The following is a 115,343-nucleotide window of genomic DNA, read 5'->3' on the forward strand; positions in this document are numbered from 1 at the left end:
AAAGCTTGTGAGATTTTTGAAAGTTCTTTACAAATTAATCCCGATAATATCATAGCATTAACTAGCTATGGAAAAGCATTAGCAGAATCTGGAAATTATGAGAAAGCTTGTGAGATTTTTGAAAGTTCTTTACAAATTAATCCCGATAATATCATAGCATTAACTAGCTATGGAAAAGCATTAGCAGAATTTGGAAATTATGAGAAAGCTTGTAAGATTCTTGAACATTCTTTACAAATCAAGCCTAATGATTTAATAACATTAACTAGGTATGGAGAAGCATTAGCAAAATCTGGAAATTATGAAAAAGCTTGTGAGATTTTTGAGCGATATTTACAAATAAAGTCTGATAATTATATATCTTTTATATACGCTAAATGTCTAGAGGAGTTATGTAAATACAGAGATGCCATATCTCAACTTGAAGCAATAGATTTTGATAGCCTACCGCAATATTATGTAAATGTTATTCATATCAATTTAGGAAGACTTTACTATGGTCTTAAATTGCAAGAACAGGGAAATAAATATTTTAACTTAGCAATTGCTAACTCAGATGATATAGAAAAATCATTATTATCTAGTGCCAGAAGTATCTTCGCTCATAATCCTTATAATGAAATTGCTGTTAAGATGTTACAACAAATTGCTGAGGAATCACCACGCTATTCTCAAGCACTGGAGATGTTGACGCTGAATTTAAGTGAAGAAGAATATTTTAAAATGGTTAAATCTGATTACCAAAGTGGTGTGAATGACACCGAAATACTAAATCGAGCGATTTATCATAAAATTGCTAATGAAATTAGCATTCTCAAAGGGATTGCTTACCGGATTTTGCGTTTTTCTCAAACAGAAGATCCCTTACTTACAGGTATTATTAATGATATTGAGGATGTACTTGAAGAAGTTAACCGTCGTCGAGGATTAGAAAAATCCCAAATTTCCACTATTGCTAATGATGAATATGAGCAAATTCTAGCAATTATTTCCAAAACTGCTCATGATATTTCTGATTTTGTTAATAATCAGTTAGCAATTATTGAGTCTAAAACTAGACGTGCTATGAGAAAAATTGCTGTTGATAATCCTCACTACAAGCAATTTGAGAAATTATTAACACAACTAGAATTTACTCAAATTGCTCTTAATGATCTCAAAGCTATTAATGAAGGGATTAAAATTAAAAATCATCACTTTAAAATCAAAAAACTCTTTGAAAAATGGGAAGCTAATCCTCATATTGATAATGCTTCTATTACTCTGGATATTAACAATGGTGATTCAGAGTTTAATGGTGATGAAGAAAAGATCAAAAGTATTTTAAATGAGTTAGTAGAAAATTCTCTCAAACACAATGCTAAAAAACTAGATTTAAACATCTCCATATCTACAGAGGATATTATCAATCCTCCGGGAGTTCGTGGTGCTAATATTCCAGGTGAGCAAAAATATTTATTAATTGAGTTTAATGATAATGGTCAAGGAGTTCCCCCAGATAAAAAAGATTGGATATTTCAACCTTTAAAAACTACCGCTAGTGAAGGTCATGGTAGCGGTTTAGGATTATTTATTATTCGCAAAACATTAACACAGATGAACGGATACATCCAAGAAACTGGATGGAAAGGAGCTAAATTTAAAATCTATATTCCTTATACAAAAAGCGAAAATAGTTAATTTCGTGAAATTTGATATCAGTCACACTATCAGGTTATACTAGGAATATGGTATAATTTGCTTTATGTCGTTTTTAAATCTCTGAAACCTATAAAATTATGCAAACAGAAAATATTCATTTGCTATTAGTAGAAGATACTCCTCGTTACCTCCGTGAACTTGTAGAGTGGTTAAATGATTTTGGTTATCGTCATATTGAGACTGCTTCTAGTGTAGTTGAAGCAACAGAAAAGTTATGTAATCCTTTTGATGTCATAATTTCTGATATGCGAATGGAGCAAGATAACAGTGGATTTGCGATTGTGGAAGAGGTAAAAGCACGTAATCTTTCATCAGTAGTGATTATCCTCACTGCTAACGACACTGTGGTAGATTGCCGGAATGCGTTTAAATTAGGAGCATGGGACTATATTTCTAAAAATATGGAGGGTAATGTTTTTGATGCTGTCCATTATTCTATTCAAGAAGCTATTACCTATTTTAATCGTTGGGGTAATGTCCACAATGAACAATGGATAACTGAAAATCTGGAAATTTTAGAAAAAGACTATTGGGGTAAATATATTGCAGTCATTAATAAAACTGTGATTGAAACAGCAGATAATGAAGATACCCTCAACAAATTACTTGAGGAACGAAAATTAAGACGGTTTTTAACTACTATTAGAAAAATAGGTAATTTACAACCAATTTCTCACCTGATAAAATTACCAGAAAGTCCAAAATTAGAATATAAAAGCACTTTGCAATGGGATGTTAAACAAAATCGTAAAAATGAGGATTTGAGATTTAGTGTCCTGAAAACTATTGCTGCTTTTCTTAATTCTGAAGGAGGAACTTTAATTATTGGAGTTGAAGATGATGGTAATATTTTTGGTTTAGAGCAAGATTTAGCTATTCTTTCTAAAGGTTCTTTAGATCAATTTGAGCAGACAATTGTACACCTGATTTGTACGTACATTAGTGCTAATTTTATGTCATTAGTTACAATTCGATTTGAGACAATAGATAGTAAAATAGTTTGTGCAGTTGATGTCAGAAAGTCAGATAAAATCGTCTTAATGAAAGGTAAAGATAAAAAATTAGAACTCTACATTCGCGCTGGTAACACTTCTAAGTCTCTTATTGATACTCCAGAAATAGTAGACTTTTGTTTAAAACGGAGTAAACCGTCAGGAGAAAGTTATTAGACCAGGCTATAAACTCGATTCGTGGTATAGTGGAAATAGAACAAGCTAAAAGCGATCGCTCTTTAGAAACAACAGTACAAGTATTCAGCATTATCGCTACTATAGTATGTACTTTTCTAGCTATGTTGGGTGTATGGATCAAAAAGCGGAAATTGTAGGTGACAATGAATCATAACTTAGATATTTAATGAAGGAATAAATCATGAAAATACAAGGAATTATCAAAGGTAACACTATAGAATTATTAGATCAAATATTAGACAAAATTCTTCTACCTGATGGAGTAAAAATTTCTATAGAAATACCAGATAACTTAATAATTAAACAACCCAAATGGCCAGAGTTAGAAACTGTTATTGGTTTATGGAAAGATGATCCAGAAATTGATGAAATTTTTGATATCATTAATCAGGAACGTCATCAATATCATAAATTTAAACAGATTTCAGGTGATTGGTAATTGATGATTTCCCCTTATCCCATATCACCTTAATTATTACGCAGAAACAGAAACTTGCGATTGATAGCAAATACCCGCTTCCTTGAATCTTTGTAAAGCTTCACCCAAGCGATTATGGCTGAATTACAGAAATCTCCTCATTACGGTTTTTACGATAAATATTAAAATCGCTATCTAAAGTCATAATTGCACTATTAGGTATTTGTTCAGACATTCTCACCAAACAAGCATCAGCAAAGGACATTGGTACAGATTCATAACGATTCATTAAATGTCTGATATTACTTGCTTCTCCTTGCAAATCAAAAGAGATCGTGATTACATTACCCTCAATCAATTCAATAATTCCCTGTTGAATATGAGGTAAATCACGAAACAGAAAACAAGCTTCTGAAATCACAGCATCACAGGTGAATACAGGTAAATCAACCTGTCTCCATTGAGTTACAGCCCATTGATGAAAGCGATCAGATTTCCTCAAATAAGCAACCAAAACACCAGTATCAAGAATTATCTGCTGATTCATTTCTGCCCATATTCTTTCATGTATTTCTTATTAAAAGAAAGATCGTCTACCCCACCTTCAATAACTCCTTCCCATTTTCTCAATAGATCATGAGGAGAAGTTTCAGGCTTTTTGAGATTTGAGTTTTCAGAATCTTGATTAAGTTGGTGATTACCCAATTCAAATACTAGAAACTCAACAAAACGGAGAACTTGCTGCTGTTGATCTATAGGTAACTGCTGCATCGTAGTTACTACTTTTTCCAGAATTGTCATAATCTTAATGCTTTTGAGATTGTGTATTCACCTTAATTATTACGCAGAAACAGAAACTTGCGATTGATAGCAAATACCCGCTTCCTTGAATCTTTGTAAAGCTTCACCCAAGCGATCGCAATCTGCAATTAAACTAATTCTCACATAGCCTTCACCACCCACACCAAAAGCATTTCCCGGAGTGACTACTACCCCTGTTTGCTGTAAAACATTCAAAGCAAAATCTGTAGAATTCATTCCCCCAGGACATTTTATCCACAAATACATAGTTGCTTCGGTTTTAGGAATATTCCACCCCAATTTACCCAAACCATCAATTAAAAAATCTCGACGAGTGCGGTAACGTTGCTGCACTTCATGTAAATAAGAATCAGGAAGTTGTAAAGCGGTTTCTGCTGCTGTTTGTAAAGCGGAAAAAATGCCATAATCTAAGTTGGTTTTGAGTGTCCGCAAACCTTGGATCACGTGACGATTTCCGACGACAAACCCAACGCGCCAACCTGCCATATTATAGGTTTTAGATAAGGTGTGAAATTCTACCCCTATATCCTTAGCACCCGGAATTTCTAATAAACTAGTAGGTTGATAACCATCAAAAGCTAATTCTGCATAACATAAATCATGGACTAAAAGGATTTCATACTTCCGCGCAAAAGCGACAATTTCTGCAAAAAATTCGCGGGGGGCGGTGGCTGCGGTAGGATTACTAGGATAATTAAAATAGAGAATTTTGGCTTTTCTGGCTACTTCGTCAGGAATGGCCGCTAAATCAATTAACCAGTTATTTTCTTCTTTAAGAATTAAATTGTGAATGACTCCCCCAGCAATAATCGGACCACGGAAATGTACAGGGTAAGATGGTGAAGGTACTAATACAGTATCACCAGGATTAATGTAGGCGATCGCTAAATGTCCCAAACCTTCCTTAGAACCGAGTAAGGGTAAAGCCTCACTATCAGGATTAAGTACCACTCCATAGCGACGATGATACCATTGAGTAATAGCTTTACGGAAACTTGCAGTCCCTTCAAATGGAGGATAACCATGATTAGCGGGATTTTGCAAGGCCGTCATGGCAGCTTCTATTACAGGTTGAGGTGTAGGACCATCGGGATTTCCCATACCCAAATCAATTAAATCCAGTCCTTGTTCTCTAGCTTTCGCTTTTAATTCATCTAAACGAGCAAAAACATAAGGAGGTAACTTTTGTATCCGTTCTGCGGGAGTAATCCAACTTAAATTCATTCTTTCAACCTCGAAATAGGGAACAGGTGACAGGTGATAGGTGACAGGTGACAGGTGACAGGGAATAGATGAAAATTTTACCAATTACCCATTACCTATTACCCATTACCTATTACCTATTACCCATTTTTAATTTTTAATTGATTTGGTGCAGTGGTAGAAACCATTGCGGCCATTAATTGTTCCAACGCTACTTTAAACGGTAAACGGTGGATATCAGAATTAGGTTCTAAACTAATTTCTGCTGCTGTTTGTAACTCACCCAGAGTGATATTACCTAATCCCAAATCTGCTAATTTTTGGGGTAGTCCAATCTCTGCGTAAAACTTCAACAGTTGTTGTCTTGCTGAAGCTGCTAATTGATTTCCCTGGATCATTTCTTCTAACCGCAGTTGTACCAGAATACCATAAGCGACCTTCTCCCCGTGAATGCTATTATGTCCTGAAATATGGGTTAAGCCATTATGAACCGCATGGGCAGCGACTGTGCGACATTGCGCCCCTCCTAGCCCCCCAATTACCCCGGCTAGGAGTACGGTTGCGTCTACAACTTCTTGCCAAATTTCCGTACCTGGGGACTGTAACGCAGCAGCAGACTTTTGTAGTAATATATCTCGTAAAACTCGCGCTTGTTGAACCGCAGCAATAATTAAAGTTTGTTGCAAATGTCCACTGCTAACCGATGCTTCGTACCATTTAGCGATCGCATCTCCAATACCTGCTACTAAGGTCCGTTGCGGTGCAGTCTGGATCAAATTATAATCCAAAATTAGCAACTCTGGACAGCGAGATAAAGCCACGTCATACAAAAACGCCCCCGTTGTTGAATATACATTAGAAAGGGCAGTCCAGGCCGCGCAGGTAGCCGCAGAAGTGGGAATTGTGATCACTGGTAATGTTAACTGGTGAGCGACTAATTTAGCGGTATCTAAGGCTTTACCACCACCAATACCGATAATGATATCAGCCTTATGTTCCTTGGCGGCTTTGCGTAAAGCTTTCAGACTAGTTTCACAACAATCAGCGCCATAGGAAGCCAAGATAGAATGTAATTGTTGAGATTGGAAAAGAGGTTTTAAATGCTCTTTGCTCAGATTAAGAGTATGATTTCCGGCTACAATTAACGGACGAGTTCCCAAATTAGCGACTTGAGCCGCAACGGTTGATAATATACCAGCGCCGCGAATTACTTTCCCTGGGGAAATAGAAAGGCTGAAAAATGAACTAGCAGCTTGAGTAGACAAAGTTTCGGTAGGATTTTGATTAGGCATGATCTTTATTTTGCCAAAAATATTGATATTTCTTAATCAGATTTTAAAAAAATAATCTTTATTGTATTGTATATAGCAAAAAAAATGTGCAAATAGAGAATATAGGAAAATATTTATTTCCCAATATAGCGGACTGCTGAAAGCTAAAAAATGCTATAGCTTCTAGAGACGTTTACCGAAACGTCTCTATATTCTTTTTTTAATTCTTTTTTTACGAAATGTCTAATCTTGACCCAGCGGGTTTTGGTAGTGAAGCAAACTTGTCTAAATAAATTTTGATTGTCATTTCCGGGTCTTCACGACTGACTAGAGTGCGGTTGACTTCACCCAGGTATAGGGGTACAGACAACCCGATTTCTGGGTGGATAATGGTGCGGGCGCGGACTGTTAATTGCTTATTTCCGCCACTACCTAAGCGACCATAGGAATACAGGTTACTAGCTGCTTGACGTAAGGTGGCTTCTAATTCTGTGGGAGTGATTTCCGGGAAGGTGGAAATTACCGTTTGGTTAGAACCGTTATCATAAACTAGAGTGTATTTAACAGCGCCGGGAATAACTGTACGACTCAAGGGAACAAGGGACAATGAAAATAACCCCCCTGTCAGTACCAGCATAAAGCCAGTTGCACCCACTAATCGAAAGCGAAAGCCCCATTTGAGTATAAAGGCTAAAATTGTCAAAACTGCAAATACTATTGTAGCAATACCTGACCATTGGGTGTATTGTAAAAAATTATCTGTACTAGGCATAGGGTTTTAATTACGAACTTTCTTATTTTACTAATTACAGTGATTTTCAGGTCAATGAACCACGGTTTATAGGAAATTGTTTCCTTCTAGGCGCGAAGGAAGAAGGTAATCAGGGTGTGGTGTAATTAAATAGATGAAATAGATGAATGCTGTTGTCAGTTTTAATTATCTCTGAATTTAAGTAGGTTAACGGAAAAAACCCAACATAAGTAACGAAAAGTAAAGTGGCCTAAAACCTGTAACCTGTAACCTGTAACCTGTAACCTGTAACCTGTAACCTGTAACCTGTAACCTGTAACCTGTTCCCTGTTCCCTGTTTTCTGTAACCTGTTCCCTGTAACCTGTTCCCTGTAACCTGTAACCTGTTCCCTGTAACCTGTAACCTATAACCTGTCACCTATAACCTGTCACCTGTCACCTGTAACCTGTTCCCTGTTCCCTGTTCCCTGTAACCTGTTCCCTGTTCCCTGTAACCTGTTCCCTTGTCATAACGACAATTTTTAACGCCAACCTACTTATGATGTGATTGATATTGGTACATAACTCCACACAATGCAGCTAGAAATATCCAAGCCAGGGTATTTAACCGAATATCAAAGATGGTGATATCAACGGTATTAAATAATATCCAGCTGATAAATGTAATTAAATAACTAAAAAAGATGAGGCGATTTTTTGGTTCTATGGTTTGGGAGTTCCATAAAAGTTGACTAGCTGTAATTAATATCCAAATTAGTAACCCACAAAATAATAAGGTGGTAATTAGACCTGTTTCCGCTGATAACATTAAAAAGAGGTTATGGGGATGATTTATATCAATTTGCATTTGGGTTTTATACAGTTCATTAAAACTGCGTAAACCTGAACCAGTTAAGGGGTGTTTTTGGGTTAAATTTAAGGCAAATTCCCATTGGGTTTTTCTCATTAATGCTATCGGTCTATCAGGAAACATATCATCATTTAACCGCGCCCAAATTCCATAGGGAACGAATTTACGGAAAAATTCTGCCATGGGTGAAGGTGCAAAAGCTGCTAATAAAAAACAACTGGTAATACTGACAACAGCACCAACAATTAATCGCCAACCTTGATATAAAGCATAAGCTAAACAGGTAAAAATAGCTATGAACCAGCCATTGCGAGAATTAGTTAAAATCAAGGCGATAAGGTTAGCAAATACTGTAATTGTTAAAAAGATAATCAGGGGATTTTTTTGTTTGAGTTTCTGATAGTTTTCTAGCCATAAACCTAAACCTAAAATGAAAATAGTTACTAAATATGCGGCTAAAGTATTAGCGTGCATAAAGTTAGAAGCCATGCGTCCTTGTGGTAATCCTCCCGGTGCAACTATCCAATCAAAAACAATCCATAAAACCTGAAATTTAAAGTTCCAATTCAGAAATAATTGCCCAAATCCTATGATTAAAATAGGTACAGAACCAAATACTATTATCCAGGATATTTGTCTTAATTGGGTAGGTGTTTGTATGAGGGAGGTTAGTCCTGCAAAAAAGAAAAAGAAGGGTAATAAGTTAAATAAACCTAAAAAAGCATCTAGTTTGTGAGGAGCAAATCCGGTGCTAATGAGTAGTAAAATACTCAAAATAGCAAATCCCTGGTGAATTGGATACTGGCGAATGATATGGTATTGTTTGCGCCAAGTTAGTAATGAAGCTACAGCTATGGAAATACCCCCTAAAAATGGACTCAGGGGGAAAGATATTAGTCCAAATTGCAGCCAATTCCAAGGGGTTTGTAAGCGGAAATTCGGATGATAAAAGGTTTTTTTTAAGCTATTTCCCAGCATTCTGTACGGGTAAGACGAATTTGGGCGAGGGTAAACACTGTAGGAATAATTCTGCCATAGTTTGTAGCGATCGCTTTCCAACCTAAATCAGCAAAAAACCAAGCCCACATCATTGGACCGACAAAAGCAAATACACTACGAACCGCACTATAACGGGCTGCACTCATGGTCATCCCCCGTCGAGACATTTGTAAAGCTACATGATTTTGAAACTGTTTAGTCGCTAGTCCTGTACCTGTAATTGCTGCTTCTTTAGCTACTTGATAGGTAGCAAAATGAACAGCAAATTCACGGGCGATAGTTTGTAGTACAAAGGGTTGAATTACAGAAGTTACAGCCAAGGCGCTACCACCTTTAAATATTAATCCTAAAGGATCATGTTGCAATGATAATGGTAATGGTTGTTTTAAGTTCGATTCTACTAACTGACGTTGCAAATTAATAGTTAGTTGCTGCTTTTCTGTTTTTGGTAGTTGTTTCCAAACCTTTCCTAACAGATGTAAAAATACTTCTGCTTCTAAATCAACTGTTGTTAAATTTTGATCATAGTGAATTTTCAGATATTTACAGACTTGAATCAGGGCTTGTCTGTAAGTTACTTTACTAGTTTTCCTCCGTAATACTGTGATCCCGTCGGCCGCTAAAAAACGAAAACGGTCCTCAATAGCATTTAACCAAGCTTGACGGTCTTGGCTTTGTACTGTAATGGGTTCGGGGGTGTGAACATAATCTAAGGGGTTAAATTTGCGACTAAACAGAATTGCTGTCAAGTCCTGTAATTCTTCTTCGGTGGCTAATTCTAATACTGTCCTGAGTTCTTCCAATTTCCCGTCCTCTCTTCCGTACAACTTATCTGTCACCTATTCTACTACGTTATCAATGAAAATTCACCTCATCACAACTGGCTGTAGCCTCCACCACCAGGAGTTTCAATCACAAATATATCTCCAGGATTCATTTCTACCACGGCTTTGCTTGCTAATTTCTCCACAGTTCCATTATTTCTTTCTACATAATTTTTACCTACTATACCTGCTTCTCCACCACATAAACCAAATGGGGGAATAATGCGATGATTTGCTAAAATTCCTGCTGTCATATTTTCTAAAAATTGTAACCGCCGAATTACACCATTTCCACCGTGATATTGACCTTGACCACCACTATGTTGACGAATTGCAAAACTTTCTAAAATCACAGGAAAACGCCATTCTAAAACTTCGGGATCTGTTAATCTAGAATTAGTCATGTGAGTATGAACTGCGTCTGTTCCATCAAAATTTGCACCCGCACCAGAACCACCGCAGATAGTTTCATAATATTGATATTTCTCATTTCCAAAAGTGAAATTATTCATCGTTCCTTGGGAAGCTGCTAACACACCTAAAGCCCCATATAAAGTATCAGTAATTGCTTGGGAAGTTTCCACGTTTCCCCCAACTACCGCAGCCGGATAAGAGGGGTTTAACATACAACCTTGAGGAATAATAACTTCTAAGGGTTTCATACATCCTGCATTTAAAGGAATATCGTCATTTACTAAGGTGCGAAAAACATATAAAACTGCTGCTTTACATACTGCTGAAGGTGCATTAAAGTTATTATTTAATTGTGGTGAAGTACCAGTAAAGTCTATTTTGGCATTTCTGGAGTTTTTATCAATGGTAATTTCTACTTTAATCATACTTCCATCATCTAAAGCATAACTAAAACTACCGTCTTTTAAAACTTCAATAACACGACGAACAGATTCCTCCCCATTGTCTTGGACAAAACCCATATAAGCTTGGACTGTTTCTAAACTATAGTGTGCTACCATTTTTAGAAGTTCTTGAACACCGATTTGATTCGCTGCAATTTGCGCTTTTAAATCGGCGATATTTTGAGAAATATTCCTAGCTGGGTACGGTTCACTACTGAGTAAATTAATTAATTCTTGTTCACAGAAAATCCCAGAATTAACTAGTTGAAAATTATCTAATAAAATTCCTTCTTCTGCTATATTTGTACTATAAGGTGGCATAGAACCAGGAGTTATTCCACCAATATCTGCATGATGTCCCCGGGAAGCAACATAAAAAATGGGAAAATTAGCATTGAGAAATACAGGGGTAATAACTGTAATATCTGGAAGGTGTGTTCCCCCATTGTAGGGATTATTAGCAGCAAAAACATCACCCGGTTTAATATTATTTTCATGAGTGGAAATCAAAGCTTGAACACTTTCACTCATAGAACCTAAATGGACAGGAATATGCGGCGCATTTGCTACCAATTGTCCATGATGATCGAAAATTGCACAGGAAAAATCAAGTCTTTCTTTAATATTGACAGAGGAACTGGTATTTTGTAATGTTATACCCATTTGTTCAGCGATCGCTCGAAACAAATTATTAAAAATTTCCAACATAACCGCGTCTTGGCGATTTTGGATTTTCGATTTTGGATTTTTGGTTAAAGATCGAGCATTTCCATTATGCTTTAATATCAAATTCTGAATATTAGTTAATTCCGCTTTCCAGTTAGGTTCAATAATATTTGTACCTGTCGCTTCTACAATAATTGCAGGACCTAAAATACAGTCCCCCGGTTGTAAATTCTCCCGACGATAAACTGGAGTATTCCACCATTTTCCAGCCGTAAACATTTGTACGGTTGTCTCTGCAACAGGTAAATTATCATTTATTCGAGAAATTACGGTGACAGTTTGGCGATGATGATGTAATACTAATTCTACCGTTACCGCCTCCACAATTAACCGCTTTTCCGCGACAATAAAGCCATAACGCTGACGGTGTAATTCTGCAAATTGATCCTCTATTGCTTGTAAATCAGCGAAATCTACCACTAAAGGCGCGTCTGTTCCTTCATATCTTAAATGCAGCTTTTTATACAGTAAAATCTCTACATTACCAGGATTTTGGCGGTTTAATTCTTTTTTTCCCGCTGCTGCTAATTCTGCGAATACTGCTCTTAAATCTGACAACAATTTTAATTCTAAAACCGCTTCAATAGCTTTGTCTTTTAAGACTCTAACATCTGCTAAACCCATCCCATAAGCAGATAAAACCCCAGAATAGGGATGAATCAATACCTGTTTCATCCCTAAAGCGTCAGCAATTAAACAAGCGTGTTGTCCACCGGCACCACCAAAACAGCATAAAGTATATTCGGATATATCATAACCACGTTGGAGCGAGATTTTCTTAATTGCATTGGCCATTTTATCAACAGCTATGGTCAGAAAACCTGTGGCTACTTCCTCCGCTGGGCGATGATCACCAATTTCTGCTCTTAATTCCGCAAATTTACCCTTGACAATCTCTACATCTAATGGTAAATTTGCTTCTCTACCAAATACCTGGGGAAAAAAAGCCGGTTGCAACTTACCCACCATGACATTACAATCTGTGACTGTCAGCGGTCCACCTTTAGAGTAGGAAGCCGGTCCAGGATTTGCACCAGCGGATTCTGGTCCGACGCGATAGCGAGAACCATCGAAATGTAAAATTGAGCCACCACCCGCTGCAACTGTATGAATAGCCATCATTGGTGTGCGGAATCTCACCCCAGCCACTTCCGCCTCTAATGTGCGTTCATATTCACCATTGTAATGGGCAACATCCGTAGATGTACCACCCATATCAAAACTGATAATTTTATTAAATCCTGCTATGATGCTAGTTTGCACCGCCCCGACAATTCCCCCCGCAGGACCTGATAAGATACTATCTTTACCTTGAAATGTTTCCGCGTCAGTTAAGCCTCCGTGAGATTGCATAAACTGGAGGGTGACATTTTTTCCCAACTGACTGGCTACTTGATTGACATATCTTCGTAAAATCGGGGATAAATAAGCATCTACTACCGTTGTATCACCCCGACTAACTAACTTCATTAACGGGGTAACTTCATGAGATACTGAAACTTGAGTAAAGCCGATGTTTTTGGCGAGGTTAGCAACTTGTTTTTCATGGTTAGTGTAGCGATAACCGTGCATAAAAACAATTGCACAGGAACGAATGCCGTTATTGTAAGCTGTTTGTAGTTGTCGGTGAACACTATCTAAATTTAAGTTAATTAATACTTCACCTTGAGCATTGTAACGTTCTTCTACTTCAATCACCTGCTCATACAACATTTCTGGTAAAATAATTTGCCGAGCAAAAATGTCAGGACGGTTTTGATACCCAATTCTTAAAGCGTCTGCAAACCCCTTGGTGATAATTAAAACAGTTCTATCTCCCTTTTTTTCCAGGAGGGCATTTGTGGCTACTGTTGTTCCCATTTTAACAACTGCGATTTCTTGACTAGGAATAGCCGCGTGAGCAGAAATGCCTAAAATTTGCCTAATTCCCTCTATGGCGGCATCGGTGTACCGTTCGGGATTTTCGGATAATAGCTTATGAATTTGTAACTTACCATCTGGGCTTTTGGCGACAATATCAGTAAACGTACCACCCCTATCAATCCAAAATTCCCAAGTCATTGTAGATTACACCTCTGTCAATAGTTACAAACTTTAATCAAAACCCTAACTAGGTATTGGCAGGTTTAGCGATTCCGGTTCCAGGCTTCGCTATCATGAGTATATTCTATCTGATCAAAATATATCAATCTCAAGTGCAATCTGTGATATATGCTGATTTAAGGTTAGACTTTTAATATATGGGAAAAAAATACTTCTTTCCTTATCTATTGTAAAATTCACTTAACAAACAAAGATTGAGTTTAAATAAGTGCCATCAGATACAAAGGAGAAATAACAATGACAGAAAATACTCAAGAAAACAGTGGTAATACTGAACAAAGTTCTCAAGGAACAATGATAGTAGCTGGAATGCGTCCCATTACCACAGGGACTTTACAGGTAGTTGATACCTACAACTCCATGGGAATTCGTCCCATAGGTGCAAACACATTCCAAGTGGTTGATAGTATTAATTTGTCTGGTATTCGTCCCATTGCTTCCAGCGCTTTGGTAATTGCTCAAAACTATTCTATATTCGGAAATCGCCCAATAGCCCCAAATACTTTTGATGATTCCGAAATTTTGATGGGTTTTCTAGATTAGTACCAAAGTTAAGAATTGAGGAGTCAGAATGCTTGTATAAAGTATCCATTGTTTAGAGTGAGGCTATATTCGCCCAATACTAGAAAAACATCCTCTTAATTTTTCTGAGGTCGTTGCATAATTTCTACCGCCATTATGCAACACCGTAAATTTACCAATTTTCTTGTGCTAATTTATAGCGGGCAGGATGCCCGCACCACAGACAGCTAACACACCCTACCTCAAATATACTGCATTTAAGTATAATTTTCTTGTGCTAATTTATAGCGGGCAGGATGCCCGCACCACAGACAGCTAACACACCCTACCTCAAATATACTGCATTTAAGTATAATTTTAATTGGTATAATTATAGCGGGCAGGATGCCCGCACCACAAGATACTGATATGTTCAAAAATCAGACCTACTACACTAACTAATTAGCAACTAATTATCAGTCCTTGTGTGGTTAAATAAATATGATCCCAAAACTATAACTATAGTTGAATCATGAACAAAACTCCTGGACTAACAACCACATTCTTAGCTACCTGCACTATTTTACTAACAGCTTGCGGCGGCGGTAATACCGGGACTAACACTGCAACTAATACCTCCACCCCTACATCTAGTGCTATCCCCATTGGCATCGCCTTTGCCCAGACTAGCAACGTGGCCTTACTAGGTCAAGAGGGTATAGCAGGTGTAAAAATAGCCGAAAAGTATTTTAATGATCAAGGTGGGGTTAATGGTACACCCATTAAATTAGTAGTGCAAGATACTAGTGGAGATGAACCAGGGGCAATCAACGCCTTTCAAACATTAATCAACAAAGATAAAGTGGTGGGTATTATTGGTCCAACTTTATCCCAACAAGCTTTTAGTGCTGACCCGGTTGCAGAACGTGCTAAAGTTCCAGTAATTGCAGCATCAAATACGGCTAAAGGTATTCCCGAATTAGGTGATTATATTGCTCGTGTATCTGTACCTATTGCTAAAGTTGCTCCCAATGCAGTCAAAGCAGCACTCAAACAAAACCCCAATATTAAAAAAGTGGCTGTTTTTTATGCCCAAAATGACGCATTTAATAAATCAGAAACAGAAATATTTCAAAAAACAGTTAAAGACGCAAAACTAGAAATAGTTACAGTCCAAAAATTTCAAACTACTGATACTGATTTTCAAAGTCAAATTACTAATGCTATGAATTTAAAACCAGATTTAGTGATTATTTCTGGTTTGGCTGCTGATGGTGGTAACTTAGTAAGACAGTTGCGAGAACTCGGTTATAAAGGTTTAATTATTGGTGGCAATGGTTTAAACTCATCTAATATATTGACAGTATGTAAAGCACTTTGCGATGGTGTAATTATTGCTCAAGCCTACAGTCCAGATCATGCTAATAATATTAACCAAAAATTTCGGCAAAGTTATTTAGATCAATACAAGAAAGAACCACCCCAATTTAGCGCCCAAGCTTTTACCGCTCTACAAGTTTATGTAGAAGCACTCAAAGCTTTAGATAATCAGAGTAAGATTAATAAATTGCCATTACCACAATTAAGAACTTCACTGAATAAACAGATATTAGCAGGAAAGTATGATACACCTTTAGGGGAAATATCTTTCACACCTATCGGTGAAGTAGTACAAAAAGATTTATATGTAGCCCAAATCAAAATGGATAAAGATGGCAATAGTGGCAAATTCACATTTATTAAATAGTCGGAAATGGATTTCACAGTAATTTTACAACAGTTGTTAAATGGGTTATCTATTGGCAGCGTTTACGCTATTTTTGCTTTAGGATATACCCTAGTTTATTCGATTTTAGGCATTATTAATTTAGCCCATGGGGCAATTTTTACTTTAGGTGCTTATTTTACTTATGCACTCATGGGCGGGAATTTTGGCTTTAGTGGTTTGTTAGCTAATGCAGCTTTACCCGTAAAATTGCCTTTTACAATTGCTTTGATTTTAGGTAGTATCTTGGCTGGATTAATCGGAGTCATCATGGAACGTCTTGCCTTTAAACCATTGCGGCGTAAAGGTTCTGACCCATTATTAACAGTGGTTTCTAGCTTGGGTGTAGCCGTGGTAATTGTTAACTTAATTCAATATTTATTAGGTGCAGAAAGTTACACTTTTCCAGCGGATACGTTTGGGAATTTACCAGCAGCAATTAATTTTGGTAGCGCCCAACATCCAATTCCTATTCGCACTGTACAACTAATAATTTTTGTTGTTTCCTTGATAGTTGTTTCCATGATTACCTATTTTGTTAATTATACTAAATATGGTAAAGCTATGCAAGCGATCGCTGAAGATCAAATAACTGCCAGTTTGTTAGGAATTAATACCGATAAATTCATCATTATCACATTTTTTATCAGCAGTTTCTTAGCAGGTTTAGCAGGAACTTTAGTCGCTTCTAGTGTCAGCATAGCCGGTCCTTATTTTGGAATTGGTTTTGGTTTACGGGGTTTAGCTGTAATTGTTTTAGGAGGTTTAGGAAGTATTCCCGGTGCAGTTTTGGGAGGTTTAGTTATCGGGATAATTGAAGCATTAGTTCCCGGAGAATATTCTGGTTATAAAGATGCTGTTGCTTTTGGCATCTTGTTTATGATGTTATTAGTTAGACCCCAAGGTTTATTAGGTAAGAAGTTTATTCAAAAGGTGTAGAATTAAAACATCCTCTAAGGAAATACAGAAATTAGAGTAATTTAGCTATCAGGAATCTTTGTTATGAAAGTGAACGGAAAAAAACCGACATAAGTAACGAAAAGTAAAGTTGCCCAAAACCTGTTCCCAGTTAAGAGTTCCCTGTTCCCTTGTCATAACGACAATTTTTAACGCCAACCTACTTATGAAAGAAGTAACTGCTAATTATGATGAATCTTGGAAAGAAGCATTAACGGAGTATTTTGAAAGCTTCTTAACCTTCTTTTTTCCCGAAGTCCATCAATTAATTGATTGGACACAAACGCCTCAGTCCCTTGATAAAGAACTACAGGAGATTACGGCTTCATCAGAAACAGAAAAACGTATTGCTGACCAACTTTATCAAGTTTGGTTACTGGATAAACGAGAAGTTTGGATATTAATTCATGTTGAAATTCAAAGTCAATATGAAGTATATTTTGGTGAACGGATGTATATTTATAATTACCGTTCCTTTGATTTATATCACAAACCTGTAATTAGTCTCGCCGTTCTAGGTGATGAAAGGCATAATTGGCGACCTAGTGCTTATGGTTATTCCCTTGGAGGGTGTGAAGTTAGTCTGAAATTTCCCATTGCTAAACTACTGGACTATGAATCTCGCTGGCAGGAATTAGAAGCTAGTGATAATCCATTTGCTATCATAGTAATGGCACATTTGAAAACTAAAGCAACCACTGGTAATTTATCAGAACGGGAGCAATGGAAATGGACATTAATTCGCGGACTTTATGATAGAGGCTTAACAAAAGAACAAATTGTTAAACTCTTTAAAATCATTGACAAAATGATGACTTTACCTGGGCAATTACAGCAAAAGTTACTAAATCAACTTAACAGTTTAGAGGAGGAAAGAAAAATGCCTTTTATCAGTCCTACAGAAGAAATGGCAATAGAACGCGGTAAAGAGATTGGTAAGGAAATTGGTGCATTACAAAATGCTCGTGATTACATCAAAACTGTTTTGCAAACTCGATTTGGTGAGGTTTCTTTAGAGATTATAGTATCTCTATCTCAGATTTCTAATTTATCTATTTTAGATGAAATGTTGAAATTGGCTGTAACAGTTAATTCTGTGGATGATTTTAAACAGACTTTGGAATTGACAATATCTAAATAATTAATTGCGAAGAGAATTTGCTAAAACAAATTAAGTTTTTTAACCCACCTTTTGCTTAATTGTAAATTCGGTGGGTTTTGTCTGTATAATCAATGATATCAATAATTATGCAAACTTCAATGAGGTTAATCGAATATAGCATATAATCATTTTACGAATATTCTCGTGAACAAAGAAACTACTTACCATTATTTCCTAGAGGAGAAGGAGAATTTAATACTATTCCAAAACGCATTTTAAAAATAAATATTGAAAATTAATTACACTACTGAATTGGGTAAAAACTTTGAGATTTTAGCTACAGTGTAATTAATATGATGAGCAATATATTTGAAAACTATTACTTTTCAGAAAATAAAATCGAAATGTGGGAGATTTACATGAAAATGCCTCTTTCATTTACCTACAATTTCCCACAGGTTTCTATTCACGCTTCTATTTTAAGACTAGGGGATACTTGGATTTTTGGTAATGGTTTTAATGGGGTATTTACTGGGGAATAACGACAATAACAAATAACTACTGATTCAAAAGTACCCAGAGGTAAATCTGGTACATATTCTTCTACCTTGGAAACCTCCCAATCACCAATTCTATAATGTGTACTTGCACCTGGAAATTCAGAATCTACATATTCTTCAATTTGACTAAATTCCTTGAGTCTATAACCTGGTTCGGGAATAGGTTTTTTAGAACCATCATAATGTTCAGCTAGGATATTAGTACAAGCTCCAGTATGAGATAGTAACATTTTTTTCCAGTTTTTTAACTGTCCTTTATCTGCTTTAAAAATAATATATTTACTCATTTTGATTCCTCATGATCATTAGGAAATTCTGTTTCACCTTCAAACACACAATCAACTTTGAGAATTTTATTATTAGTAGGTTCTACTTTCAATAATTCCCATCCGTATTTATCAGCCATTTCTTGACATTTATCTCTGTCTGTAGCTGCGTGTCTGGAAATTTTTTCTTCCTCTGTCATGGTGATTCTACTTGTTGAGATTTTTTATTTTGGGCGATCGCTCTCTTGACAATCACCTTAGCTAATTGCGGAACACTGAGAAACTCTCTAGCAGCCCAATCTTCTAAGTATTTATATTCATCTTCTTCTATGCGAATTGTCATTTGCGGTTTTTTGGAAGGCATATCTAACTAACCATGATTCACTACTCCTAAATTATCGTTCTTATTAGTCTGATTGACTAATAATGAATTAAAGTATTTACAGGTGATGCACTTGTAACTATAATATTAACAAGTAATCTATTTGTCAACTATATTAAAACCTGACATTATAGCTAAATTAATATAATTATTACCTGACATTATCAAAGAAACATCATGACTACCAACATCCTGGATAACATTTATCTGCGGACATTAGGAGAAATCCTCCAACAAGCGCGTAAAAAATGCAACATGACTCAAGCGGATGCAGCCAAAATTATTGACGCTGCACGCACCACCATGATCGCTATTGAAAAAGGAGAACGTCGCATCAAAGTGTTAATCATTTATTATTAAATAATGTACTCAACGCAATTAGAATTAAAAGACATTATCAACCTCCAAAAAATCATCCTTTGCGAAATTGGTGGGCAAATGCTTCTTAATACAGCATATTGTCAGTCAATGAGGTACAAGATTGATGTATACTAACTATAAAATGCAAAATGTTTCCCACACCAAAATATGGCTGAATTTTTTTCTACTTACGGCTCTTTAATTGTCTCAATGGTCTTAGGTTCACTGCTGGGACTATCACTTTACCTGCCATTAATGACCGGACAATTATCTTTAGCTAGTCCGGGATTTTATGCTATAGGTGGATATATTGCCGCCATTTTTTCTACTAAAGTTTTTATATCTAATATCTCTAATAGTGATTTACTCCCAATTCATATCTTATTATTTGAGATGTTAATTGCTGGAATTATTTCCGGTTTATTAGGTGTAGCCGTGGGAGTTCCCGCTTTAAGATTGCGAGGAATTTATTTAGCAATTGCTACCATTGCTTTTGTGGAAGTTTTGCGGGTGATATCTTTAAATTTAGAGATCACAGGTGGTGCAGTTGGTATTTTTGGTATTCCCCAACCTTTCCAAACACCAATAGAATATTTATGGATTGCTTTACCTTTATTAATTATCAGTATGGTGGTGATTTATCGTCTAGAACGTATTCGTATTGGCCGAGCTTTTATTGCTATCCGTGAAGATGAATTAGCAGCGGGAGCAATGGGAATTAACCCCACCTATTATAAAGTTTTAGCCTTTACCTTGGGTTCAATTTTAGCCGGGGTAGTTGGCGCAATTAGCGCCCATTTTCTGAATACTTGGAATGCCCGTCAAGGTACTTTTGATGCTAGTATTATTTACTTGACTTATGTGTTAATTGGTGGTTCTAGAAGTTTTTTAGGCGCAGTATTAGGAGGAATGGTATTTACAGCTTTACCAGAAGTATTAAGAAATCTCGCTGATACAGGTGGGTTACCTGATTGGTTTGCCCATTTTTTACGAGATGGAAGATTAATTATTTTTGGTTTGTTAATTGTCATTGGTACAATATTTTTTCCCCAAGGTTTAGTCACTCCTGATATTTTTAAGCAGCTAAAGCTAAGAATCTGTCAATTTTCAATTACCGCTAAAAGAGGGAAGGGGAAAAAGGGAAATCCTTAACATTGAAAAAGTATTTTCTCAAACAAACTTGACAATTTCACCTTTTTTGAATTTAAATTACATAAATCATAGTTAAGATGATGTTAACAGCAAAAGAATTAACCCGTCGTTTTGGTGGTGTAGTCGCAGTCAATAATCTATCTTTTTCTGTTAATCAGGGAGAGATTTTTGGCTTCATTGGACCTAACGGCGCTGGTAAAACTACACTATTTAATTTAATTACTGGTTTAATTCCTCCTTCTAGTGGTGAATTAATTTATCAAGGTCGAGTAATTTCTCAATTACCACCTCATCAAATTGCGGGTTTAGGAATTGCGAGAACATTTCAAAATATTCGCTTATTTGGGGAATTATCGGTATTAGATAATGTAATTATTGCCAGACATTTACACACTCACAGCAATATTATTACAGGAGTGTTAGGTTTACCATTAGCAGTCAAGGAGGAGGAAAACAGTAGACAAAAAGCCTTAGAATTATTAACATTAATTGGTTTAGATAATCGCACCGAAGAAAAAGCTAAAAATTTAGCCTATGGTGATCAACGTCGTCTAGAAATTGCCCGGGCTTTAGCTTTAGAACCGCAAATTTTACTTTTAGATGAACCTGCGGCCGGAATGAACCTTAACGAAAAACAGCAATTGAGTGAATTTATTCGAGATTTGCGCGATCGCTTTCATTTCACTATTATTATAATTGAACATCATGTACCATTAGTTATGGGATTGTGTGATCGGATTGCAGTTTTAGATTTTGGACAGTTAATAGCTTTGGATAAACCATCTCTGATTAGAAACAATCCAAAGGTAATTGCCGCTTATTTAGGGAATGAATGATAATGAACACAGATCAACATCAATTAACCAGGGAAATCATCTTAGATCTACAAGAAATCAATGTCAGTTATGGTGGTATTCAAGCCTTAAAAAAAGTTAATTTAACTATTAAAAAAGGTGAAGTAGTCACCCTAGTTGGTGCAAATGGTGCTGGTAAAACTACCACATTAAAAGCAATTTCTAAAATGCTAAATCCCCAAAGTGGAAATATTATTTATCAAGGACGAAATATCAATCGTCGTCAAGGCCATGAAATGTTAAAACTTGGTTTAGCCCATTGTCCAGAAGGGCGGAGAATTTTAGCCAAACAAACGGTTTTTGATAACTTAATGTTGGGGGCTTATGTGCGTGGAGATAAAAACATTAAAACAGATATTTCTCAGCAATTTGATCTATTTCCTCGGTTAGCACAAAGACGCAATCAATTAGCAGGAACTCTCAGCGGTGGAGAACAACAAATGTTAGCTATTGCACGGGCTTTAATGAGTAGACCAAAACTCTTACTTTTAGATGAACCCAGTTTAGGTTTAGCCCCTGGGATTGTTAAAGAAATTTTTACAATTATTCAGAATTTACGAACAACAGGAGTTACGATTTTATTAGTTGAACAAAATGCTAATTTAGCTTTGAAAATTGCAGACCGAGGCTATGTATTAGAAGCAGGTTCTATGATTTTAACAGGTGCAGCCTCAGATTTAATTAAAGATGAAAAAGTTAAACAGGCTTATTTAGGGTAGGGAATAGATAAGATCATAGGAAAGTTGAAAAAAGAGTAGTTTAATCATGGACAATTCCCCAATTAGATCAAAATCTTTAAACTTTCAAGAAGATTATCCATGTCCAGTATGTCGTATTGGTAAAATTTCGCAAATGCCAATGATGGAGGCTATGTGCTGTGATTTTTGCCACGAAATTCTTACGGTCAATTTGGAACTACAGCAAGTGAAAATGCCTTCTAGAGAACCACCATTAGTTTGGCATTGGAATGGATTTAAGTGGACTCAAGCTCAATTATTAGGTGTGGAATTAGGTTGGGGTTATAGTTTAGCTGCCATTGCTTTTGTCATTTTACCTACAACTTTGATAGGTATTACGGTATATTGTTTTCCCCCTGCGGCTGATGATTTTTTCACCTGGATTCCATTGATTTGGACAGTATTAACTTTTTTGTCGCACTTAGCAATTATTGTTTGGATTGTGATTGAGGTCTACCGCGTCCCCGTTGTAGCATATTTGCAAGCCATTGGTCGCTGGCGAAATGGATTGATCAGATAAGACTTTGTTTTTAAATGTTGTAGTTCATTGATTTTAAATACACTGGATCAAATTTTCGAGGATTCTCAAAAATTCTCACATTTCCCTGTTGACTCCTAAAGTCCGCAAAAATACTTTTTTTCCCAACCCTAAATAAGTTCAGGGCATTGCTGACGCTTCCTGGTACAATTTCCGCCAGTGGGTTGAATAGTTTGTTCAATTCCATGCCGATAGCAGCAGCAATCAATCGTTATACTGAACAAATGACTGCATAACCCATCATTTGTTCAATTATTATCTTCATCTTCACTAATATATCATGACGAGCGAATTGGAGCGGTACTACAGAATCTTGGAATTAGAGCCGGGGGCCACACTGGAAGAAATAAATCAGGCTTATAAAGATTTAGTGTTTGTTTGGCACCCAGACCGCCTCCCAAAAGACAATCTGCGTTTACAGCACAAAGCTCAGGAAAAGCTGAAATCATTGAATATGGCGCGGGATAAATTGCGCTCTTTAGGAGATAAACAGCCGCTTTCCCCTAATTCTCAACCAGATAAACCATCCAAAACTTACTCTTACTCACCAAAAACAACCTATCAACAACCACAGCCAAATTCAGATTTGAGTGGTAAAGATTTTAGTCGCGCTAACTTGAGTAATCGGGACTTATCAGGAAGAAACTTGAGTTATGCTAATTTAAGCAGGTCTAATCTCAGTGATACTTTTATGCACAAAGTGATTTTGAGAGGTGCGAATTTGTCAGAAGCCAATTTATTTAGAGCTAACTTACTTTTAGCAGATTTAAGAGAGGCAAATTTACGCTCGGCAAATTTGGTTGGTGCGGATTTCAGCGGGGCTGATTTGCGGGGCGCTGATTTGACAGGGGCAAGAATTCGTTCTGGCGATCGCTTGCTGGTAAAATTAATTGGTGCTAACTTAGCCGGAGCGATCATGCCAGATGGTACAATTCATACCTAAAATCAAATCTAGTCGCTAAAAAGCAAAAAACCAAGTCAACCTACCGTTATAGATATGAATAGGCAGAAATAAAAAGTTAACCTAATAGCCATTAGTTAAAAACTTGCATATTCCTGTACTATTTGATTATTAACTGGTAATTCTTAAAAATAGTTGAATTTATTTTAGTTCTATTAAACATCATGAATATTGCAATCATCGGTTGTGGTTACGTAGGTTATGCAGTTGGCAAATATTGGCAGTCAAACAGTAATTTTCTGCTGACTGTCACCACAACTAGCCCAGAACGTATACCAGTTTTAGAAACAATTGCACCCAAAGTTATTGTCACTCCAGGTAACGATTTAGTAGGGTTAAAAGCCGTATTAAAAAATCAGAATGTTGTCTTATTAAGTGTAGGGGCAAAAAACGCCGATTCCTATGAAGAAACCTATGTAGAAACTGCTAAAAATCTAGTTTCTCTACTTCCCAAATTTCCTAATGTTCGTCAAGTAATATATACAGGTAGTTATTCAATTTATGGAGATAGAAATGGCGTATGGGTAGACGAAGAAAGTCCACCAGCACCAGCTAATCGCAATTCTCAACTGCTACGAAAAACAGAAGACATATTATTATCAGCAAATAATGAAAATACCCGCGTGTGTATTTTACGTTTAGGCGGTATTTATGGACCCGGTAGAGAATTGGTAAAAATATTTGCTAGAGCCGCAGGAACAACCCGCGCTGGTAATGGCGAAGATATCACCAATTGGATTCACCTTGATGATATAGTTGGTACTATAGAATTTGCCCGTGAACATCGCTTAGAAGGTATTTATAATCTTGTTGATGATAGTCATCTCACGAATAAAGAATTACTTGATAATCTGATGACAAAAAATAATTTACCTAATGTTATTTGGGATGCAAATAATAAAAATATCCGCCCCTATAATGCCTGGGTATCCAATCAAAAACTTAAAGATGCTGGTTATCAATTTATTCATCCCCGCATCATTTTTTAGCAATTCTTAAAACTCCCCCTATAAAAACTTAAAATTATGTCCTTATCTAAATCTAAAACAGCATCTCCTACCCAATATTATCTGTGGCAAAATTACCGCTGTGCTTACGAAATTCATCAACCGCTCAATTCTCCAGCAACGGGTATTCCTTTACTGTTAATTCATCCCATAGGAGTAGGATTATCACGGCAATTTTGGCAGCGATTCTGCCGAGAATGGTATGATAAAAATCACCAAAATCCTATTTACAATCCCGATTTACTGGGTTGTGGTGAAAGTGATATGCCACCTCTAGCACACAAACCAATTAACTGGGCAAAACAGTTACAATACTTCTTGCAAACTGTGGTCAAAAAACCTGTTATTATAGTAGTGCAAGGGGCTTTATTACCAGTTGCTATTGAATTAGTCAAACTGGAAAAAGAATTAATTGCTGGGTTAGTATTTTCTGATCCTACATCTTGGCCAGTAATTACTAAAAACGCCCCTAAATGGCAACAAAATCTACTTTGGAGCATTTTTACATCCCCCATAGGTAATGCTTTTTTCCGCTATGCTCGCACCCGTAAGTTTTTGTATTCTTTCTCGGTGGAAAAATTGTTTGCTGCTAGTGAAAATGTTGATGATGAATGGTTAAATATGCTAGAAGCAGATGCTAAAAATATCAATGGACGTTATGCCGTATTTGCTTTTTTAGCGAGGTTTTGGCAAAGAGATTACAGTAGTGATATTGCTGCAATTCCCTATCCTACATTGTTAGTTATGGGACAAAACTCCCTGGGTATTAGTAAAGAAAGCAAACAAGAAAGTCCAGATCAAAGATTAGCGCATTATCTCAATTGTGTATCTCAAAGTCAGGGAATAAAAATAACTGGTAAAAATGTTATGCCCTATGAATCTACTCAGGCATTTGTTGAGGGAGTATCTCCGTTTATAATCAAACTCACAGAATCAAATTTTGAGAATCATTAACCGCAGATTAACGCAGATAAAAACTGATAAAAACTGATAAATTACAGCAGTTTCCCATCTGATTATGATTTTTGCACACTAGGAGTTAAGCTGATGATATCATCAATATTCCGTTTCATAGTTTTGCAAATTGCGTCTAAAGGTAAGTCATTTTCATCATAACCAAAGGGGTTTTCAATTTCTAAACCAATGGCTTCAATACCGAATAAGGTAAAACTGACTAAAGCAGAAATTAACCCAGTCCACCAACCCAAACTCTCTACTATTTGAAATGGCAAAAGGAAGCAGTATAAGAACAATAATTGTTTAAGGTGAATAGCATAAGCAAGGGGCATGGGTGTTTTTAAAATTCGTTCACACGCACCTAAATTATCTACCAAAATATTCAACAATTCTTGCAAAGAAGCCATTTGATAACTATTGAGACAATTACGATTATACTGCTGTTGTAAATAATCACTAATCCAAAAAGCAATTTCTAAAGGAGGATTATTAATAATCTTTAATTTGATATATTTAGATTCGGGTATTAATGCTTCTAAATCACTATTGATAGGTTCACTTCGTAAATGCAATTTTGTCGCTATTCCAAAAGCTACCAGTAAATTTAAAGCATCAATTTTATTATCTTTATCTTCCGGTCGTTTTTCATCAATACATACCCAGATTTGTCGGGCTAAATTGCGGATAGTATTAACCATTGAACCCCAGCATTTTCTCCCTTCCCAAAAACGTTCATAAGCTGTATTTGTCCGAAATACTAATAATAAACCTAAGACTATACTAGGAATAACACTAGCTAAAATGGGTTGAGAAACCGGGACTTTACTATAATAAAGTAGAGAAACTAATACTCCAAAAGCCCCAGTTAAAATCACCCGTTGATAAATAGCAGTAATTACTGAACCTTTGATTTGGAAAGCAGTTTTAAACCATTGCGGTTTTTGAATTACCATAAAATCCTTCTGGAGATGCAATCTTGAAATATAATATATAGGCAATCTTGAAAACTGCCAATACCTAATTAGTGTTTTTTTGTAATTTATATCTATTGATAGAGGTTTAATCTATCATGGCTTGGGAATTTTGGATTATAGCGGTCGTAAATTTATTCATACTCTCCTGAGAAGCCCACACAGTCAGTGACGAATTTATTAACTATTATCCAAAAATACCGAACTTTTAACGTTTAAAGAATTAAGTAACTTTTGCCTTTTATTTGAGGATATTGAGAGTTTTTTTCTGGTATTAATAACCGCCAACTTTTACCTTCTTTCTGAATTTGCAGATAAACTTCAAAGGGTTTTTGCACTTGTTTAAAACTGCGTTTTGGCAATTTCACAGTCAGGTCATAATTTCCCTGTACCCGGTAAGCTGGTAAGTTTCCAATGGTCAACGGTTGTTGTTGAGTAATAGATATCCGCTGAATATCAAATTTTTGCAAGTTTAAATCTAGCTGTTGGTTAAGTTGCTGTTGGGTTTGTTCTAGCTGGAATGCGATCGCTTTTTGCACTAATTCTGGTGTTGGTAATAAGGCAATACTAGTACAACCTGTCAGGAAAATTATTAAAATAGCTGTAAAAATTAACTTAATCATATTTAATGATATGTAATTTATTTTTAATGTATTTGAATATGTCCTTATTAACCACCATTCACCGGCGGAATTAAAACCACTTCGTCACCATTTTGAAGAATGGTATCTGCTTCCACAAATTGTAAATTAACACCAAAGCGAGTTATTTGACTCCACTGCGTCAGTTCTGGATGTTCAGTAATTAAGCGATCGCATACCGACTTAACTATTGTACCATCAGGAAAATCCCAGATCAATTCAGAGACTCCATAGGCTTCTTGATAAGCAGCAAATAACTTAACGGTGATAGTAATCACAGATTTAGACATATAATTTTTCCATGGCCATTACCTAAACTCCCAAACGCTGAAAATCCTGCTGAACTTCAGACCATAAAGCTTTATTGTCTGGGTCGGTTTTTAAGGCTTTTTTCAGATAAATTCTGGCTTTTGGGAATTGTTTTTCTGTAATTAAAGCTCGTCCCCAGATTTGATAAGCGATCGCTAACCATTGACGTACTTCTACATCTGCTGGTAAACGTGCCAGTAAAGCTTCCGCTAAAGCGATCGCTTGGGGAAAACGTCTTGCTTGTAAAAACCGCTGTAATTGTTCATACGTCTTCCATTTTAACCGTTGTTCGATATCCTGCAAATTTGCTGGGTGAGATGTAACTTTGATATTTGCTGTTGTTACCTGCGTTTTCACTTCTGAAAAACCAGAAACCTGAGTTTTCAGGTCATGAGACTGTGGCTTAATTTCCTCTGGTGATAAGATCATTTGCAGGAACTTATAAGCCTCATTCACTGCAATAAATTTATCTTTTGCTTTGAGATCATCTGGATTAATATCAGGATGATATTGCTGTACCAATCGGCGATAGGACGCTTTCACATCCGCAAAAGAAGCTCCCGACCTTAAACCCAATAAACGATAGCAATCTTGAAGATCCATGTTGGCTTAACTCCAATTCAAAATTCAAAATTCAAAATTCAAATGAACTTTACATCTTGAATTTTGAATTATTTCCTACTATCTAAATACGTTCTTCAATCACCCGATCAATTAAACCATATTCCTGAGCTTCTTGAGCAGACATAAAAAAGTCACGATTCATATCTTTCTCAATTTTCTCTAAAGTTTGACCAGTCTTATCAACATAAATTTGATTTAATTGGTGACGTAGCCGTAAAATCTCCCTAGCTTCGATTTCGATATCAGAAGCTTGTCCACGAGTACCACCGGAAGGTTGATGAATCATAATCCGGGAGTGAGGTAAAGCCATGCGTTTACCTTTAGTTCCCGCAGCCAAAAGAAAAGACCCCATGGACGCAGCCAAACCGACACAAATTGTCACTACCTCAGATTTGATGTGCTGCATTGTGTCGTAAATCGCCAAACCTGCTGTTACAGAACCACCGGGAGAATTGATATACAAATAAATTGGCTTACTCTGATCCTCGGAATCTAAATAAAGTAAGTAAGCGACAATGGCATTAGCAATACCATCATCTACTTCTTCTGTCAAGAAAATAATCCGCTCCCGAAATAGACGATCTTCGAGATCGATCCATTGTTCGTAGCTGCTACCAGGGAGACGATAGGGAACTTTGGGAATACCAATAGGCATAGGACAATTTTAGTAGAGACTATGAAGATAGAACTGTAGATTTTCCGTAATTGTCAATTGAGATCAAACTGGAAGAGATTTTGCTAAATTCTTGGTACTTTCCAGCACCCGATCAATTATTCCGTATTCCTGTGCTTCCTGGGGAGTCATATAGAAAATACGTTCACTATCTTTCGAGATTTTTTCGGCTGTTTGTCCCGTATTTTGGCAAAAAATATCAATAATCACCGATTTTTTCAGCAAAACTTCTTCAGCGTTAACTTGAATATCGGTTGCTTGACCGCGAGTAGCCACACTAAACTGAGTCAGGGCGATATTCGCATGAGGTAAACTAAATCTTTTGCCTTTCCTTCCCGATGATAAAATTAAGGCGGCCATACCCACGGCTTGACCTAAGCAGATAGTGACAATTTCTGACTTAATGTACTGTATTGTGTCGTAGATTGCCAAACAGGCCTTAATTGACATCATACCAGCGGTTTCATCCATACCAGCTAGGACAGGATCACCGAGAGAATTGATATAAAGGTAGATGGGTTTAGTTTGATCCTCTGACTCCAGATACAGTATTGAGGAAACGAGGGAATTGGCCACATTGGTAGTAAGTGGCTGGTTCAAGAAAAGAATGCGTTCCTGAGCCATGCGTTGACCAATACTAACCCATTGCCACTGATTACTACCAGGAATGTTATAAGGTACTCGAAGTGCTGAATCAACAGGCATCATGGATAATTAGAAGAAATAAGGGATGATTGTAAATAAGTTAAGCAATTACTGGTAAAGGTTTGGGTAGATCCTTCATGCTTTCTAAAACACGGTCAATTAATCCGTATTCTTTAGCTTGTTGGGGAGTTAAATAAAACATTCGCTCAGTATCCTTGGCAATTTTTTCGGGGGGCTGTCCAGTATTTTTCGAGAAAATATCCAGGATAGCTGTTTTGTTTGCTAACACTTCCTTAGCGTAAATTTGAATATCTGTTGCTTGACCCCTCGTACCACTGCGAGGTTGATTGAGGACAATAGTGGCATGAGGTAAACTAGCTCTATGGCCTTTAGTTCCCGCTGATAGAATCAGCGCTGCTGTTCCCAAAGCTTGACCAATGCAAATTGTATGTACAGGGGTCTTGATATAATTAATGGTATCACAAATGGCAAAGGCTTCCGTCTCATAACCAATGGCATCACCTGTGTACCAAGATGTACCCGTAGAATTGATGTAAAAGAAGATCGGCTTGTCTGGGTTGTCAAATTTCAGATAGAGTAACTGAGCAATAATCAGCTTTGTTACATCAACACCCATTTGACGCTTGTATTCGTCTGCTGAAACTAAAGGCATTCCCAGATAGACAATTCGCTCTTTTAACAGTAGAGAAGGCAAATCTGGCGGCGGTGTGCGGAAGGAACTGTCGCCGTAGTAAGAAGCTTGAACTGCCTTGATGGGGGAATTTTCCATAATTAACTGATAGTCTGAGATGATGCCGTTAATGTATTACATCCTAGCGCGACGCTTACCTGATTTTGGGTGCGGATTTCTCGCTGATGATGAATAAGTCTATATTTTAGGATATTACATTCTAACTCAAGTTGGTTCAAAAAATACAGTCTATTTTAGATAATTCAGGAGTCATAAGACTTACGTACAAGTCACGAAAGGATAAACCACGAAGGAATCTTCAGGAAACGAAGGCAAGAGAGTTGCCAGCAGGTAAAAACTCAGATCCCCGACTTCTTAAAGAGGTCGGGAATCTATAAAAAGTTGATACTAATTTATCAATTTCTGCCAACTCATTGACCCAACAATACCATCAGCAGTTAAACCGTTTTGCTGTTGAAATTTCTTGATTGCTGCTTCTGTTTTTGGACCATAAATACCATCAGGATCAGCACCTACACGGTATTGCAAATATTTAATAATCACACCACTGGCATGAGTTCCTTGAATCACCCGTTTAGCTAATATTTGATTAATAGCATCCCAGGTGGTATTACCCGCTATTCCCGTTGGTAAAACTCCCACAATTCTCTGGAATTTTTCTATTGCCGAAGATGTCGCCGGTCCCATGCTATTATCTTCTGTTAAGGGGCGATTATTTTTATCTGTAATTTTCAGACGATTTAAACTCTGTTGTAGTCTCAGAATGCTCTTATCTTTATTCTGTTCTTCATCTATCACAGAATTTGCAGGAGCATTAGGAACAGGATTTACAGGTACATTAGGAACAGGATTTGCAGGAGTATTTGCTGCTTTACCTGTTAACCCAGCAACTATGGCGTTGGCCATTGCTTCACCATCATATATTTGCATATCTTTGGCAGAATCAATGAAGCAACCCTCTATAAGAATTCCCGGCATATTTGTTCTTCTAAGAACATACAAGTGAGAACCACTTTTAACACCACGATTAAAAAAGCCTAATTTGACAATTTCATCTAATACTTTTTGGGCAACTTTTCTGCCACCGTCGCTAATCGCAAATACTTCAGTCCCATTGGCTTGACCATTAAAGGCATTAAAATGAATAGATACAAAAAAATCTACTCGGTTATTATTGGCTTTATCACAGCGGCTACCTAAAGAACGATTTACTGTACTGGCGCTATTGGGTTTACAGGGAATGACTGTATGTCCTAAACTTTCTAATTTATCTATAACCTTATTGCCTACCTCCATTGTTAACCTATCTTCCGATCTTATGCCGCTTGCACCACTATCGGGTGGGCAGTTGTGACCAATGTCAATGCCGTATTTCATTTGTATCTCCTTGAGTAACTTTACTGGTATTTCAATGATCCACTACTTGTTAATGTATTTCCAAAAAGGATAGATATGATTTTAATCTGCTATATAAAACCTAGACAAGTCTAAAGATTTATTTCTTACTTCAATGGGAGCATGGGAGCGGTTATCCCTCAGTAAGCTTTCACGCTTTAGCCAAACGCGATCAATTAATTGCTTTAGGTAGAGATTCCGTTTCAAACCCCCATTAATCCCCAAAAATGTTTAAGATTAAGGTAAAGAAATATTTCGTAGCCAAAGCATGATGAAACGCATTGTCTTAATTGCTGGATTTGAATCCTTTAACGCGGACTTATACCGAACAGCGGCTAGTTTAGCTAGTTCTCGCTGTCCAGATTTGGATATTCGAGTTTTCAGCGATCGCAATATTACCACAAACAGCACCGAAGTAGAAACAGCACTTAAAAATGCAGATGTCTTCTTTGGTAGTTTAATCTTTGATTATGACCAAGTTATGTGGTTGCGGGAGCGTATCGTTAATATTCCCATTCGTCTCATTTTCGAGTCAGCACTAGAATTAATTAGTTTAACGAAAATCGGTGCATTTGCTATCGGTGACAAACCCGCAGGAATGCCTAAACCGATTAAATTCATTCTTGATAAATTCACTAATGGTAAAGAAGAAGACAAACTTGCCGGTTATATCAGTTTCCTGAAAATCGGACCTAAGTTATTAAAATTTATCCCAGTCCAAAAAGTCCAAGACCTACGCAACTGGTTAATTATCTATGGTTATTGGAACGCCGGCGGTTCAGAAAATGTCGCTTCCTTATTTTGGACAATTGCAGAAAAATACTTAGATTTAAAAGTTGGAGATATACCACCACCCACGGAAACTCCCAACATGGGCTTATTACATCCCGACTATCCAGGTTTTTTTACCTCACCCCGTGAGTATTTACAATGGTATCTTGTAGGGCGAGTGTCTCACCTGCCTAAGAAAGGCGGGCAAGATGTCCACCCCACAAAGCCAGTTATTGGTATTCTACTTTACAGAAAGCACGTAATCACCAAACTGCCCTATATTCCCCAACTGATACGGCATTTTGAAAAAACAGGGTTAATCCCCCTACCCATCTTTATCAACGGTGTAGAAGGTCACGTAGCCGTCAGAGATTGGATGACCAGCGACTACGAAACCCAACAGCGTCAACAAGGTAATCTGGAAACGCCTTCACTTTCCTCAGAAGCGGTAAAAATTAATGCCATAGTTTCTACCATCGGTTTTCCCCTGGTTGGTGGTCCTGCGGGTTCTATGGAAGCGGGAAGACAGGTGGAAGTAGCTAAACGCATTCTCTCAGCCAAAAATGTCCCTTATATCGTCGCAGCACCGTTATTAATTCAAGATATTTATTCTTGGACACGCCAAGGTGTGGGCGGTTTGCAAAGCGTTGTCTTATATGCCTTACCAGAATTAGATGGTGCAATTGATACAATTCCCCTGGGTGGTTTAGTCGGTGAACAAATTTATTTGATTCCTGAAAGAATACAGCGTTTAACTAATAGAGTCAAAAGCTGGGTTTCCCTGGGACAAAAACCTATTTCTGCGCGAAAAATTGCCATTATTTTATATGGTTTTCCCCCCGGTTATGGTGCGGTGGGAACTGCTGCATTATTAAACGTTCCCCGCAGTTTAATTAAATTACTAAATGCACTCAAAGCACAGGGTTATACAGTTGGTGATATTCCCGAAGACGGAGAAGAATTAATTCGACAAATTAAAGCAGCAGATGAAATTAATCCCTTAGTAGAAAATAATAAAAAAGATCTGACAACGGTGAATGCTAAAACATTAGAAAAATGGTTAGGCTATCTGTTGACATCTCGCATAGAAAAACAATGGAAATACCTCACCGGTAGCGGCATTAAAACTTATGGTGATGAGTTTAATATTGGTGGTGTGCAATTAGGTAACATCTGGATAGGTGTCCAGCCACCTTTGGGTATTCAAGGAGATCCCATGCGGTTAATGTTTGAAAGAGACCTCACCCCCCACCCTCAATATGCAGCTTATTATAAATGGTTACAAAATGATTTTCAAGCTGATGCTGTTGTCCATTTTGGAATGCACGGAACTGTAGAATGGTTGCCAGGTTCACCCTTAGGAAATACCGGCTATTCCTGGTCTGATATTCTTTTAGGAAATCTGCCAAATCTCTATATCTACGCAGCAAATAATCCTTCAGAATCAATATTAGCTAAACGTCGCGGTTATGGGGTGTTAATCTCTCATAATGTTCCTCCCTATGGCCGCGCTGGTTTATATAAGGAGTTGGTAAATTTACGGGATTTAATTGCAGAATACCGCGAAGATCCAGCCAAGAATTATCTGCTAAAGGAAGGAATTTGTAAAAAGATTGTTGATACTGGTTTGGAGGTGGATTGTCCTTTTGATGATGCGAAAAACTTGGGGATTCCTTTTACACCGGAAAATGTGAGAATGTTCAGCAATCACGCTTTTGATCATTATTTGGTAAAGTTATATGAGTATTTGCAAGTTCTGGAAAATCGTCTTTTTTCCTCTGGTTTACATACTTTAGGTGCAGCACCAAGTCAGGAGGAGTTAACTGGTTATTTGGATGCTTATTTTGGAAACGAACCACAGAGGCACAGAGAACACGGAGAGGAGGAGGAAATTACAAGGTTATTAAATCAATCTACTGATGAGTTAACTAATCTTTTAAGGGGTTTAAATGGTGAGTTTATTCTTCCCGCACCTGGTGGGGATTTGTTACGAGATGGTGCTGGTGTTTTACCGACGGGAAGGAATATTCACGCTTTAGATCCCTATCGTATGCCTTCTCCAGCCGCTTTTGCACGGGGTAAGGAAATTGCTCAGAAAATTATTTCTCAGTCTTTGAGTGAAAATAAGAAATATCCTGAAACTGTGGCGGTTTTATTATGGGGTTTGGATGCTATTAAAACTAAGGGTGAATCTTTGGGGATTCTCTTGGAATTGGTGGGCGCTGAACCTGTGAAGGAGGGAACTGGAAGAATTGTTAGATATGATTTAAAACCTCTTGCTGAGGTGGGACATCCCCGCATTGATGTGTTAGCAAATCTATCGGGTATTTTTCGGGATAGTTTTGTGAATATTATTGAGTTGTTGGATGATTTGTTTCAACGTGCTGCGGAAATTGATGAACCAGAAGACATGAATTTTATTAGAAAACACGCTTTGGCTTTAAAAGCTCAAGGTGTGGAAAATTATTCGGCTAGATTGTTCTCTAACCCTGCCGGTGATTTCGGTTCTTTGGTTAATGATAGAGTAGTTGATGGTAATTGGGAGTCTGGGGAAGATTTGGGGAATACTTGGGAAAGTCGTAATGTCTTTAGTTATGGGAGAAATGATAAGGGACAAGCTAGACCAGAGGTATTACAAACTTTGTTGAAAACTAGCGATCGCATTGTTCAAGAAATAGATTCGGTAGAATATGGTTTAACTGATATTCAGGAATATTATGCCAATACGGGCGGTTTGAAAAAGGCCGCTGAAAAACAAAGTGGTAAAAAGGTACAAGCCAGTTTTGTGGAAAGTTTTTCTAAAGATACCACACCCCGCAATTTAGATGATTTATTACGCATGGAATACAGAACTAAGTTATTAAATCCTAAATGGGCTGACGCAATGGCTAATCAAGGTTCTGGTGGCGCTTTTGAAATTTCTCAACGCATGACGGCGTTAATTGGTTGGGGTGGAACTGCTGATTTTCAAGATGATTGGGTTTATGATCAAGCCGCGGATACTTATGCTTTAGATCCAGAAATGGCGGAAAAATTACGTAAAGCAAATCCTGAAGCTTTTAAGAATATTTTGGGGAGAATGTTGGAAGCGTCAGGACGCGGTTTATGGCAAGCTGATGGAGATAAATTAGATCAATTGCGAAAATTGTATGATTTAACTGATCAGGAATTGGAAGGTGTTAAGGTATAAATTTAACTCTCTTCTATTTGTAGCAATGGTCAGATTTTCAAAAATCCCAAAGCTTACCGTCGTAAAAGTAAGGTCTTGAAACATTTACGACGTATTTCTACTTTTCTAAAAATTATTTATTCCACTACAGCCTATCTAAATCTGATCTAACATCCGGCGGCGTTTTTGCTCAAACTCATACTCAGAAACTAATCCTTCTTGACGAAGTGCGTCCAACTCCCGCAAAGCATTAGCTACTGATTCTACTTGATTACTCTGAGGAGGTGTTACCTGACCTTGACTTTTACCCAAATTAAAATGACGATCAAAAGTCTCTTGATCTTGAGTTAAATACCAAACCCACTCAATAGCACTAGCTACCTTGGGAATAGGTGTCCAAGATAATAAAACATACACTATTCCCCAAAGTGGTTGCCCCAAGTAGAACTTATGCAAGCCTGGAATCGTTATTGTCCCAGAAAAGGCTAAAATAGCCGCAATAATCCGGTTTTTTTCCTTAATTAACATGATCTCATCCTAATATAATTTGTGGGATAATTTGTCAAGTTACTTCCAAAGCTCAGAAAACAAGTAGTGAAATTTCGGTAAAAAACCCTACTTTAACCAACCTAGTTTTTATATATGAATCTTCTACACTAAAATTAAGGTGTAGAGCCAAAATTTCCACCTACTGGACTAATAGTAATCATTTAAATTAAAGGAAAATGGGATTCTTCGACTCGGAAATAGTGCAGCAAGAGGCCAAGCAGTTGTTTGAAGACTATCAAGCACTGATTCAACTTGGCAACAGCTACGGCAAATTTGACCGTGAGGGCAAGAAATTGTTTATTGAGCAAATGGAATCTATGATGGACAGATATCGCGTCTTTATGAAGCGTTTCGAGCTATCAGAGGATTTCATGGCCCAAATGACTATACAGCAGCTAAAAACTCAATTAGGTCAGTTTGGTGTAACTCCACAACAAATGTTTGAGCAAATGAATGTCACACTAGAAAGGATGAAAGCGGACTTGGAAAAAACAAAATGACCATTATATAGGTAATGGGTAATGGGTAATGGGTAATGGGTAATGGGTAATGGGTAATGGGTAATGGGTAACAATAATTTCCCATCACCACTGTCAACTGTCAACTGTCAACTGTCACCTGTCAACTGTCACCTGTCACCTGTCACCTGTCAACTGTCAACTGTCACCTGTCACCTGTCACCTGTCAACTGTCAACTGTCAACTGTCAACTGTCAACTGTCAACTGTCACCTGTCAACTGTCAACTGTCAACTGTCAACTGTCAACTGTCAACTGTCAACTGTCACCTGTCAACTGTCAACTGTCAACTGTCAACTGTCAACTGTCAACTGTCAACTGTCAACTGTCAACTGTCAACTGTCAACTGTCAACTGTCAACTGTCAACTGTCAACTGTCACCTGTCAACTAACCTATTAATTTGACTTAGGACGTGGAAACTGAGAGGGGGACTTAAACTTCTCTACAGGCACATCCTTAAGTGCTTTCATCATAAAATCGCGCCAAATAGGGGCTACCATTACCCCACCAGTTGCTCCACGTGCTAATTGTCTGCTGTCGTCCCTACCTACCCAGACCGCAGTAGTTAGTTGCGGCACAGTACCCACAAACCAAATATCCTTTTCTGAGGATGTAGTTCCTGTTTTCCCAGCGGCTGGTCTGTTTATGGCGGCATTTTTACCCGTGCCTTCAGTAATTACCGAAGTCATAATATCAATGGTCGCCGCTGATGCCCAAGAATCGAGAACTTGTTTAGGTTTAGGTGTATTATCGAGAATGACATTACCAGCACTATCTGTAATGCGGACAATTACGGTAGGTGGTGATTGCCAGCCATAATTAGCAAAGGTAGCATAAGCACTAGCCATTTCTAGGGGAGTGACACCAATAGCACCCAAAGGTAAAGAGGTAACGGGTTCCATTGGACTCATAATACCCAAAGTCCGGCAGGTTTCAACGACTTTATTCATTCCCACTGCTTTACCAAGTTTAATCACTGGGATATTCCGAGAAGTGGCTAGGGCTGTGCGAATTGACATTGCTCCAGCAAAACTACCATCATAGTTTTTTGGGTAGTACCAACCATTACCATCTTGATAACCCACTGGAGCATCTATGACTGTGGTATCTGGTGCATATTTACCAGTAGCAAAGGCAGCATAGTAAACAAAAGGCTTAAAGGAAGAACCCGGTTGACGTTGCGCTTGGGTGGCTCGGTTAAATTCACTGGTTTTATAATCTACACCACCAACTAGAGCTTTCACAAAATGCGTCCGAGGATCAATTGCTACCAAGGCCATTTGATTCTTAGATAACCCTTGGGACTGAAGCTTTTCGTGCCATTCTTTGATGGTTTCTTCGGCCATGGCTTGGAATTTAGCATCAACAGTAGTTTGTACGCGCATTCCCCCTTTGAGCAGGGCTTCCCGGCCAAATTTTTTCGCCAACTCCTGGGCTACAGTATTGGTAATGTAAGGTAAGGCGCTACCTTGAAAAGACCTGATTTTGCCAAGTTTAATTTCTTGCTTGAGGGCATCATCCCGTTCTTTTTGGGTAATCCAATTTAACTCTATCATCCGCCCCAAAACTTCTTTTTGTTTCTGTTTGGCCATTTTCATGCTGGCAAAAGGGCTAAACTCTTCTGGTGCTTGAATTAAACCAGCCATCATGGCTGATTCACCTAAAGTTAAATATTCTGCTGATTTGTTAAAATAACTGCGGGCTGCTGTTTGCACACCGTAGTTGTTATGACCCCAATAAACTTGATTGAGGTACATTTCCAGAATTTCGTCTTTACTGAGAATTTGCTCTAAACGAATTGCTAGTACAGCCTCGGCTAATTTCCGCGTAAAAGCCCGTTTTTGAGACAAAAACAGGTTTTTCACCAATTGCATGGTGATGGTAGAACCACCTTCTTTGACACCACCTGCTACCATGTTGACTACCACAGCACGGCCAACTCCACTAGGATTAATCCCATGATGATCGTAAAAGTGACCATCTTCACTGGCCAAAACTGCGCGTTTGAGGTTGGGGGAAATTCTATCCAATGGTACTACTTCTCGGTTGGCTTCTCCGTGGATACTGGTTAAAAGTTTACCTTTTATATCGTATATGTAAGTTGTTTCTGAAGGAAAAAAGTTTTTAATTTGTCTAACATCTGGTAAATTACGGAAACTAATGGCTAAACCAACTAGTGTCCCCGCTATAATGGAGCTTGATAGGAGTGTTATGAATAGGAGAGTACCCCCAGTTATCTGACCGACTCCTTTAAAAAACTCAAATCCAGATGAATCCTGCTGTTGTGGTTGTTTGTTTTCAAAAGTCCTAGAAGACACGGCTATCTCACTTCCTCACTGGTAAATTTAAATGTAATTCATTAAATGGCAAAAGACGGTTAATTTTTTGTAATTATAGTAATCTGACAGAACAGAGACGGGATGACAACCCTAACTTTTACAGTCGAAAGTATATTTAATGGCGAATTTCTTAGTATGACGCAAAATTTCTCTTGGTTGCATCGTGGTGTGGCAGAAATTTTTCCTCAACCCCATCGAAATGATCATGACACGGAAAGTCTGGAAAAGCGGTTACTTAATTCTGACCGTCCTTTAAGAATTAAACTAGGTATTGACCCTACGGGGGCAGATATTCATCTTGGTCATAGTATCCCTGTACGGAAATTGCGGGCTTTTCAAGATGCTGGTCATACGGCGGTACTGATTATTGGAGATTTTACGGCGCGAATTGGTGATCCTACTGGTAAATCTGAGGTGCGTCGTCAGCTTACGGAAGCTGATGTGACACGAAACGCTCAAACTTACCTTGACCAAGTACGTCCTATTTTAGATTTTGATACCCCTGGTCGGTTGGAGGTACGTTATAACTCTCAATGGCTTTCCCAGATGGATTTAGGAAAAACTTTAGAGCTACTTTCCACAATGACTGTAGGACAAATGTTAGCTAAGGAAGGTTTTTCAGAACGTTATCAACAAGAAAGTCCCATTTTTCTCCATGAATTCCTGTATCCACTAATGCAAGGTTATGATTCCGTGGCTGTGGAGGCTGATGTGGAATTGGGGGGGACTGATCAAAAATTTAACATCGCTGTCGGGCGAGATCTACAACGTCATTTTGGCTTAAAACCGCAGTTTGGACTGTTATTACCAATTTTAATTGGTACTGATGGTGTACAAAAAATGTCTAAGTCTTTAAGTAATTATGTCGGTTTGGGTGAACATCCTTCACAAAAGTATCAAAAACTTCAAGGTGTACCAGATAATTTACTCCCACAGTATTTTGAATTGCTGACAGATCTACCTTTAGATAGTTTGCCACAAAACCCACGCGATCGCCAGGAGTATTTAGCCTGGGAAGTGGTGCGTCAATATCACGGTGAAGCGGCAGCTAATGAGGCTAGAGAGGCTGCTAAAACTGGTGGAAGGGAAGGAACATTACCGGAGTATTCTGTGGCTGCTATTCCTCAATTTCCTACCAAATTGGCCTTTATTTTGGGTGCTACTGGTTTATGTAAAAGTACCGCCGAAGGTAAAAGGAAAATTCAGGAGGGTGGAGTGAGGATAGATGGTGATAAGATTACTGATGCGGATTTAAGTTTTTCTCAGCCTGATGATTTATATAATAAAGTGTTACAGGTGGGTAAGAAGAATTTTGTACGGTTAGTAAAGTAGGGGCGAACGGCCGTTCGCCCCTACAGCTGTTTGCCCGTACAGAGTTGTAGGGTGCGTCAGATATGGAAAATCTATTTATTTGCAGGATTTATACAGTAGCAAAGCACCCTACCAATCTGCCAGTTATAATGTTGTCATTATCAATAATTCTTAAAAGTCATGATTCAAACCTTAACTAAAATTGTTACATTCGAGGAATTTGTTAACTGGCTTCCTGACAATTCCGATGTACGTTATGAATTACATCGTGGAGAAATTGTTAAAATAGCCCAACCAGTGGGAGATCATGAAGAAGTTAAAGGGTTTTTAGGTGTGGAAATTCCCTTTGAAATTAAACGCATGGGATTATCTTATGTGATACCTAATCAAGTTATAGTTAGACCAGAAGGTAAAGATTCTGGTTATTTTCCCGATTTGTTGGTTTTAAATCGTGGGAATTTAGCTAATGAACAATTATGGAAAAAACAATCAGTTATTAGTAATGGGGCTTCCATACCGTTAATCATCGAAATTGTTTCCACTAATTGGCGTGATGATTACCATTTAAAGTATGCTGATTATGAGGAAATGGGTATTGCTGAATATTGGATTATAGATTATGCAGCTTTAGGAGGACGTAATTTTATTGGTAATCCTAAACAACCTACTATTTCTGTTTGTAATTTGGTAGATGAAGAATATCAAATCAGCAGATTTAGAGATGATGAACGGGTTATTTCTCAAACTTTTCCTGAATTAAATTTAACTGCAAATCAGATTTTAAAAGCTGGTATGATGTAGGTTTAAATCAAATAAATCAAAATATTTGCAGATTTATTCCCCAAACATTACCTAAACTGCTACTGCTATAAATTAATTTTGACTAATTTTGACAAAAATTTCTGACATATTCCCTGAAAATAGGAGATAAATCAAACAATATGTTATCCCCTGTAATTTTCTGAATTAAATACCTTTTTTGTAGAGATTCTAACCCATTAATAAAATTAGTAGAAGATAATTCTAAGGTAATTTTTAGATATTCTCTAGATACGGGTTGATTACATTTACTCAATGCTAAAATAATTTGTTGTTCAATGGGTGATATATTGTTAAATATTTGGCTAAATAAAGATTGCATTTCTTGAGTAATTACTAATTCATTTTCTGCTAAAAATTCACTAACTTTACCATTAAAAATCTTTTTAATTGAGATGGTAATAGTTTTTAGAAACAATGGATGACCTGTATATAATATCATTAAATTTAACCAAGTATCTTCATCTTTTAATCCGGTATTTTTGAGAATATCTATATTTTCTAGTCCTGATAGTTCTAAAGACTTAATAGGATATAATTCTTCATCTAAAGATTCCATTTCTGGACATTGTTCTTGACTGATTAAGATTAGATGACTTTGATGTTGGGTTTCTGTAATCATTTTGAATAAGGTTTGATAGTCTTGATATTCTGGTTGATATTTTCCCGCAAATTGATGAGGAGTAAAGATATTTTGTACATCATCAAGAATAATTAAGCATTTTTTATTTGTGAGAATATCAAATAATTGTTTTAATTTATCATTTATAGTTGCTTTGGGTTCTTGTTGACAAGTATTTAATAAGTCGTTAATTAGTAAATTTAGGGATTTGGGAAATTTTAAACTTCTCCAAATAATAACTTCAAACTTTTGTTGATGTAAGTCTATAAATCTTTTAACGAGGGTGGTTTTACCAATACCGGATAATCCTAAGATTGAGATTAAATTAGTAGTTTGGTTTAATATCCAATGGTTAAGCGTTTGTAGTTCAGTTTCTCTATTATGAAATTTGATGATTTGGGGTGCTAGGGTTAAGTCGTGATGAGATAATTTAGATTGAGTATTTATATTAGTTTCTTGAGTTTCTTTATTAGGATGATTTAAGGTTTGTGGATAATAAAAATAATTGTTAGTACCATTTATATTATAAATATTAGAATTTTCAAATGATTTAATATATCCCCTTTCTAATGTAGAACGGAAATTAGTTTTTTTAATATCTTCATTTAATGCTTGAGATAAAAGTTGCCATAATTCAGCACCTATATCTCCGACATGATTTTTAGTAACATTACATTCTTGTGCAATATCATCATAGGTTCGTCTTTCCCATGTTCCCTGAACTACAGCAGCTTGAACATCATCTAAATGCTTGCCAGTTTTTTCAAAGACTATCTTATCAACAAATGTAACAACTTCGTTTATATTCATACAAGCTATACATTGTAAAGGTTGTAACCATTATAGATGAATATTATTCAATTTTTTCCGATCTTTTCCTATTTTTTGCTTAGTATTTTGTAATAAAACAACCGTATAAATCCGTATCTACAAGAATTAAAACTATAGTATAAAGAATTAATCTACACATAAACAACAAATACAATGACTACAAAAGCTAGAGGAAATTTACCACGCTTTATTACTACAGAAGCTATTGCACCAAATAATGATGCTGGTTATCAAAAAGTTTGGGATGCAGTCAGAGCAGCATTTTCTTCTAGTCGTGAGTCTAGTATTGGGTATTGGCGTTATCCTCTTTTTCTGCAAGTTGGCGATCGCCGCAAAGAACCAGATATACTTATTGTTGATCAACAGTGGGGCATAATAGTAATAGAAGTTTGTCCGGTAAACATTGAACAGATTACATCAGTTAATAATAATCAGATTCAGTTTTCAGATAATGTTTTGCAAAGTAATTATTCTCTAGAAAATATTTCTCAATATGTTCAAGTATTGCGTCAATATTGTGATCAAGAGCCTATTAAAACTCCAGAATCAGATATTCAACAAAAAATCATTGGACGTACTTTAATTGCTTTTCCCAATATTAGTACAAAACAATGGGAAGAAAAAGGATGGACGGGAACAGAAGAGGGTACACCATTTATATTTAATAATCAACTGGGTGAAGTTGGCTTGAAAAACCGTATAGAAAAAGCTCAGGCGGCGATTACAGGCGAATCATTAAATGATAGTCAATACGAATCTCTTCTAAGTGTCATAAGTGGAACATCTATTCTGCGTAAGCCTTTGGAAAAAATTGAATCTGCTGATAATCAAAGTCGTTACAATATCTTAGCAGAAGCACAAAAACTGATGTATGAATGGGATGCTGAACAGGAATGGATTGGTAAATCTATTCCACCAGGACCACAACGAGTAAGAGGAATTGCTGGTTCAGGAAAAACTGTTCTTTTTAGTCAAAAAGCAGTAATTATGCACCTGAAACATCCTGAATGGAAAGTAGCTTTTGTTTTCTTTACTCGTAGTTTATATGACCAAATTGAAGCGTTATTTAAGTTATGGATAAGTCATTTTACCAATGGAGAAATTAAATATCAGAATTTACCTAATTCCAATTTAAGAGTTCTTCATGCTTGGGGTGCAAGAGATAGAGATGGTTTATATGGAGAAATTTGTAGAATCGAAAGGGTAACAAAGTTAAATCCAGGTGATACAGGAGAAAAAGTTCCTAATAATGGATTAGCCTATGGTTGTCGAAACTTTTTGCAGCAAAAGCCAAAATTTAAACCTATTTTTGATGCTTTAATTATTGATGAAGGTCAGGATTTAATGACTGAGGATGATCTTAAATTTACAGCAGAGGATGGTGAGGAGAAACAGCCAATTTATTGGTTAGCCTATCAATCATTAAAATCTGTTAGTGAGGATCAACCTGAGCAAAAACGTCTGATTTGGGCTTATGATGAAGCGCAAACTCTACATTCTACAGGAGCAGTTGCACCCGAGGGATCACAAGTATTTGGTAATAACATTACTACGGGCTTAGGTTATATTGGTGGAGCTTTTTATCTAGGCGGTATTCGTAAAGCTTATGATATGAGACGTTGCTACCGCACTCCTGGAGAAATTTTAACTGCTGCTTATGCTCTTGGTTTAGGTTTGTTACAATCAGAATTTTTTACAAAATCAAAATCTCAACGTATGAGAAGAAGATATTTATATTTTATTGGTTTTGAAGTGTTAGAAGGGGATTTCAGAAAAGTTAATACTCCCATAACTATTACCAGACCTCCAGAAAATTCACCTAATCCTGTTTCTAGTCTTTCTAATCATCCAGTTATTAAATTTGAAACATACAATTCTCGACAAGATGAACTTTTGGCATTAGTAGAAAAAATTAAATCTAATTTACACAATGATAAATTACAGCCTCATAAAAACATTTTAGTGATTGCATTAGGTTATACCACTCCCCCTTCTTATGATGGTAACAAATTAGAAAGACAAGTTGCTAATTTCTTAATGGAGCATGGAATTGATATTTATATTCCTAGCGCATTAGAATTAAATGATACTAATCCTAAATGGCCTAATAATAACCCTGATTTATTCTGGTATGATGGTGGTGTAACTATTTCCCGAATTGATCGAACTAAGGGAAATGAAGCAGATATGGTTTATCTAGTGGGGTTAGATAACATTGCTAAAAACGAAAGCGATACAAAACTACAAAATCAATTACGAAATCAATTATTTGTCGCTTTAACTCGCTCTCGTGGCTGGGTGGATATTAGCGGTATTGGTGATTATCCTTTCTATGAAGAGGTAAATAAAGTAATTGCACAAGGTAATACTTTTACTTTTACTATTAAAGGAGTGACACCATCTCAAGATGCTAATGATGATTTCACTGAAGAAGATGAACAAAATCTTTAATTGTTAACAAGTAGGTTGGGTTGAGGTAACGAAACCCAACATTGATATCAAATTTTCATCAGCGATAGATCACCCCCAAATAAGCAACATCTTCTAAATCAGTATTTTCTAATTTCCGACGAATAATCAAATCTTCATTCAGATATTTAATACATACATTTGTATCTAACAAATATTTCATGATAATTTAAACTCCTCTAAGTCATCAAAAACACCTTCAGAATCTATAGTTAAAGGAGTATCTTTTAAACATCCTGATGTTTCCTCAAAAAAATTAGCTGGCCAACCTTTTCCTTTGGGTTTATTTTCCTGTTGAAAATCATTACTAGGTTTTAAAATAATAGTAATAGTTAAATCAACATTAACAATATTTACAGGAATATCTAAATGTAATATTCCATCTTCACCAACATGAGAACTTAAAGTTATTGTTTCCATAGCATTTAATTACATGGAGTGATTTTTACTAAGATATATCTAATTATACATCAGATATTTAAAAATTGCCAAATTGAACATACTAGTTGTAGATGATATAGCCTTTCCCAGCAAGTAGGTTGGGTTGAGGAAACGAAACCCAACATTGATATCAAATTTTGACAACATGATCAATACTTGTAACTTGATTCTTAAACTGTTCCCACAACTGAAAAAATAAATCAAAAGCTAATTTTTCATCCTCTACTTGAGACAAAATAATACTTTCCCAACCTTCAGCAGAATTAATTTGATATTTCCCTTGTATCCATTTCTGAAATTGAGCAAATTGTTTTTCCTGTTGTGTTAGTTGTAAACCTAACTCACCTCTGGACATACTATACCCCATTAATAACATTTTTAACCGAGTTATAGATACTTTTCATAAATACATTCCTGGGCGTTGTTTAATTTTGGTTAATAAGTCATAGAGATATTCTTGACTATTTTTATTACCATTAGTTGTAGTTACATCTAGCATAATCTTCTCCTCAATTCTCCTGAATATTTATTAAAAGTTTTCTTCAGTAACTATTAATTCTTGTCCTAAATGAATCTTACCAAAAAATTGAAAATTACCTAACCATTCTACTTTTGCTATTCCTTGAGGATGATGATTGTCAAAAACAATTTCCATCCCATCTATTATAACTATAATTCCTTAATTTCCATAACAGAGGTATCATCAGAATCAGAATCAGATTCAGTTTCATCTGGTACAAGGATAATGACTCTGACTTGTTTAAGTGCATGAATTTCTAAAGGTTTATCTAATAATAATTGACCTTTTTCATCAAATTTTCCCATGACTTCAAAAGCTTTCATTGTTTGACCTCAAATAGATAAGAATACAATTATAGCTGAATATAATCCACTGACAAATATCCTGCAATTGCTTCATACAAATTATGTAAAAGTTCTTCAAAAGAGTCTCCTTGAGTAGCACAACCAGGAAGAGAAGGAACTTCTCCCCAATATCCACCTTCTTCTGCTTCATGTACGATAATTTTTAGTTTCATGATGTTACCTTTACTTGATTTTAAGATAATTACAATATTATATCATATTATTACTGACTTATCAGGTTACAATTTATTTGATAATTTTTGATAATTTTTGCTAAACTAAACAAAAATAGTTGTAAAATTATAAGTAATATTATACCAACAAACAAATATGCAACAATTAATCATTCAAATTGCTGATAAAGAAAAAGCATAAATGCTATTAAAAATTATTTCTGCTTTAGATTTTGTGAACTCTGTAGAAGTCATAGAAGATAACACCAATATATCTGATGATGAGCAAGATTTTTTCTCCTTTGCAGGGATATGGGAATATAGAAATATTACTACTGATTCCATTCGTCAAGAAGCATGGAGACAAGAAATAAAATGATTTTATGTGATACAAATATTCTCATAGAATTTTATAAAAACAATTCTCAGGTTATTTCTGAGCTTCGTGATATTAGACTAAATCAATTGTAGGTTGGGTTGAGGTAACGAAACCCAACATTTCTAAACCTGACAACCTGACTCACTCAAGCTATCAATTAAGCAGAAAAAGCAAAAACATCAATCTCAATTTTTCTCTGGGATTTTTGATTACTATTCAACATTAAACGAATATTTTCAGCAGTTTCACTACTAAATGTTACTTCCCCACAACGAGAACAAACTTTAGCGGGAATACCCTCAACTAACATTAGTTTACCTTCGATTTCAAAAGTTTCATTAACTAATTCTTCAGTAAATTTATCTGAACCACAAATATGACAACTTAGCATTATAACCTCCTTTGGGAATAATTAATCCATTCTGTTTGCTCAGGCTCATATAAAGTAATAATAGTTAACATATCAGATTCTCGTCTTGATACCTGTAAATGTAAAGGACGATTATTAATTGTCAATCCTAAAATTAAACAGCTAGGAGAGTATTTATCATCAGGATAATCTTCAATAATAATTGCATTATCTCCTGTTTCCATTATTTCCGAGCGACTGATATTTCTTTCAACTAAACGTTTTAATCCGTGACGAGTAAATTCAAAATTTCCTGACTGAAGTTGTTCACGAATTTCATCTATAGATTTCATTAGTTATGGTGTGATCTCCTACAAGATGATAAAATTGATTCATTGATTCCAATGCAGATGAAGAATATAAATAATATTATTATACGATAAATTAGCAAATATTTTTGCTAATCGCAATATCATAAACTGTCTATTTTGTCAACCCACCCCTGACTTTGCTTTACAAAAGTACATCAAGGTATTTCTAAATTTGTCCCAAAAATTCTCTATCACTCCTGAATATTTTCCCTGTCCTCACTTTCCCTATTTCTCAAATACCTGTAAATAAAGGATTTCCAGATTCTACTTCCTGCAATTTTAGAAAATTGATATACTACGCCTAGATTTTGAAATTTTACCAAATCGCTGAAACTATTGCAAGATCGTTGATAAATAGAAATTATTCTCAATAAAATATTAAGAAAATATAAATATGAAGTTCTGTTAATTTTTCGATGATATTAATATTTAAACTATTTTCCAATTATCTATAATTTAAACTTATAAATTAAGGAAATAACAGGGTTAAGAGTAAAATTTTTGTTGTACTCTATTACACAGTATTTATAGGTTATTAAACACTTATAGGCTTTATTTAAGTAAGTCTAATTGTTGAACTACTCAAAAGTAGTCATATTAAACATCGCTATTGAAGTATAATAAATTAGATAATATGTAATAAGTAATAACCAGAATTATGAATGATGAAAAAATTATTGTACCTTTAGATGTACCAGATTTAGATAGCGCGATCGCTCTAATTAATAAACTTCCTCAAGTCACTTTCTGGAAAGTTGGTTTGGAGTTGTTTACCAGCACAGGTCCAAAAATTCTCGATATCCTCAAATCTCGTCAAAAACGTATTTTCCTCGACTTGAAATTTCACGATATCCCCAACACTGTCGCTGGTGCTTGTCGCGCTGCTGCTGGTTATGGGGTGGATTTATTGACAATTCACGCAACTTGTGGTAGTGATGCTCTCAAAGCGGCTGCGGAAGCTGTGGAAATTGGAGCGGAAAAGGCCGGAACAAAACCTCCGCAATTAATCGCTATTACGTTGTTAACCAGTATTTCCCCACGACAATTGGCGTTTGATTTGAAAATTCCCCTGGAATTACCAGAATTTGCTCTGGAAATGGCACTTTTAGCTGAAAAGTCAGGGTTGAATGGAGCGGTTTGTTCTCCCCAGGAGGTGCAACAATTAAGAGAAACTTGTAAAAATGACTTTTTGCTCGTTTGTCCAGGGGTGCGGCCTACTTGGTCTGATAAAGGCGATCAAAAGCGATCGCTCACTCCTTCCCAAGCTATCACAGCGGGTGCAGATTATCTCGTTATCGGTCGTCCTATTACTGCGGCTGCTGAACCTGAGTTAGCCTGGAATCTGATTGTTGAGGAGTTAAAAACTTTTCCCACTAAAAACCAAAGGACTCCCAACTAAAGAAAACTTTAGTTATCAAGATAGTTCTTCCTTATCAACCCCATGATAACAAATTCAAAATCAATTGTCAACCCCCTTGATAGTATTTTTTGGGCTTTTCTTGGGAGTGGGAATTATTCGATAAGTTATGGAGGTACAAAATCATCTGCGTTTATCTGCGTTTATCTGCGTTTCCTTCCTAATTGCTGTACCTGTGAGGATGGGAAATGCTATTATTTACAATTTATATGATGACAAAAACGAGCAATGCTAAACCTTGACTGGAGTTTAGAAGTTGAAGAGGAAAAAAGAACAAGGAAGAACGAAATCAATTTCTCTCCTGGTTTTTGGCGCTTATATTTAATAGCCTGTAATTTATGGTTATTTATTGCTCCTGGATTTTATTATCCTCTAATTGCGAAAACTATTACTCCTAAATCTGTAAATCCCCAAGTTACTAACTCCTGTTCTCAACAAAGTTTAGAAACTTTAACAACTCAATTAATGTTAGATTTACCTGGTTATGCTAACCGTGTCGCTCAACGTGCGCGTCGTCTGAAAAGGAGTGTTGATACTTTTTCCTATATATTGGCTGCGGGTAAACCAGAGTTTGAATCTTTACCATTAAATCCTGGTATTGATCATGGGGATAACTATAACACGGAAGGAGTAGAACAGGTTTTCTTTACAACCTTAGAGAGAAAATATCTTAATAAGAAACCTGTAGAATTACAAGAATTTCACAGGCTATTTTTGACAAAAACTAACACTGGTTGGAGTGTGGTTATGATGTTTTCTCAAACCAGTGAGTATCCAGTTAAACCTCCTATCGCACCACCCAGAAATAGTAGTTATGGTGCGATCGCTCAAGGTGTTAAACTATGGTTACGGGATTGTCAAGCTGGAACTGTTCGATTACAGTAAGTAGTTACAGCCATTTTCAGGTAAATCGTTTTTTGTTTCCCACCCAGGCGCAAATCAATATACTATATACTATTACCCTTGGGGAACTTGATTTAATTCTGCTGTTAGCTTCTCTTTATTGCGTCTACGGATTTTAGCGTAAAGTTGAATACTCACAGCCATGAACACTACTAAACCGAAAATTAGCCAAGCTGTCATGTCGGTGGGTAAGTTATTCTTGAATATAGCCAACATGACAATTACAACTAGTAAAAGCGTTGGTGCTTCATTCAAAGCGCGTAAACTTTGACCACTCCATTTACATTCATCCGCTGCTAACTGCTTCATGAGTCTACCACAATAATGATGATAGCCAATTAAAACAGCTACAAACGCTAATTTGAAATGTAGCCAGGGTTCTTGTAAAATATCCATGTTTGTAGATAAGATACCAATAGCCATCGCTACTGTTACTAACATTCCAGGGGTAGTTATAATATCATAAAGACGCTTTTCCATGATTTGATACTGGTTTTTCAGTATCGTTTTTGCTGGTTCTGGTTCTTGGTTGGCTTCAACGTGGTAGATAAATAACCGAACTAGGTAAAATAACCCCGCGAACCAAACCACAAAGCCAATAATATGAAATGCTTTAAACCAAGAATAAGCCATAATATCGTAACCTGCCTTAATCGCCTTACAAATGACCTTAATACCAGGTTAAGGTAATTCTAGTCGAGAATGGCGATACATTAAGAACTATTATTGATCTTCTAACTGACTACTAAACTGTTTAGCAGAACGTGGTTTTAACTCGACTGACTCAGTGCGAGGTAATAAATCAAATATTTCTCTAAATTTGTCATCTATTTCTTCAAAAGGTACTTGACCTTTTTTGTTCAAGACTACTTTACCCGACTGGTCAAAAACTACAACTTGAGGAACACCCCCTGAATAATAATATCCTGGTTCTGTCGGTTGATAGGTCTTGTCAGCTAAAATGGTATCAACACTGATAGGAATAATCTCCGCTGCGCGTCCATAGAATGCTTGTACCTCGGAAACAACTTGGGCATATTTCTTGCAATCGCTACTATCATCAATGTAAAATGTGACTAGGGCTGGTTTGTGTTCTGCTAATGTCTGTGCTAGTGTTTCTTTGGCAGGAACTAAAGAACCATTACCAGCATAAATTACAAAAATATTACCATCATAACGATCATCTTTAATACCTGCCATTGCGGGCTGTATACTAATTATGAATAGCAAAGGAAGCAGCAATAAGCATTTAGATATTAACCGTCTCCAGTTGGTGATTATTTGAGTTTGTAAAAAAAGCCACTTTATTATATTCATTCACAGAAACCTTGTATTTGTCAGTTGTCAGTTGTCAGTTGTCAGTTGTCAGTTGTCAGTGGTCATTGAAAAAAATCATCTTTTCTTGTTTCCCTATTTCCCGTCTCCTTGTCTCCTTTTGATGCTATCTTCTCTATAATAATCCTATTTGATTTTTTTAATGAACCACACCAGACACAGAGATCATGGAGGAAGAGAAAATAAAGATGTTATGTCTACGGATACACATACTCATTCAAAATCGTTATAGTTAGTTAAATTTACAGTTTCAAATGCTTTTGACAATGATCACGTTATTAATAAATCATGACTGTGGGTAAAAAAATAAAATTTATCAGTAGAATTACCTTAGGTTTTGCGGTATCAATAGCCAAAAGCGTGACGTTTTTGGTCAGGTCACTGCGTCTTGGTGCTGCTAGTGTTTTACCAGGTGCTATTGCGCGACGTATAGAACCCCGAATTTTGCAATTATTGAGTCAGCAAGTTAAACACGGGGTAATTATTATTGCGGGAACAAATGGAAAAACTACTACTGCTTTGCTGTTATGCACCATTTTACAACGAAAGGGGTTTCGTATTGCCCATAATTCTACAGGCGCGAATCTGGAAAATGGTTTAGCAACTGCTTTGATAGACAATGCTAATCTGTTGGGAAAGTTAAATATAGATTATGCAATTTTAGAAGTTGATGAAAATATAGTTCCCAAGGTTTTGAAACCGCTACAACCTCGAATTATTCTCTGTTTAAATCTGTTCCGCGACCAATTAGATAGATATGGAGAAGTAGATAGTATTAGTAAGCGGTGGACCAAGGTAATTTCGACTTTACCAGAAACAACCGTAGTTATTCCCAATGCTGATGATCCAACTTTATCATATTTGGGTCAACAGTTACCACAAAGAGTCTTATTCTTTGGTTTAAATGAACCAGAAAATTATTTAGAAGCTATTCCTCACGCTGTTGATTCTATCTATTGTCCTAGATGCGGCCATGCTCTAGACTATCAAGGGGTTTATTTATCCCACTTGGGAGATTTTACTTGTCCTAGTTGTGGTTTTACTAAAGGTCAACCCGCATTATTAAGTCGCAACTGGCCACAAATTCTTGTCGGTTTGTACAATAAATATAATACTTTGGCCGCAGTTACAGCAGCAAAAGAATTAGGAATTGATGATGTTATTATCAGAGATACAATTAACGATTTTCAAGCCGCTTTTGGTCGCGCTGAAGATTTAGTTATTGACGGTAAACGAGTACGGATTCTATTATCTAAAAATCCCGTAGGTACAAACGAAACTATTCGCGTCGTTACTCAAAGTACCGATAAAACTACTTTATTGGTCTTGAATGACAGAACCCCCGATGGTACTGATGTATCATGGATTTGGGACGTGGATACGGAAAAGTTGGTAGCACGGGGAGGAACATTGATTGTGAGTGGCGATCGCGTGTATGATATGGCCTTACGTTTGCGTTATAGTCAAGAATCTGTGGAGAGTAATATTAACCTGATTGTAGAGTCAGATTTGCACAAAGCGATCGCAACTGCTCTAAAGCATACACCAACAAATGAAACTTTACACATTCTCCCCACCTATTCGGCCATGTTAGAAGTAAGAGAAATATTAACTGGTAAGAAAATCCTCTGATAATTGACAATTGACAATTGACTAATTATGCTGTACTAACAGCAGTGTTTATCTGTGAATTATGAAAATAGTCAAACTGATTTTACTTGCTTTTCCCGCATTTTTAGCATCTCTGCTATTACTAGTCAACCCAGCACAGGCTTCCTTGAAAGCTACACCTGCTGCAAATACAATTGCGTTATTATCTAATCAAGCGAATCTTGATTTAACAATACCGCAAATAAATAAGATTACACATTATGTGATAGAAAAAACTGGTTGTAGTTGCGCTAATTGCGTTCAGACTAATTTAGATAAGTTACAAGGTAAATTGCCTATGATTGGGGCTTAATTAAGTTAGACTAATTAATAAAGATACAGATTTGCTGTGTCTTTATTAATTAATTGATATGATAATCAAACTCTGAAAAAGTAAGTTTAAATTCTGGAACTTTGCAGATATTTATAAGCGACAATAAATTATGTTAGGAAAAAAAATATCTACCCATTTTACCCATTTATTAAAAACCACCATTTTCGGTTTAATCTTAGGATTATTTGGCTGTGGAAATAGAAATATTAGTACAATATATAATCAAAGAAATTCGACTATTATTAACAGTAACTTACCCATAGTAGTAGCAACTAATAGCGTAATTTGTGATTTAACAAAACAAGTTGCTGGGAATACAATTAACCTGATATGTTTAATCCCTCCTGGTATGAACCCCTTAACCTATAAACCCATACCGGAAGATAGTCGAGTTATTGAAAGTGCTGATTTGGTTTTATATCATGGTTACAATTTTGAACCAGGTTTAATGAAAATCATTAAATCTACTACAAATACAAACTCTTATCCAAAAATTGCTGTTGCTGAAAGTGCTGTCAAAAATCCAATCAAAATTAAACTTATAGAACCCCATATTTGGCATAATCCTAATAATACCATAAAAATGGTAGAGATTATTAATAATAATTTAATTAAATTAGCACCAAATAATAAAAATATCTATAGTAAAAATACTAAAAAAGTCATCCAAGAAATGAATCAAATTGATAATTGGATTAAAAAAAGACTAGATACTATTCCTGCTAAAAATCGCAAGTTAATCACATCCAACACAGCAATGATTTATTACGTCAAGGCTTATAATATTCCATATTCAGTAAATTTAGCTAAGATCAAAAATATCGAAAAGCTGACATATACAGAAGTCGAAAATTTCGCTATGGATATTCAAAAAGCTAACGTACCAATAATTTTTGCAGATACAACAACTAACTCTAATTTACTTGAATCTCTAGCCACAGCAGCCAATGTTAAGGTTTTTCAAAGACCACTTTATATTCATGGACTAGGTGCAGCGGGGACTGACGGAGACACCTATCAGAAAATGATGGACGCTAATACAAGAATAATTGTGGAAGGACTGGGAGGAACATATTTAAAATTTGAACCTGATTAAAAAGGAAAAATCATCATGACTGAATATCAAAAGCTCGAATAAAGCGGACAGGAAACAGGACGTGATTATCCCCTGCTGCATTTCTCAAGTATATTCATCATCAACATAAGATTCATATATTTCATGGGTTTCCGTAGAAGTAACGGAATTAGCTAAATGGAAGCTATCATCTGTCACACGGATGATTTCTCCAGAAAAGAATTTGGCTAAACTTTCCGCAGCTTTGAGTACACCATCGTGATCCCAATTTGATGGTGGTGGTTGCACTTTTGTAGGAGAAGAAATAGCTTGTGTTGGTGCTGTGTTAGTGACAACTGGCTGAGTTTTGACAGGTGCGGGAGGTGGTGTGGATACTGTAGATACTGGCTGTGGTGTGGGTGGGAGGGATGTAGGTTGGGGTGGTTGTTGGGGTGGTTGTTGGGGTGGTTGTTGAACGGGAGGAGAATTTTGCCCCGGTGGATTTCTTCTCGTTGATATCACATTTGCGCCATTAGCTTTTTCTAGAGTGACTTGTATTTCCTGCTGAAAGGCTTGTCTAAATGCTGTAGTAATCACAGGTACATAAGATTTCACTTTGTCATACCAAACTGCTTTTACCCCTACACGGGCCATAGAACCGTTAAACTCAATTAAATGGCACATTTGCCCTAGTAGTGCCTGGGTGGGTAGCTGTTGAATATGTCCACGCACTTGTTGCCAAAGTTGTGTTAAGTCGTATTGTGAATCTTCTCTAATTGGCTCTACTGGTGCTGGTACGGATAAAGGTTCTGGGACTGGTGGTGGGAAATTAACAGGTGAATTGTGATTTGTGGGCGGATATGCCGGTGCAGGGGCGACGGGAGGGTAAACTGGGGTTACAGGAGTTGTATTAACTCGCTGGGAAATATTTGCCGTTTGGATTTGAATATTGGCACTGGGTAATAATCCCAGTAATGTTACTTCTAACCATAATCGGGGTTGAGTGGTGTTTTTTAGTTGTACTTCTGCCGTTCTCAGGTGTTGTTGTCCCAGTAGGATGGTACTGGTGTCAAATTTTTGGGCAAAGTTGACTAATGATGTCCAAGTTGACTGGGTACAGGTAACTAAATCTTGACGACTGGGGGCGGTTTTCGCTATCAGGAAATCCCGGTAAAAAGCGGCGAGATTTTGGAGAATTATTAGGGGTTCTCTACCTCTATCTAGGATTTTTCTGGTAAAGTCTAATACTATCTCTGCCTGATCTTGACTAATAGCCTCTAATAGTCCCAGTAAGTCTTTTTCACTGACTGAACCCACCAAATCCCAAACTTTATCCGGTGTCACTTCTCCATTGACTAAAGCTAATTGATCTAGTAAACTTTCTGCATCTCTTAATCCCCCTTGGGCAATTTGTCCTACCAATGTCAAAGATTCATGGGAAATATTAATATTTTCTTGGGAGGCAATGTGAGTTAGATGTTTTACCATAGACTCTAGTTGAATCCGCTTGAAATCAAACCTTTGACAACGAGAAATAATTGTTGGTAATACCCTTTGTGGGTCAGTTGTTGCCAGAACAAAAACGACGTGCTTAGGTGGTTCTTCTAGGGTTTTAAGTAATGCGTTGAAGGCTGCGGTACTTAACATATGGCATTCATCAATGACATAAACTTTATACCGACACTGCATGGGAGCAAATTGCGCCCTTTCAATCAGTTCCCGAATATTATCAACACCAGTATTACTAGCAGCGTCAATTTCAATCACATCTGTAGAATAGCCTTTAGTAATTCCCTGACAAATTTCGCAAACCCCGCAGGGTTGGGGTGTGGGTTGGTTACCTTGCAGACAATTGAGAGATTTAGCCAAAATTCTCGCACTAGAAGTTTTTCCTGTACCTCTGGGGCCAGTGAACAAATAAGCAGGGGCGATTTTTGCTGAAAGAATAGCATTAGTTAGGGTAGTAGCGATCGCTTCCTGACCCACCAGTTCAGCAAAACTTTTTGGCCGATACTTATGGTGCAGCGGTTCGTAAGACATGGAGACAGGTTTAAATCCGTATATCCCAGGTAAATTAAGGGTTTCACCATTCTAACAACTTATGGCATTTTCCCCTTCCCTTGACCCTAGGAAAAGACTTTTAGTGCAAACCTGGGTACTAACTATCGTTAAAATTTGAAGAAGCAACATCAATGGTGCCGCAGATGCTCAAGCAACTACTTCAATGGATCAAAAAACTTTTCCGGTGCTTGTTTGCTGGTAAACAAAATCTCACCTCCGCTGGAGAACAAGTTCCAAAATCAGTAGCACCACCCCTGAGTGATACAGATTTAGAATTTCTATTTACAGAACTTTTAGAAGGAGTCCATCAAGTTAAGGGACAAACCTGGGCGCAAAAATGGCTAGATAATCTTGAGGATCGTGTCAGCACGGATCGCTGGTTAGAATGGTTAAATCGGTTTGGGGAAAGATTATTAGCATCTTCTAGACCTCATAATGAATTAGCAGCTAGATTAGTTCAACTCGGTGAATTGAGAGTTGGGGAAATCAGTAATCTGTCCTACGATATAGGTATGAAAATCTTAACAAACAATCCGGGAGAGCCAATTTGGGAATATGATGGACCAGATATAGTACAAAATAATCCCTCAATACCAACCAAAACGGAGGAAGAACTAACGACAGAAGAATACAAAACTGTTACCCTAGATGAGTTACTCATGATGTTGCAAGATGATGAAAACCTATGTCAGCAACTTGCCCAACAACTAGGGATGGAAACAGATAATCCAGAAGAAATTATTGACGCCTTGGTTAATCAGTATCATGAAGCTAATAAATCTTCTGTATAATCAGGATTAGTCATGGTCAGAGTTTTTGACTCCATCTCCTGGTCACTAACCTCAATGACTAAGTTTGATTTGTTCACTGTAGCTATAAATAATTTTACGTAATTAAATCCCAATTTTGGAGTTGATTCCGTAATTAATGATTTTCTAGACACGACGATAGCTACAATTTAGGAGAAGCAAAAATTCAATAAATTGGCAGATGTTAAGGTGGCTATTGCAGAGGCTTAACGAATTTTTACAGTACATCTTTGACAGTCTGGGGATCATCAATTCCCAGACCAGTCAAGGTAATCTGGTGGCACAGCAGCCACCAGAACTTACGAATGCGGATCTAGAGTTTTTATTTAACGAACTGTTGGAAGGAGTACATCAAGCGCGAGGGGAACGGTGGGCGCTGAAGTATTTGCAGCGCATGGAACCAAGAATTACTGTTGACCGTTGGCTAGATTGGCTGTTGACTTATGGTGACAAATTACTATCTTCTCCAGCGCCTAATCATGAGTTAGCCCAACGGATGGTACAACTGGGTGAGTTGGGTATTGGTGAGGTTGGCAACCTGTCCCATGATATTGGGATTCAGCTATTGTGGCGCAACATGAACCAAGACCAGGAGCGCGGTCAAGAACCACAGGACTTAGACATCCCTATACCCACTCAAGAGGAGCTAGATATTCCTGGTCAAGAATTACTTCGTCAAGGTGAAGAATTATGGGCATATCAGGATGTGGATACTATTACTGACCAATCAGTATCCCAACTGATTGAGGACTTATTGACAAATTCTTCTCCAGGGACAACTGGTAAGTCTTTGTCTAAAAATACTGCCAAAGAAAAGACTAAGACGGTAAGTGGCTCTCACGGTGACGACTATACAATTCACAAACTTCCTGAAAATGTTGAGGAAGTATTTGCAGATCCGTTAGCTCCCCTCAAGGAAAGCTTGATAGCGATACAACCTCAGTTAGCATCCACTTTAGATGAGTTGATGGTACGGTTGGAGCAAAGCACTAATCTCGTTGAGCAGTTAGCTTCAGATTTGGCAATTCGTGATGGTCAGATCGTTGGGCAACCAAGATCAGAAATATTTGTTCCTAATCAGGCGGAAACTTTATTTTCTCAAGGTCTCCAGCAAGCTAAATCGGGGAATTTATTAGCCGCTTTGGCTTTATATCAATGCGCTAGTCAACTACAACCTCAAGTTTATGAATATTGGTGGCATCAGGGGTTAGTTCTCTTTCATTTACAGCGATTTACTGAGGCGATCGCCGCTTATGACCAAACACTGGCACTCAAACCAGATTTATACAAGGTTTGGTACAGTCGAGGCTGTATTCTCTGCGAATTGGGAGAGTTTGATCCGGCTATCGCTGCTTTCGATCAAGCAATCTCTATTCAGCCAGATTACCAAGAAGCTTGGTCTAACAGGGGTTTAGCATTACTCAAATTAGGTTTAATCTCGGAAGCAATTACTAGTTATGATCAAGCTATCAAGCTACAACCTGAGGACGCGGAGGCTTGGTACTACCGAGGGATAGCTTTAGCTGTGATTCAACAAGACGTAGAAGCAATTGCTAGTTATGATCAAGCCCTGAATCTACGACCGGACTATCATGAGGCCTGGATTGATCGGGGTATAGTCCTATTTAATTTAAAAAGATATGCGGAAGCAATTGCTAGTTATGATCAAGCCCTCTCTATTCAACCCGAATTTTATTTGGCTTGGTATAATCGGGGTGTGTCCTTTGAAAACTTAGGTAATCGTCAAGAGGCGATCGCTTCCTATCAAAAAGCCATAGCTATTAAACCTGATTTTCACCCCGCTTGGTATAACCAAGCTGTAGCCCTATTTTACTTAGAACGTTTCGCCCAAGCTATTTCCTGTTATGACAATGCTTTACAAATTAAAATGGACTATTGGGAAGCTTGGCTCGGTCGTGGTGTAGCTGCGGCTAATCTCAACTCTTACCAATCATCATTGATTGTAGTTAGTAACATTTCTAAGTCTAATCCCGCTCTTAACTTAGGTGGCTATGAGGGCAAGTTAGCAAGTTATCAAGAGGGTTTGAAGCATCTTCGTCCAGATACTCACCCGGAAGGCTGGGCAAGATTACATATAGCTATCGCTAATACTTACTACGAGCAAGGAAAAAAAGATCTCGCACTTCGTGATTATTGGCATGATGCTATATCTGAATACCAACTGGCACTATCCACTCTCTCACCAGAAGATTTTCCAGAATTGTACCTAGAAATTTTGCAATCTCTGATCAAGGTGTTTGTCTGTTTGGAAGAAACAGCCACTGCACAGGAGTTACAAAAATGGGGAATTGAATTATTACAACAATTACTCTCTCACCCCACTCGTTCTGATGACAGCAAAAAACAATTAATAATAAAATTTCCAGATTTTGAACAATTAGCAGTTGATTTGAGTCATAATGAGTCATAAATAGATAGACAAAACTTGGTAGAAGCTTGAGAAATCGCTGAACAAGGTAAAAATAATTGCTTATAGTGGATTTAATTTGCTCAAGAGTACAAATACAGCAATATTCTTAATCTGGCAAAAAATAAGGGAGGGCATCTCCCCGGAATTAAACCCTCAAGCGAATCAAGGGTAATCTGAGAATGATAAGCTATATGGTGACCGAAAAAAATCGGATACAAGCCCCGTCCTTCTAAGACCGCTTTATAGTAAACTAAGTATAGTCGCCACAGGGCATTGGGAGACTATAAACGGACACTCCAGACTGGATCAGACTACTTTTCGGTAGCACCGGTCAGTGAAATGTCAAGGAATCCTCGCTCATGAAAGGACGAGGGGTTCATTACAAATTGTTAGAAAAGTATTCCCTAATGCTTATACAACAGAAGGGATAGCGAGTGCAGCCGTTGCACCATTAAAGGTTTTACCTTTATAAAGACAAGAACTATTACGCATTTCTACATTAGTAGATTTTAGTAGGTTTTGGCAAACGGTTATGTCAAATATAAAAGTGCAAATAAAGGCAAGTTGTTAAATGGGTTTTTCCTCAACGGCTCCTCTCCTCCTCCGCGCCGCTCGTGGTGAACAAGTAGACCGTCCCCCCGTATGGATGATGCGACAAGCGGGACGCTATATGCAAGCATATCGGAATTTACGGGACAAATATCCTTCTTTCCGCGATCGCTCGGAAATTCCTGAGGTAGCGATCGAAGTTTCCCTCCAACCCTGGAGAGCTTTTCAACCCGACGGAGTAATTTTATTTTCCGATATTGTCACCCCCCTACCAGGAATGGGGATTGACATGGATATTGCGGAAGGGAAGGGACCAATTATTTATTCGCCCATACGCACTAAACAACAAGTTGATCAACTGCATTCCTTAGATCCAGAAACAGCACTGCCGTTCATTAAAACGATTTTGCAAGCATTACGGCAGGAAGTAGGTAATCAATCAACGGTATTAGGCTTTGTCGGCGCACCCTGGACTTTAGCAGCTTATGCGGTGGAAGGTAAAGGTTCTAAAACCTATTCCATTATCAAAAACATGGCCTTCTCAGATCCCACTGTTTTACATCAGCTATTAACTAAATTAGCTGAGTCTATTGCAGATTACGTGCGCTATCAAATTGATTGTGGTGCTCAAGTAGTACAAATGTTTGACTCTTGGGCTGGACAATTAAGCCCTCAAGATTATGATACCTTTGCTCTACCTTATCAAAAAATGGTATTTGAGAAGGTGAAACAAACTCATCCTGACACACCATTAATTTTGTTGGTGACAGGTAGCGCCGGACTTTTGGAAAGAATGGCAACCTCCGGTGCTGATATTATTACTGTAGACTGGACAGTAGATATGGCGGATGCACGAGCCAGATTAGGTAAGCACGTGAAAGTACAGGGTAATCTTGATCCCGGTGTGTTATTTGGTTCTAAGGAATTTATCCGCGATCGCGTTTTGGACACTGTTCGCAAAGCCGGTAACTGGGGACATATCCTTAATCTCGGACATGGTGTATTACCAGAAACTCCAGAGGAAAACGTCGCTTTCTTCTTTGAAACCGCAAAAAACCTCAACGCTTTGGTTTAGTTTCTGTTTGATTTTTTGGGTGGGTTTTTCCCACCTGATTTTTGGGGAACGCAGATAAACACAGATAAACACAGATGAGGAAATATCCTTTAATCATCAAAATATACTTAATCTTTTAAAATCCAATTTGCTAGATTTTGTCTAATTCTTCTTAATCTTCCTTCAGAAATTGCCACAATTTTACCCAAAAGTATCTGTTAAATCGGATTCTGTGTATTCAGGAAGATGATCATTTTCTAAGTCTCTCATAGCTTGTTCTCAGAAAAATTTGTTCCATTCTTCATTTTCTTTATTGATCAAAATTGGGATTAAGGTTTTTTGAATTGTCCATTTTTCTTCTTCTATCAGTTCTAAAATAGTTTCTTTGATCAGGGCTTTTAGTTGTTGGGTTTCCATTGTTCACTTTTGGTTGATTATTCTTTGATTTTACCTTGTTTTCAAATTGTGGATCTGTGACTAGGATATTGAGATCCCCGACTTCTTTTCTTAATCTTTATCATTTATTCAGTTTAATAAACATAGAAGTCGTGAATCTTAGACGATGTTATTTTTAGTAAGTTAACGGTAATATCCTGTACATCCTTTAATCCTGGTTATCCTGATTCAGAATTAGTTTTTTTTCTATAATCTTCAGATTTTACAGTTTACTATTATGAACGCAAGATCAGAACTATTATAACCGCTTTCCAGTAATCATCTTGAGAATACAAACTAATAACTACTTTCCACCACCATATCGAACCTACGGGAAAAAAGGGAAGATGCGCTTTTGGTGCTTTTATGTCAAAGGTAATTTCATTATCAGAGAGTAAATTTTCTCCTTTTCTCCATCCTACCTGATCTATAAATTTATTCCAGATTTGGTGGTTGTAAGTTGTTGTTCCCCCCACACTTTCATAAATCTGCTTTTGTACAGAAAAACCAAAGCGTCGATTACTATTCTTTACCCATAAATTGTCTATAATGCTAATGTCTTCACTGGGAATATCAAGAACATTGTCTATGGTTAAATAACCTGGTATTCCCCGGTTAGCAAGTGTCAATATTATCCGTCTTGTTTCGTCATCTGCTTTTTTCCATTTACCATCTGCTAACAATTTCTCTAGTTTTTGATACTGACTGGGTACTTTGATAACAGATATTTCAGGTTTGTCAAAAGGTGGTTGAGAATTAGGTTTTTGATCTACAAAATATAACTCCTGCATCACTTTTTTTACAGATTGATAACGATATTTCGCAATAGGACTTGCTAATTTTTCCAAAATCTTTCCTAATTCATCACTTACCACATTTCCATTCAAATAATCTCTCCATACCCATTCTCCTTCCATTGGACTATATAAATCAAACGGACTCATTCCTGTTAATAAATGCAAACAAGTTACCCCTAAACTATATAAATCACTAATAAATAATGGTTTACCTATTGACTGTTCAGGAGCGCAATATTCAGCAGATCCAATAATTGTCCCTGTAGCTGTGCGTTGCTGTGACTTGACTATTTTCGCCGCACCAAAATCTACTAAAAATAACTGATTGTCACTACTGCGAATAATATTTTCTGGTTTAATATCTCGGTGAATTACCTGTTGACTATGAACAAACTCCAATATCTGTAACAGTTCTCTTAATAATCCTCTAATTTGCTGTTCAGAAAAAACGCCATTTTTATCTAACTCAGTTTGTAGAGTTTCACCTTTCACAAATTCCTGTACTAAATATTGACGATTATCGGATGTAAAATAAGCCATTAACTCAGGTATTTGAGGATGCTTACCTAACTCCTCTAAACGTTGTGCTTCCTGTGAAAATAACTGGGATGCTTTTTCAATACTATCTGTTCCCTGTGCTTGGGGTAAAAATTGTTTAATTACACAATAAGGTTTTGATGGTTTATCCTCATCAATAGCTAAAAATGTTCTACCAAAACCACCCTGACCTAAAATTGATTTAGGTATATACCTTTCACGCAAAAGTAACTTATTACCGCACTTTTGACAATATTGAAAATTATCAGGGTTAGGAAAAAGACAGTCAGGATTAAGACATTGACGCATAGACTCACCACCAAGGCTTTATTGTAATTTTACCCTAATTAATCAAGATTTACGCAAAATCTCTCAAAAACTCATTTCTCTGCGTCTGGAGGGGTTCATTTAAAAAAATATATAACTTAACTAACACCCATATCACCGATTTCTTAAAGAAATCGGGGATCTATCTCCTCAAATCATGCTACAATTACGCACTGAACTCAAGCATACCCAAAAACCCCAACATCCAAATTCATGCCCAAAAAACGTATTTTAGTTACAGGTGCAAGTGGCTGTATCGGTCACTATATCAGCGAAGCCTTAATTCAAAACACCAATCACGAATTGTATCTCCTAGTTAGAAACCCCAATAAACTACAAGTAGATACTACAGTTCGTCCAGGTATCACCATTCTTCAGGGTGATATGCGAGAAATTGGTAAATTCTCTAATTTACTCAAAACCATTGATATCGCTGTATTAACAGCCACTTCCTGGGGTGGTGAGGGCATTTTTGATATTAATGTCTTCAAAACTCTAGAATTAATGAACCTGCTAAATCCAGAAAAATGTCAACAAGTAATTTATTTCTCCACAGCCAGTGTTTTAAATCACGAAAACAAACCACTCAAAGAAGCCGGAGAAATTGGTACAGATTATATCCGTTCTAAATATGACTGTTTACACCAAATTGAAAAGTTAGCAATTTTTCCCAAAATTACCACAGTTTTTCCTACCTTAGTTTTAGGTGGTGATGATAAAAAACCCTATTCTCATCTCACCTCTGGTATTCCCGAAGTTACTAACTATATTAATATCATTCGTTTCTTACAAGCAGATGCTAGTTTTCACTTCATTCATGGCCGAGATATTGCCACAATTATCCAATATTTAATCGATTATCCACTACAACCCGGAGATCCACGCCGATTTGTTTTGGGGCAATCTTCCCTAACTGTTAATCAAGCTATAGAAGAAGTTTGTGCTTATTTCAATAAAAAGATTTATTTCCGCATTCCTTTGTCTTTGGGTTTAGCTAATTTAATTATTGTCTTATTTCGCATTCAAATGGCAGCTTGGGATAGATTCTGTATGAATTATCGTCATTTTAACTATGCTAATGCTATTAATCCTAGCAGTTTCAATTTACCAAATTACTGTGCAACAATGACTGATGTTTTGAAAATTAGCAAGGTCAAAAATGGCATTTAGATCATAGCCATTTTTAATCAGGGTATAGGTAATGGGTAATAGGTAATTTTATGTATAAGTTTAAATTAAGTAAGTCGGCGTAAAGAAATCAAACTATGTAAAGGTCAGTAAACAGGGATGCGGCTAAGAAACTATCTTAGTTAATCCGCGTCACCATACATATCATATATTATTGGCAGTCCTATCATGAGTAATTCTATCCGTTGGCAATCTAGCACAGCCGCACTCATGGCCATAGCCATTACAACAGGTGCAGCTACCCCATTTTTATCTTTTAGTCCTGTTTTTGCTCAAGGATTTAATCTCAATCAATCACGGACAATTAGTATTCCCTCCAATGTAACTTTACCTGTCACCTACGAAAAGGAGAAAGTTATTGTCAAACCCGGTGAAACATTAGCCTTAACTTTGAAAATAGCTGACAATATTACTGATAGTAACAGAAATATTTTAATTCCTGCTAATACTCAAGTTATCGGTGAATTACAACCAGTAAGATTAAATACTCGATCTTCTATCAATAACCAGCAAGGTGTGCGTTTTGTAGCTAGAGAATTGGTATTTCCTTCTGGACAAAGATTACAGATTTTTGCTAACTCTAAAACCATCACCCAAACAGAAACAATTACCAAAGGATCAAGCACTGGACAAATATTAACTGATGCGGCTATTGGTGCGGGTGCTGCTAGTCTGATTTCTTTGGTAACAGGTAACAAGAAAATTGAAGTTTTAGAACCTGTGGGTGGCGCAGCAGCGGGGGCTTTAGCTAGTGTATTATTGCGAAAACAAAAAGCTGAGGTTTTTGTGCTTAAACCTGAACAGGATTTAGATATTACTCTGACTTCAAATTTGGTGATCACTGGTCAATAGACTGAATTTGATGATATAAATAATAAAGCGATTTTTTCCTGAATTATGGTAAGCGATCGCTTTATTTTTATGTTAATCTCTCTCTTTTAGAGACTAATGATATATTGATTGTGGTGATATATTGATTGTGGGGTGGGCTTCTAGCCCGCCCCAGCCAACAATACTATCTGATCTTTATTTCAGCTTCATAACTTACCCTAGCTCGTAGTTATCACTTGATTCCTAAAAATCAGGGCTTTAGCCCTGACTAGGAACTGAATATTATAATTTTGATTATAATTTTGTGTGACACTTTGATGACACTTTATTGACAAAATTATCAGCTAGATATAATAATTCCAGATCATCAATATCAAAATCACCTGCTAATACATCTTTCACAGCGGATATTTGATCATTATCTCTAGAAATTCTCAAACATTCTTCTAAATCTACTGCTAAATCAAACAATGATATATCTCCTAAATACTTTCTAATTTTTATAGCTACATCATCATCACTAACCAAAAATTCTTTAATAGCATCAAATAACGGACTAGATATTTGATCATCTCCCCAAGTTTCTAACCAATCACTTTCTACATCTTCTACATAAATATGAACAAAATTTAATCCATAATTTAACCAATCTTGCTGCATATTCCGGGCTACTGCTAACGCTTCAGTCAGATTTTCGAGTTGAGCGTTGCTATTAGTTTGTTGTTGATTAACCATAAATGGCATTTTCAGCAGATTAATGATGTTGGCTAGGACACAGATTTCGATTTTAATATTTAGGAATCAGGAAAAATTCATATACTTTCCTTCGGCCAGATGATCACTGTTATACAGTGCAACATTGACTAATTGTTGAATGAAATCATTTTCTTGCGGATTATAACTCAAGAATAATCCTCTTTCTATTTCCCACAATTGCAGTGCATTTTGCCACTTTTGATATTTTTGAGCATGAAATTCTTCACTAACACTTGTGACTTGAATACAGAGTGGTTTATTTTGATGATTACTGACAATGAGGTCTGTGGCCATAGAAAGGTCAGCTATATAACGCCGCCAAAAATTCCCTTCACGATGGACAATATCTTGAGCTATATATTTAATGATATCACTATCAGCTTGATTAAATTCCCCCGCCATCATTTTTTTCTTCCAAATATAAAATTTGGTGTCTGTGGCGTTTATCCATTTAGGAAATAGATAACCGTACCAATATCTTTCATTGGCGGTCATTTGCTCAAACTGTAGTTTTTGCTCTTCTGCGGAGGGTAGAGATCTAATTGCTAACCAAACTCTAGAGTCTGTAATCACTTCTAATAAAAAAGCCACGACAATTGGTTTGGACATCAGAGAACCAAGCTTGATATGTTTAATCCAACGGTTGATCTCTATTAATTTTGTCATGAGACTTGGATCTATTTCAGAGGCTTGTTCAATCAGTAGGTTTAATTTATCCTTAATTTCTTTGGCTTGCAAACTGTATCCTATGGTAAAACACTAACTTAGTTACTAAAGGCTTATATCGAACTTGATCGGTAAATAAGATTGTTAAAAACATCATCATTATTTTATTTTACTACAGCACTGATAAATTCAGCGTTGTTTAATTTTCCTACCAAAGTAGGATGAGATGGGCATATCAGTAAATAATCTTTACATTCAGTGCAGCTTTATGAAAATCTCAACATTATTTAGTACAACTTAGTTAAGAATAGTTTTAGCCACAATATCGTTTTTATCCATCATGTCTCAACCAACTATAGAATCCATTTTACAGGAAAAGCGGCTATTTCCGCCTGACAGTGATTTTTCGCAAAATGCCCATATCAAAAGTTTAGCAGACTATCAGCGTCTTTACGACCAAGCGAAAGCCGATCCTCAGCAATTTTGGGCAGAATTGGCAGAAAATGAGTTACACTGGTTTCAAAAATGGGACACTGTACTAGATTGGCAACCGCCTTTTGTCAAGTGGTTTGTCAACGGTAAGATTAATATTTCTTATAACTGTCTTGACAGACATCTCACTACCTGGCGGAAAAATAAGGCTGCGTTGATTTGGGAAGGAGAACCGGGAGATTCTCGCACCCTGACATACTCCCAATTACATCGAGAAGTTTGTCAATTCGCTAATGTACTAAAACAATTAGGCGCGAAAAAAGGTGATCGCATTGGTATTTATATGCCTATGATTCCCGAAGCCGCCATAGCTATGTTAGCCTGTGCCAGAATTGGCGCACCCCATAGCGTTGTTTTCGGTGGTTTTAGTGCTGAAGCTTTACGCGATCGCTTAAATGATGCGGAAGCAAAGATAGTAATCACAGCGGATGGTGGTTGGCGCAAGGATGCAATTGTCCCCCTCAAAGAACAGGTAGACAAGGCTTTAGAAAACAATGCAGTCCCCAGTATTACAGATGTGCTAGTTGTCAAACGCACAAATCAAACAATACAAATGGCAGCAGGTCGTGACCATTGGTGGCACGATTTACAAAAAGGCGTTTCTGCGGATTGTCCCGCAGAACCAATGGATAGTGAAGATATGCTATTTGTTCTCTACACTTCCGGTAGTACAGGAAAACCGAAAGGGGTAGTTCACACCACAGGAGGTTATAACTTATACAGTCATATTACTACCAAATGGATTTTTGATCTTCAGGACACAGATGTATATTGGTGTACTGCCGATGTCGGTTGGATTACAGGACATAGCTATATAGTTTATGGACCCCTCTCCAACGGTGCAACCACTGTCATGTATGAAGGTGCGCCCCGTGCTTCTAATCCCGGTTGCTTCTGGGATGTGATTGAAAAATACGGCGTGACCATTTTTTATACTGCACCAACAGCCATTCGTGCCTTTATTAAAATGGGTGAACATCATCCTAATAAACGTAATCTTTCTTCCCTGAGATTACTGGGAACTGTCGGTGAACCCATTAACCCCGAAGCTTGGATATGGTATCAAAAAATTATCGGTGGTGAACGTTGCCCAATAGTTGATACCTGGTGGCAAACGGAAACCGGTGGGATTATGATTACACCCTTACCTGGAGCAATTCCTACAAAACCCGGTTCAGCCACCCTACCTTTTCCCGGTATTATTGCGGATGTAGTGGATTTAGAAGGTAATTCCGTTCCTGATAATGAAGGTGGTTATTTAGCCATTCGTCATCCTTGGCCGGGAATGATGCGGACTGTGTACGGTGATCCTGAGCGTTTCCGGCGGACTTATTGGGAACATATTCCGCCCACAGATGGTAAATATACGTACTTTGCTGGCGATGGTGCGAGGAAGGATGAAGATGGCTATTTCTGGGTCATGGGGCGCGTAGATGATGTCCTGAACGTCTCTGGACACCGCTTAGGAACAATGGAAGTAGAATCAGCCCTAGTGTCTCATCCGGCGGTGGCTGAGGCTGCTGTAGTGGGTAAACCGGATGAATTGAAAGGTGAGGAAGTTGTAGCTTTTGTCACTTTAGAGGGGACGTATCAAGCCAGTGAGGAGTTAAGTAAGGAACTGAAAAAGCACGTTGTCAGTGAGATTGGGGCGATCGCTCGTCCCGGTGAAATTCGCTTTACTGATGCTTTGCCAAAAACGCGATCTGGTAAAATCATGCGGCGGTTATTGCGGAATTTAGCAGCAGGTCAAGAGGTGTCGGGAGATACTTCGACTTTGGAGGATCGCAGTGTGTTGGATAAGTTGCGGGAAGGTGCTTAGTTTGAAATAGTCTCACGCAAAGGCACAAAGACCCAAAGCAATCTGGGGTGGGCAATTTTGCCTACCCTAATTGTCTGAATCAGGATATCCAGGATTTAAGGATTTACAGGATTGAATAAATATCAATATACAGGGCTTGATAACCTATTAAATAGGTGTAAGCTAGAGTAAAATAACAGAGATGATATAAGTCAAGTCAAGAAATAAATGAGGTGAAATCATGACAACAAAAGAAGAACTAATCAAAGAAATTACTCAATCACCGGATTTTGTAATTGAAGAAGTCTTAAATTTCTTACTCTTCATTAAAAACAGGTTTAAGCAAAGAACTTCCGAAAGTCAAACTGGAGATGTTAGCAATAACTTATCATCTCCATCTTTTTGAAATTTCATTGATGATATTACTAGCCAAATTCCTCAAACAGAATGGGAAAAGCTACCACCTGATATGTCAAAAAATTTAGATTACTATTTATATGGTTCACCCAAGAGTGAAGAATGAAAAAAGTATTTGCTGATACAGGTTATTGGATTGCTCTACTAAATCCTCATGATGAATTGCATCTTAAAGCTAGAAATGTGACTGCATCTTTATTGCCTAATATACGTATAGTCACAAGTGAAATGGTATTTACTGAATTGTTAAATGCTTTTTCTAAACAAGGACTTCTTTTAAAAAGAGCAGCAATTAGTTTAATTAATCAATCTTTTAGTAATCCTAATATGGTATTGGGTTAAGCGAAAGCGCAACCCGATCAAAAGTTTGATAATATTAATTTTGGGTTTAACTTCACTGTATTATTCCATAATTGATGAAGGATTGATATTGATGACGAGAAGCAAGGAAAATAGTTTATGCAAGTAAGACAAGAAATTTTTGATACCTATTGGCGATTTGCTGCTATGCGTCAAGAAGTTTTTTTCAACAAACTTAAAAATGTACGACCACCTTGGACAAGCGATCCTATTCTTAATACTTATAAATTTTGTAATGCTTATCGAGTCAGTGATCGGGTTTCTCAATATCTGATCAAGAATGTAATTTATGATGAGAATAAGAGTCAAAATGAAGAAGAAGTGTTATTTAGGATACTGCTGTTTAAAATTTTCAATAAAATAGAAACTTGGGAATATTTAGAAAGCAAAATAGGGGATTATATTACACTGTCTAATTTTGATTTAGAGGGATATTCAAACATATTACAAGAAGCTATGAATATTGGATATGTGATTTATACCAGTGCTTATATGTCTTGTGCCAGTAAGGAGTTTGGTTATGATAAAAAGCACCAGAATCATTTAGCATTAATTGATAAAATGGTTGTCAAGGACAGGGTAATTAATCGCATAGTGAAAGCTAAAAGTTTAGAAGAGATTTTTCATATTCTTGAATCATATCCATTGTTAGGTAAGTTTATGGCTTACCAATTAGCAACAGATATTAATTATAGTGAAGTTATCAACTTTGATGAGAATAGTTTTACTATAGCAGGACCAGGTGCAGAACGGGGTATTGATAAATGTTTTATTGATACTAAAGGAAAAAGTTATGCTGATATCATTTATTGGATGACAGAAAATCAAGAAAATCAATTTCAACGTTTGGGTTTAAATTTTAAATCTCTCTGGGGTCGTCCACTCAAAGCTATAGACTGTCAAAATCTTTTTTGTGAAACTGATAAATACTGTCGAGCCGCTTTTCCTGATTTAAAAAGTAATCGCAAAAAGATCAAAGCCAAATTCACAGCAACTCCTCAACCAATTGATTATTTTTATCCACCTAAATGGTGTATTAATGATCAAGTTCAAGAAACTTTAGCACAGAGATTACCACCATTAGAAATTCCTAATTTGCAGGATAATGGTCAGCAATTATCTTTAGAGTTAGATTCTTTAGTAAAAACTACATCTGAAATTCCGAATTGTATATCAAAACAACATAACAAAAATGGGCAAAAAACTCCGATAAAAAAATCAAGCATTTTTCAAAATCCAGATACAGAAAAATCTCAACAGTTGTGTCTGTTTTGATATCTTATACTATTTATAAATCAACAGTAATTCAGGGTAAAACATGAATAAGAAAAGAAAACCAGGATATGCTAAGTTCGACTATAAAGATCCAAAAAAGAGAAAATATCGCTATTTACTACGGCGTATATGGGATGAAAATTTGCCGCAAGTTACCTTTGTAATGCTTAACCCAAGTACGGCTGGTGCAGGGGAAGAGGAAAATGATCCCACTATCAAGAAATGTATTGACTTGGCTAGGTCATGGAATTATGGTTCTCTTGAAGTAGTTAATTTATTCGCTTATATTGCAACAGAACCCAAAGAACTCAATGAAGCACTTAAAAAAGGAGATGACATTGTGGGACACAACAATAACCTTTATATTCTATCAGCCACAAAACGTGCTGAGTCAATTATTGTGGCGTGGGGAGCGGGGCTTGATAATTCCAGTGCAAAGAAATATCGTGTGGAAGAAGTGCTAAATCTCATTTCTTGTAAAACACTTTATTATCTTGTTGATAGTAAAGGTAATGGTGATGATTTAACAAAAAATGGACATCCACGCCACCCGCTACAACGTGATCGATCTCTTGACGAAAGAAAGATTTTTATTAAAAACGGGGCTTCCAAAAAATAAATTATCAAATATTTAAGGAATTGCATTATGAATTTTGCTGAATATCAAACAGAAGCACTGAATACCGATCAGATTCCTGCTGTTGAAGGTAGTGAATTAATCATACCCTTACTAGGTTTAGTTGGTGAGGTTGGTTCATTGATGACAGAATATAAAAAACATTTACGCGATGGAGATGCACACAAATTATTTAAAGAAGGAATTGCGGAAGAATTGGGAGATATGCTTTGGTATATTTCCAATATAGCCAGTAAGTTTAACCTCAATTTACAAGAAATTGCAGAAGATAATTTAAGAAAGTGCAATGACCGTTGGGGATGGAGAGATTCAACAGAAACAGATAATAAAAATACAAGTTACATCTTTGATAATGAATTTCCAGAACATGAAAGTTTACCACGACAATTTGAAGTAGAAATTACGGAAGTCAGCCAAGATAATTCAGTCAAAATGAAGGCATTTATTAACAAAGAACAGATAGGAAATGACCTTACTGATAATTCTTATAAAAGTGATGGCTACCGCTTTCATGACATTTTTCATTTTGCCTATGCAGCAGTTTTAGGGTGGTCTGTAGTTACTCGCAGTATCCTAAAACGTAAGCGCAAAAGTAATCCTCTTATTGACGAAGTTGAAGATGGAGGTCGTGCAGTAGCTATTGAAGAAGGTATATCAGCACTTGTATTTAGCTATGCTAAAGATCATGGTTTATTAGAAGGTGTTTCAACTTTAGATTATCAACTATTGAAGACTATTAAAAATATGACATCTCATTTAGAAGTTTCTCAATGTTCGCTAGGAGATTGGGAGAAGGCCATTTTAATGGGCTATGATGTCTGGCGACAGGTGGAAAAAAATCACGGAGGAACAGTAGTTGTTGACCTTGATGTAGGTTTGATAACCTATCAAATAGGTGTAAGTTAAAGTAAACTAACAAGTTGAGTTAGGATTTTGCATCTGTTACTATCTATTAATTTTAAATCCTTCTCACCACCCTCAAAAACCCACCCCACACCTCAGACAGATGAACAGGTATAGACTCAGCATCTAAAATGTCAAAATCAGAATCAAAGCCAAAGCCCGATTGATACCAAAAGTATGGATTCCAACTTTCATATTTGGACGCTGACACCTACAGATGTTTACAAGACCCTCATAACCACGCCCCAAGGTATCAGCGAGGCCGAAGCAAATTTAAGATTAAAACAATCTGGTTATAACGAACTACCCGAACCCCAAACACGCCCTTTAATTCTCCGTTTTACCGACCAATTAACCCATTTTATGGCCTTGCTGTTGTGGGTAGCGGGAATATTAGCTTTTATTTCCCAAACACCAGAATTAGGTTGGGCAATTTGGGCAGTAATTTGGATTAATGCTATCTTTAGTTTTTGGCAGGAATATCAAGCGGAAAAAGCCTTATCAGCCCTGAAAAAAATCTTACCTTCCCAAGCCAAAGTTTTTCGAGATGGAAAATTATCTGTAATTGCTGCCCGTGAATTAGTTAGCGGCGATGTCATGCAGTTAGAAGAAGGTGATAAGATATCCGCTGATGCCAGAATTATTCAAAGTCAATCTTTATATGTAGATGTTTCCGTACTCACAGGAGAATCTTTGCCCGTTCCCCGCATTAGCGAACCTGTCACCGCCGCCAATATCCATGCTTCAGAAGCTAGTAACTTAGTATTTGCAGGTTCTACCGTGGCCGCCGGTCGGGGACTGGCGGTAGTCTATGCCACAGGCACACATACGGAATTTGGTCAAGTTGCCCATCTTACAGCCCATGTGAAGCGGGAAGCCAGCACTTTAGAAGTGCAAATTTCCAGAGTAGTTCACATCATTACCATCATTGCTTTGAGTATGGGGGTGGTGATATTTTTATTAACTAAGTTGCTGGTAGGAATGCAACTCAAAGAAAGTTTCATTTTTGCCATTGGTATTATTGTGGCATTTGTCCCCGAAGGTTTATTACCTACTGTCAGTCTAGCCTTAGCTATTGGTGTCAAACGCATGGCCGCTAAAAATGCTTTGGTGCGGCGTTTGTCAGCGGTGGAAACCCTGAGTGCAACAACTGTTATTTGCACCGATAAAACTGGGACTTTGACTAAAAATGAAATGACTGTCCGCCAATTGTGGATTCCCAATACTCAGATTAATGTGACTGGGGTGGGTTATGAACCCAAGGGAGAAGTGGAAATTATTACGGAGGATTTACGAACCACAGAGGCACAGAGGACGCGGAGAAATGAGGGTTTGAGGGATATGTCTCAGGTGCGGTTAATGTTGGCTGGTGCGGCACTCTGTTCTAATGCGCGGTTAAATCATCCCCCTAATTCTCATCAATGGCAAGTATTGGGTGATCCTACGGAAGGGGCGTTATTGGTGGCTGCTATTAAGGCGGGGTTGAAGTTGGAGGAGTTGCAACACCAAGCCCCAAGGGTTCGGGAAATTCCTTTTGATTCCCACCGACGAATGATGACGGTTTTATTACAGGGGAATTTGCAGTTAGATGATAGGGAAAATTCCCAGTATTTGATTTTTACGAAGGGATCAACTTTAGATGTGTTGCAACATTCGCGGTATTTATGGCATTCAGGGGAAAGGCTGGAATTGACCCCAACCCAGCGGGAGGAAGTTGTCGCGGCTAATGATCAATTAGCAAGTCAAGGTTATCGTGTCTTGGGGGTGGCTACTAGGCAAGGTGGGGCGGAATTAAATCACTTAGATGATAATTTGTTAGAACAGGATTTGACTTTTTTGGGATTGGTGGCGATGATTGATCCAGCGCGGCCAGAAGTTGCCGATGCGATCGCTCTTTGTCATCGTGCCGGGATTCAAGTGACGATGATTACAGGTGATTATGGCTTAACAGCGGCAGCAATTGCACAACGTATTGGTTTAGCCAACGGTAAACCCAGAATCATCACTGGTGAACAATTGGGACATCTTTCTGATACCCAATTGCGCCAAATCCTCCACAAACACAAAACCGGGTTAGTATTTGCCAGGGTAATGCCAGAACAGAAACTCAGATTAGTGGAAGCATATAAAACCCTTGGTCATGTCGTCGCTGTTACTGGTGATGGTGTCAACGATGCCCCCGCTTTACGCGCTGCTAATATCGGCATTGCTATGGGAATTAGCGGTACTGATGTTGCCCGTGAAGCTGCGGATATTGTTCTCATAGATGATAATTTTGCCACCATTGTAGCCGCCGTTGAACAAGGTCGGTCAGTGTATCAAAACATCCGCAAATTCATGACTTATATTCTCGCTTCCAATATGGCGGAGTTTTTGCCTTTCCTGGCAATGGTGTTTTTGAAAATACCCCCAGCCCTGGTAATTTTGCAGATATTAGCCATTGACTTAGGTACAGATATGCTGCCCGCACTGGCATTAGGGGCAGAAAAACCGGAAGCTGGTTCAATGGAGTTACCACCCCGCAAAAAATCCCAACCACTCTTAGATTTACCTTTATTGTTACGTGCTTACTGCTTTTTAGGACTGCTGGAAGGTTTGGCAGGTATGGGGGGATTTTTCTTTGTTTGGTGGACAAATGGTTATAATATGACCCAATTACAGGCACTTAGTACCAGTATTTTATCGCACTCGGCTAATGCCGCTACAATGGCCATTTATCATCAAGCAACAACAATGACTTTAGCCGTAATTGTGGCTTGTCAAGATGGTAACGTTTTTGCCTGTCGTTCAGAACGGTTTTCGATTTTGCGTTTGGGGTTTTTTACTAACCGCTTGATTTGGGCAGGAATTGCGGTGGAATGGTTTCTAATTCTCTCTATTATTTATTCTCCTACTCTGCAAAAAATCTTCTCTACCGCAGCTTTAAAACCATCATATTTGCTAATTTTATTGTTTTGTCCACCGTTGATATTAATAGCTGATGAATTGCGAAAACGAATTATTAGCGGGACTTAGGCAAACAATTTGAGATTATCAGCTGTTGTGTATTTAATTTGTATAAATCTGGCGGGCAAGATGCCCACCCCACAAGATTTAATAATTATCGGGCAAGATGCCCACCCCACAAGATTTAATAATTATCGGGCAAGATGCCCACCCCACAAGATTTAATAATTATCGTCTTATTTTTATAAATTAGTGCCTTTTTACTGAAAATTGTCACCAATACACGACAAATTCAGCAGAATATGTTGTCTTGAATAAGCTAAAAAATGTATTCATTGTCACAGAAATTGAGGAATTGTAAGGGGATCAAGATATTAATTGCTCACTATTAATAAAAACTTATATAAATTAAAATCCAGATATATATACTATGGGAAAACGATTAATCAGAAATCCTGATTAAAAAATATTGCAATAACTTGATTTTGTTGCTAATGTGTGTGAGTACGACAGCGCTGGTGAATGCTCGGATCATTTAGAGAGGTAAAATCAATGAGCTTTATCTATCCTGCCAAAAGTCTTTTACTTGGTCATTGGTGATTGGCCATTAGTCATTAGTAAAAATTCCCGTTCAACAGCGGAGAATCAAAATATTTGCAATGACCTAATTCCTGTCACTTTAGGTTTGATTTTTGTTTACCGTTCATCAATCGTCCTACCTGTTGATTGCCAAAAACGCAATACATGAAGACGAGACATGAAAAATTTGGAGTTGAAAAACGATGAAGATTCAAGGAAAAGTTGCACTAATTACCGGAGCTTCCCGTGGCATTGGTCGAGCGATCGCCTTAGAATTAGCCAAACAAGGCATGAAAAGGTTAATATTAGTAGCACGCGATCGGCAAAAATTAGCCGAAGTAGCCGCCCAAATCGAAGCTTTGGGTGTAGAAACTACAATCATGGCCTTAGACTTAACTCAATCAATTTATGTTAATATAGCCGTAGCCCAACTTTGGCGCAGTTATGGACCGATTCATCTACTCGTAAATTGTGCTGGTGTCGCCCATCAAAACTCATTTTTGCAATCAAAACTTCCCCAACTGCAACAAGAACTCTCCGTTAATTTATTGGGAATGTATACCCTAACCAGCTTAATCGCCAAACGTATGGTTAGTCAAAAAAAGGGGATCATTGTCAACGTCTCCAGTTTAATGGGGAAAGTTGCCGCACCGACAATGGCCACATATTCCGCCACTAAATTTGCCATTGTTGGATTTACCCAGGCCTTACGTCAAGAACTGGCCCAACACAATATCCGTGTGATTGCTTTACTCCCTTCCCTCACCGAAACAGACATGGTGCGCGACTTAAAATCATTTCGCGGCGTGATTCCCATGACACCCGAACAAGTCGCCCAAGCCCTAGTGATTGGAATAGAAAAAGATACACCAGAAATCCTAGTCGGATGGCAATCTCATTTAGCCGTATTATGTCAACGTCTTGCCCCTTGGTTGCTAGATATCATCCTACAACTAGCGACACCCAAAAAACCATTACCTAATGCTGTGGGCTAGACTTCAAATCAATTCAAATCAATTCAAATCAATTCAAATCAATTCAAATCAATTCAAATCAATTCAAATCAATTCAAATCAATAATTTCTCTTCGCGCCTGTGCGCCCCTGGGTGAGAAAAAAATCATTCATTTACCTATATAGACATGATCCCTCCGGTAAATTACAGCAGTTCCCGGTATTCACAAAGTACAGATATTAATTATAAAACTCTTGTGGTGCGGGCATACTTCGACCAATCTCAGTACAAGTCTTGCCCGCATAAGGTGTACCTTACTCAATCTGAACTTGCTGTAATCCGGGGGATCATTGGTGTAAAATCAGAACTTTCAATTAAAAACTTTCAATTAAAAATTCTCGCAATAATCATCCCTAATTGAACACTGATAATTCCCAAGATTGTACTACCAAAAAAATAACCAGTAGCAGCCAACCAATTACCACGTTGCAACAAACCAACCGTATCTAAACCAAAAGTAGAAAAAGTAGTATATGCACCTAAAAATCCTGTGGCGACAATTAACTTAATTTCTGGGGAAATCAGCGCTGTTTTTTCCATAGCTAAACTGGCGAAAAACCCCATGATTAAACAACCGCTAATATTAATCAAAAAAGTTCCATAGGGGAAACCAAAACCCAAGCGATTTGTCAACCACAAAGTTAAATAATAGCGACTTAAAGCCCCAGCTATTGCTCCCAGACTAATGGCAATGGGAATACGAATTTCTACCTGTTGCAACATTATTAATAATTGTTAAGTAGGTTGGCGTTAAAAATTGTCGTTATGACAAGGGAACAGGGAACAGGGAACTCTTAACTGGGAAGAGGTTTTGGGCAACTTTACTTTTCGTTACTTATGTCGGTTTTTTCCGTTCACCTACTTATTAGTCTTTTTTAGTCTTTTTTTATCTTTATATTAAATCGGCAACCAACGGAAAACCGTACCCTAGTGACAGGTTTTCATCACTGTACCTGAAAATTGAACTTGATACAATCAAGGAGTGGCTAAAAAGATGCTGTTGTCCAGGCAAAGTTCCAAAAATTAACAAGAAACTAACACAGCATAAGTAGGAGAGTTATCAAAATGGGAAATCAACTAAAAACTGCTATTTTACTCGCTACCCTCAGTGGCTTATTGATAGCAATTAGTTACTGGGTAATTGGTGGTACAGGGGGCTTAGTTATAGGAATTGGGTTAGCAGCAGCGACTAACCTCTTCTCTTGGTATCAATCAGATAAGATTGCTTTAGCAGTATATAATGCCCAACCCGTCAGCGCGGCGGAAGCGCCAGGACTATATCGCATCGTTGAAAAATTATCTAACCGTGCTAATATTCCCATGCCGGGATTGTACATTGTTCCTAGTCCAACAGCCAACGCTTTTGCGACGGGAAGAGATCCCGAACACGCGGCTGTGGCCGTTACCGCAGGTATTTTAGATATTTTACCAGAAGATGAATTAGAAGGGGTAATTGCCCACGAACTAACCCATATTATCAATCGTGATACCTTAACGCAAGCGGTGGCTGCTACCGTCGCTGGGGCTGTTTCCTTCCTGGCGCAAATGCTGAGTTATAGTATGTGGTTTGGTGGTGGTTCACGGGACAACGAAAGAGGTGGAAATGCTCTGGGTGTATTAGCAACAGTCATATTTGCCCCCCTGGCCGCTACGGTGATTCAGTTAGCAATTTCCCGCACCAGAGAATTTTCTGCTGATGCCGGTGCTGCAAAATTAACAGGTAATCCTCGCGCATTAGCTAGGGCTTTGCAAAGGTTAGAATCTACAGCTAGACAAATGCCTTTGAATGCTAATCCAGCTTTTGAACCATTATTAATTATTCATCCTATTTCTGGGCAGTTTTTGGGAAATTTATTCTCTAGTCACCCAGCAACTGAAGCCCGTGTCGAAGCTTTACTGCAATTAGAACGACAAGTTATTACTTATTAGTCTCTAGAGATTATTAGTAGGGTGTGTTAGCTTCAGGATAACGCACCCTATTTAGTCAATATCCTATTTCTGAGCAAAATCAACTCAACATTTTGGCAACAAATAAAAATCTCTGTATTCCCTGTTTTTCCTGATTAAAAAATCGGCTGCAAATCTAAAATAAATCCTGGTAATACATCTTCTCCAGATAAACTTGTAGGAGATTCTAAAACTTCTATTTCTTGATTGGGGCGATAAATTTCTACTTGTTTGTTTTTAGGATTAATTAACCAACCTAACCGTAAACCATTGGCGATATATTCCCGCATTTTGGCTTGAGTATCGGCTAAATCATCGCTTTCAGAAACTAATTCCATCACAAAATCAGGACATAAAGGCAGAAACCTTTTTCTTTGTTCTGGTGTGAGTGCATTCCATGTTTCTATCTTAATCCAAGACACATCAGGAGAACGGGTAGCACCATTAGGTAATTTAAAACCTGTGGAAGAATCAAAAGCTTTTCCTAACCCATTTTGGCGATTCCAAAACCAAACTTGTCCACCTAATTCTAGGTTTCTATCTCCCGTTTCTCCTCCTGTTGGTGACATGATACTTAATTCTCCTTGTGAGGATAATTCTAAACGTAGATCTTTATTAGCAGCAATCATTTCCACAAATTTATCATCTGTGAATTTTAGTGATTTTGGTATTTGTAAAGTTATAGCAGTCATGATTTATACCTCTCTCTATTTATCCCTTCCAGTCTCCGACAGGGAATACTTTCCGGGAGGTTCTACCTGCCATTTTAACGATATTTTCAGAACAAAGCGGTTAGAAACCGCGTCTACACAGACAAAACCCACCTGCGTGGGTTAAATTCCTCTTGGAAGGACCTTGTTTGTATAGCCGCTATATAATCAATCTTTTAGGGTAAAAAATGGGTTTCTAACCTAAACCTAAAAAACCAGAAATTATTGGTAAAAGTTTATGATTGGGGATTTTTCCATCCATCATAAGCAGCAATGAGAACATTTACATAAATATTATCAGCAAGTTCTTTAATTGCTTCAATACCACCCGCTTTTAATGCACCTATTACCCGTTCCTTTAGTTGTGGATTTTTATTGATACCCTTAACCGCTACCTCGATTTCTGCTTGAGTATCTGTAGGTATATCAGGAGGATAGGATTGATTGAGGATTTGGAGTAGTTGTTGAATCTCACTAGCTGAGTCCGCTAGGTTTTGTTTGGGAGTAATAACCAGATCTCCCATAACCTTACCCGCTACTCCCCCGTCCACTTTCTGAATATTCATTTCTACTTCGACATTACGACTGGAATCATTACTGTTAGTCATATTTTTATTATCCACTTTGTTTTCAACTTGAACATTTATAGATTTTTCTGCTTCTACTAACTTATTAATAGTTAACCATAGATTTGCATTCTGATTATTAGAAGCTTGTAAAAGTTCTTTATATTTTTCTATTTCTGCTAATGCTAATTGATAATTTTGAGTAAAATGGCTGTGAATCTTTTCTTTATTCGCATTCTCAGGAACAGCAACTTTAACAACAACAACCCCATCACCTTTATTTTCAATACTCTGGATAACTAATTCTGTATCTCCATTTTCAACTTGCACTTTTTTGAAAGCAGTAACAAAAGCTTGCCAGTCAATACCATTTTGGAAAATTAAATCAACAGTATTTAAAACTTCTTCAAATAATTTGGTAAATTCTCCTGGTTGAAATTCTCCACTACTCGGACGGCGTTCCCGGTCATCTGTTCCCGGTTTAGGATATTCTAAAAGATAGACAAAGCGACAATCTACATGATCTAATATGGTTGTACTTTCAATATTCCAAGCTTCCACACAAGCACCAGTCATTTGAGCTTTGGTGAAATTAGTACCGACGGCTTGAGTAAGAGTCAGATTTGCCCATTCTAAAACAGCACCTTGAAAAGTAGCTTCTATAATATCAGCATTTTTTAAATTAGCCTCTTTCAAGTCTGCACCTATTAGGTTTGCACCTTTCAGATTTGCACCAATATAAGATTTATTTCTGCCATTTAAAGTAATAAGCAAATTGAGAACAGTAGGGTTACTTAATATAGTATTACCCGGTCTAGCAAAATCAAGTTTTTTGACTTCATAAAAACGAGTGCGCGTTAGGTTTGCTTTTCTGAAATCGGTGTTTTTCAGGGTTGCACCAGTAAAATCAGCATCAGTTAAATCAGCACTAAAAAAGGTTGTACCATAGATAGAATTTATAGATATAGCAACTTTTTTAATCCAACTAAATTTTTCACTACCTTTTGATGCTTGCCAACCAATATTATTTCCTAATATGGAAACAATAACAATAGTTAACCCAATTAAAGTTGATTTTGTTATATTTGGAACTTTTATTAATAAAGATCCCGCTGAAATTAAATTGATGATTAAACCTATAAATATCACTATGGGCAAATAACTAATGATATTTATCATCATAATATTAGCTAAAGCTATTATTATCCAACCAATTCCAATTAAACATAATATTGCAATTCCAAAAAAAAATTGTCCAATAATTGTTGTGTTAGCTTTACTTACTATAAAACTTAGGAATAAGCTAGGAGTTAATACTAATATCGCTACAAATAAACCATGTAAAAAATTTTTAGCTACGGTAATAATAGCAAAAGCTAATAATGAAATTAAGATTACTATGTATGTAGTGATTTTAATTTTTAGATCCTTTTCTAAATCCCAAAGTCCAACAAGAACAATAGCACCTATTCCCGTAATAATTGAGCCAAGGGCAATAATTAATAAAGAGAGCGCAATCGTACAAACTATAGGAAGTAATTGTAGACCGGAGGTTGTCTCACTAAAGTTTGCCCCTTTTAATATAGCTTTTGTAAAGTTTGCCCCTCTAATGTCACTACCATTAAAATTAGCATTTGTTAAGTCTTGACCTTGAAAAGACTTTCCGCGAAGATTCAATCCAGAATAATTTTTCACCATTGCCTTATGTAAGCAATATACTTATGATATTGATTTTATGTTTATATTTAGCTACAACCATTTCTTTCACAGTCTTCTAAACATTTTTGTTTTTGAGAATTAAATAAACAATTAGCTTTACATATACTCTTTTTCACCTCACAATAAATATCATCTATTCCATCTATTCTTAGTGAAATTAGTGTCTCTTTAGTTCTTGCAAAATTAGTATTGTGTGGTGTCGCAACTATCTCTTTCTTTGATGATTCTGAGGAACTATCTTCACTCTCAAAAGATTTCATCAACTCAATATGGGCTTGTATGGCCGCTTCTAATGATTGAATCCATTTTTCGTATAAACGTTTTTGCTCAGGGGTAAATTTATCCCAGTTAAGATCTTGTAATTTTTCGGTCATAAGAATAGTGTGATACGAGTAGGTTAAGCATGATATCAACTGAGTAAATATTAACTTTTTGTAGTTAATGTTGTCAACTACATGATAGATTAATTAAGTACAAATATAGTAAAAAAACATACATAATATTTTGTGAATCAGTATCGAAAATCATCACTTTCTTATTTTTGCTGATTTTTCTTCACCGAAAATGACTACAATGAATGTTAATGCTAGATAATGGGAAAGCCTTGACATTTAACCAACCTAGCCCGGAATCAAAGAACTAACAACTATGCGAACTCACTATTGCGGCGAACTCCGAAAAGAACATATTGGTGAAACTGTTACCTTTTACGGATGGGTAGACCGTCGCCGCGATCACGGTGGTGTGATATTCTTAGACTTGCGCGATCGCTCTGGTATTGTCCAAATCGTCAGCGACCCCCAGCGCACCCCAGACTCCTATGAACAAGCTAACGCACTCAGAAATGAATATGTTGTAGCTATCACCGGTAGAGTTACCCAACGTCCTCCAGAATCCCTAAATCCCCGACTTCCTACTGGCGAAGTGGAAATCTATGCGGATAAAATAGAACTACTTAACGCCGTCCGTAAACAATTACCTTTCCAAGTTTCCACCGCAGACACGGAAACAGTGCGGGAAGATTTACGGTTAAAATATCGTTATTTGGACTTACGACGGGAACGTATGGCGCAAAATATGCAATTGCGTCATCAGGTCATTAAAGCCATGCGGCGCTACCTGGAAGACCTAGAGGGTTTTATTGAAGTTGAAACCCCAGTTCTCACCCGTTCTACCCCCGAAGGAGCGCGAGATTATATTCTTCCCAGTCGCGTGAATGAAGGTGAATGGTTCGCTTTACCGCAATCTCCCCAACTCTTCAAACAATTATTGATGGTATCAGGAATGGATAGATACTATCAAATTGCGCGATGTTTTCGGGACGAAGATCTACGGGCTGATAGACAACCGGAGTTTACTCAATTAGACATGGAAATGAGTTTCATGTCTGAAGATGAAATTATCGAACTTAATGAAAAGTTAGTTTGTCATATTTTCAAAACCGTGAAAGGCATTGATTTACCTCGTCCTTTTCCTCGTCTTCCTTACGCGGAAGCTATGAACCGTTACGGAAGTGATAAACCAGATACCCGCTACGGTTTAGAATTAGTTGATGTTTCTGACGTTTTAAAAGATTCCGGTTTCAAAGTTTTTCGAGAAGCCATTTCTAACGGTGGTATCGTTAAAATACTCCCGATTCCTCATGGTAACGATGCCATTTCTAATGTTCGCATTAAACCAGGTGGCGATATTTTCCGGGAAGCCGCAGAAGCTGGAGCGAAAGGTTTAGCTTATATTCGCGTGCGAGAAAATGGTGAACTTGATACTATTGGCGCAATTAAAGATAATTTGACACCGGAACAAAAGCAGGAAATATTAACAAGAACGGGTGCAAAAGCCGGACATTTGTTATTATTTGCGGCTGCTGATACAACCACTGTTAATAAAACCTTAGATAGAATTCGTCAATTTGTGGCTAAGGAATTTAAGTTAATTCCAAAAGACAAAATTAACTTGCTCTGGGTGACAGAATTTCCCATGTTTGAATGGAATGCAGATGAAAAACGTTTAGAAGCATTACACCACCCATTTACAGCCCCTCATCCTGAGGATATCAGTGATTTAAAAACCGCCCGCGCTCAAGCTTATGATTTAGTTTTAAATGGGTTTGAAGTTGGTGGGGGAAGTTTGCGAATTTATCAGCGAGAAGTTCAAGAACAAGTGTTTTCAGCTATTGGTTTATCAAGAGAAGAAGCAGAAAGTAAATTTGGCTTTTTATTAGAAGCTTTTGAATATGGAACTCCTCCCCATGGTGGTATTGCTTACGGTGTAGACCGTTTGGTAATGTTGTTATCTGGAGAAGAATCAATTCGTGATGTGATTGCTTTTCCCAAGACTCAACAAGCTCGTTGTTTATTAACAGATGCTCCTGGAAATGTAGACGCAAAACAATTGAAAGAGTTGCACGTTGCTTCGACTTTTAAACCCAAGGTGTAAGATCAAGTGTCCTTAGTTGTCCTTTGTCCGTACTTCGACTTCGCTCAGTAACCATTGTCCGTTGTTAGTCTTGACCACCGACCACCGACGGCTTTGTAGGGGCTTTCCTGCCGTTCGCCCCTACAAGGTTTTGAACACTCATCCTTCTGCTCTATAACCTCCAAAGGTTTAGAATCAGCTTCTCCCGAATCAACTTCTCCATCAAAACGCACATAGATTTTTTAACTTAGGTCTAACCACAATCACAGAACGCCCAGAATAGTCCACCCATTTACCCAACAGGTTTTGTTTAAACCATCCCTATTTTCCCTCAATAATATCCGACAAAGACTTCAGAGGACGGTTACTAGCACCCACCACTGTTCTCCCACGACGACCATGATTAATCAAAGCATCAACAGCTTCTTGTAGCATCCGTTTTTCATTACGGACAATAATTTCTGGTGCTAATATCTCTTGAATCTTAGACAAGCGATTATTACAATTAATTACCCGCAGATATAAATCATTTAAATTACTAGTAACAAATTTACCCTTATTTAATCGCACCATAGGGCGTAAATCCGGAGGAATCACCAGAATCACCTGTAAAACCATCCACTCCGGCTTAGAACCCGTAGCAATGAAATTATCAATCACCCGCAAACGTTTAATTAACTTAGCGCGTTTTTGTCCTTTAGCATTAGCAATTTCTTCCCGTAGAGCCTTCACCTCCTGCTCCAAATTAATATCCGATAAAAGCCGTAACAGTGCTTCCGCACCAATACCCACTTCTACACCTTCTAATTGAGAATCCTCACTATAAATAGCATCCTCAATTTCTAGCCGCTGATCTTCGCTTAGAAGTTGTTTATAAGTCAAAGTATCTGCATTACCCGGTCGTAACACACAGTAAGAATGGAAATAAACAATTTGCTCCACATCCCGTACAGGCATATCCAAGAGAATAGCAATATAACTAGGAATCCCCTTGAGATACCAAACATGAGCCACCGGAGCAGCTAACTTAATAAAGCCCATCCTGTGACGACGGACGCTGGATTCAGTAAATTCTACACCACAGTCCTTACAAAATATACCTCTAAATACAGCACGCTTATACTTACCACAGTGACATTCCCAGTCTTTAACCGGTCCAAAAATGCGCTCACAAAACAAACCATCCATTTCCGGCTTCAGAGTCCGGTAATTAATAGTTTTTGGCTGCGTTACCTCACCAACTATTTGTCCATTAGGTAAAGTCCGTTCACCCCGTTTACGAATGCGTTCTGGTGAAGCTATACCAATTTTTACGTAATCAAATTGATTAGATTGGGGGGGTTTCATAAATTTAGATTTTAGATTTTAGATTTTGGATTTTATCCCTCTTCTGGTAGAAACGGATTAAGAATAGACCTAATTTTAAGTATAGTGCGATCGCCAAGCGCTGCTGTAAGCAGATCGCCAACCACCGACAAATTAAAAATAATGTATAATAGAGAGTTTATATCATAATTCCTAACTGACTTAATTTTGTAACTAAGACCATGCACAATTTCACTGGATTTCCAGACGCTTATGATGTAATTGTCGTCCGTGCAGGTCACGCAGGTTGTGAAGCAGCGCTGGCTACTGCTCGCCTCGGTTGTCGAACTCTGCTATTGACCCTAAACTTAGATAAAATCCCTTGGCAACCCTGTAACCCCGCAGTCGGTGGACCAGCCAAATCCCAATTAACCCATGAAATAGACGCTTTAGGGGGGAAATTGGCAAAATGGCAGACCGGACATACTTACAAAAACGCATCCTCAACTCTTCACTAGATCCTGTGCGAAATGAATAAGATAAAGATCCCCAACTTCTTTAAGAAGTCAGGGATCTGAAGTTTTAGGTTAAAATCCCTACTAAAATTTGCATCAACATTTCTAAATCGGTAGGAACTCGATATAACATTAAATCCTGGGTTATTAGTTTATTTTCGCGTTGAAAACTGCCAAACTGCCAAATATCTCCAGTTGTTACAGCACCATATAATATTGGTTCATCTCCTTCAACCCATTGATCTAAAGCAATTAATTCCACTGCAAGTTGAGTAAATCCTCGTGTTAAATCTGCGTGTTTTGCTTCCACAACTAAAACCTGATGTTGAGATTGCAGGTAATAATCTAAGTCACCCCGCAAAAATTGATTTATTTCAATGGGATATTCAATATTAATTTTAGATTCGGTAATATGTGCAACTTCTAAGAGAATTGGTGCAATTAAAACTTCTCTTCTTGCAGCTTCGCTTGTTAAACTAACTCTTTGCATTGCCTCTTCTAATCGTTCTTTGAGATCAATTAATCGAGATATTTGATTATTACTTACCGGCCAATCAATTGTTCCTCTAGTTAAATTGACTCCTAATTCTTGTAAAATATCCGCAGGTGCAAACCTTAACTCAAAATACTTACGAAATGTGTATGTTTCATCAGGTTTAAGAATTGGAGGACGATGTGATTTAGTCATAGAGTTATTTATTAATTATGTTGTCAGTTTTTTATCTTTTGTATTCATATTATATATGATAATATAATATCTATTTGATGCGGTGATGTAAAAATATTGCCAACAAACACAAGAGTATGGTATAAAAGTGAATATCTTGATTTTTTGACTTGTGAAAAATGACTATTCCTGACTTTCAAGCTATTATGCTTCCTTTATTGCAATATGCAAGTGATGGTAAAGAACATTCTTTAAGAGACGCTATTACATTTTTAGCTGATGTTTTTAATTTAAGTGATGACGAAAGAAAGGAATTATTATCTAGTGGACAACAAGCGGTTTTTGATAATAGAGTAGGTTGGGCTAGAACACATTTAAAAAAAGCCGGTTTAGTAGAATCTCTTAAAAGAGGATTTTTTCAAATTACCACAAGGGGAAAGGATATTTTAAATCAAAATATTGCAGCAATTAATGTGAAATTTTTAGGACAGTTTCCAGAGTATATTGAATTTAGAACTTCTAAAAAAGATCATGATAAATCAGAACCAGAAATTATAGAAATATCGGAAACTACACCCCAGGAATCCATAGAGTTTGGATATCAGAAAATTAGAAAAGAATTAGAATTAGAGTTACTTAACCGTGTGAAAAGTTGTTCACCTGATTTTTTTGAAAGATTAGTGGTAGATTTACTCGTAAAAATGGGTTATGGTGGCTCAAGACGTGATGCGGGGAGAGCGATCGGTAAAAGTGGAGATGGGGGAATTGATGGTATAATTAAAGAAGATAAATTAGGCTTAGATATTGTTTATGTTCAAGCTAAAAGATGGGATAATACTGTTGTTGGTAGACCAGAAATTCAAAAGTTTGTCGGGGCTTTACATGGACAAAGAGCAAGAAAAGGTGTTTTTATCACTACTTCCAGATTTTCCCAAGAAGCGAGAGAATATGTATCTATTATAGATAGTAAAATTGTGTTAATAGATGGAGAAGAATTAGCTCAGTTGATGATTGATAATCATGTGGGTGTTTCCACAGTCTCTATTTACGAAATTAAAAAGATAGATTCCGATTATTTTACAGATGAGTAATTATTAAATAGTAGACAATTAATATATGAAAACAGAGAATTTAAAAGCGGTACTGGTATTTGCTGGTATCGGATTAAGAATAGACCTAATTTTAAGTATAGTGCGATCGCCAAGCACTGCTGTAAGCAGATCGCCAATCACCAACAAATTAAAAATAATGTATAATAGGGAATTTATATCATAATTCCTAACTAACTTAATTTTGTAACTAAGACCATGCACAATTTCACTGAATTTCCAGACGCTTATGATGTAATTGTCGTCGGTGCAGGTCACGCAGGTTGTGAAGCAGCGCTGGCTACTGCTCGCCTCGGTTGTCGAACTCTGCTATTGACCCTAAACTTAGATAAAATCGCTTGGCAACCCTGTAACCCCGCAGTCGGTGGACCTGCTAAATCCCAATTAACCCATGAAATAGACGCTTTAGGGGGAGAAATTGGCAAAATGGCAGACCGGACATACTTACAAAAACGTATCCTCAATTCCTCACGAGGTCCTGCGGTCTGGGCATTACGAGCGCAAACTGATAAAAGAGAATATGCGGCGATAATGAAGGGAATTGTCGAAAATCAAGAGAATTTGACAATTAGAGAAGGGATGGTGACAGATTTAATCTTAAATGATCATAATCAAGTTATTGGTTTAGAAACTTATTTTGGCGTATCTTTTCACTGTAAAGCGGTAATTCTCACCACGGGGACGTTTTTAGGTGGGAAAATTTGGGTGGGAAATAAATCCATGGCCGCAGGCCGCGCGGGAGAGTTTGCAGCGGAAGGGTTAACACAAACTTTGAACCGCTTAGGATTTGAAACCGGTAGACTGAAAACCGGGACACCAGCACGGGTTGATAAACGTTCTGTTGATTACACTAAAATGGAAGTTCAACCCGGAGACGACGCTGTACGGTGGTTCAGTTTTGACCCTGAAGTCTGGGTAGAACGGGAACAAATGCCTTGTCACATGACTCGAACCACTAAAGAAACTCATCGTTTAATTCAGGAAAATTTACATCTGTCCCCTGTGTATGGTGGTTGGGTGGAAGCAACCGGTCCCCGCTATTGTCCGAGTATTGAAGATAAAATTGTCCGCTTTGTAGATAAAGAAAGTCACCAAATCTTTATTGAACCGGAAGGAAGAGATATTCCTGAATTATACATTCAGGGTTTTTCTACCGGTTTACCAGAAACTTTGCAAATTTTGATGTTGCGGAGTTTGACAGGTTTAGAAAATTGTGTGATGTTACGTCCTGCCTATGCAGTAGAGTATGATTATTTACCTGCAACCCAGTGTTTTCCTACCTTGATGACTAAGAAAGTGCCTGGATTATTTTGTGCCGGACAGGTAAATGGGACTACAGGTTATGAAGAGGCTGCTGCTCAAGGGATAGTAGCAGGAATCAATGCAGCGCGGTTTGTACGGGGTGAAGAAATGATTATTTTTCCCCGTGAACAAAGTTATATTGGCACTTTAATTGATGACCTGTGTACGAAGGATTTACGAGAACCTTATCGTATGCTTACAAGTCGTTCAGAGTATCGGTTATTACTACGTTCTGATAATGCTGATCTCCGCATGACACCCTTGGGACGGGAAATTGGTTTAATTGATGATAGGCGCTGGAATTTGTTTAGTGAAAAACAAGCACAAATTACGGCGGAGAAAGAACGGCTGCATTGTACTAGAATAAAGGAAAATGAGGCAGTAGGACAAGCGATCGCTCATGATACCCAACAGGCAATTAAAGGTTCTATTACCCTTGCTGACTTGCTGCGTCGTTCGGGTATCCATTACATTGACTTGGAGCGTTACGGACTCCATAACCCCAACCTCAAACAAGCGGAAAAAGAAGGAGCGGAAATTGATATCAAGTATGCTGGTTATTTAGCAAGACAGCAAAACCAAATTGACCAAGTTGCCCGTCAAGCAAATCGCCAACTACCTAGTAATTTGGACTACTCAACCATTGATACTTTATCAAAGGAAGCGAGAGAAAAGTTGAATAAAGTCCAACCCTTAACTATTGGACAAGCTGCGAGAATTGGTGGTGTTAACCCAGCGGATATCAACGCCCTTTTGATATACTTAGAAATAGCTAAAAATAACATCAATAAAGCCACCCCAACCCCAGTAATTCTGTCTTAATGAAAGTAGCGGTAATTGATGAATTACCGCTGCGTAATCATGATATCAGATCCTCAATTAGATTTAGTAATGTTACTTTTGCGAAAAATAGAAAAAATATCCCAGTTGACCAGAACAAAAACTATGAAATACAGGGAAAAAATAAAAAGGCTTGGAGGGTAAACCAAGCCCAACTTCACTCAGGGTAAAATATATTATCCATCCTATAGGTTATTCATATATTAATAATCCTTCCCAAGAGAGAAATTTCAAAAATATTCCGACAAACCTCCCTGACTCTCCGCGTCTGTGCGCCTCTGCGTGAAAAAAAATACACCCTTATTCAGCAACATTTAGCAGATATTTCTGACACAATTGGCGAAAGTCTTCACCCCGCATTTCAAAATTAGGATATTGATCAAAACTAGCGCAAGCAGGAGATAGTAATACTACTGAAGCTTGATGTTTTTTCGCTAGTTCCCCAGATAAGGATACGGCGTTTTCCATAGTTTCGACTATGTGATAATTACTATATCCCACCTCTTGCAGACGTTTAGAAAATGCCGGTGCTGCGTTACCTATGAGTAAGACAGCGGCGGCTTTAGCTTGAATTTGCCCTAACCAAGCGGTATCATCTCCCGCTTTAGCTTCTCCACCAGCGATTAAAATAGCGGGGCTTTGCACAGATGCTAAACCTACCGCCGCTGCGTCGTAATTAGTGGCTTTACTATCGTTAATAAAATCAACTCCTTGCCAATTACAGATATGTTCTAAGCGATGGGGAACACCAGGAAATTCACGGACAGCCTGGGAAATAGCGGTAATATCTATACCGGCTAATCTAGCAGCGGCGACGGACATGAGCAGATTTTGCTGGTTATGTTCCCCTACCATTCGCAATGCAGATACCTCGACAATGGCTTGGGGTGTAGCCGTGATTTTTTCCATTACCCAGCCATTTTCTATATAAAAGCCTTTTTCACCAATCAGAAATTCTCGACCTTTAACGCTTGTCCAATAGGCCTGAGGCCAATGATTTAATCCTAATTGACGCAAGTAAAGATCATCACCATTAAATATTTGTAACTGGGAATTGTGTAATAATTTGGCCTTGATATGATAGTAATTTTCTAATGTTTTGTGACGGGCTAAATGATCTGGTGTGAAAGTTGTCCAAATGCCAATGCGAGGTGCTAAAGTTACAGAAGATTCGATTTGATAACTGCTAATTTCGCCAATTATCCAATCAGGGCGATTGTGGATTTGAGATTTGAGACTTTGGATTGCTACCTCACAAGCAGCATAGCCGATATTACCACAGGCGGGAGCGTTTAATCCTGCCGTTTGGAAAATAGCCGCAATTAAGGCTGTGGTAGTGGTTTTACCATTTGTACCAGTAATTCCTACCCAGGGGATATCTTGTAAATGTCGCCAAGCTAGTTCCATTTCGCCGATAGTTTCCATTCCCAGTTCTCGCGCTTGGGCTAAAATAGGAATATCCCAAGGAACTCCGGGACTGACAATGATTAATTTGGATAAATCAGAATTGGTAAATTCTGGTGTGGTTTTTAATTTAACGGTAATGTGTTCGCTGGCGAGTTCCTGTTGTTGTTTGAGAAGGGTTGGGGAGGTGCTACTGTCATAAAGTTCTACCTCCCAGCCTTCCTGTTTCAACAATCTTGCCGCAGCAACACCGGACTTTCCTAATCCAATAATTAACGCTTCTGGCATTGACCGTGTATCATCCCTGGTTAAGCTCTACTATAGTAGCGTTAATTGGCAGCAATTACACAACTTTTTGTTGCTTTTGACTACAAATTTTTCACTATTGCACCAAAATCTGCTAAAATGCGACCATGATTTCGCAATAATCCCAGCAAATTTAAGCGATTTCGCTTAATATCGGGATTTGCGTCCATGACTAAAACGCTATCTTCACCATCAAAAAATGTACTAACGGTGGGGGCGATTTTTGTCAGTGCGGATACTAACAGTTGATAATCACGGTTTTGTTGTGCTGCTTGGGTTTGGGGAACTAGTTCAACCAAGGCGTTGTAAAATGCAGATTCAGATTTTTTCTGGAATAGTTCGGGGTTAATTAAGGTTTGTGGTGCTAGGGTTTCCAAGTCTAAATTTCCCTGGGCTGCTAACCGGGTAGAACGGTTGACGGTTTCGTAGATTTTATCTAATGTACCATCTTGACGGATTTTTTGTAAATAGATGGCGCGATCGCGGACATCTAATAAATCTACTAATGCACGTTCTGTATATTCAGGATCATTTTCTCCTAAAACCGCATTTACCAAATCATAATCGATCTGTTTTTCATCTTGTAATAAGGTGCGAATCCGTTGTAGGAAAAATTCGCGTAATGTGTTAATTAAGGATTTAGCATCTTTGTTAAAAGCTGCTGCAAAATCTGCGGTAATTTCTGCTAATAAGGCTGATAAATTAATTGGTAAATTTGCCAACCAGGTAATATTAATTATGGCATTAGCAGCGCGACGTAATGCAAAAGGATCGGAAGAACCTGTAGGAATTAAACCTAAACCAAAGATACTAGTTAATGTATCTAATCTATCAGCTAAACCGACAATTTGACCAGTAAGAGTTTGGGGGAAAATATCATCAGCATTTCTGGGTAAATAATGCTCAAAAATCGCTTTTGCCACTTCTGGGTCTTCACCACTAGCTAAGGCGTATTTTTCGCCCATAATTCCCTGTAATTCTGGAAATTCATAGACCATTTGCGTCACTAAATCGGCTTTACAGAGTAATGCAGCCCTTTGTATATTTTGGCTTTGAATTGGATTTAATTGTAGTTGATTACTAATTTTTTCTGCATTTTTAACTATTCTTTCGACCTTAGCACGAACAGAACCTAAATCTTCTTGGAATGTAACTTTTTCTAATTGAGGTAAAAAGCTTTCTAAAGGTTTAGATACATCAGCTTCATAGAAAAATCTGCCGTCTGCTAACCTTGCGCGAATTACCCTCGCATTCCCCACAGCAATAATATCATATTTGGCGGGATCTCCGTTACTAATGGTGATAAAATTGGGCAATAATTGCTGACATTCTGCATTTTTGAAAACGGGAAAATACCGCTGGTGACTGACCATAACCTCGGTAATTACTTCTTTTGGTAACTTGAGAAATTCCTCCTCAAATTGTCCAATAACTGCTGTGGGATATTCCACTAAATTGACAACTTCCGCTAATAATTCCGGGTAAATTGGGGTATATCCGCCTAATTTTTCCGCTGCTGCTTTAACTTGATTTGTGATAATTTCCCCTCGGTTTTCTGGAGGGACATTTACATAACCAGAAGCCAATGTTTTGACATATTCTGTAGCGTGGGAAATGCTGACGGGTTCGGGGTGTAATACTCTATGGGTGCGAGAAATGCGATTGCTTTTGACAATTTTTGCCCCATTTTCTAATTGTAATGGTAAGATATCCCCATCTAATAATGTCACTAACCACCGAATTGGTCGGGAAAATCGTCCGTCACCATGTCCCCACCGCATTAACCGCTTGCCCTCCAAGTTCCAGACCCATTCAGGCACAAGTTCGGTTAAAATATCCGCAATGGGACGACCGGGAATTTGCTTATTCACAAAGACGAAATCCCCTTTTTCCGTGGGACGAATTTCTAAAGCAGAAATATCTACACCTTGCTTACTGGCAAAACCAATGGCAGCTTTAGTGGGTTGTCCATCTTTAAAGGCTGCTTGTGCGGGTGGTCCTTTGATTTCCTCTTCTCTGTCTGCTTGTTGGGAGGGTAAACCGGTAATGAGAACCGCTAACCGTCGCGGTGTTCCATAGACTTCAACCACAGCGTCGGGGAGATTATGAGTTGCTAGGCTGTGGGGAATGCGCGATTTCCATTGTACAATAGCATCACTCAAAAAACCGGCGGGTAATTCTTCTGTACCGACCTCTAATAAAAATGCTGGCATAAGATACTGTTTTTAACTTGACGGGGCTGAATATTAGTCAATTCCAATATTGTATGCCATAACCGGTAATAGGTAATAGGTAATAGGTAATAGGTAATAGGTAATAGCAATCTTTGTCTTTAGAAGAAATCTTGAAACTTGGATACATTATTTACAAATTAATAAATAATGATATCCTAATAAAAAATACGAGGTGAAGTCTCATGCTAACCATAGCACCCGCTCACTCCCACCGCGCTATACTCGCTAATATTTCTTGGCACACTTTTGAAACCATTTTAACAGAAATGGGCAATCATCGCGCTACCCGTCTAGCCTACAACCAGGGAACACTAGAAATTATGACTCCTTTAATGCCTCATGAACATAATAAAAGACTGATAGAAAAGCTCATTGATAATTTAGCAGAGGAACTTAATCTTAATATTAAAAGTACCGGTTCAGTGACCTGTAAACGTCAAGATTTAGCCAAAGGTGTAGAACCAGATTCTAGTTTTTACATCCAAAATGAACCGATAATGCGAAATAAACAAACTCTAGATTTGACTCAAGATCCTCCACCAGATTTAATTATAGAAGTTGATTATACCAGCGCTTCCCTGGATAGATTACCGATTTATTTGGCTTTAGGTGTTCCCGAAGTTTGGCGTTATGATCATCCAGTAATGCAGATTTATCAACTCAGTAATGGTGTTTATATTCCCTGTGACGTTTCTCCCACCTTTGCCAATTTACCCCTAACCACAGAAATTCCCCGCTTTTTAGCTCAAAGTCTGGAAATCGGCGAAATTTCTATGATTCGTTCCTTTCGTGCTTGGGTACAAAAATCAAAAATAGAACTCACACAGAAATGATGACATAGCGAATTAATATGGCTAAATATTGTGCTGTGGGCATCTTACCTGCTTTAATTGCTTATAATTATACTAAATATTGTGCTGTGGGCATCTTACCTGCTATGATTGCTTATAATTATACTAAATATTGTGCTATGGGCATCTTACCTGCTTTAATTGCTTATAATTATACTAAATATTGTGGTATGGGCATCTTACCTGCTATGATTGCTTATAATTATACTAAATCTTGTGCTGTGGGCATCTTACCTGCTATGATTGCTTATAATTATACTAAATATTGTGCTATGGGCATCTTACCTGCTATGATTGCTTATAATTATACTAAATCTTGTGGTGCGGGCATCTTGCCCGCTATAATTGCTTATAATTATACTAAATCTTGTGGTGCGGGCATCTTGCCTGCTATAATTAGACAAATTCAATCCAGTACAGTTTAAGTAAAATACCCCTCTCCGTCCTGGAGAGGAGTTAAGGTGAGCTTTATCGCAGTAAGTCAAATTAAACCTATATCTGAATGTTGTGACTCGCTGGTTCAGGTTTAATAATAATGGGATTGGGAAGAGATGGTGGTTTAGATACCTTTGTTTCTGCTTGTGTTTGTCCTGTTTGATTCCAGAGAATCATTGAGAGTAAACCATCTACTAAACTGTTACTATTACCATTACCATTGCTGCTACTTACCGTAATGTCAGGTATAATACGGACATTGCGATCGCCTATAATTTGCATTAATTGCATCGCCGTATAACCTTGTTTTCCTAAAGCTTCCACACCGGCGAGGTAGGTTTCCGCTTTAGCGTTACCTGTGGCGCGAATACCTTCAGCCTCCGCGACAGCTTTCAGTTTAATGGCTTCCGCTTCACCGGTTGCTTGCTGAATTTGGGCGTTAGCTTGCAATTGGGCAATTGTCACACCTTGTTCTGATTGTACCAAATCTTGCTGAATATCAGCTAATGCTGTTTCCCTGACCAACATTTGTCGTTGGGTTTCGGCCATTTGCTGCACTTCGTAAGTTTTACGTTGTTCCTCCGCGATTTTCCGTTCTGTCAAAGTGTGCATTAATTCTTTCGGGGGCGTAATTAAACCAATTAAAGAATCCACAGCTTGCACATCATAGGCACGCAAAGCAGATTTAACGTATTCAGAAGCTTCTATTTGGCGCTCGCTACGGGCAATCAAGAAATCCAAAATGGTATATTCTTGAGCGGAATTACGGAAATAATTGCCCACAATGGGACGCAAAACTTGGTCTATGACATTTTGCATCGAACCTAAGCGAGAAATCACTTTTGGCGCGTCTGAAGCCCCAATGTGGATAATTTGAAATATCTCTAAATCAAAGCTAAAACCATCAAACGACAGCAGTTTTAACGCCTTCAAATTAGTATCATACCCGTGCTGTCCCACAATTCTGTCAGTAAAGTTTAAAACGATATTTGTCGTCGGTACTAACTCAACTTTCATCACCTTAGTATTGAGCGGGTGTTTTCCTGGATACAATGGTTCAACCCAAACACCCTTGTGTCCTTGATTGACTAAGTTTCCGTGAGTAAAAGCCGCACCACTGACATCTTCCTGATCTTCACCGACAAAAGAAATCACCACACCGACATAACCAATGGGAATTTCCGTCATCCGTACTTGTTCGATATTTACCAACCAAGGGTTGAGATTCCACGAACCCGATAATAATACCTGTTCTTGTAAACCCCGTTGTCCCCCAGCATCAATAAATTTTTGACCATTTTGGAAGTTATCATGGCCACCAATCAAACGTCCAGCAATTTCACCTGCTGGAATTGGTGAACCATCTAACGTGGTGACAATACCAACTTTGTCTGCTGCTACTTCATAAATACGCAATTGTTCTGGACGCATACCATGAGTAGTCGCATTTGCTGTGGTAATAACTTTAAACAGAGCAGTGTTAATCCGGTAAGTACCAGCGGTAATAAAAGCAATTTGTCGTCCTTTTTCGCCACCTTTCGTCAAAAATTTGCGAGCATCTTGAAAATTATCACATTCGACAATTTTGCCCAAAATCCGCTCTGGAGGGTTAGAAGCCCCATCAGCGGCGACAACCAGAGCGATTTCTCCTTGGGGGACAATGATTACCGGCTCTTTTTTGACAGCATACTGCCAAGGCCAATAACCCCAGTGCCAACCAGGGGCCAGGGTATCTGCTTGTAAACCAGCTTCACCATTTAAAGCGATTAATCTATTAGGGGGTAATACTTTACCAGAAAAGGTAAATTTTCTCACAACAATGCCCACCTCGCGCTCACCGATAACTACCAGTCCACCGAAGAAAATACAACCACCAATAATGATCACAGGAACAATGATTAAAGGTTCAATTCCCATGGCTTGATAAGGAATTTGGCGAGTTACAGACTGGGTAATTACGGGCTGAGTTTGACCAGGTGGGATTGATATTGATACAGAGGTTATTTCTTTTGCTGCTGGTGTTTCTCCGGGAGCGGCATTAGCAGCATTAACACCACCTATTAAAGATAAGGCAGCGATCGCAGATGTAGCCAATGTCACGATTTTATTGTACTTACTCTTACCCACAGAAAATGGAAAGCTTTTCATATATGTGTACCTCATTGGGGAAATAATTATCTAATTTGTGACTTCACTATGAATCAGCCTGTTTCCTTAAATCCTATCTAAATTTTTTACCAGATTGATTCATCCGTTTAAGAAGCGCTTATAAGCTGCTTTTTACAAAACTTATTTTATTTATGTAAGTATTTTGGGAAGTTAGTGGTAGAATAAAAACGGGGTTAACGCCAGACTCTAACATTACTTTAACTCTTTTCAAAATCACAAATTCTAAAAGGTGTATCTATTATGGCTAATAACTTCGTCTGGGTTAACGTAACTACCTTAAATGGCACTCTTTGGGATAATGGAACTCTATCATCGCTACAATAGGAAAAGAAATATTTATTAATGATAAAATTATTATTTATTTGATAATTTTTGGTAATTCAATATGATTAACAATAAAATTCAACCTAGACAAGCATTAAACAAAGGATTTCTGAGAATTAAACCAATTAGAAATGAGTTTGAGATATTTAAAAGGAATCTGATTACACTAATTAATCAAATTGATGAAAATGAAAGAGAGGAATTTCATAAAAATATTCTTACTGATTTTTTGAAAAATACCTATTATGGTGCTGATTACTTAATCAATATTAAAGCAAATAATGACCTAGTAATTTATAATGGCAAAGATACTAAAAGCAGTGTTGGTGTGATTTTAGAAGCTAAAAAGGTAAATAACAATGAAATGCTCAAGGTTGATAATTTAAATACTAAAGCATTACAACAATTAGTTTTATACTTTTTACGAGAACGGATTACAAATAAAAATCCAGAAATTAAATATTTAATTGCTACTAATGTTTATGAATGGTTTGTTTTTGATGCGACAATTTTTGAAAATTTGTTTGCTCAGAATACACAATTAGTCAAGCAATTTAATGATTTTGAAGAAAAACGTCTATCTAATTCTCGTACTGATTTTTTTTATCAAGAAATTGCTCAACCCGCAATAGATGAAATTCAAAATCAATTAGTTTTTACACATTTTGATATTAGGGATTATCAACAGTATTTAATTAATCAAAATCCGGAAAATGATCAGAAACTGATTCCTTTATTTAAGCTGTTTTCACCACAGCATTTATTGAAGCTACCTACTACTAATGATAGTAATAGTTTAAATAAAAACTTTTATAGTGAATTACTACACATTCTTGGTTTAACCGAAATTAAAGAAGGTAGTAAAAAATTAATTCAGCGTAAATCAATTCATGAAAGGGAACAGGGTTCATTAATTGAAAATACTATGACTCGGTTGCAAGAATTACGCAAGATTGATAGATTAGAAAATTCAGAACAATTTGGAGAAAACAACGAAGATAGACTTTTTAATGTTAGTTTAGAATTAGCTATTACTTGGATTAATCGCATTCTCTTTTTAAAATTATTAGAATCTCAATTAATCAACTATCATCAAGGTAATAAGTCTTTTGCATTTCTCAATTTAGCAAAAATTCAAGATTTTAGTAATCTCAACCGTTTATTTTTTGGTGTTTTATCTCATAAACCAGAGGAAAGAGAAGAACATATAAAAAATCTTGTTGCTAATATTCCTTATTTGAATAGTTCTTTATTTGAAGTATCAGAAATTGAACATCAAACAATAGTTATTAGTAATTTAGTCAATGATGAGAAACTTTCTATTTTTAATCATACAGTTCTTAAAGATAATCATGATCATAAACGTACAGGAAAATTAAAAGCACTAGAATATATTTTTGAATTTCTTGATGCTTACGATTTTAGTAGTGAAGGTACAGAAGAAATCCAAGAAGAAAGTAAAACGTTGATTAATGCGTCTGTTTTAGGGTTGATTTTTGAGAAAATTAACGGTTATAAAGATGGTTCTTTCTTCACTCCTGGCTTTATTACTATGTATATGTGTCGGGAAACTATCCGCAGAGCAGTTTTACAGAAGTTCAGGGAAATTAAAGGTTGGAACTGTGAAAATATGGATGAATTATATGATAGAATTACAGATAAAAAAGAAGCTAATCAGATTATTAATAGTTTAAAAATTTGTGATCCAGCAGTCGGTTCTGGACATTTTTTAGTTTCAGCTTTAAATGAAATTATTACTATTAAAAGTGAGTTAAAAATTTTACTTGATAAACAAGGTAGAACTTTAAGAGATTATCATCTAGAAATCGAAAATGATGAGTTAATTATTACAGATGATGACGGAAAATTTTTCACATATAATCCTAAAAATCCAGAAAGTAGACGCATACAAGAAACACTTTTTTATGAAAAACAGACAATTATTGAAAATTGTTTATTTGGTGTAGATATAAATCCTAACTCAGTAAAAATTTGTCGGTTACGTTTGTGGATTGAACTTTTAAAGAATGCTTATTATAAGACCTCACCCCTAACCCCTCTCCTACAAGGAGAGGGGAATTTAGGAGAACTACAAACTTTACCAAATATTGATATTAATATTAAAACTGGTAATTCTTTAATTAGTCGTTTTCCTTTAAATTGGGATTTACGGACGATTTTGAAAAAAAGCGATTGGAATATTGAAAGTTATAGAAATGCTATAAAAACCTATCTCCACCCTGATAATAAAGATCAAAAACAGGAAATGGAACGATTAATTAATGATATTAAGGGTAATATAAGCACAGAAATTAGTAGCAATGATCCGAACATAGAGAAACGAAATCAAAAAATTGCAGAACTTCGTCATTTACGAGATCAAAAGTCATTATTTGTAGAAAGTAAAGCAGAAGCAAAAAGTCGTCAAAAAAAGCAAGAAAAGTTAGAACAAGAAATTAATCAACTCAATGCTGAAATTGAAGATAAAAAAAGCGGTAAATTTTATCAAAATGCTTTTGAATGGCGGTTTGAATTTCCTGAAGTTTTGAATGATGAAGGTGATTTTATCGGTTTTGATGTCGTAATTGGAAATCCTCCTTATATTTCACTATCTAAAATTAAAGAAAAAAATCAAACGGCTTATTTTGAAAATAATTATCAAACTTATACAAAGGGTGCAGATATTTATTGCTTGTTTTACGAGAAAGGAAGTTGTTTATTAAGAAAAGAAGGATTTTTAACTTACATTACTTCTAATTCTTGGTTAAAAACTATTTATGGTGATTTACTGAAAAAATATTTAATTGAAAATCTGCAACCTCAGACTTTATTAAATATCGAAGATATGCAAATTTTTGAGGAAGCTACTGTAGAATCAAATATTATCATCTTGAAAAAAGATCAAGTTAATGAATTTTTTGATGTTGCTAGTCTCAATAATAATTATCTTATCGGTTCTTCATTAAATGAGTATTTCGATAAACATTGTTTTCAATTTATAATACCTAATACATCAGAATGGATTATCGGTAATGAAGAAACCGTAAGTTTGAAACAAAAAATAGAGCAATCCTCTAAACTTTTAAAAGAATTTGATATTAATATTAATAGAGGTTTGCTTACTGGACTAAATGCAGCTTTTATTATCAATGAAGAAACTAAAAATCAATTAATTGCTGAAAGCTCTAATTCTGCTGAAATAATTCAGCCAATTTTAAGAGGTAGAGACTTAAAAAAATATAGTTATGAATTTTCTGGATTTTATCTAATTAATACACATAATGGAGTTGCAAAAAATAATATTGAGAGAATTAAAGTTAAAGAAAATTATCCATTTATCTATAATTATCTGCTTTCTTTTCTTCCTGAAATAAAACAACGACAAGATCAGGGTAAGCATTGGACAAATCTTAGAAATTGCGCTTATTTAGAAGATTTTCATAAACCTAAAATTGTTTGGGGTGAAATTTCTGATCAACCCAAATTTGCTTTTGATGACTCTAACTATTATGCTGAAGCTACTACATTTTTAATGACTGGTGAGAAACTTAAATATTTGTTAGCAATTTTAAATTCAAAACTATCAGAATGGTATTTTAACCAGATTTCAACTACTACAGGAATGGGTACAAATAGATGGAAAAAGTATAAAATTGAAATGTTACCCATTAAAGAACCTACGGAAACTGAAGAATTGTTATTAGAAAAAATAGTTAATCAAATCCTCACCGCTAAAAAATCAGATCCAAAAGCAGATACAACTGCATTAGAAGCAGAAATAGATCAGTTAGTTTATCAACTTTACGAACTAACAGCAGAAGAGATAAAAATTATAGCAGGATAAACACCACAAATCTTACAGCAAGTAGCTTTGAGTGAGGTACACCTTGTGCGGGCAAGATGCCCGCACCACAAGAGTTTTATTATTAATATCTGTACTTCATAAACGGATAACTGCTGTATCTAAAAGATAAAGCAAGTTCGGCTTGAGTGAGGTACACTTTGTGCGGGCAAGACTTGTACTGAGATTGGTCGAAGTATGCCCGCACCACAAGAGTTTTATTATTAATATCTGTACTTCATAAACGGATAACTGCTGTATCTAAAAGATAAAGCAAGTTCGGCTTGAGTGAGGTACACTTTGTGCGGGCAAGACTTGTACTGAGATTGGTCGAAGTATGCCCGCACCACAAGAGTTTTATTATTAATATCTGTACTTCATAAACGGATAACTGCTGTAAAGCTAATGAAATTAAAATAAAATACCAATAAAATAGGGTGGACAAACAGCCCACCCTGAAAATCCAGCAGTTGTAATTAAATTTACACCAAACCGCCAGCAGCTTGAAAACGAGCGCGAGCGCGTTTAAGTTCTTTTGTAGCCTGGATTTTTCCTTGAAGATCTTCTTGTGTAACTTGATTTAGGCGTGTTTGTGCATCATTAAAAGCAGTGCGGGCTTCTTCAAGTTTAATTGAGTCACCACGTTCCGCACCGTTGACTAGAATTGTCACTTCATCTTCATCAACTTCAGCAAACCCACCTAAAAGAGCGATCGCTTGCCAATTGGCATTTTTATTAGCCCGAACACGCATAACACCAATATCTAAAGCTGTTAACATGGGGGCGTGTCCACTCAGGACACCTAACTGACCAGTAGTGCTAGGTAAAACTACTTCATCAGCTTCAGCATCCCAAACGATTTTATCTGGGGAAATTACACGAACGGTCAGAGTCATATTCTTTAGTTTCTACTTATGGTTGGTAATTGGTAATTGGTAATTGGTAATTGGGAGGAACTTCTTACCCATTACCCATTACCCATTAGCCATTAGCCTTTGAGCTTTTCTGCTTTAGCTTTAGCTTCGTTGATATCACCTACCAAGTAGAAAGCTTGCTCAGGTAAAGCATCCAACTCACCAGAAAGAATTTGTTTAAATCCTTTAATGGTGTCTTCCAACTTCACATACTTACCAGGAGAACCAGTAAATACCTCAGCGACAAAGAAAGGCTGAGACAAGAACCGTTCAACTTTCCGCGCCCGTGCGACAATGAGACGGTCTTCTTCAGACAATTCATCTAAACCAAGAATGGCGATAATGTCTTGTAATTCTTTGTAACGTTGCAGAGTAGATTGTACAGCTCGTGCAGTATCATAATGATCACTACCAACGATGCCAGGTTGCAACATAGTAGAAGTAGAACCCAGAGGATCAACCGCAGGATAGATACCTTTAGAAGCCAAACTGCGAGATAATACAGTTGTTCCGTCTAAGTGAGCAAAGGTAGTTGCAGGAGCAGGATCGGTCAAGTCATCGGCAGGTACATATACAGCTTGAATAGAAGTAATAGAACCTTCTGTAGTAGAGGTAATCCGTTCTTGCAAAGCACCCACATCTGTACCCAAAGTAGGCTGATATCCTACAGCGGAGGGCATCCGACCCAAGAGCGCCGATACTTCAGAACCAGCTTGGACAAAGCGGAAGATATTATCAACAAACAACAATACGTCTTGCTTGTTCACATCACGGAAATACTCAGCCATTGTCAAGCCAGATAAACCAACCCGCATTCTTGCTCCGGGTGGTTCGTTCATTTGACCATAAACTAGAGCGATTTTGGATTCATTGAGATTATCCTTATTGATAACTCCAGATTCCATCATTTCGTTGTAAAGGTCATTACCTTCACGAGTGCGTTCACCCACACCAGCAAATACCGATACACCACCATGTTGGGTAGCGATATTGTTGATCAATTCCATCATGATCACGGTTTTACCCACACCAGCACCGCCGAACAGACCGATTTTACCGCCGCGTCTGTAGGGTGTTAGCAAATCCACAACCTTAATACCGGTTTCAAACACAGAAGGAGTGGTTTCCAACTCTGTGAATTTAGGAGCGTCCCGGTGAATAGCTAGAGATGCTTCAGCGTTTACCGGACCTTGATTGTCTACAGGTTCGCCCAAAACGTTGAAAATCCGTCCCAAGGTGGCTTTACCAACGGGTACAGTGATAGGAGCGCCAGTATCAATAACTTCTAAACCACGAACTAAACCATCTGTGGTACTCATAGCTACAGCCCGGACTTGGTTATCGCCCAGGAGTTGCTGTACTTCAACGGTTAATTTCAGTTGTTGTCCAGCTTCGTTTGTGCCAGTGATAGTTAAAGCGTTGTAGATTTGGGGTAATTTACCGCCGGGGAATTTAACGTCTACAACCGGACCAATGATTTGGGTAATGTACCCAATGTTTGTTTTTTCTGCGGTGGTGACCATGCTGCGCCTAAATGATTGAAGCTGTTTTTCACAAGTGGGTTCTTTAAGACCCCAGATCAAGCGATATCATCTCTTAGGTTAGCACCTAACGACTCCACCTTTGCCTTAAATTCATTATTAAGAACAGATTTCCCATTTCTTGCACAAGTTGAGTATCTCTGGTATCAAAAGTTATGAATTATTTTTCGCGCCCAGACGCAAAGGCGCAATGTTTGGGATTTTCAGTCATCCTACGAAATAAATTACACATTTAGAACCGACTTGTTTATACTGATGCTACTGACCACTGAAAGTTTCTTCATGGTTCATTATTCGGAGGTAGAACCTTTAGGACTGCATTCCCAGTCTGGAGACTGGGAACGAGAGACACCACACAAGCTATCAGCAAGCCCTAATTAACTTTTTTTAAGACAACACAGCTAACAGAAATATCTTTGAATAGCCATAAAGCATATTTTAGAGAATCAAACCAACGCAATGGTTGGTAAATGGGTAACATAAGTCGAATCAACATCGCTAGTGTATACAATATGGGAGTAGTAGTAGTTGATTTTACTAAATAACCCCCTGGGAGAATTTCCCCATTGACAATTTTGAAATCGGGAAACAGGCTACTTAATTCCTGGATACTGGGTCGAAACATTGTATCAATAGGATCGCAGTGATAAGGATATTTATAGGGAACTGTCACGAAAAGATAGCCATTTTTAGGGACAATAGAGCTAATAATTTTACTTATTTCTTCTCTGTTATTGATGTGTTCCAATAGGTTGGAGCAGATAACAGATTGAATATTCATTTCTGAAAGTTTCTTTAAAAAATCAAGGCTGCATAAGTCTCCGACGAGATCAACACCTATATCATTTTTTATGTCCGTATGAATTACTGAGTAGCCTTTTGTTCTGGCAGGTTTGAATAATAACTCATCAATCCAGGGTTGTTCTTCTTCTCTAAATTTTTTGTTAGAACTACCAATATTCAGCATAGGGAATACACTGTTAGGATTGAGAGAATAGATTATATTTGCTAACCACTTAGCTTCTTCCCTGAACATAATGATTTAATGTCATGTAATTTGACCATCTTAAACGAAAATCAGGATATTTTTTACTCATAAGATATATTCATAAATTTGAGATTAATTTGAGATTAATTTGAGATTTTTTTTCTCAGTTTAACTTTGATCAATAATTCATCTTTAATGCGGTTTAAAATCGAAGTTTCATTTAAAGTTGAGAGAATTTGATTAACTACTGCCTTTGGTCCATCTGGTCCCCAATTTGCACCATTTGCTAAATAAGCTTTAGTAACTTGTCCGATACCATAAGAAGAGACACCAGCTACTCCTGCTTGAGTAATAGCTATGGATAAATAGGGTCCAATTGTCATTCCTGCGGTTGCTGTTGTTGAGATTCCTAACAAAGTTTTTAAACCACTTAAACCAAGATTTGCGAATAGTTCACTAGCACCAATACCACCCATACTCACAGCGATTTTTTGGAGTAATTTGACAGCACCAGTTTCTGTCATAGGGATACCATAAAGTTTAGATAGACCTAAAATTAAGGAAATATCTATAATGACAGCACTTAATATATCAACTACTGTAACAGGATTGAGGGCGATCGCCAATGCTTTAGTAATTACTGCTTTCCAAATTAACTGATTAGCATTTTCTTCCCTAATGATCAGTTTACGCTGTACCAATTGCTCATTGACATGATCAGCATACAGCATAGTATTTAAAGCCACTAAAGCCTTACCTTCACGGTGGAGAACTTCCAAAATTTTTAATTTTAGTTCTTCAACTTGCGACTTACCTTTTTGTAATTTTACACTCCTAGTACCATCGGAATTTTGTACTGCAATTCTTACCAATGGAGCAGCGGAAGCCATGACAATTTCTGCTGGTGAAAGTAATTCTCGTACCCTATCATCTCGAATTTTTTCGTAAATTGTAATTCTGTCAGTTTCAGGATATTGATCAACTTTATTAAAGACCAAGATTATCGGTTTACCTACTTCTCGTAATTGAGATAAAGCTAGTTGTTCAATTTTAGTCATATCTCCTGCAATCACAAACAGAATTAAATCAGCTTGTTTAGCGATTTGTTCAGCCAAAGCGGCGCGAGTTTCACCGTCTACTTCATCTAATCCGGGAGTATCAATTAATTCCACTTGAGATTGGCCGTTGCTAGGTAATGTAGCTTTCAAAGTTCCCAAAACTTCTTCACTAATACTCCAATTTACCATTTGAGCATCACGAGTCACACCATGTAAAGGACCAGTAACAAAGACCTCTTCACCAACTAAAGCATTAAGAAGAGAAGATTTACCACGTCCTACCATCCCAAAAGCAGCAATTTGGACTACCATGCTTTCTAATTTATCTAGCATAGTTTCCAAATCGTGAATTTCAGCTTCTAAACCTAATTTTTCCCCAGGAGAAAGATCCAGATTATTCACTAAGTTTCGTAATGCGGTTTTGGCTTGTTTGTAATTAAGTTCCGCTTGAATATCGTCAAAGGTAAAAATGGCACTGTCTAGTTCTTCTTCCCAGTTGGGGATAGATTCGGGTCTAGTATTCATTTTGAGGAACACAAAATATTGGTCATAGACGTTCAATGGGTAGGGATTCTCGGCTCTACAATCTTTACCTATTTTGCCAAAATTTATTTTATCTTTGCCAAAATGGACTCTCCATTCTTAAAAATACCACACGGCCAAAATCTTCGGGAACATGAAATTGGGGGTCTGGAGTTTGGCCCGAAGACCATTGGCTATGCTGTGGATTTGTTTTACCACCTAAGCGGTTCAGGTTGAGATGCCAAATTTCTCCTGATTTGGGTGGTGTATTCTTGGCTACCTTAGCAAAATTGCTGAAGGGAATCGCCGCTTCTAAAATCCAATATTTATCTGTATCACTGTCGTTATTTAGCGTCCCGACAATTGAGGTAGCAATTTTTATGCCTTCACCATTCCATGCGGAGGTGAATGGCCGTACTGGACCTTGAGGATGAAATTGATCTAGAAATGCCCCCCGCACGTTCATTTCAATATTAAAATAGACCTGGGGTTTATCTACATTCGGTGCTGTAAACACTTCTACACAATCGTCCTCATAAACTGCACTATCACGCTGAGTTTGTTCTGCCCAAATATGTGCATCTTCAACAATAAAAGATACATATAAATTATCATTATCCCACAGCAATTTACTGACTGTTTGTTCTTGCTTCCCCGAATTCCACCAGGGAAATTTGAATTTCCCTACATCCGGCGCAGCCGTCCATCCTGGCTCATCTAATTTGCCATCAATGATTATTGGTGTACTTATGTAAAAAATAGTATAAAATAGTTGGCTACGTGCAAATGCTGTCAGGGATGAAAAAAGTATAAATAATATAACTAATAGGGATAAAAGAGCAGCATTGAGTATTTTTTTGTATTGAAAATTTTTCAATTGTTTCATAGTAATTAGGGCTTAGGACTTAAACACCGTAGAAATTAACCATAGTCTGTACTAACAAATAAAATCCCGTCATTTCAAACTGTTGGCAACTACCTTTGGATAGATAGTAATCTCTTGCTAATTGTGTAAGAATCAAGCCTGATTATTTGACAATCTCAAACCCAATTTTTCGTGATTTTTGTGAATGAGTGCGTCAATAGTTAGGTTTTGGCCTGAGTTCTGAGCTTTAACAAGAAGATCAATTTCCGGTGTTATGAGGTACAGATATTAATGATAAAACTCTTGTGGTGCGGGCATCTTGCCCGCTAATGGTGTATCTCAGTCAGGGAAATGTTGTAATTTCAAAAAACTACGTTTTTCAAGGTAGAAACCCTTTATTGCTAATCTTCGCTAGTTTCACCCCAATCAGATATCTGGTTTTTAAGGTATGAGTAACTTTTCTGATAACTTCTTAAACATTAACCGCCGTCAGCTTTTATTAGGAACACTCTCAGTAGGGGCGGGTAGTGTGATGGGAATATTCCACAAATTTTCTCTGGCAACAGCTACACCAGTAATTTCACGATTAGGTATCCCAGGTTCCTTCCCCGGACGGGTTGTGGAAGTCGGGCATATTGAATCTGTAGTTCATGGTGAATTTCGTCGTGAACCAGTTCGCCAGATGGTTGCCCGTGGCATGATGGAGTTAACAGGTGCAGCAGATAATGTCAGTTCCTGGCGTTCCATGTTTGAGCGTGGGGATGTAGTAGGAATTAAGGTTAACCCAGTGGGCGCACCGCTGGCTATCTCTAATCATGTCTTAATTTATGAAGTCGTTGATGGATTGAAGTCTGCTGGTGTTAAACCACAAGATATAATTATTTTTGATCGCTATGGCGATATGTGGGCTAAAGCTGGCTACCAAAAACATCTCCCGGATGGTGTGCGGGGTGGAGGTGCAGTAGAAAAGTATGACGATGTTCAACTTGATATTAAGGGATACGATCCAGAAGTTTACGCCTATATGGAACTTATTGATCCCAAACTTCACGACCCCAAAGATGATCGTACCCGGCGATCGCATCTTTGTAATATAGTCTCCAAGCAAATTAACAAATTAATTAATATTCCCGTACTCAAAGATCATGGTTCCGCTGGTATCACTGGTGCTTTGAAGAACCTCTCTCATGGACTAGTTAATAATGTCGCCCGCAGTCATGCAAAACCGGAAACTAACGCCTGTAATATTTTCATTCCTACTATCTGTTCCCTCCAGCCCATTCGAGAAAAGACTGTGCTTAACATTATGGATGGATTGGTAGGAGTGTATCAAAAGGGTCCTTTTGGTAAAAAGGATTCGCCCTATACTTGGCCTTATCGCTCCCTGCTCTTTGCTACAGATCCAGTAGCCATGGATCGCATTGAGTGGCAAATCATTGATGCCAAGCGTGCTGCAATGAATCTACCTCCTGTGGCCAAAACCGGGAGAATGGGAGTCCAATCTCCAGCCAAGCAAACAGGTATTACGGGAGGAACAACCTCGGAGGAAGAAGGATTTGATATGCGCCAGCCGCAGCATATAATGATTGCTGCGGCACTGGGTTTAGGGGTTGCAGATATTGAAAAGATTAACCACGTAAAGATTAGACTGGCTTGAACCCACTTCCTTAAAATTCTGAGAAAGCTATTCCTTTTTCTCAATACCTTCGCCATTTTTTGTAGGTTGGTTTAAGCGACAGCGCAACAAATACGCATTTGTCGGGTCATGGCTTCGCCACACTTTGTGAACGTGCTTCAACCCAACCTACGAATCAAGGATTTTTTCAATTAGCATTTTTAGCACGATGCCGCATTTTCCAAGACCTGCCCGGATGTTCCACTTGAAAGGTCTCTATATTGCCTTTATCGGCTATAGTCACAAAGCCAGTGCGTCCATCCTGGCCTCCAAAGTCAATATTGGTTGGTTGTTGACCAATGAGTCGGATGGTTTTGAGGATTTTTCCTTCGGGAGACATTTTGACAACTTCTCCTTTGCCCCAGCGGGTGATATACAGGTTTCCCATGATGTCGCTACGCATTCCATCTAAACCACCATCTGAAAATTGATGTAGTAGTCTTTTGTGACTTACTTCACCTTTTGAATTTAAGTCATATACCCAAACTCTAAGTTGCTTAGTTTCATTAACGTAAAGTCTGGTTTGATCTGGTGACACTTCAATGCCGTTGGTCGTTCCCATATTTTTTTCCAAGAGTTCAGTTTTACCATCTTTATTGATACGCCACAACTGACCCGTACCCTCTTTCCAATTGGGATCACTGGCAAAGAGAATATCATTGTCCATAATAGCCAAATCATTTGGTTGATTCATTTTGGGTTCATCAGCAAACACACTGATCTTTCCCTCTGGAGTGATTTTCAGCACCTTGTGTCCTGTATAGTCAGCGACAAACATCTCATCTCGACGGTTAAACCGAATACCATTAGCGGTACTACCCTTGGGCATATTAACAAATAAGCTGCTAACCCCATCTGGAGTAACCCGACCAATCGTTTCCTTTTGTCCAAAGCTCACAGCATATAAATTTCCATTTTTATCAACAGCAGCTCCCTCAATTTGGGGGGTAAATGTTCCCTCCTTAGTGAAGGCGCGACTTTGGTAGGGCCTGATCGCTAGGGAACTGGATAGGAAACATAACCAAGTCGTTCCCATAATCCAGGGGATAACTTTCCATCTTGCAATATTTAACCGCAATTAGAACCTTCCTCATCATATTAGACCTATCCAAAATATAATCCAGGGACAAAAAAATGGTAGAAGGTAAAACAGTATTGTTGATTAAGCAGATGAATTTTAGTCTTACGCAAAGGTCAGAGTTTTAAAAAAAGGTTCAATTCTAGAATTTCATATCTCAATTCAACAATACCAAAATTTAAGATATAACAACCTGATGTAATTCATTGGGAGTAAGATGAGAATGAACAACTTCACCATCACGAAACCAAACAATGCGCTTAGTTTGACGCGCAACTTCTGATTCATGGGTGACGATAACAACAGTAATCCCACTGCTATTAAGTTCACTAAATAAATCTAATACTTCTTGAGTTGTATGAGAATCAAGTGCGCCGGTGGGTTCGTCAGCCAGGAGAACAACGGGACGGTTGACAATGGCGCGAGCGATCGCTACTCTTTGTTGTTGTCCTCCTGATAATTGGGTAGGTTTATTATTGAGGCGTTTTTCTAAACCGACCTTGATTAATGCTTCTGTGGCTCGTTCTTTTCTTTCCCCAGGTTTAACACCAGCATATACCATTGGTAACATGACATTTTCTAAGGCTGTTAATTGGTTTAATAAATGGAATTGTTGAAAGACAAACCCTAATTTTTTATTACGAATATGCGCCAATTCTGTATCACTCATTTGCGCGACATTCAAATTATCTAAATAATAACTTCCCTGACTAGGACGATCTAAACAACCGATAATATTCATGGCTGTGGATTTCCCCGAACCAGAAGGACCCATTATCGAACAATATTCACCTTTTTCTATCACCAAATTCACTTGATTAAGTGCTTTAACTTCTATATCTCCAATTCCATAAACTTTAAAAATATCCTCTAAACAAATAATTGCTGATTCTGGTGCAGCTTGGGGAACATTCGTATTATTAAAAGTCAGAGTATTAGCCATAAAGATTTATCCTCATGTAGACTGTCATTGTAGCATAGAGATTGCTGTTTGTGTGAATTTTAATTAAAAATGCGATGACTAGAACACCGATTCTGTAATCCACAAAATGGCGATTTTATGTAGGGGCAAACCCCCCGTGGTTGCCCCGATAATTCATGGTTAAACCGATACTAAATCTGTAATTTTAATTATTTTTACGCCGTTCTTAGTGCTACCATGGGATCAAGTTGAGCCGCACGACGTGCCGGAACGACACCGAAGAATAAACCAATAGCACCAGAAACACTCGCAGTTAAAAGAACTGCTGCTGGGGAAATTGTAGATTGAAAAGGGCTAAATATTCCCACTAAAATGATGCTACCACCACCTAAAATAATGCCGATTAAACCACCAGTTACTGATAATATCACAGCTTCAATCATAAATTGCAAAAGGATGTCCTGTTGCGTTGCACCGATAGCTTTACGCAGTCCAATTTCTTGAGTACGTTCAGTCACAGAAACTAGCATAATATTCATAATCCCAATACCACCCACAAATAAGGAAATACTAGCTATTGCAGCCAACATTATTGTCAATCCTCCGGTAATTGAATTACTGATTTCTAAGAGGTTCTTTTGGGTTTGAATGGTAAAATCATCTTCGCGGATAATTTTGTGCCGACGACGCAGTAAATTTGTCATTTGAAACTCTGCTGCTGATATACTATTTTCATCATTCGCTGATACAGAAATCATGGCAATATTAATACCAAAAGGGGATGTTCTCCCCACTAAACGACTAAACATGGTATTAATGGGAATATAGACGGTATCATCATTGTTACTCCCAAAGGAAGAACCTTTGGCTACGGTTAAACCAATTACTTGAAAGGTAGTATTTTGAATGCGGATTTTCTGACCCAGAGGATTTTGATTATCAAATAGTTTATTGGCTAAATCTGGACCTAATATTGCTACTCTTTTACTCCGTTTAATATCGAATTCATTAAAAAACCTTCCTTCCTTAATTTCTAAACTACGAACTGTGGGATAATTAGGAGTAGTACCGATAACCGTACTTGTTGTATTTCGATTGCGATAAGTGATTGTAATTCGGTTATTAATCTCTGGAGCAACTTCTTTGACTGCACGGACTTGTTTAGCGATCGCTTTAGCATCTTGTAAAACCAAAGTTCTCGGTACTCCTGTTGCTCTACTGCGAGTTCCTGGACTACCGGGAATAACAAATAAAGTATTAGGTCCTAAGGATTGAAATTGTTTATTTGTAAATATTTTTGCCCCTTCTCCAATCCCAATCATAGCAATAACTGAGGCATTACCAATAATAATTCCCAACATGGTCAAACTACTCCGCAACTTATTAGCTAATAAGGTGGTAGTTGCCATTTTCACGCTTTCTAAAATGTCCATAATTTATGTTTTATGTTTAATGTTTAATGTTTAATTTTTATTTTCTTTACTCTGTTCTGTCTTCCCCTTTTCCTTGGTTTTAGGTAGGTCAATAAATATCCGATCTCCGGCTTTAAGACCATCTAAAACTTGAACTTCGTTATCAATATTCGCACCAATTTTGACTAGATTAAACTCAGGTTGATTTTTTTCACCTAATAACCATACTCCAGTTTTTCCCTTGCGAGTAACAATTAACTCTTGGGGAATTAACAGCGCGTTTTGGATGTTATTACCAAGAAATGTCACTTCACTCACATTCATTCCTGAACGCAATTTTTCAGACCCTTTATTAACAGTAACCCGCACCTGAAATGAGGTGACATTTTGCTCAACTACCGCTTCAGGAGCAATCAAACGCACTTGTCCGTGAAAGATTTCATCGGGATAAGCATCAACAGTAATTTCTACTTTTTGTCTTTGTTTAATTTGGGATATATCCACTTCAGGAACATTTGCTAAAACTTCTAATCCTTTGGCTAAAGCTACTATAGAAGTTGAGGTAGCAGAAGCACTACTGGAAGCAGAAACAGCAGGACTAACAAAACCCCCCACTGTCGCGTATCTTTGAGTAATAACGCCTGCAAAAGGAGCGCGGATAATTGTATCTTCTAATTGTACTTGTTGTTGTTTTAATTGAGCTTCTGCACTAGCTACTGCTGCTTTTAATCTGGCAATTTCTTCGGGACGACTACCATTTTCTAATTTTCTTAAAGCTTCCTTTTCCTGATTAACTATTGCTTGTTGCTTTTGAATATCTTGGTTACGGTTGCCAATTTTCAGTAAGGATAATCGTTTTTGTGCTTCTTCTAAATTGGCTTTTGCTTTTCTATTTTCACTGATGTATTGTTCTAAACTATCTTGAGAAATTGCCCCATTTTTTGCTAAATCTTGATAACGTTTTAACCGTGATTGAGTTAGTTCTACAGCAGCTTTTGCCGAGTCTACTTGAGCCTGTGCTTGTTGAATTTCCTGTAAACGATTCCCCTCACGGATAATCGCTAATTGAGCCTGTGCTTGGTCTACACGGGCTTTTCCTTGGGCAATTTCTTCGGGACGACTTCCCGCTAGGCTTTCGGCTAACTGCGCTTTTGCCTGTTCTAAATTAGCTTTGTATTGGATAATTCGCATTTTAATTTCCGAATTATCCATGCGAGCAATTATTTGTCCTTTCTTGACTGTTTGTCCCTGTTCAACATTTAAATCTGCCAACAGTCCAGAACTTTTAGGACTAATATTGACGCTTTGAATTGGTTGGACCTTACCACTAGCCGTAATGCGAACAGTTATATCTTTTGCCGCCACTGGGACAGTCAATTTAGTTATATCTGGTGGTTTATTTCCTTGCTGGATGGTTTTGATAGTGGCTGTTGTTCCTACAATTAAAACACCACTAGCAATTAAACCGATTAACCAACGTAATGGATATTTAACTTTTTTGCCAATTAAGGGAATTTCTATGTAAAAAATCATGATTAAAAAAGTTGAGGAACAAAAATTAGTGAGTCTATTTTATAGACAAAACCTGATGATAATCATTTGATTTATGTAATCTATCGTCTGATTGGGTGAATTTTTTATTTTTTGACTTTTTATCCTCCTGCTGACTATAGTATCATAGTTGTCTTTGATTAGTAAACATGACTTATTTCCTATTTTAGCACTTCATCTGCTAAATCTCATGATCATTGCCCTGGGGAACTATTTAAAGGATAGTGAATTTGTTCTATCATCTCAATTCCTTTTGCACCTGTAGTAATGGATAAACAGGTAAACAGGACGATATCAGAAGTCAAAACTGGGAATTTTTTACAATTGCTTAAATTCATGCTATGGCTTGATAGTAAATAGTCCTATTTTATAATAAATAGTTAATCAAGAAATTACGGCGGAAACTAAATTGAATTTTCGCTTAAATAAATAGCCCGAATATCAGCAGGTAATTCAGCTTCTAGCATTCGATAAATCTCTTCTAGGTAACTGGTAACTTCCATCATTTCAATTAACCAGTTTTGTAGGGTTAAGTCGTCCTGTGAGCTTAAATCTAGTTTACCTAATTGATAAAATAAAATATATGCCGCCCAGAGCAAACCAATAATCGGCTTGTACAGGCGATCGCGCCGAATGCCAACTTAAAGTATATAATTAATATCGAGCTATAACGGCAAAAAATCACTGTAAAATACTTGCCAGAATCTGGATATTGTCGAAACAGACTCAGTAATTCTTGCTCACTGTGATCAAATAGCGACTTTACCAATGGGTGATTAGTAGGGGGAAAGTAGGGAATTTTCACAATCTCTGGATTAGATAACTGTTAAAATATACCAATGAA

The 115,343-nt window shown here is 37.3% G+C and carries 103 protein-coding genes and 3 pseudogenes; 50 read left to right on the forward strand and 56 right to left on the reverse strand.

What is annotated here, in order from left to right:
* The 4 genes from H6F62_RS06050 to H6F62_RS06060 all read left to right on the forward strand — a co-directional run.
* Nucleotides 1–1,680 (forward strand): tetratricopeptide repeat protein (locus H6F62_RS06050; RefSeq protein ID WP_190371578.1); only part of this gene is annotated, 1,680 nt, incomplete at its 5' end.
* Between the two features lie 98 nt (nucleotides 1,681–1,778).
* On the forward strand, nucleotides 1,779–2,870 hold the full coding sequence (locus tag H6F62_RS06055; RefSeq protein WP_190371579.1) for an RNA-binding domain-containing protein: 1,092 nt from the start codon (nucleotides 1,779–1,781) through the stop codon (nucleotides 2,868–2,870).
* A gap of 29 nt (nucleotides 2,871–2,899) precedes the next feature.
* On the forward strand, nucleotides 2,900–3,028 hold the full coding sequence (locus H6F62_RS21165; RefSeq protein ID WP_255501571.1) for a hypothetical protein: 129 nt from the start codon (nucleotides 2,900–2,902) through the stop codon (nucleotides 3,026–3,028).
* Between the two features lie 44 nt (nucleotides 3,029–3,072).
* Nucleotides 3,073–3,330 carry a hypothetical protein gene (locus tag H6F62_RS06060; protein ID WP_137907711.1) on the forward strand — a complete coding sequence of 86 codons (258 nt, stop codon included), beginning with the start codon at nucleotides 3,073–3,075 and terminating at the stop codon, nucleotides 3,328–3,330.
* 112 nt (nucleotides 3,331–3,442) lie between these two features.
* Here the strand turns inward: H6F62_RS06060 and H6F62_RS06065 are convergent, their stop codons facing one another.
* The 8 genes from H6F62_RS06065 to H6F62_RS06100 form a co-directional block, all read right to left on the reverse strand.
* Nucleotides 3,443–3,856, reverse strand: coding sequence for a PIN domain-containing protein (locus tag H6F62_RS06065; protein ID WP_137907710.1), 414 nt, complete (start codon nucleotides 3,854–3,856; stop codon nucleotides 3,443–3,445).
* Nucleotides 3,853–4,110: a hypothetical protein gene (locus tag H6F62_RS06070; protein ID WP_190371580.1), complete on the reverse strand. Its 258-nt coding sequence runs from the start codon at nucleotides 4,108–4,110 to the stop codon at nucleotides 3,853–3,855. Before H6F62_RS06070 ends, H6F62_RS06065 begins: the two co-directional genes overlap by 4 nt.
* A gap of 39 nt (nucleotides 4,111–4,149) precedes the next feature.
* Nucleotides 4,150–5,355, reverse strand: a complete 1,206-nt coding sequence (locus tag H6F62_RS06075; protein ID WP_137907709.1) for an aspartate aminotransferase — start codon at nucleotides 5,353–5,355, stop codon at nucleotides 4,150–4,152.
* Nucleotides 5,356–5,474: 119 nt separating this feature from the next.
* Entirely contained in the window at nucleotides 5,475–6,626 is a 1,152-nt protein-coding gene (locus H6F62_RS06080; protein ID WP_190371581.1) for an iron-containing alcohol dehydrogenase family protein, read from the reverse strand.
* A gap of 211 nt (nucleotides 6,627–6,837) precedes the next feature.
* A complete protein-coding gene (locus tag H6F62_RS06085; protein WP_190371582.1) occupies nucleotides 6,838–7,377 on the reverse strand; it encodes a Ycf51 family protein in 540 nt (179 codons plus the stop codon).
* 511 nt (nucleotides 7,378–7,888) lie between these two features.
* Complete coding sequence (locus H6F62_RS06090; protein WP_190371583.1) at nucleotides 7,889–9,184, reverse strand: O-antigen ligase family protein; 1,296 nt, start codon at nucleotides 9,182–9,184, stop codon at nucleotides 7,889–7,891.
* The gene (locus tag H6F62_RS06095) at nucleotides 9,166–10,008 is read right to left on the reverse strand and encodes a YaaW family protein (RefSeq protein WP_028083897.1); all 843 of its coding nucleotides are present in this window, start codon (nucleotides 10,006–10,008) and stop codon (nucleotides 9,166–9,168) included. Before H6F62_RS06095 ends, H6F62_RS06090 begins: the two co-directional genes overlap by 19 nt.
* A 71-nt stretch (nucleotides 10,009–10,079) precedes the next feature.
* Nucleotides 10,080–13,673: a hydantoinase B/oxoprolinase family protein gene (locus H6F62_RS06100; protein WP_190371584.1), complete on the reverse strand. Its 3,594-nt coding sequence runs from the start codon at nucleotides 13,671–13,673 to the stop codon at nucleotides 10,080–10,082.
* Between the two features lie 279 nt (nucleotides 13,674–13,952).
* Here H6F62_RS06100 and H6F62_RS06105 point away from each other — a divergent pair, with 279 nt between their 5' ends.
* The 4 genes from H6F62_RS06105 (at nucleotide 13,953) to H6F62_RS06120 (ending at nucleotide 18,079) form a co-directional block, all read left to right on the forward strand.
* The gene (locus H6F62_RS06105; RefSeq protein ID WP_028083898.1) at nucleotides 13,953–14,258 is read left to right on the forward strand and encodes a hypothetical protein; all 306 of its coding nucleotides are present in this window, start codon (nucleotides 13,953–13,955) and stop codon (nucleotides 14,256–14,258) included.
* Nucleotides 14,259–14,748: 490 nt separating this feature from the next.
* The gene (locus tag H6F62_RS06110; RefSeq protein ID WP_137907703.1) at nucleotides 14,749–15,963 is read left to right on the forward strand and encodes an ABC transporter substrate-binding protein; all 1,215 of its coding nucleotides are present in this window, start codon (nucleotides 14,749–14,751) and stop codon (nucleotides 15,961–15,963) included.
* Nucleotides 15,964–15,969: 6 nt separating this feature from the next.
* Nucleotides 15,970–16,920: a branched-chain amino acid ABC transporter permease gene (locus tag H6F62_RS06115; RefSeq protein WP_190371585.1), complete on the forward strand. Its 951-nt coding sequence runs from the start codon at nucleotides 15,970–15,972 to the stop codon at nucleotides 16,918–16,920.
* Between the two features lie 184 nt (nucleotides 16,921–17,104).
* On the forward strand, nucleotides 17,105–18,079 hold the full coding sequence (locus tag H6F62_RS06120; protein WP_137907701.1) for a hypothetical protein: 975 nt from the start codon (nucleotides 17,105–17,107) through the stop codon (nucleotides 18,077–18,079).
* 427 nt (nucleotides 18,080–18,506) lie between these two features.
* Here H6F62_RS06120 and H6F62_RS06125 read toward each other — a convergent pair whose 3' ends face one another.
* Genes H6F62_RS06125 through H6F62_RS06135 form a run of 3 tightly spaced genes read right to left on the reverse strand, consistent with a single transcriptional unit; the run spans nucleotide 18,507 to nucleotide 19,230 of the window.
* Nucleotides 18,507–18,887, reverse strand: a complete 381-nt coding sequence (locus H6F62_RS06125) for a hypothetical protein (protein ID WP_137907700.1) — start codon at nucleotides 18,885–18,887, stop codon at nucleotides 18,507–18,509.
* Entirely contained in the window at nucleotides 18,884–19,066 is a 183-nt protein-coding gene (locus H6F62_RS06130; protein ID WP_137907699.1) for a hypothetical protein, read from the reverse strand. The genes H6F62_RS06125 and H6F62_RS06130 overlap by 4 nt, the downstream gene beginning before the upstream one ends.
* Nucleotides 19,063–19,230: a hypothetical protein gene (locus H6F62_RS06135; RefSeq protein ID WP_190371586.1), complete on the reverse strand. Its 168-nt coding sequence runs from the start codon at nucleotides 19,228–19,230 to the stop codon at nucleotides 19,063–19,065. The genes H6F62_RS06130 and H6F62_RS06135 overlap by 4 nt, the downstream gene beginning before the upstream one ends.
* A 195-nt stretch (nucleotides 19,231–19,425) precedes the next feature.
* On the opposite strand from H6F62_RS06135, the gene H6F62_RS06140 reads away from it, so the two are divergent.
* From H6F62_RS06140 to H6F62_RS06175, 8 genes are all read left to right on the forward strand, one after another.
* Nucleotides 19,426–19,608, forward strand: a complete 183-nt coding sequence (locus tag H6F62_RS06140) for a helix-turn-helix domain-containing protein (RefSeq protein WP_242025916.1) — start codon at nucleotides 19,426–19,428, stop codon at nucleotides 19,606–19,608.
* A 168-nt stretch (nucleotides 19,609–19,776) separates the two neighbouring features.
* Nucleotides 19,777–20,760 (forward strand): branched-chain amino acid ABC transporter permease, encoded by a 984-nt coding sequence (locus H6F62_RS06145; protein WP_137907697.1) that lies wholly within the window; start codon nucleotides 19,777–19,779, stop codon nucleotides 20,758–20,760.
* Between the two features lie 77 nt (nucleotides 20,761–20,837).
* Nucleotides 20,838–21,596 (forward strand): ABC transporter ATP-binding protein, encoded by a 759-nt coding sequence (locus tag H6F62_RS06150; RefSeq protein WP_137907696.1) that lies wholly within the window; start codon nucleotides 20,838–20,840, stop codon nucleotides 21,594–21,596.
* A gap of 2 nt (nucleotides 21,597–21,598) precedes the next feature.
* Nucleotides 21,599–22,333 (forward strand): ABC transporter ATP-binding protein, encoded by a 735-nt coding sequence (locus H6F62_RS06155; protein ID WP_028083902.1) that lies wholly within the window; start codon nucleotides 21,599–21,601, stop codon nucleotides 22,331–22,333.
* A 46-nt stretch (nucleotides 22,334–22,379) separates the two neighbouring features.
* A complete protein-coding gene (locus tag H6F62_RS06160) occupies nucleotides 22,380–22,871 on the forward strand; it encodes a hypothetical protein (protein ID WP_137907695.1) in 492 nt (163 codons plus the stop codon).
* A gap of 298 nt (nucleotides 22,872–23,169) precedes the next feature.
* Nucleotides 23,170–23,832 (forward strand): pentapeptide repeat-containing protein, encoded by a 663-nt coding sequence (locus H6F62_RS06165; RefSeq protein WP_137907694.1) that lies wholly within the window; start codon nucleotides 23,170–23,172, stop codon nucleotides 23,830–23,832.
* Nucleotides 23,833–24,014: 182 nt separating this feature from the next.
* Nucleotides 24,015–24,839: an SDR family oxidoreductase gene (locus H6F62_RS06170; protein ID WP_137907693.1), complete on the forward strand. Its 825-nt coding sequence runs from the start codon at nucleotides 24,015–24,017 to the stop codon at nucleotides 24,837–24,839.
* Between the two features lie 36 nt (nucleotides 24,840–24,875).
* The gene (locus H6F62_RS06175; RefSeq protein ID WP_137907692.1) at nucleotides 24,876–25,811 is read left to right on the forward strand and encodes an alpha/beta hydrolase; all 936 of its coding nucleotides are present in this window, start codon (nucleotides 24,876–24,878) and stop codon (nucleotides 25,809–25,811) included.
* Between the two features lie 62 nt (nucleotides 25,812–25,873).
* Here H6F62_RS06175 and H6F62_RS06180 read toward each other — a convergent pair whose 3' ends face one another.
* From H6F62_RS06180 to H6F62_RS06215, 8 genes are all read right to left on the reverse strand, one after another.
* The gene (locus H6F62_RS06180; protein ID WP_190371587.1) at nucleotides 25,874–26,767 is read right to left on the reverse strand and encodes a bestrophin family ion channel; all 894 of its coding nucleotides are present in this window, start codon (nucleotides 26,765–26,767) and stop codon (nucleotides 25,874–25,876) included.
* A gap of 233 nt (nucleotides 26,768–27,000) precedes the next feature.
* On the reverse strand, nucleotides 27,001–27,408 hold the full coding sequence (locus H6F62_RS06185; RefSeq protein ID WP_190371588.1) for a hypothetical protein: 408 nt from the start codon (nucleotides 27,406–27,408) through the stop codon (nucleotides 27,001–27,003).
* A 47-nt stretch (nucleotides 27,409–27,455) separates the two neighbouring features.
* On the reverse strand, nucleotides 27,456–27,716 hold the full coding sequence (locus H6F62_RS06190; protein ID WP_028083909.1) for a MoaD/ThiS family protein: 261 nt from the start codon (nucleotides 27,714–27,716) through the stop codon (nucleotides 27,456–27,458).
* Nucleotides 27,717–27,738: 22 nt separating this feature from the next.
* Nucleotides 27,739–28,338, reverse strand: coding sequence for a J domain-containing protein (locus H6F62_RS06195; RefSeq protein WP_190371589.1), 600 nt, complete (start codon nucleotides 28,336–28,338; stop codon nucleotides 27,739–27,741).
* A gap of 82 nt (nucleotides 28,339–28,420) precedes the next feature.
* Complete coding sequence (locus H6F62_RS06200) at nucleotides 28,421–29,014, reverse strand: ATP-dependent Clp protease proteolytic subunit (protein WP_137907687.1); 594 nt, start codon at nucleotides 29,012–29,014, stop codon at nucleotides 28,421–28,423.
* A gap of 63 nt (nucleotides 29,015–29,077) precedes the next feature.
* A complete protein-coding gene (locus H6F62_RS06205) occupies nucleotides 29,078–29,740 on the reverse strand; it encodes an ATP-dependent Clp protease proteolytic subunit (protein WP_228036471.1) in 663 nt (220 codons plus the stop codon).
* A gap of 37 nt (nucleotides 29,741–29,777) precedes the next feature.
* Nucleotides 29,778–30,467 carry an ATP-dependent Clp protease proteolytic subunit gene (locus tag H6F62_RS06210; RefSeq protein WP_028083913.1) on the reverse strand — a complete coding sequence of 230 codons (690 nt, stop codon included), beginning with the start codon at nucleotides 30,465–30,467 and terminating at the stop codon, nucleotides 29,778–29,780.
* 309 nt (nucleotides 30,468–30,776) lie between these two features.
* Entirely contained in the window at nucleotides 30,777–31,766 is a 990-nt protein-coding gene (locus H6F62_RS06215) for an N-acetylmuramoyl-L-alanine amidase (protein WP_137907686.1), read from the reverse strand.
* 289 nt (nucleotides 31,767–32,055) lie between these two features.
* Between H6F62_RS06215 and bchH the strand changes: the two genes are divergently transcribed.
* Nucleotides 32,056–35,745 (forward strand): magnesium chelatase subunit H, encoded by a 3,690-nt coding sequence (gene bchH / locus H6F62_RS06220; protein WP_137907733.1) that lies wholly within the window; start codon nucleotides 32,056–32,058, stop codon nucleotides 35,743–35,745.
* Nucleotides 35,746–35,880: 135 nt separating this feature from the next.
* Here bchH and H6F62_RS06225 read toward each other — a convergent pair whose 3' ends face one another.
* Nucleotides 35,881–36,252, reverse strand: a complete 372-nt coding sequence (locus H6F62_RS06225; RefSeq protein ID WP_137907685.1) for an NINE protein — start codon at nucleotides 36,250–36,252, stop codon at nucleotides 35,881–35,883.
* 197 nt (nucleotides 36,253–36,449) lie between these two features.
* Between H6F62_RS06225 and H6F62_RS06230 the strand changes: the two genes are divergently transcribed.
* Complete coding sequence (locus H6F62_RS06230) at nucleotides 36,450–36,773, forward strand: DUF1825 family protein (RefSeq protein ID WP_137907684.1); 324 nt, start codon at nucleotides 36,450–36,452, stop codon at nucleotides 36,771–36,773.
* Between the two features lie 413 nt (nucleotides 36,774–37,186).
* On the opposite strand, the gene H6F62_RS06235 is transcribed toward H6F62_RS06230, so the two are convergent.
* Entirely contained in the window at nucleotides 37,187–39,109 is a 1,923-nt protein-coding gene (locus tag H6F62_RS06235) for a PBP1A family penicillin-binding protein (protein ID WP_190371590.1), read from the reverse strand.
* 156 nt (nucleotides 39,110–39,265) lie between these two features.
* Here H6F62_RS06235 and tyrS point away from each other — a divergent pair, with 156 nt between their 5' ends.
* Complete coding sequence (tyrS, locus tag H6F62_RS06240) at nucleotides 39,266–40,462, forward strand: tyrosine--tRNA ligase (RefSeq protein ID WP_190371591.1); 1,197 nt, start codon at nucleotides 39,266–39,268, stop codon at nucleotides 40,460–40,462.
* 159 nt (nucleotides 40,463–40,621) lie between these two features.
* A complete protein-coding gene (locus H6F62_RS06245; protein ID WP_190371592.1) occupies nucleotides 40,622–41,242 on the forward strand; it encodes a Uma2 family endonuclease in 621 nt (206 codons plus the stop codon).
* A gap of 82 nt (nucleotides 41,243–41,324) precedes the next feature.
* Here the strand turns inward: H6F62_RS06245 and H6F62_RS06250 are convergent, their stop codons facing one another.
* Nucleotides 41,325–42,692, reverse strand: coding sequence for an ATP-binding protein (locus H6F62_RS06250; RefSeq protein ID WP_190371593.1), 1,368 nt, complete (start codon nucleotides 42,690–42,692; stop codon nucleotides 41,325–41,327).
* A gap of 174 nt (nucleotides 42,693–42,866) precedes the next feature.
* On the opposite strand from H6F62_RS06250, the gene H6F62_RS06255 reads away from it, so the two are divergent.
* Nucleotides 42,867–45,164, forward strand: a complete 2,298-nt coding sequence (locus tag H6F62_RS06255; protein WP_190371594.1) for an ATP-binding domain-containing protein — start codon at nucleotides 42,867–42,869, stop codon at nucleotides 45,162–45,164.
* A 58-nt stretch (nucleotides 45,165–45,222) separates the two neighbouring features.
* Here the strand turns inward: H6F62_RS06255 and H6F62_RS21170 are convergent, their stop codons facing one another.
* From H6F62_RS21170 to H6F62_RS06280, 6 genes are all read right to left on the reverse strand, one after another.
* Nucleotides 45,223–45,345 carry a hypothetical protein gene (locus H6F62_RS21170; RefSeq protein WP_277878567.1) on the reverse strand — a complete coding sequence of 41 codons (123 nt, stop codon included), beginning with the start codon at nucleotides 45,343–45,345 and terminating at the stop codon, nucleotides 45,223–45,225.
* Nucleotides 45,342–45,602: a hypothetical protein gene (locus H6F62_RS06260; RefSeq protein WP_190371595.1), complete on the reverse strand. Its 261-nt coding sequence runs from the start codon at nucleotides 45,600–45,602 to the stop codon at nucleotides 45,342–45,344. The genes H6F62_RS21170 and H6F62_RS06260 overlap by 4 nt, the downstream gene beginning before the upstream one ends.
* A 151-nt stretch (nucleotides 45,603–45,753) precedes the next feature.
* A complete protein-coding gene (locus tag H6F62_RS20860) occupies nucleotides 45,754–45,978 on the reverse strand; it encodes a hypothetical protein (RefSeq protein WP_242025918.1) in 225 nt (74 codons plus the stop codon).
* 174 nt (nucleotides 45,979–46,152) lie between these two features.
* Nucleotides 46,153–46,278, reverse strand: coding sequence for a hypothetical protein (locus tag H6F62_RS21175; RefSeq protein ID WP_190371596.1), 126 nt, complete (start codon nucleotides 46,276–46,278; stop codon nucleotides 46,153–46,155).
* A gap of 14 nt (nucleotides 46,279–46,292) precedes the next feature.
* Entirely contained in the window at nucleotides 46,293–46,466 is a 174-nt protein-coding gene (locus H6F62_RS06275) for a hypothetical protein (protein WP_190371597.1), read from the reverse strand.
* A gap of 29 nt (nucleotides 46,467–46,495) precedes the next feature.
* On the reverse strand, nucleotides 46,496–46,660 hold the full coding sequence (locus H6F62_RS06280) for a type II toxin-antitoxin system HicB family antitoxin (RefSeq protein WP_190371598.1): 165 nt from the start codon (nucleotides 46,658–46,660) through the stop codon (nucleotides 46,496–46,498).
* A 202-nt stretch (nucleotides 46,661–46,862) separates the two neighbouring features.
* Here H6F62_RS06280 and H6F62_RS06285 point away from each other — a divergent pair, with 202 nt between their 5' ends.
* Nucleotides 46,863–47,039 carry a hypothetical protein gene (locus H6F62_RS06285; protein WP_199290893.1) on the forward strand — a complete coding sequence of 59 codons (177 nt, stop codon included), beginning with the start codon at nucleotides 46,863–46,865 and terminating at the stop codon, nucleotides 47,037–47,039.
* Nucleotides 47,040–47,196: 157 nt separating this feature from the next.
* Here the strand turns inward: H6F62_RS06285 and H6F62_RS06290 are convergent, their stop codons facing one another.
* Both H6F62_RS06290 and H6F62_RS06295 read right to left on the reverse strand, forming a co-directional pair.
* Entirely contained in the window at nucleotides 47,197–47,430 is a 234-nt protein-coding gene (locus tag H6F62_RS06290) for a YgiT-type zinc finger protein (protein WP_028088778.1), read from the reverse strand.
* Entirely contained in the window at nucleotides 47,430–47,741 is a 312-nt protein-coding gene (locus H6F62_RS06295; protein ID WP_137907675.1) for a DUF4258 domain-containing protein, read from the reverse strand. Before H6F62_RS06295 ends, H6F62_RS06290 begins: the two co-directional genes overlap by 1 nt.
* A gap of 676 nt (nucleotides 47,742–48,417) precedes the next feature.
* Between H6F62_RS06295 and pyrF the strand changes: the two genes are divergently transcribed.
* Complete coding sequence (pyrF, locus tag H6F62_RS06300) at nucleotides 48,418–49,158, forward strand: orotidine-5'-phosphate decarboxylase (protein ID WP_190371599.1); 741 nt, start codon at nucleotides 48,418–48,420, stop codon at nucleotides 49,156–49,158.
* A 246-nt stretch (nucleotides 49,159–49,404) separates the two neighbouring features.
* Entirely contained in the window at nucleotides 49,405–50,061 is a 657-nt protein-coding gene (locus tag H6F62_RS06305; protein WP_199306398.1) for a hypothetical protein, read from the forward strand.
* Nucleotides 50,062–50,133: 72 nt separating this feature from the next.
* Here the strand turns inward: H6F62_RS06305 and hemJ are convergent, their stop codons facing one another.
* Nucleotides 50,134–50,712 carry a protoporphyrinogen oxidase HemJ gene (gene hemJ / locus H6F62_RS06310; RefSeq protein ID WP_190371600.1) on the reverse strand — a complete coding sequence of 193 codons (579 nt, stop codon included), beginning with the start codon at nucleotides 50,710–50,712 and terminating at the stop codon, nucleotides 50,134–50,136.
* Nucleotides 50,713–50,802: 90 nt separating this feature from the next.
* Nucleotides 50,803–51,396 carry a thylakoid membrane photosystem I accumulation factor gene (locus H6F62_RS06315; protein ID WP_137907672.1) on the reverse strand — a complete coding sequence of 198 codons (594 nt, stop codon included), beginning with the start codon at nucleotides 51,394–51,396 and terminating at the stop codon, nucleotides 50,803–50,805.
* Between the two features lie 306 nt (nucleotides 51,397–51,702).
* Between H6F62_RS06315 and H6F62_RS06320 the strand changes: the two genes are divergently transcribed.
* The 3 genes from H6F62_RS06320 (at nucleotide 51,703) to H6F62_RS06330 (ending at nucleotide 54,494) form a co-directional block, all read left to right on the forward strand.
* Nucleotides 51,703–53,046: a Mur ligase family protein gene (locus H6F62_RS06320; protein ID WP_137907671.1), complete on the forward strand. Its 1,344-nt coding sequence runs from the start codon at nucleotides 51,703–51,705 to the stop codon at nucleotides 53,044–53,046.
* Between the two features lie 61 nt (nucleotides 53,047–53,107).
* A complete protein-coding gene (locus tag H6F62_RS06325) occupies nucleotides 53,108–53,377 on the forward strand; it encodes a hypothetical protein (RefSeq protein WP_137907670.1) in 270 nt (89 codons plus the stop codon).
* A 130-nt stretch (nucleotides 53,378–53,507) separates the two neighbouring features.
* Nucleotides 53,508–54,494: a zinc ABC transporter substrate-binding protein gene (locus H6F62_RS06330; RefSeq protein ID WP_190371601.1), complete on the forward strand. Its 987-nt coding sequence runs from the start codon at nucleotides 53,508–53,510 to the stop codon at nucleotides 54,492–54,494.
* An 84-nt stretch (nucleotides 54,495–54,578) separates the two neighbouring features.
* Here the strand turns inward: H6F62_RS06330 and H6F62_RS06335 are convergent, their stop codons facing one another.
* Complete coding sequence (locus H6F62_RS06335; RefSeq protein ID WP_190371602.1) at nucleotides 54,579–56,492, reverse strand: DNA polymerase III subunit gamma/tau; 1,914 nt, start codon at nucleotides 56,490–56,492, stop codon at nucleotides 54,579–54,581.
* A gap of 152 nt (nucleotides 56,493–56,644) precedes the next feature.
* Here H6F62_RS06335 and H6F62_RS06340 point away from each other — a divergent pair, with 152 nt between their 5' ends.
* From H6F62_RS06340 to hemE, 4 genes are all read left to right on the forward strand, one after another.
* Nucleotides 56,645–57,304 (forward strand): hypothetical protein, encoded by a 660-nt coding sequence (locus H6F62_RS06340; protein WP_190371603.1) that lies wholly within the window; start codon nucleotides 56,645–56,647, stop codon nucleotides 57,302–57,304.
* 295 nt (nucleotides 57,305–57,599) lie between these two features.
* Entirely contained in the window at nucleotides 57,600–59,753 is a 2,154-nt protein-coding gene (locus H6F62_RS20865) for a tetratricopeptide repeat protein (RefSeq protein WP_347238699.1), read from the forward strand.
* A 334-nt stretch (nucleotides 59,754–60,087) separates the two neighbouring features.
* Complete coding sequence (locus H6F62_RS06350) at nucleotides 60,088–60,225, forward strand: hypothetical protein (protein WP_190371604.1); 138 nt, start codon at nucleotides 60,088–60,090, stop codon at nucleotides 60,223–60,225.
* 99 nt (nucleotides 60,226–60,324) lie between these two features.
* Nucleotides 60,325–61,377: a uroporphyrinogen decarboxylase gene (gene hemE, locus H6F62_RS06355; RefSeq protein WP_190371605.1), complete on the forward strand. Its 1,053-nt coding sequence runs from the start codon at nucleotides 60,325–60,327 to the stop codon at nucleotides 61,375–61,377.
* A 258-nt stretch (nucleotides 61,378–61,635) separates the two neighbouring features.
* On the opposite strand, the gene H6F62_RS06360 is transcribed toward hemE, so the two are convergent.
* The gene (locus tag H6F62_RS06360; RefSeq protein WP_190371606.1) at nucleotides 61,636–61,773 is read right to left on the reverse strand and encodes a hypothetical protein; all 138 of its coding nucleotides are present in this window, start codon (nucleotides 61,771–61,773) and stop codon (nucleotides 61,636–61,638) included.
* Between the two features lie 254 nt (nucleotides 61,774–62,027).
* The gene (locus H6F62_RS06365; RefSeq protein ID WP_190371607.1) at nucleotides 62,028–63,434 is read right to left on the reverse strand and encodes a serine/threonine-protein kinase; all 1,407 of its coding nucleotides are present in this window, start codon (nucleotides 63,432–63,434) and stop codon (nucleotides 62,028–62,030) included.
* Nucleotides 63,435–63,665: 231 nt separating this feature from the next.
* Here H6F62_RS06365 and H6F62_RS06370 point away from each other — a divergent pair, with 231 nt between their 5' ends.
* On the forward strand, nucleotides 63,666–64,622 hold the full coding sequence (locus tag H6F62_RS06370; protein ID WP_190371608.1) for an NAD(P)-dependent oxidoreductase: 957 nt from the start codon (nucleotides 63,666–63,668) through the stop codon (nucleotides 64,620–64,622).
* Between the two features lie 186 nt (nucleotides 64,623–64,808).
* Complete coding sequence (locus H6F62_RS06375) at nucleotides 64,809–65,492, forward strand: conjugal transfer protein TrbI (protein ID WP_137908208.1); 684 nt, start codon at nucleotides 64,809–64,811, stop codon at nucleotides 65,490–65,492.
* A 273-nt stretch (nucleotides 65,493–65,765) separates the two neighbouring features.
* Here the strand turns inward: H6F62_RS06375 and H6F62_RS06380 are convergent, their stop codons facing one another.
* Both H6F62_RS06380 and H6F62_RS06385 read right to left on the reverse strand, forming a co-directional pair.
* Nucleotides 65,766–66,206 carry a hypothetical protein gene (locus tag H6F62_RS06380; protein ID WP_190371609.1) on the reverse strand — a complete coding sequence of 147 codons (441 nt, stop codon included), beginning with the start codon at nucleotides 66,204–66,206 and terminating at the stop codon, nucleotides 65,766–65,768.
* Between the two features lie 66 nt (nucleotides 66,207–66,272).
* Nucleotides 66,273–66,965 (reverse strand): hypothetical protein, encoded by a 693-nt coding sequence (locus tag H6F62_RS06385; RefSeq protein ID WP_190371610.1) that lies wholly within the window; start codon nucleotides 66,963–66,965, stop codon nucleotides 66,273–66,275.
* 268 nt (nucleotides 66,966–67,233) lie between these two features.
* On the opposite strand from H6F62_RS06385, the gene acs reads away from it, so the two are divergent.
* The 8 genes from acs (at nucleotide 67,234) to H6F62_RS06425 (ending at nucleotide 77,295) form a co-directional block, all read left to right on the forward strand.
* Nucleotides 67,234–69,204, forward strand: a complete 1,971-nt coding sequence (gene acs, locus H6F62_RS06390) for an acetate--CoA ligase (RefSeq protein WP_190371611.1) — start codon at nucleotides 67,234–67,236, stop codon at nucleotides 69,202–69,204.
* A 220-nt stretch (nucleotides 69,205–69,424) separates the two neighbouring features.
* Entirely contained in the window at nucleotides 69,425–69,589 is a 165-nt protein-coding gene (locus H6F62_RS20870; protein WP_236097133.1) for a DUF2281 domain-containing protein, read from the forward strand.
* Between the two features lie 113 nt (nucleotides 69,590–69,702).
* Nucleotides 69,703–69,942, forward strand: coding sequence for a hypothetical protein (locus H6F62_RS06400; protein WP_199290891.1), 240 nt, complete (start codon nucleotides 69,703–69,705; stop codon nucleotides 69,940–69,942).
* 117 nt (nucleotides 69,943–70,059) lie between these two features.
* Nucleotides 70,060–71,235, forward strand: a complete 1,176-nt coding sequence (locus tag H6F62_RS06405) for a nucleotide kinase domain-containing protein (RefSeq protein ID WP_137908212.1) — start codon at nucleotides 70,060–70,062, stop codon at nucleotides 71,233–71,235.
* 43 nt (nucleotides 71,236–71,278) lie between these two features.
* Nucleotides 71,279–71,854 (forward strand): DUF1643 domain-containing protein, encoded by a 576-nt coding sequence (locus H6F62_RS06410; RefSeq protein WP_137908213.1) that lies wholly within the window; start codon nucleotides 71,279–71,281, stop codon nucleotides 71,852–71,854.
* A 27-nt stretch (nucleotides 71,855–71,881) separates the two neighbouring features.
* On the forward strand, nucleotides 71,882–72,778 hold the full coding sequence (locus H6F62_RS06415) for a nucleoside triphosphate pyrophosphohydrolase family protein (RefSeq protein ID WP_190371612.1): 897 nt from the start codon (nucleotides 71,882–71,884) through the stop codon (nucleotides 72,776–72,778).
* A 174-nt stretch (nucleotides 72,779–72,952) separates the two neighbouring features.
* Nucleotides 72,953–75,790: a cation-transporting P-type ATPase gene (locus H6F62_RS06420; RefSeq protein WP_190371613.1), complete on the forward strand. Its 2,838-nt coding sequence runs from the start codon at nucleotides 72,953–72,955 to the stop codon at nucleotides 75,788–75,790.
* 713 nt (nucleotides 75,791–76,503) lie between these two features.
* Complete coding sequence (locus H6F62_RS06425; protein WP_028091452.1) at nucleotides 76,504–77,295, forward strand: SDR family NAD(P)-dependent oxidoreductase; 792 nt, start codon at nucleotides 76,504–76,506, stop codon at nucleotides 77,293–77,295.
* 343 nt (nucleotides 77,296–77,638) lie between these two features.
* Here H6F62_RS06425 and crcB read toward each other — a convergent pair whose 3' ends face one another.
* Nucleotides 77,639–78,037, reverse strand: coding sequence for a fluoride efflux transporter CrcB (gene crcB / locus H6F62_RS06430; RefSeq protein ID WP_137908215.1), 399 nt, complete (start codon nucleotides 78,035–78,037; stop codon nucleotides 77,639–77,641).
* A gap of 342 nt (nucleotides 78,038–78,379) precedes the next feature.
* Between crcB and H6F62_RS06435 the strand changes: the two genes are divergently transcribed.
* On the forward strand, nucleotides 78,380–79,243 hold the full coding sequence (locus H6F62_RS06435; RefSeq protein ID WP_028091454.1) for a zinc metalloprotease HtpX: 864 nt from the start codon (nucleotides 78,380–78,382) through the stop codon (nucleotides 79,241–79,243).
* Between the two features lie 134 nt (nucleotides 79,244–79,377).
* Here H6F62_RS06435 and H6F62_RS06440 read toward each other — a convergent pair whose 3' ends face one another.
* From H6F62_RS06440 to H6F62_RS06450, 3 genes are all read right to left on the reverse strand, one after another.
* Nucleotides 79,378–79,953 carry a Uma2 family endonuclease gene (locus tag H6F62_RS06440; RefSeq protein WP_137908217.1) on the reverse strand — a complete coding sequence of 192 codons (576 nt, stop codon included), beginning with the start codon at nucleotides 79,951–79,953 and terminating at the stop codon, nucleotides 79,378–79,380.
* 254 nt (nucleotides 79,954–80,207) lie between these two features.
* On the reverse strand, nucleotides 80,208–82,235 hold the full coding sequence (locus H6F62_RS06445; protein ID WP_137908218.1) for a pentapeptide repeat-containing protein: 2,028 nt from the start codon (nucleotides 82,233–82,235) through the stop codon (nucleotides 80,208–80,210).
* 47 nt (nucleotides 82,236–82,282) lie between these two features.
* Nucleotides 82,283–82,630 (reverse strand): hypothetical protein, encoded by a 348-nt coding sequence (locus tag H6F62_RS06450; RefSeq protein ID WP_190371614.1) that lies wholly within the window; start codon nucleotides 82,628–82,630, stop codon nucleotides 82,283–82,285.
* A 274-nt stretch (nucleotides 82,631–82,904) separates the two neighbouring features.
* Between H6F62_RS06450 and aspS the strand changes: the two genes are divergently transcribed.
* On the forward strand, nucleotides 82,905–84,692 hold the full coding sequence (gene aspS, locus H6F62_RS06455; RefSeq protein ID WP_190371615.1) for an aspartate--tRNA ligase: 1,788 nt from the start codon (nucleotides 82,905–82,907) through the stop codon (nucleotides 84,690–84,692).
* Nucleotides 84,693–84,911: 219 nt separating this feature from the next.
* Here aspS and rpoC1 read toward each other — a convergent pair.
* Nucleotides 84,912–86,018 (reverse strand): annotated as a pseudogene (rpoC1, locus tag H6F62_RS06460) (DNA-directed RNA polymerase subunit gamma); the annotation flags it as partial.
* Between the two features lie 200 nt (nucleotides 86,019–86,218).
* Here rpoC1 and H6F62_RS06465 point away from each other — a divergent pair.
* A pseudogene (locus H6F62_RS06465) lies at nucleotides 86,219–86,490 on the forward strand (FAD-dependent oxidoreductase); the annotation flags it as partial.
* Between the two features lie 68 nt (nucleotides 86,491–86,558).
* On the opposite strand, the gene H6F62_RS06470 reads toward H6F62_RS06465, so the two are convergent.
* The gene (locus H6F62_RS06470; protein ID WP_137908221.1) at nucleotides 86,559–87,179 is read right to left on the reverse strand and encodes a hypothetical protein; all 621 of its coding nucleotides are present in this window, start codon (nucleotides 87,177–87,179) and stop codon (nucleotides 86,559–86,561) included.
* 158 nt (nucleotides 87,180–87,337) lie between these two features.
* Here H6F62_RS06470 and H6F62_RS06475 point away from each other — a divergent pair, with 158 nt between their 5' ends.
* Entirely contained in the window at nucleotides 87,338–88,249 is a 912-nt protein-coding gene (locus H6F62_RS06475; RefSeq protein WP_137908222.1) for a restriction endonuclease, read from the forward strand.
* Nucleotides 88,250–88,465: 216 nt separating this feature from the next.
* On the forward strand, nucleotides 88,466–90,391 hold the full coding sequence (gene mnmG / locus H6F62_RS06480) for a tRNA uridine-5-carboxymethylaminomethyl(34) synthesis enzyme MnmG (RefSeq protein ID WP_137908223.1): 1,926 nt from the start codon (nucleotides 88,466–88,468) through the stop codon (nucleotides 90,389–90,391).
* A gap of 318 nt (nucleotides 90,392–90,709) precedes the next feature.
* On the opposite strand, the gene murD is transcribed toward mnmG, so the two are convergent.
* Both murD and glyS read right to left on the reverse strand, forming a co-directional pair.
* Nucleotides 90,710–92,101: a UDP-N-acetylmuramoyl-L-alanine--D-glutamate ligase gene (gene murD, locus H6F62_RS06485; RefSeq protein ID WP_137908224.1), complete on the reverse strand. Its 1,392-nt coding sequence runs from the start codon at nucleotides 92,099–92,101 to the stop codon at nucleotides 90,710–90,712.
* Nucleotides 92,102–92,181: 80 nt separating this feature from the next.
* Nucleotides 92,182–94,332, reverse strand: coding sequence for a glycine--tRNA ligase subunit beta (gene glyS / locus H6F62_RS06490; protein WP_190371616.1), 2,151 nt, complete (start codon nucleotides 94,330–94,332; stop codon nucleotides 92,182–92,184).
* Between the two features lie 203 nt (nucleotides 94,333–94,535).
* On the opposite strand from glyS, the gene H6F62_RS06495 reads away from it, so the two are divergent.
* Nucleotides 94,536–95,186: a Uma2 family endonuclease gene (locus H6F62_RS06495; RefSeq protein ID WP_137908228.1), complete on the forward strand. Its 651-nt coding sequence runs from the start codon at nucleotides 94,536–94,538 to the stop codon at nucleotides 95,184–95,186.
* Nucleotides 95,187–95,203: 17 nt separating this feature from the next.
* Nucleotides 95,204–95,629, forward strand: a complete 426-nt coding sequence (locus H6F62_RS06500) for a hypothetical protein (RefSeq protein ID WP_190371617.1) — start codon at nucleotides 95,204–95,206, stop codon at nucleotides 95,627–95,629.
* A 67-nt stretch (nucleotides 95,630–95,696) separates the two neighbouring features.
* Here H6F62_RS06500 and H6F62_RS06505 read toward each other — a convergent pair whose 3' ends face one another.
* Nucleotides 95,697–97,787 carry a flotillin family protein gene (locus H6F62_RS06505; RefSeq protein WP_190371618.1) on the reverse strand — a complete coding sequence of 697 codons (2,091 nt, stop codon included), beginning with the start codon at nucleotides 97,785–97,787 and terminating at the stop codon, nucleotides 95,697–95,699.
* A 406-nt stretch (nucleotides 97,788–98,193) separates the two neighbouring features.
* Between H6F62_RS06505 and H6F62_RS06510 the strand changes: the two genes are divergently transcribed.
* A complete protein-coding gene (locus tag H6F62_RS06510; protein WP_190371619.1) occupies nucleotides 98,194–101,976 on the forward strand; it encodes a TaqI-like C-terminal specificity domain-containing protein in 3,783 nt (1,260 codons plus the stop codon).
* A gap of 479 nt (nucleotides 101,977–102,455) precedes the next feature.
* On the opposite strand, the gene atpC is transcribed toward H6F62_RS06510, so the two are convergent.
* From atpC to H6F62_RS06535, 5 genes are all read right to left on the reverse strand, one after another.
* The gene (gene atpC, locus H6F62_RS06515; protein ID WP_137908232.1) at nucleotides 102,456–102,869 is read right to left on the reverse strand and encodes an ATP synthase F1 subunit epsilon; all 414 of its coding nucleotides are present in this window, start codon (nucleotides 102,867–102,869) and stop codon (nucleotides 102,456–102,458) included.
* Nucleotides 102,870–102,961: 92 nt separating this feature from the next.
* Nucleotides 102,962–104,410, reverse strand: a complete 1,449-nt coding sequence (gene atpD / locus H6F62_RS06520) for a F0F1 ATP synthase subunit beta (protein WP_137908233.1) — start codon at nucleotides 104,408–104,410, stop codon at nucleotides 102,962–102,964.
* A 391-nt stretch (nucleotides 104,411–104,801) separates the two neighbouring features.
* Nucleotides 104,802–105,464 carry a methyltransferase type 11 gene (locus H6F62_RS06525; protein ID WP_137908234.1) on the reverse strand — a complete coding sequence of 221 codons (663 nt, stop codon included), beginning with the start codon at nucleotides 105,462–105,464 and terminating at the stop codon, nucleotides 104,802–104,804.
* A 95-nt stretch (nucleotides 105,465–105,559) separates the two neighbouring features.
* Nucleotides 105,560–106,999, reverse strand: coding sequence for a GTP-binding protein (locus H6F62_RS06530; protein WP_137908235.1), 1,440 nt, complete (start codon nucleotides 106,997–106,999; stop codon nucleotides 105,560–105,562).
* A gap of 88 nt (nucleotides 107,000–107,087) precedes the next feature.
* Nucleotides 107,088–107,882, reverse strand: coding sequence for a carbohydrate-binding family 9-like protein (locus tag H6F62_RS06535; RefSeq protein WP_190371620.1), 795 nt, complete (start codon nucleotides 107,880–107,882; stop codon nucleotides 107,088–107,090).
* 427 nt (nucleotides 107,883–108,309) lie between these two features.
* Between H6F62_RS06535 and H6F62_RS06540 the strand changes: the two genes are divergently transcribed.
* Nucleotides 108,310–109,518: a DUF362 domain-containing protein gene (locus tag H6F62_RS06540; RefSeq protein WP_190371621.1), complete on the forward strand. Its 1,209-nt coding sequence runs from the start codon at nucleotides 108,310–108,312 to the stop codon at nucleotides 109,516–109,518.
* A gap of 166 nt (nucleotides 109,519–109,684) precedes the next feature.
* Here H6F62_RS06540 and H6F62_RS06545 read toward each other — a convergent pair whose 3' ends face one another.
* The 5 genes and pseudogenes from H6F62_RS06545 to H6F62_RS06565 all read right to left on the reverse strand — a co-directional run bounded on the left by H6F62_RS06545 (nucleotide 109,685) and on the right by H6F62_RS06565 (nucleotide 115,304).
* On the reverse strand, nucleotides 109,685–110,614 hold the full coding sequence (locus H6F62_RS06545; RefSeq protein WP_199290969.1) for an SMP-30/gluconolactonase/LRE family protein: 930 nt from the start codon (nucleotides 110,612–110,614) through the stop codon (nucleotides 109,685–109,687).
* 178 nt (nucleotides 110,615–110,792) lie between these two features.
* On the reverse strand, nucleotides 110,793–111,557 hold the full coding sequence (locus H6F62_RS06550; protein ID WP_028085333.1) for an ABC transporter ATP-binding protein: 765 nt from the start codon (nucleotides 111,555–111,557) through the stop codon (nucleotides 110,793–110,795).
* 194 nt (nucleotides 111,558–111,751) lie between these two features.
* On the reverse strand, nucleotides 111,752–112,969 hold the full coding sequence (locus H6F62_RS06555; protein WP_137908238.1) for an ABC transporter permease: 1,218 nt from the start codon (nucleotides 112,967–112,969) through the stop codon (nucleotides 111,752–111,754).
* A 30-nt stretch (nucleotides 112,970–112,999) separates the two neighbouring features.
* Entirely contained in the window at nucleotides 113,000–114,481 is a 1,482-nt protein-coding gene (locus tag H6F62_RS06560) for an efflux RND transporter periplasmic adaptor subunit (protein ID WP_137908239.1), read from the reverse strand.
* Nucleotides 114,482–114,903: 422 nt separating this feature from the next.
* Nucleotides 114,904–115,304: pseudogene (locus tag H6F62_RS06565) on the reverse strand (hypothetical protein).
* Nucleotides 115,305–115,343: the final 39 nt, after the last annotated feature.

This window comes from Anabaena sp. FACHB-1391 (assembly GCF_014696755.1).
Lineage (GTDB): Bacteria > Cyanobacteriota > Cyanobacteriia > Cyanobacteriales > Nostocaceae > Dolichospermum > Dolichospermum planctonicum.

Excerpts from the sequence above, each read along its gene's own strand:
- H6F62_RS06055 (WP_190371579.1), top strand. The coding sequence starts at position 1,779 with ATGCAAACAGAAAATATTCATTTGCTATTAGTAGAAGATACTCCTCGT.
- H6F62_RS06060 (WP_137907711.1), top strand. The coding sequence starts at position 3,073 with ATGAAAATACAAGGAATTATCAAAGGTAACACTATAGAATTATTAGAT.
- H6F62_RS06065 (WP_137907710.1), bottom strand. The coding sequence starts at position 3,856 with ATGAATCAGCAGATAATTCTTGATACTGGTGTTTTGGTTGCTTATTTG.
- H6F62_RS06070 (WP_190371580.1), bottom strand. The coding sequence starts at position 4,110 with ATGACAATTCTGGAAAAAGTAGTAACTACGATGCAGCAGTTACCTATA.
- H6F62_RS06075 (WP_137907709.1), bottom strand. The coding sequence starts at position 5,355 with ATGAATTTAAGTTGGATTACTCCCGCAGAACGGATACAAAAGTTACCT.
- H6F62_RS06080 (WP_190371581.1), bottom strand. The coding sequence starts at position 6,626 with ATGCCTAATCAAAATCCTACCGAAACTTTGTCTACTCAAGCTGCTAGT.
- H6F62_RS06085 (WP_190371582.1), bottom strand. The coding sequence starts at position 7,377 with ATGCCTAGTACAGATAATTTTTTACAATACACCCAATGGTCAGGTATT.
- H6F62_RS06090 (WP_190371583.1), bottom strand. The coding sequence starts at position 9,184 with ATGCTGGGAAATAGCTTAAAAAAAACCTTTTATCATCCGAATTTCCGC.
- H6F62_RS06100 (WP_190371584.1), bottom strand. The coding sequence starts at position 13,673 with ATGACTTGGGAATTTTGGATTGATAGGGGTGGTACGTTTACTGATATT.
- H6F62_RS06105 (WP_028083898.1), top strand. The coding sequence starts at position 13,953 with ATGACAGAAAATACTCAAGAAAACAGTGGTAATACTGAACAAAGTTCT.
- H6F62_RS06110 (WP_137907703.1), top strand. The coding sequence starts at position 14,749 with ATGAACAAAACTCCTGGACTAACAACCACATTCTTAGCTACCTGCACT.
- H6F62_RS06115 (WP_190371585.1), top strand. The coding sequence starts at position 15,970 with ATGGATTTCACAGTAATTTTACAACAGTTGTTAAATGGGTTATCTATT.
- H6F62_RS06120 (WP_137907701.1), top strand. The coding sequence starts at position 17,105 with ATGAAAGAAGTAACTGCTAATTATGATGAATCTTGGAAAGAAGCATTA.
- H6F62_RS06125 (WP_137907700.1), bottom strand. The coding sequence starts at position 18,887 with ATGAGTAAATATATTATTTTTAAAGCAGATAAAGGACAGTTAAAAAAC.
- H6F62_RS06130 (WP_137907699.1), bottom strand. The coding sequence starts at position 19,066 with ATGACAGAGGAAGAAAAAATTTCCAGACACGCAGCTACAGACAGAGAT.
- H6F62_RS06135 (WP_190371586.1), bottom strand. The coding sequence starts at position 19,230 with ATGCCTTCCAAAAAACCGCAAATGACAATTCGCATAGAAGAAGATGAA.
- H6F62_RS06140 (WP_242025916.1), top strand. The coding sequence starts at position 19,426 with ATGACTACCAACATCCTGGATAACATTTATCTGCGGACATTAGGAGAA.
- H6F62_RS06145 (WP_137907697.1), top strand. The coding sequence starts at position 19,777 with ATGGCTGAATTTTTTTCTACTTACGGCTCTTTAATTGTCTCAATGGTC.
- H6F62_RS06150 (WP_137907696.1), top strand. The coding sequence starts at position 20,838 with ATGATGTTAACAGCAAAAGAATTAACCCGTCGTTTTGGTGGTGTAGTC.
- H6F62_RS06155 (WP_028083902.1), top strand. The coding sequence starts at position 21,599 with ATGAACACAGATCAACATCAATTAACCAGGGAAATCATCTTAGATCTA.
- H6F62_RS06160 (WP_137907695.1), top strand. The coding sequence starts at position 22,380 with ATGGACAATTCCCCAATTAGATCAAAATCTTTAAACTTTCAAGAAGAT.
- H6F62_RS06165 (WP_137907694.1), top strand. The coding sequence starts at position 23,170 with ATGACGAGCGAATTGGAGCGGTACTACAGAATCTTGGAATTAGAGCCG.
- H6F62_RS06170 (WP_137907693.1), top strand. The coding sequence starts at position 24,015 with ATGAATATTGCAATCATCGGTTGTGGTTACGTAGGTTATGCAGTTGGC.
- H6F62_RS06175 (WP_137907692.1), top strand. The coding sequence starts at position 24,876 with ATGTCCTTATCTAAATCTAAAACAGCATCTCCTACCCAATATTATCTG.
- H6F62_RS06180 (WP_190371587.1), bottom strand. The coding sequence starts at position 26,767 with ATGGTAATTCAAAAACCGCAATGGTTTAAAACTGCTTTCCAAATCAAA.
- H6F62_RS06185 (WP_190371588.1), bottom strand. The coding sequence starts at position 27,408 with ATGATTAAGTTAATTTTTACAGCTATTTTAATAATTTTCCTGACAGGT.
- H6F62_RS06190 (WP_028083909.1), bottom strand. The coding sequence starts at position 27,716 with ATGTCTAAATCTGTGATTACTATCACCGTTAAGTTATTTGCTGCTTAT.
- H6F62_RS06195 (WP_190371589.1), bottom strand. The coding sequence starts at position 28,338 with ATGGATCTTCAAGATTGCTATCGTTTATTGGGTTTAAGGTCGGGAGCT.
- H6F62_RS06200 (WP_137907687.1), bottom strand. The coding sequence starts at position 29,014 with ATGCCTATTGGTATTCCCAAAGTTCCCTATCGTCTCCCTGGTAGCAGC.
- H6F62_RS06205 (WP_228036471.1), bottom strand. The coding sequence starts at position 29,740 with ATGATGCCTGTTGATTCAGCACTTCGAGTACCTTATAACATTCCTGGT.
- H6F62_RS06210 (WP_028083913.1), bottom strand. The coding sequence starts at position 30,467 with ATGGAAAATTCCCCCATCAAGGCAGTTCAAGCTTCTTACTACGGCGAC.
- H6F62_RS06215 (WP_137907686.1), bottom strand. The coding sequence starts at position 31,766 with ATGAAATACGGCATTGACATTGGTCACAACTGCCCACCCGATAGTGGT.
- bchH (WP_137907733.1), top strand. The coding sequence starts at position 32,056 with ATGAAACGCATTGTCTTAATTGCTGGATTTGAATCCTTTAACGCGGAC.
- H6F62_RS06225 (WP_137907685.1), bottom strand. The coding sequence starts at position 36,252 with ATGTTAATTAAGGAAAAAAACCGGATTATTGCGGCTATTTTAGCCTTT.
- H6F62_RS06230 (WP_137907684.1), top strand. The coding sequence starts at position 36,450 with ATGGGATTCTTCGACTCGGAAATAGTGCAGCAAGAGGCCAAGCAGTTG.
- tyrS (WP_190371591.1), top strand. The coding sequence starts at position 39,266 with ATGACGCAAAATTTCTCTTGGTTGCATCGTGGTGTGGCAGAAATTTTT.
- H6F62_RS06245 (WP_190371592.1), top strand. The coding sequence starts at position 40,622 with ATGATTCAAACCTTAACTAAAATTGTTACATTCGAGGAATTTGTTAAC.
- H6F62_RS06250 (WP_190371593.1), bottom strand. The coding sequence starts at position 42,692 with ATGAATATAAACGAAGTTGTTACATTTGTTGATAAGATAGTCTTTGAA.
- H6F62_RS06255 (WP_190371594.1), top strand. The coding sequence starts at position 42,867 with ATGACTACAAAAGCTAGAGGAAATTTACCACGCTTTATTACTACAGAA.
- H6F62_RS21170 (WP_277878567.1), bottom strand. The coding sequence starts at position 45,345 with ATGAAATATTTGTTAGATACAAATGTATGTATTAAATATCTGAATGAA.
- H6F62_RS06260 (WP_190371595.1), bottom strand. The coding sequence starts at position 45,602 with ATGGAAACAATAACTTTAAGTTCTCATGTTGGTGAAGATGGAATATTA.
- H6F62_RS20860 (WP_242025918.1), bottom strand. The coding sequence starts at position 45,978 with ATGTCCAGAGGTGAGTTAGGTTTACAACTAACACAACAGGAAAAACAA.
- H6F62_RS21175 (WP_190371596.1), bottom strand. The coding sequence starts at position 46,278 with ATGGAAATTGTTTTTGACAATCATCATCCTCAAGGAATAGCAAAAGTA.
- H6F62_RS06275 (WP_190371597.1), bottom strand. The coding sequence starts at position 46,466 with ATGAAAGCTTTTGAAGTCATGGGAAAATTTGATGAAAAAGGTCAATTA.
- H6F62_RS06280 (WP_190371598.1), bottom strand. The coding sequence starts at position 46,660 with ATGAAACTAAAAATTATCGTACATGAAGCAGAAGAAGGTGGATATTGG.
- H6F62_RS06285 (WP_199290893.1), top strand. The coding sequence starts at position 46,863 with ATGCTATTAAAAATTATTTCTGCTTTAGATTTTGTGAACTCTGTAGAA.
- H6F62_RS06290 (WP_028088778.1), bottom strand. The coding sequence starts at position 47,430 with ATGCTAAGTTGTCATATTTGTGGTTCAGATAAATTTACTGAAGAATTA.
- H6F62_RS06295 (WP_137907675.1), bottom strand. The coding sequence starts at position 47,741 with ATGAAATCTATAGATGAAATTCGTGAACAACTTCAGTCAGGAAATTTT.
- pyrF (WP_190371599.1), top strand. The coding sequence starts at position 48,418 with ATGAATGATGAAAAAATTATTGTACCTTTAGATGTACCAGATTTAGAT.
- H6F62_RS06305 (WP_199306398.1), top strand. The coding sequence starts at position 49,405 with ATGCTAAACCTTGACTGGAGTTTAGAAGTTGAAGAGGAAAAAAGAACA.
- hemJ (WP_190371600.1), bottom strand. The coding sequence starts at position 50,712 with ATGGCTTATTCTTGGTTTAAAGCATTTCATATTATTGGCTTTGTGGTT.
- H6F62_RS06315 (WP_137907672.1), bottom strand. The coding sequence starts at position 51,396 with ATGAATATAATAAAGTGGCTTTTTTTACAAACTCAAATAATCACCAAC.
- H6F62_RS06320 (WP_137907671.1), top strand. The coding sequence starts at position 51,703 with ATGACTGTGGGTAAAAAAATAAAATTTATCAGTAGAATTACCTTAGGT.
- H6F62_RS06325 (WP_137907670.1), top strand. The coding sequence starts at position 53,108 with ATGAAAATAGTCAAACTGATTTTACTTGCTTTTCCCGCATTTTTAGCA.
- H6F62_RS06330 (WP_190371601.1), top strand. The coding sequence starts at position 53,508 with ATGTTAGGAAAAAAAATATCTACCCATTTTACCCATTTATTAAAAACC.
- H6F62_RS06335 (WP_190371602.1), bottom strand. The coding sequence starts at position 56,492 with ATGTCTTACGAACCGCTGCACCATAAGTATCGGCCAAAAAGTTTTGCT.
- H6F62_RS06340 (WP_190371603.1), top strand. The coding sequence starts at position 56,645 with ATGGTGCCGCAGATGCTCAAGCAACTACTTCAATGGATCAAAAAACTT.
- hemE (WP_190371605.1), top strand. The coding sequence starts at position 60,325 with ATGGGTTTTTCCTCAACGGCTCCTCTCCTCCTCCGCGCCGCTCGTGGT.
- H6F62_RS06360 (WP_190371606.1), bottom strand. The coding sequence starts at position 61,773 with ATGGAAACCCAACAACTAAAAGCCCTGATCAAAGAAACTATTTTAGAA.
- H6F62_RS06365 (WP_190371607.1), bottom strand. The coding sequence starts at position 63,434 with ATGCGTCAATGTCTTAATCCTGACTGTCTTTTTCCTAACCCTGATAAT.
- H6F62_RS06370 (WP_190371608.1), top strand. The coding sequence starts at position 63,666 with ATGCCCAAAAAACGTATTTTAGTTACAGGTGCAAGTGGCTGTATCGGT.
- H6F62_RS06375 (WP_137908208.1), top strand. The coding sequence starts at position 64,809 with ATGAGTAATTCTATCCGTTGGCAATCTAGCACAGCCGCACTCATGGCC.
- H6F62_RS06380 (WP_190371609.1), bottom strand. The coding sequence starts at position 66,206 with ATGGTTAATCAACAACAAACTAATAGCAACGCTCAACTCGAAAATCTG.
- acs (WP_190371611.1), top strand. The coding sequence starts at position 67,234 with ATGTCTCAACCAACTATAGAATCCATTTTACAGGAAAAGCGGCTATTT.
- H6F62_RS20870 (WP_236097133.1), top strand. The coding sequence starts at position 69,425 with ATGACAACAAAAGAAGAACTAATCAAAGAAATTACTCAATCACCGGAT.
- H6F62_RS06400 (WP_199290891.1), top strand. The coding sequence starts at position 69,703 with ATGAAAAAAGTATTTGCTGATACAGGTTATTGGATTGCTCTACTAAAT.
- H6F62_RS06405 (WP_137908212.1), top strand. The coding sequence starts at position 70,060 with ATGCAAGTAAGACAAGAAATTTTTGATACCTATTGGCGATTTGCTGCT.
- H6F62_RS06410 (WP_137908213.1), top strand. The coding sequence starts at position 71,279 with ATGAATAAGAAAAGAAAACCAGGATATGCTAAGTTCGACTATAAAGAT.
- H6F62_RS06415 (WP_190371612.1), top strand. The coding sequence starts at position 71,882 with ATGAATTTTGCTGAATATCAAACAGAAGCACTGAATACCGATCAGATT.
- H6F62_RS06420 (WP_190371613.1), top strand. The coding sequence starts at position 72,953 with ATGGATTCCAACTTTCATATTTGGACGCTGACACCTACAGATGTTTAC.
- H6F62_RS06425 (WP_028091452.1), top strand. The coding sequence starts at position 76,504 with ATGAAGATTCAAGGAAAAGTTGCACTAATTACCGGAGCTTCCCGTGGC.
- crcB (WP_137908215.1), bottom strand. The coding sequence starts at position 78,037 with ATGTTGCAACAGGTAGAAATTCGTATTCCCATTGCCATTAGTCTGGGA.
- H6F62_RS06435 (WP_028091454.1), top strand. The coding sequence starts at position 78,380 with ATGGGAAATCAACTAAAAACTGCTATTTTACTCGCTACCCTCAGTGGC.
- H6F62_RS06440 (WP_137908217.1), bottom strand. The coding sequence starts at position 79,953 with ATGACTGCTATAACTTTACAAATACCAAAATCACTAAAATTCACAGAT.
- H6F62_RS06445 (WP_137908218.1), bottom strand. The coding sequence starts at position 82,235 with ATGGTGAAAAATTATTCTGGATTGAATCTTCGCGGAAAGTCTTTTCAA.
- H6F62_RS06450 (WP_190371614.1), bottom strand. The coding sequence starts at position 82,630 with ATGACCGAAAAATTACAAGATCTTAACTGGGATAAATTTACCCCTGAG.
- aspS (WP_190371615.1), top strand. The coding sequence starts at position 82,905 with ATGCGAACTCACTATTGCGGCGAACTCCGAAAAGAACATATTGGTGAA.
- H6F62_RS06470 (WP_137908221.1), bottom strand. The coding sequence starts at position 87,179 with ATGACTAAATCACATCGTCCTCCAATTCTTAAACCTGATGAAACATAC.
- H6F62_RS06475 (WP_137908222.1), top strand. The coding sequence starts at position 87,338 with ATGACTATTCCTGACTTTCAAGCTATTATGCTTCCTTTATTGCAATAT.
- mnmG (WP_137908223.1), top strand. The coding sequence starts at position 88,466 with ATGCACAATTTCACTGAATTTCCAGACGCTTATGATGTAATTGTCGTC.
- murD (WP_137908224.1), bottom strand. The coding sequence starts at position 92,101 with ATGCCAGAAGCGTTAATTATTGGATTAGGAAAGTCCGGTGTTGCTGCG.
- glyS (WP_190371616.1), bottom strand. The coding sequence starts at position 94,332 with ATGCCAGCATTTTTATTAGAGGTCGGTACAGAAGAATTACCCGCCGGT.
- H6F62_RS06495 (WP_137908228.1), top strand. The coding sequence starts at position 94,536 with ATGCTAACCATAGCACCCGCTCACTCCCACCGCGCTATACTCGCTAAT.
- H6F62_RS06500 (WP_190371617.1), top strand. The coding sequence starts at position 95,204 with ATGGCTAAATATTGTGCTGTGGGCATCTTACCTGCTTTAATTGCTTAT.
- H6F62_RS06505 (WP_190371618.1), bottom strand. The coding sequence starts at position 97,787 with ATGAAAAGCTTTCCATTTTCTGTGGGTAAGAGTAAGTACAATAAAATC.
- H6F62_RS06510 (WP_190371619.1), top strand. The coding sequence starts at position 98,194 with ATGATTAACAATAAAATTCAACCTAGACAAGCATTAAACAAAGGATTT.
- atpC (WP_137908232.1), bottom strand. The coding sequence starts at position 102,869 with ATGACTCTGACCGTTCGTGTAATTTCCCCAGATAAAATCGTTTGGGAT.
- atpD (WP_137908233.1), bottom strand. The coding sequence starts at position 104,410 with ATGGTCACCACCGCAGAAAAAACAAACATTGGGTACATTACCCAAATC.
- H6F62_RS06525 (WP_137908234.1), bottom strand. The coding sequence starts at position 105,464 with ATGTTCAGGGAAGAAGCTAAGTGGTTAGCAAATATAATCTATTCTCTC.
- H6F62_RS06530 (WP_137908235.1), bottom strand. The coding sequence starts at position 106,999 with ATGAATACTAGACCCGAATCTATCCCCAACTGGGAAGAAGAACTAGAC.
- H6F62_RS06535 (WP_190371620.1), bottom strand. The coding sequence starts at position 107,882 with ATGAAACAATTGAAAAATTTTCAATACAAAAAAATACTCAATGCTGCT.
- H6F62_RS06540 (WP_190371621.1), top strand. The coding sequence starts at position 108,310 with ATGAGTAACTTTTCTGATAACTTCTTAAACATTAACCGCCGTCAGCTT.
- H6F62_RS06550 (WP_028085333.1), bottom strand. The coding sequence starts at position 111,557 with ATGGCTAATACTCTGACTTTTAATAATACGAATGTTCCCCAAGCTGCA.
- H6F62_RS06555 (WP_137908238.1), bottom strand. The coding sequence starts at position 112,969 with ATGGACATTTTAGAAAGCGTGAAAATGGCAACTACCACCTTATTAGCT.
- H6F62_RS06560 (WP_137908239.1), bottom strand. The coding sequence starts at position 114,481 with ATGATTTTTTACATAGAAATTCCCTTAATTGGCAAAAAAGTTAAATAT.